The sequence below is a fragment of the Streptomyces sp. NPDC039465 genome (assembly GCF_055639315.1).
In genome coordinates this window covers 1-115343 of sequence record NZ_JBVKAP010000003.1, presented here as the reverse complement: position 1 = coordinate 115343, position 115343 = coordinate 1, and the positions used below count along the sequence as shown (strand labels likewise).

91 protein-coding genes, 1 tRNA gene, 1 rRNA gene and 1 riboswitch (1 of these 94 running past the window's edge) are annotated in these 115343 nt (G+C 71.5%); of the genes, 29 read left to right on the top strand and 64 right to left on the bottom strand.

Annotation, left to right across the window (positions count from 1 at the left end; genetic code table 11):
• On the bottom strand, positions 1–265 hold the 5' portion of the coding sequence (locus ACZ7LT_RS11020) for a DUF5998 family protein (RefSeq protein WP_471235714.1). Its footprint begins 329 nt before the window's first position; the window shows 265 of its 594 coding nt (coding positions 1–265); the start codon lies at positions 263–265; its stop codon lies beyond the left edge, outside the window.
• Positions 266–312: 47 nt separating this feature from the next.
• Positions 313–3237, bottom strand: a complete 2925-nt coding sequence (locus ACZ7LT_RS11015; protein WP_471235713.1) for a bifunctional acetate--CoA ligase family protein/GNAT family N-acetyltransferase — start codon at positions 3235–3237, stop codon at positions 313–315.
• A gap of 175 nt (positions 3238–3412) precedes the next feature.
• Here ACZ7LT_RS11015 and ACZ7LT_RS11010 point away from each other — a divergent pair, with 175 nt between their 5' ends.
• Positions 3413–3694 carry an HPr family phosphocarrier protein gene (locus tag ACZ7LT_RS11010; RefSeq protein ID WP_471235712.1) on the top strand — a complete coding sequence of 94 codons (282 nt, stop codon included), beginning with the start codon at positions 3413–3415 and terminating at the stop codon, positions 3692–3694.
• Between the two features lie 247 nt (positions 3695–3941).
• Here ACZ7LT_RS11010 and ACZ7LT_RS11005 read toward each other — a convergent pair whose 3' ends face one another.
• The 4 genes from ACZ7LT_RS11005 to ACZ7LT_RS10990 all read right to left on the bottom strand — a co-directional run bounded on the left by ACZ7LT_RS11005 (position 3942) and on the right by ACZ7LT_RS10990 (position 8767).
• A complete protein-coding gene (locus ACZ7LT_RS11005) occupies positions 3942–4616 on the bottom strand; it encodes a GntR family transcriptional regulator (RefSeq protein ID WP_471235711.1) in 675 nt (224 codons plus the stop codon).
• 266 nt (positions 4617–4882) lie between these two features.
• Entirely contained in the window at positions 4883–5650 is a 768-nt protein-coding gene (locus ACZ7LT_RS11000) for a M23 family metallopeptidase (protein WP_471235710.1), read from the bottom strand.
• 13 nt (positions 5651–5663) lie between these two features.
• Positions 5664–5821, bottom strand: a riboswitch (cyclic di-AMP (ydaO/yuaA leader).
• A 196-nt stretch (positions 5822–6017) separates the two neighbouring features.
• Positions 6018–7400, bottom strand: a complete 1383-nt coding sequence (locus ACZ7LT_RS10995) for a M16 family metallopeptidase (protein ID WP_471236325.1) — start codon at positions 7398–7400, stop codon at positions 6018–6020.
• 26 nt (positions 7401–7426) lie between these two features.
• Positions 7427–8767 carry a M16 family metallopeptidase gene (locus ACZ7LT_RS10990; protein WP_471236324.1) on the bottom strand — a complete coding sequence of 447 codons (1341 nt, stop codon included), beginning with the start codon at positions 8765–8767 and terminating at the stop codon, positions 7427–7429.
• A 187-nt stretch (positions 8768–8954) separates the two neighbouring features.
• Between ACZ7LT_RS10990 and ACZ7LT_RS10985 the strand changes: the two genes are divergently transcribed.
• Positions 8955–11408 carry a DNA gyrase/topoisomerase IV subunit A gene (locus ACZ7LT_RS10985; protein ID WP_471235709.1) on the top strand — a complete coding sequence of 818 codons (2454 nt, stop codon included), beginning with the start codon at positions 8955–8957 and terminating at the stop codon, positions 11406–11408.
• Positions 11409–11417: 9 nt separating this feature from the next.
• On the opposite strand, the gene ACZ7LT_RS10980 is transcribed toward ACZ7LT_RS10985, so the two are convergent.
• Positions 11418–12464, bottom strand: a complete 1047-nt coding sequence (locus ACZ7LT_RS10980; protein ID WP_471235708.1) for a CobW family GTP-binding protein — start codon at positions 12462–12464, stop codon at positions 11418–11420.
• 158 nt (positions 12465–12622) lie between these two features.
• On the opposite strand from ACZ7LT_RS10980, the gene ACZ7LT_RS10975 reads away from it, so the two are divergent.
• On the top strand, positions 12623–14383 hold the full coding sequence (locus tag ACZ7LT_RS10975; RefSeq protein WP_471235707.1) for a sensor histidine kinase: 1761 nt from the start codon (positions 12623–12625) through the stop codon (positions 14381–14383).
• Positions 14380–15084, top strand: a complete 705-nt coding sequence (locus ACZ7LT_RS10970; RefSeq protein WP_471235706.1) for a DUF7342 family protein — start codon at positions 14380–14382, stop codon at positions 15082–15084. Before ACZ7LT_RS10975 ends, ACZ7LT_RS10970 begins: the two co-directional genes overlap by 4 nt.
• A gap of 17 nt (positions 15085–15101) precedes the next feature.
• Here ACZ7LT_RS10970 and ACZ7LT_RS10965 read toward each other — a convergent pair whose 3' ends face one another.
• The 5 genes from ACZ7LT_RS10965 to ACZ7LT_RS10945 form a co-directional block, all read right to left on the bottom strand.
• Positions 15102–16766 (bottom strand): solute symporter family protein, encoded by a 1665-nt coding sequence (locus ACZ7LT_RS10965; RefSeq protein WP_471235705.1) that lies wholly within the window; start codon positions 16764–16766, stop codon positions 15102–15104.
• Positions 16763–17293 (bottom strand): DUF485 domain-containing protein, encoded by a 531-nt coding sequence (locus ACZ7LT_RS10960; protein WP_471235704.1) that lies wholly within the window; start codon positions 17291–17293, stop codon positions 16763–16765. Before ACZ7LT_RS10960 ends, ACZ7LT_RS10965 begins: the two co-directional genes overlap by 4 nt.
• Before the next feature lie 98 nt (positions 17294–17391).
• Positions 17392–18111, bottom strand: coding sequence for a response regulator (locus tag ACZ7LT_RS10955; RefSeq protein ID WP_471235703.1), 720 nt, complete (start codon positions 18109–18111; stop codon positions 17392–17394).
• Entirely contained in the window at positions 18108–19262 is a 1155-nt protein-coding gene (locus ACZ7LT_RS10950; protein ID WP_471235702.1) for a sensor histidine kinase, read from the bottom strand. The genes ACZ7LT_RS10955 and ACZ7LT_RS10950 overlap by 4 nt, the downstream gene beginning before the upstream one ends.
• Positions 19263–19386: 124 nt before the next feature.
• Positions 19387–21504 carry a DNA gyrase/topoisomerase IV subunit B gene (locus ACZ7LT_RS10945; protein ID WP_471235701.1) on the bottom strand — a complete coding sequence of 706 codons (2118 nt, stop codon included), beginning with the start codon at positions 21502–21504 and terminating at the stop codon, positions 19387–19389.
• 432 nt (positions 21505–21936) lie between these two features.
• On the opposite strand from ACZ7LT_RS10945, the gene ACZ7LT_RS10940 reads away from it, so the two are divergent.
• Positions 21937–22164, top strand: coding sequence for a DUF7455 domain-containing protein (locus ACZ7LT_RS10940; protein ID WP_471235700.1), 228 nt, complete (start codon positions 21937–21939; stop codon positions 22162–22164).
• A 116-nt stretch (positions 22165–22280) separates the two neighbouring features.
• On the opposite strand, the gene ACZ7LT_RS10935 is transcribed toward ACZ7LT_RS10940, so the two are convergent.
• From ACZ7LT_RS10935 to ACZ7LT_RS10905, 7 genes are all read right to left on the bottom strand, one after another.
• Positions 22281–23102, bottom strand: coding sequence for a S1 family serine peptidase (locus ACZ7LT_RS10935; RefSeq protein ID WP_471235699.1), 822 nt, complete (start codon positions 23100–23102; stop codon positions 22281–22283).
• Between the two features lie 151 nt (positions 23103–23253).
• Complete coding sequence (locus tag ACZ7LT_RS10930; RefSeq protein WP_471235698.1) at positions 23254–24801, bottom strand: RNA polymerase sigma factor; 1548 nt, start codon at positions 24799–24801, stop codon at positions 23254–23256.
• A 373-nt stretch (positions 24802–25174) separates the two neighbouring features.
• Positions 25175–26113: a FadR/GntR family transcriptional regulator gene (locus ACZ7LT_RS10925; RefSeq protein ID WP_471235697.1), complete on the bottom strand. Its 939-nt coding sequence runs from the start codon at positions 26111–26113 to the stop codon at positions 25175–25177.
• A gap of 117 nt (positions 26114–26230) precedes the next feature.
• Positions 26231–27979 (bottom strand): ATP-binding cassette domain-containing protein, encoded by a 1749-nt coding sequence (locus ACZ7LT_RS10920; RefSeq protein ID WP_471235696.1) that lies wholly within the window; start codon positions 27977–27979, stop codon positions 26231–26233.
• A 119-nt stretch (positions 27980–28098) separates the two neighbouring features.
• Positions 28099–28869, bottom strand: coding sequence for an NUDIX hydrolase (locus tag ACZ7LT_RS10915; protein WP_471235695.1), 771 nt, complete (start codon positions 28867–28869; stop codon positions 28099–28101).
• Between the two features lie 95 nt (positions 28870–28964).
• Positions 28965–31064: an amylo-alpha-1,6-glucosidase gene (locus ACZ7LT_RS10910; protein WP_471235694.1), complete on the bottom strand. Its 2100-nt coding sequence runs from the start codon at positions 31062–31064 to the stop codon at positions 28965–28967.
• A 115-nt stretch (positions 31065–31179) separates the two neighbouring features.
• Entirely contained in the window at positions 31180–32484 is a 1305-nt protein-coding gene (locus tag ACZ7LT_RS10905) for a DUF4192 domain-containing protein (protein WP_471235693.1), read from the bottom strand.
• A 112-nt stretch (positions 32485–32596) separates the two neighbouring features.
• On the opposite strand from ACZ7LT_RS10905, the gene ACZ7LT_RS10900 reads away from it, so the two are divergent.
• Both ACZ7LT_RS10900 and ACZ7LT_RS10895 read left to right on the top strand, forming a co-directional pair.
• A complete protein-coding gene (locus ACZ7LT_RS10900; RefSeq protein WP_471235692.1) occupies positions 32597–34789 on the top strand; it encodes a RecQ family ATP-dependent DNA helicase in 2193 nt (730 codons plus the stop codon).
• 217 nt (positions 34790–35006) lie between these two features.
• The gene (locus ACZ7LT_RS10895) at positions 35007–35636 is read left to right on the top strand and encodes a hypothetical protein (protein ID WP_019889972.1); all 630 of its coding nucleotides are present in this window, start codon (positions 35007–35009) and stop codon (positions 35634–35636) included.
• 122 nt (positions 35637–35758) lie between these two features.
• Here ACZ7LT_RS10895 and ACZ7LT_RS10890 read toward each other — a convergent pair whose 3' ends face one another.
• The 5 genes from ACZ7LT_RS10890 to abc-f all read right to left on the bottom strand — a co-directional run bounded on the left by ACZ7LT_RS10890 (position 35759) and on the right by abc-f (position 40921).
• Positions 35759–36370 carry a hypothetical protein gene (locus ACZ7LT_RS10890; RefSeq protein ID WP_471235691.1) on the bottom strand — a complete coding sequence of 204 codons (612 nt, stop codon included), beginning with the start codon at positions 36368–36370 and terminating at the stop codon, positions 35759–35761.
• 106 nt (positions 36371–36476) lie between these two features.
• Positions 36477–37187, bottom strand: a complete 711-nt coding sequence (locus tag ACZ7LT_RS10885; protein WP_471235690.1) for a ribonuclease HII — start codon at positions 37185–37187, stop codon at positions 36477–36479.
• Between the two features lie 506 nt (positions 37188–37693).
• Positions 37694–38605 carry an ADP-ribosylglycohydrolase family protein gene (locus ACZ7LT_RS10880; protein ID WP_471235689.1) on the bottom strand — a complete coding sequence of 304 codons (912 nt, stop codon included), beginning with the start codon at positions 38603–38605 and terminating at the stop codon, positions 37694–37696.
• Positions 38606–38617: 12 nt separating this feature from the next.
• Positions 38618–39277, bottom strand: coding sequence for a histidine phosphatase family protein (locus ACZ7LT_RS10875; protein ID WP_471235688.1), 660 nt, complete (start codon positions 39275–39277; stop codon positions 38618–38620).
• A 33-nt stretch (positions 39278–39310) separates the two neighbouring features.
• Positions 39311–40921, bottom strand: a complete 1611-nt coding sequence (abc-f, locus tag ACZ7LT_RS10870) for a ribosomal protection-like ABC-F family protein (RefSeq protein WP_471235687.1) — start codon at positions 40919–40921, stop codon at positions 39311–39313.
• Positions 40922–41024: 103 nt separating this feature from the next.
• Between abc-f and ACZ7LT_RS10865 the strand changes: the two genes are divergently transcribed.
• Positions 41025–41660, top strand: coding sequence for a TetR/AcrR family transcriptional regulator (locus tag ACZ7LT_RS10865; RefSeq protein ID WP_471235686.1), 636 nt, complete (start codon positions 41025–41027; stop codon positions 41658–41660).
• Here the strand turns inward: ACZ7LT_RS10865 and ACZ7LT_RS10860 are convergent, their stop codons facing one another.
• On the bottom strand, positions 41661–42266 hold the full coding sequence (locus ACZ7LT_RS10860; RefSeq protein ID WP_471235685.1) for a YdbC family protein: 606 nt from the start codon (positions 42264–42266) through the stop codon (positions 41661–41663). It lies immediately after the preceding gene.
• 121 nt (positions 42267–42387) lie between these two features.
• Between ACZ7LT_RS10860 and ACZ7LT_RS10855 the strand changes: the two genes are divergently transcribed.
• Complete coding sequence (locus tag ACZ7LT_RS10855; RefSeq protein ID WP_471235684.1) at positions 42388–42948, top strand: TerD family protein; 561 nt, start codon at positions 42388–42390, stop codon at positions 42946–42948.
• A gap of 78 nt (positions 42949–43026) precedes the next feature.
• On the opposite strand, the gene ACZ7LT_RS10850 is transcribed toward ACZ7LT_RS10855, so the two are convergent.
• Complete coding sequence (locus ACZ7LT_RS10850) at positions 43027–45912, bottom strand: vitamin B12-dependent ribonucleotide reductase (RefSeq protein ID WP_471235683.1); 2886 nt, start codon at positions 45910–45912, stop codon at positions 43027–43029.
• 151 nt (positions 45913–46063) lie between these two features.
• Positions 46064–46573, bottom strand: coding sequence for a transcriptional regulator NrdR (gene nrdR / locus ACZ7LT_RS10845; protein WP_019889961.1), 510 nt, complete (start codon positions 46571–46573; stop codon positions 46064–46066).
• A 477-nt stretch (positions 46574–47050) separates the two neighbouring features.
• Here nrdR and lexA point away from each other — a divergent pair, with 477 nt between their 5' ends.
• Positions 47051–47836 (top strand): transcriptional repressor LexA, encoded by a 786-nt coding sequence (lexA, locus tag ACZ7LT_RS10840; RefSeq protein ID WP_019889960.1) that lies wholly within the window; start codon positions 47051–47053, stop codon positions 47834–47836.
• A 98-nt stretch (positions 47837–47934) separates the two neighbouring features.
• Here the strand turns inward: lexA and ACZ7LT_RS10835 are convergent, their stop codons facing one another.
• From ACZ7LT_RS10835 to ACZ7LT_RS10815, 5 genes are all read right to left on the bottom strand, one after another.
• On the bottom strand, positions 47935–49905 hold the full coding sequence (locus ACZ7LT_RS10835) for an ATP-dependent DNA helicase (RefSeq protein WP_471235682.1): 1971 nt from the start codon (positions 49903–49905) through the stop codon (positions 47935–47937).
• A 55-nt stretch (positions 49906–49960) separates the two neighbouring features.
• Complete coding sequence (locus tag ACZ7LT_RS10830; RefSeq protein WP_471235681.1) at positions 49961–51772, bottom strand: IucA/IucC family protein; 1812 nt, start codon at positions 51770–51772, stop codon at positions 49961–49963.
• A gap of 64 nt (positions 51773–51836) precedes the next feature.
• Positions 51837–52589 (bottom strand): GNAT family N-acetyltransferase, encoded by a 753-nt coding sequence (locus ACZ7LT_RS10825; RefSeq protein ID WP_471235680.1) that lies wholly within the window; start codon positions 52587–52589, stop codon positions 51837–51839.
• A 49-nt stretch (positions 52590–52638) separates the two neighbouring features.
• Positions 52639–54594, bottom strand: coding sequence for an IucA/IucC family protein (locus ACZ7LT_RS10820; protein WP_471235679.1), 1956 nt, complete (start codon positions 54592–54594; stop codon positions 52639–52641).
• Between the two features lie 39 nt (positions 54595–54633).
• Positions 54634–56055 (bottom strand): diaminobutyrate--2-oxoglutarate transaminase family protein, encoded by a 1422-nt coding sequence (locus tag ACZ7LT_RS10815; RefSeq protein ID WP_471235678.1) that lies wholly within the window; start codon positions 56053–56055, stop codon positions 54634–54636.
• A gap of 372 nt (positions 56056–56427) precedes the next feature.
• Between ACZ7LT_RS10815 and ACZ7LT_RS10810 the strand changes: the two genes are divergently transcribed.
• Both ACZ7LT_RS10810 and ACZ7LT_RS10805 read left to right on the top strand, forming a co-directional pair.
• Positions 56428–57603 carry a trypsin-like serine peptidase gene (locus tag ACZ7LT_RS10810; protein WP_471235677.1) on the top strand — a complete coding sequence of 392 codons (1176 nt, stop codon included), beginning with the start codon at positions 56428–56430 and terminating at the stop codon, positions 57601–57603.
• A 240-nt stretch (positions 57604–57843) separates the two neighbouring features.
• Positions 57844–59010 (top strand): trypsin-like serine peptidase, encoded by a 1167-nt coding sequence (locus ACZ7LT_RS10805; protein ID WP_471235676.1) that lies wholly within the window; start codon positions 57844–57846, stop codon positions 59008–59010.
• A gap of 109 nt (positions 59011–59119) precedes the next feature.
• Here ACZ7LT_RS10805 and hflX read toward each other — a convergent pair whose 3' ends face one another.
• The 6 genes from hflX to miaA form a co-directional block, all read right to left on the bottom strand.
• Positions 59120–60613 (bottom strand): GTPase HflX, encoded by a 1494-nt coding sequence (hflX, locus tag ACZ7LT_RS10800; protein ID WP_471235675.1) that lies wholly within the window; start codon positions 60611–60613, stop codon positions 59120–59122.
• Positions 60614–60735: 122 nt separating this feature from the next.
• Complete coding sequence (locus ACZ7LT_RS10795) at positions 60736–62244, bottom strand: M1 family metallopeptidase (RefSeq protein ID WP_471235674.1); 1509 nt, start codon at positions 62242–62244, stop codon at positions 60736–60738.
• A 108-nt stretch (positions 62245–62352) separates the two neighbouring features.
• Complete coding sequence (locus tag ACZ7LT_RS10790) at positions 62353–64491, bottom strand: RelA/SpoT family protein (RefSeq protein ID WP_471235673.1); 2139 nt, start codon at positions 64489–64491, stop codon at positions 62353–62355.
• Positions 64492–64631: 140 nt separating this feature from the next.
• A complete protein-coding gene (dapF, locus tag ACZ7LT_RS10785) occupies positions 64632–65543 on the bottom strand; it encodes a diaminopimelate epimerase (RefSeq protein WP_471235672.1) in 912 nt (303 codons plus the stop codon).
• A 155-nt stretch (positions 65544–65698) separates the two neighbouring features.
• Complete coding sequence (locus ACZ7LT_RS10780) at positions 65699–66151, bottom strand: hypothetical protein (protein WP_471236323.1); 453 nt, start codon at positions 66149–66151, stop codon at positions 65699–65701.
• A 105-nt stretch (positions 66152–66256) separates the two neighbouring features.
• A complete protein-coding gene (gene miaA, locus ACZ7LT_RS10775; protein WP_471235671.1) occupies positions 66257–67195 on the bottom strand; it encodes a tRNA (adenosine(37)-N6)-dimethylallyltransferase MiaA in 939 nt (312 codons plus the stop codon).
• A gap of 182 nt (positions 67196–67377) precedes the next feature.
• Here miaA and ACZ7LT_RS10770 point away from each other — a divergent pair, with 182 nt between their 5' ends.
• Positions 67378–67644, top strand: a complete 267-nt coding sequence (locus ACZ7LT_RS10770) for a hypothetical protein (protein WP_471235670.1) — start codon at positions 67378–67380, stop codon at positions 67642–67644.
• A gap of 47 nt (positions 67645–67691) precedes the next feature.
• Complete coding sequence (locus ACZ7LT_RS10765; RefSeq protein ID WP_471235669.1) at positions 67692–67949, top strand: antitoxin; 258 nt, start codon at positions 67692–67694, stop codon at positions 67947–67949.
• 110 nt (positions 67950–68059) lie between these two features.
• On the opposite strand, the gene ACZ7LT_RS10760 is transcribed toward ACZ7LT_RS10765, so the two are convergent.
• The 3 genes from ACZ7LT_RS10760 to ACZ7LT_RS10750 form a co-directional block, all read right to left on the bottom strand.
• Complete coding sequence (locus ACZ7LT_RS10760) at positions 68060–68794, bottom strand: class III extradiol dioxygenase subunit B-like domain-containing protein (RefSeq protein ID WP_471235668.1); 735 nt, start codon at positions 68792–68794, stop codon at positions 68060–68062.
• A gap of 243 nt (positions 68795–69037) precedes the next feature.
• On the bottom strand, positions 69038–70552 hold the full coding sequence (gene miaB / locus ACZ7LT_RS10755; RefSeq protein WP_471235667.1) for a tRNA (N6-isopentenyl adenosine(37)-C2)-methylthiotransferase MiaB: 1515 nt from the start codon (positions 70550–70552) through the stop codon (positions 69038–69040).
• A 102-nt stretch (positions 70553–70654) separates the two neighbouring features.
• Positions 70655–71296 carry a maleylpyruvate isomerase family mycothiol-dependent enzyme gene (locus ACZ7LT_RS10750; protein ID WP_471235666.1) on the bottom strand — a complete coding sequence of 214 codons (642 nt, stop codon included), beginning with the start codon at positions 71294–71296 and terminating at the stop codon, positions 70655–70657.
• 71 nt (positions 71297–71367) lie between these two features.
• On the opposite strand from ACZ7LT_RS10750, the gene ACZ7LT_RS10745 reads away from it, so the two are divergent.
• Positions 71368–72282 (top strand): LysR family transcriptional regulator, encoded by a 915-nt coding sequence (locus ACZ7LT_RS10745; RefSeq protein ID WP_471235665.1) that lies wholly within the window; start codon positions 71368–71370, stop codon positions 72280–72282.
• Positions 72283–72454: 172 nt separating this feature from the next.
• The gene (locus tag ACZ7LT_RS10740; RefSeq protein WP_471235664.1) at positions 72455–73450 is read left to right on the top strand and encodes a TAXI family TRAP transporter solute-binding subunit; all 996 of its coding nucleotides are present in this window, start codon (positions 72455–72457) and stop codon (positions 73448–73450) included.
• Between the two features lie 50 nt (positions 73451–73500).
• Here the strand turns inward: ACZ7LT_RS10740 and ACZ7LT_RS10735 are convergent, their stop codons facing one another.
• On the bottom strand, positions 73501–74898 hold the full coding sequence (locus tag ACZ7LT_RS10735) for a sensor histidine kinase (protein ID WP_471235663.1): 1398 nt from the start codon (positions 74896–74898) through the stop codon (positions 73501–73503).
• A 17-nt stretch (positions 74899–74915) separates the two neighbouring features.
• A complete protein-coding gene (locus ACZ7LT_RS10730; RefSeq protein ID WP_471235661.1) occupies positions 74916–75617 on the bottom strand; it encodes a response regulator transcription factor in 702 nt (233 codons plus the stop codon).
• 284 nt (positions 75618–75901) lie between these two features.
• Here ACZ7LT_RS10730 and ACZ7LT_RS10725 point away from each other — a divergent pair, with 284 nt between their 5' ends.
• The 8 genes from ACZ7LT_RS10725 to ACZ7LT_RS10690 all read left to right on the top strand — a co-directional run bounded on the left by ACZ7LT_RS10725 (position 75902) and on the right by ACZ7LT_RS10690 (position 82313).
• Positions 75902–76684, top strand: coding sequence for an amino acid ABC transporter ATP-binding protein (locus ACZ7LT_RS10725; protein WP_471235660.1), 783 nt, complete (start codon positions 75902–75904; stop codon positions 76682–76684).
• Between the two features lie 70 nt (positions 76685–76754).
• The gene (locus tag ACZ7LT_RS10720) at positions 76755–77678 is read left to right on the top strand and encodes a glutamate ABC transporter substrate-binding protein (RefSeq protein ID WP_471235659.1); all 924 of its coding nucleotides are present in this window, start codon (positions 76755–76757) and stop codon (positions 77676–77678) included.
• Between the two features lie 133 nt (positions 77679–77811).
• Positions 77812–78459 carry an amino acid ABC transporter permease gene (locus tag ACZ7LT_RS10715; RefSeq protein WP_471235658.1) on the top strand — a complete coding sequence of 216 codons (648 nt, stop codon included), beginning with the start codon at positions 77812–77814 and terminating at the stop codon, positions 78457–78459.
• Positions 78456–79376 carry an amino acid ABC transporter permease gene (locus ACZ7LT_RS10710; RefSeq protein ID WP_471235657.1) on the top strand — a complete coding sequence of 307 codons (921 nt, stop codon included), beginning with the start codon at positions 78456–78458 and terminating at the stop codon, positions 79374–79376. The genes ACZ7LT_RS10715 and ACZ7LT_RS10710 overlap by 4 nt, the downstream gene beginning before the upstream one ends.
• A 169-nt stretch (positions 79377–79545) precedes the next feature.
• Positions 79546–81162 carry an FAD-dependent monooxygenase gene (locus ACZ7LT_RS10705; RefSeq protein WP_471235655.1) on the top strand — a complete coding sequence of 539 codons (1617 nt, stop codon included), beginning with the start codon at positions 79546–79548 and terminating at the stop codon, positions 81160–81162.
• A 32-nt stretch (positions 81163–81194) separates the two neighbouring features.
• Positions 81195–81281 (top strand): putative leader peptide, encoded by an 87-nt coding sequence (locus ACZ7LT_RS10700; protein ID WP_311605579.1) that lies wholly within the window; start codon positions 81195–81197, stop codon positions 81279–81281.
• A gap of 85 nt (positions 81282–81366) precedes the next feature.
• Entirely contained in the window at positions 81367–81897 is a 531-nt protein-coding gene (locus ACZ7LT_RS10695) for a cupin domain-containing protein (protein ID WP_471235654.1), read from the top strand.
• On the top strand, positions 81894–82313 hold the full coding sequence (locus ACZ7LT_RS10690; RefSeq protein ID WP_471235653.1) for a rhodanese-like domain-containing protein: 420 nt from the start codon (positions 81894–81896) through the stop codon (positions 82311–82313). The genes ACZ7LT_RS10695 and ACZ7LT_RS10690 overlap by 4 nt, the downstream gene beginning before the upstream one ends.
• Positions 82314–82596: 283 nt before the next feature.
• Here the strand turns inward: ACZ7LT_RS10690 and recX are convergent, their stop codons facing one another.
• From recX to ACZ7LT_RS10660, 6 genes are all read right to left on the bottom strand, one after another.
• Positions 82597–83163, bottom strand: a complete 567-nt coding sequence (gene recX, locus ACZ7LT_RS10685) for a recombination regulator RecX (RefSeq protein WP_471235652.1) — start codon at positions 83161–83163, stop codon at positions 82597–82599.
• Positions 83164–83166: 3 nt separating this feature from the next.
• Complete coding sequence (recA, locus tag ACZ7LT_RS10680; RefSeq protein WP_471235651.1) at positions 83167–84297, bottom strand: recombinase RecA; 1131 nt, start codon at positions 84295–84297, stop codon at positions 83167–83169.
• Positions 84298–84578: 281 nt separating this feature from the next.
• Positions 84579–85139, bottom strand: a complete 561-nt coding sequence (locus ACZ7LT_RS10675) for an RICIN domain-containing protein (protein ID WP_471235650.1) — start codon at positions 85137–85139, stop codon at positions 84579–84581.
• 109 nt (positions 85140–85248) lie between these two features.
• Positions 85249–86286, bottom strand: coding sequence for a helix-turn-helix domain-containing protein (locus ACZ7LT_RS10670; protein ID WP_471235649.1), 1038 nt, complete (start codon positions 86284–86286; stop codon positions 85249–85251).
• 92 nt (positions 86287–86378) lie between these two features.
• Positions 86379–87515, bottom strand: coding sequence for an AI-2E family transporter (locus ACZ7LT_RS10665; RefSeq protein WP_471236322.1), 1137 nt, complete (start codon positions 87513–87515; stop codon positions 86379–86381).
• A 301-nt stretch (positions 87516–87816) separates the two neighbouring features.
• Complete coding sequence (locus tag ACZ7LT_RS10660; RefSeq protein WP_471235648.1) at positions 87817–88011, bottom strand: DUF3046 domain-containing protein; 195 nt, start codon at positions 88009–88011, stop codon at positions 87817–87819.
• A 79-nt stretch (positions 88012–88090) separates the two neighbouring features.
• Here ACZ7LT_RS10660 and ACZ7LT_RS10655 point away from each other — a divergent pair, with 79 nt between their 5' ends.
• On the top strand, positions 88091–88996 hold the full coding sequence (locus ACZ7LT_RS10655; RefSeq protein ID WP_471235647.1) for a hypothetical protein: 906 nt from the start codon (positions 88091–88093) through the stop codon (positions 88994–88996).
• A gap of 95 nt (positions 88997–89091) precedes the next feature.
• Here the strand turns inward: ACZ7LT_RS10655 and ACZ7LT_RS10650 are convergent, their stop codons facing one another.
• The 3 genes from ACZ7LT_RS10650 to ACZ7LT_RS10640 all read right to left on the bottom strand — a co-directional run bounded on the left by ACZ7LT_RS10650 (position 89092) and on the right by ACZ7LT_RS10640 (position 91055).
• Positions 89092–89400 carry an AzlD domain-containing protein gene (locus ACZ7LT_RS10650; RefSeq protein WP_471235646.1) on the bottom strand — a complete coding sequence of 103 codons (309 nt, stop codon included), beginning with the start codon at positions 89398–89400 and terminating at the stop codon, positions 89092–89094.
• Positions 89397–90137: an AzlC family ABC transporter permease gene (locus ACZ7LT_RS10645; RefSeq protein ID WP_471235645.1), complete on the bottom strand. Its 741-nt coding sequence runs from the start codon at positions 90135–90137 to the stop codon at positions 89397–89399. The genes ACZ7LT_RS10650 and ACZ7LT_RS10645 overlap by 4 nt, the downstream gene beginning before the upstream one ends.
• A gap of 96 nt (positions 90138–90233) precedes the next feature.
• Positions 90234–91055, bottom strand: coding sequence for an AraC family transcriptional regulator (locus ACZ7LT_RS10640; RefSeq protein ID WP_471235644.1), 822 nt, complete (start codon positions 91053–91055; stop codon positions 90234–90236).
• Between the two features lie 90 nt (positions 91056–91145).
• On the opposite strand from ACZ7LT_RS10640, the gene ACZ7LT_RS10635 reads away from it, so the two are divergent.
• The 3 genes from ACZ7LT_RS10635 to ACZ7LT_RS10625 all read left to right on the top strand — a co-directional run bounded on the left by ACZ7LT_RS10635 (position 91146) and on the right by ACZ7LT_RS10625 (position 97440).
• The gene (locus ACZ7LT_RS10635; RefSeq protein WP_471235643.1) at positions 91146–95765 is read left to right on the top strand and encodes an ATP-dependent helicase; all 4620 of its coding nucleotides are present in this window, start codon (positions 91146–91148) and stop codon (positions 95763–95765) included.
• Between the two features lie 47 nt (positions 95766–95812).
• Entirely contained in the window at positions 95813–96610 is a 798-nt protein-coding gene (locus ACZ7LT_RS10630; protein ID WP_471235642.1) for an Fpg/Nei family DNA glycosylase, read from the top strand.
• Positions 96611–96675: 65 nt separating this feature from the next.
• Entirely contained in the window at positions 96676–97440 is a 765-nt protein-coding gene (locus ACZ7LT_RS10625; protein WP_471235641.1) for an SDR family NAD(P)-dependent oxidoreductase, read from the top strand.
• Here the strand turns inward: ACZ7LT_RS10625 and ACZ7LT_RS10620 are convergent.
• The 10 genes from ACZ7LT_RS10620 to ACZ7LT_RS10575 all read right to left on the bottom strand — a co-directional run bounded on the left by ACZ7LT_RS10620 (position 97388) and on the right by ACZ7LT_RS10575 (position 112135).
• A complete protein-coding gene (locus ACZ7LT_RS10620) occupies positions 97388–97660 on the bottom strand; it encodes a hypothetical protein (RefSeq protein ID WP_471235640.1) in 273 nt (90 codons plus the stop codon). The genes ACZ7LT_RS10625 and ACZ7LT_RS10620 overlap by 53 nt on opposite strands.
• Before the next feature lie 102 nt (positions 97661–97762).
• A complete protein-coding gene (locus tag ACZ7LT_RS10615; RefSeq protein WP_471235639.1) occupies positions 97763–98233 on the bottom strand; it encodes a Dps family protein in 471 nt (156 codons plus the stop codon).
• 176 nt (positions 98234–98409) lie between these two features.
• Complete coding sequence (locus ACZ7LT_RS10610; RefSeq protein WP_019889909.1) at positions 98410–98793, bottom strand: helix-turn-helix domain-containing protein; 384 nt, start codon at positions 98791–98793, stop codon at positions 98410–98412.
• A gap of 109 nt (positions 98794–98902) precedes the next feature.
• Positions 98903–99412 carry a CinA family protein gene (locus ACZ7LT_RS10605; protein WP_471235638.1) on the bottom strand — a complete coding sequence of 170 codons (510 nt, stop codon included), beginning with the start codon at positions 99410–99412 and terminating at the stop codon, positions 98903–98905.
• The gene (gene pgsA, locus ACZ7LT_RS10600) at positions 99409–100092 is read right to left on the bottom strand and encodes a CDP-diacylglycerol--glycerol-3-phosphate 3-phosphatidyltransferase (RefSeq protein ID WP_471235637.1); all 684 of its coding nucleotides are present in this window, start codon (positions 100090–100092) and stop codon (positions 99409–99411) included. Before pgsA ends, ACZ7LT_RS10605 begins: the two co-directional genes overlap by 4 nt.
• On the bottom strand, positions 100089–101579 hold the full coding sequence (rimO, locus tag ACZ7LT_RS10595) for a 30S ribosomal protein S12 methylthiotransferase RimO (RefSeq protein WP_471235636.1): 1491 nt from the start codon (positions 101577–101579) through the stop codon (positions 100089–100091). Before rimO ends, pgsA begins: the two co-directional genes overlap by 4 nt.
• Positions 101580–101641: 62 nt before the next feature.
• Entirely contained in the window at positions 101642–102484 is an 843-nt protein-coding gene (locus ACZ7LT_RS10590) for a helix-turn-helix domain-containing protein (RefSeq protein ID WP_471235635.1), read from the bottom strand.
• 247 nt (positions 102485–102731) lie between these two features.
• Positions 102732–105497, bottom strand: a complete 2766-nt coding sequence (locus ACZ7LT_RS10585) for a DNA translocase FtsK (RefSeq protein WP_471235634.1) — start codon at positions 105495–105497, stop codon at positions 102732–102734.
• Positions 105498–105714: 217 nt separating this feature from the next.
• Positions 105715–106395, bottom strand: a complete 681-nt coding sequence (locus tag ACZ7LT_RS10580; RefSeq protein ID WP_471235633.1) for a response regulator — start codon at positions 106393–106395, stop codon at positions 105715–105717.
• Positions 106396–106669: 274 nt separating this feature from the next.
• On the bottom strand, positions 106670–112135 hold the full coding sequence (locus ACZ7LT_RS10575) for a HAMP domain-containing protein (RefSeq protein ID WP_471235632.1): 5466 nt from the start codon (positions 112133–112135) through the stop codon (positions 106670–106672).
• 269 nt (positions 112136–112404) lie between these two features.
• Between ACZ7LT_RS10575 and ACZ7LT_RS10570 the strand changes: the two genes are divergently transcribed.
• Positions 112405–115059: a SpoIIE family protein phosphatase gene (locus ACZ7LT_RS10570; protein ID WP_471235631.1), complete on the top strand. Its 2655-nt coding sequence runs from the start codon at positions 112405–112407 to the stop codon at positions 115057–115059.
• 110 nt (positions 115060–115169) lie between these two features.
• Here ACZ7LT_RS10570 and ACZ7LT_RS10565 read toward each other — a convergent pair.
• Positions 115170–115245: transfer RNA gene (locus ACZ7LT_RS10565), tRNA-Thr, on the bottom strand.
• A gap of 5 nt (positions 115246–115250) precedes the next feature.
• Positions 115251–115343 (bottom strand): 5S ribosomal RNA (rrf, locus tag ACZ7LT_RS10560); the annotation flags it as partial.

The following is a 115343-nucleotide window of genomic DNA, read 5'->3' as shown; positions in this document are numbered from 1 at the left end:
TCGTGGCGTACGGCGTCGGGGAGGAGGTGTCCGCGTTCTGCTCGTCGGTGTGGCTGACGATGAAGCGGTTGGCCGTCAGGACGAGGACCGTGACATGGCGGCGGACCTCGTTGGCGTCGAAGGTGGTCTCCTGGTGCACCAGGTACGAGGCGATCGGCTCGCCGCCGACGGCGGCCTCCACCGCCTCGGCCACGAGGGCCGGGTAATAGCCGCTGCGCTCGATCGCCGCGCGCAGCCCCTGGGTCGTCGTACCGGTCTTCGCCATGGACTCCATCCTACGGGGCTGCGGGGCCTCGGCTGCCCTCGCTGCCGTCAGTAGCTGGGCAGCGTCCTCGGTCCGAGGTCGGTACGGGCGGGGGGCGGGGCGAGCCGTACGGTCGCGCCGAGCACGGACAGCCCCTGGGGCGCGACGACCACCGGTTCGAGGCCGATCGCGACGATCTCCGGGTGGTCGTCGACCAGCCGGGAGACGCGCAGCAGCAGCTCTTCGAGGGCGGCGGTGTCCACGGGTGCGGAGCCGCGCCAGCCGAAGAGGAGCGGGGCGGTCCGCAGGGACCGGATCTGTTCGGCGACGTCCCGGTCGGTGGCCGGGACGAGCCGGTGGGCGGTGTCCCCGAGCAGCTCGGAGGGGGCTCCGGCGAGCCCGAAGGAGAGCACGGAGCCGACGGCCGGGTCGATGGCGGCGCGTACGACGGTGTCGACGCCGCGCGGGACCATGGCCTGGACGACGGGCTGGAGCTCCTCGGCCTTGCCGAGGGTGTCGGTCAGCTCGGCGTACGCGGTGCGCAGTTGCTCCTCCGTGGCGAGGTCGAGCCGTACGCCGCCGAGGTCGGGCCGGTGCCGCAGGTGCGGCGCGGTCGTCTTGAGCGCGACGGGGAAGCCGAGCCGGGCCGCGGCGGTGACGGCGGTGTCGGGGGTGGGCGCGGGCAGGGTGGGCAGCACGTGGATGCCGTACCTCCGCAGCAGCTCGTGGGCGGCCTCGGCGGTGAGCGTGACGCCCCGCTCGTCCGGCGCGCTGCCGAGCGCCCGCTGGATCTGGGCGGCGGCCCCGGCCTCGTCGATCCCCTCGTACTCCGGCACCCGCCCGGGCTCGGCGACCTGCCGCCGCCACTGCCCGTACCGCACGGCCTCGGCGAGCGCCCGCACGGCCCGCTCGGCGGCGGGGTAGGCGGGGATGCGGGCGTCCCGGGGCGGGGCGGGGGGTTCGGCGGACGGGCCGGGGGGCGGGGAGGCCGGGGCGGGCGGTGCCTCTGTGACCCGGGGGACCTGGTCCTCGGGGGCCGGAGCGGTGGCGGGTGGTGCGGGGGTGGCCGGGCCCTCGGCCGTAGCGGCGGGCGCCGGGGTTCCCGCACCGGGCGCCCCCGGGGCCGTGCTCGTCGCCGCCGCCAGGGCCTCCGCCAGCTCGCCCATCTCCACGTGGACCACCAGCACCGGCTTGGCCGGGGACGTCGCGGCGGCGGCGCGCAGCGCCGTGGCGAGGACCTCGCCGTCGCCGGACTCGGTGACGCCGTTGTCGCCGACCCAGGGGATCGCCGTGACGACCACCGCGTCGCAGGCCTCGTCCGCCAGCGCCTGCGCGAGCGCCGCGCGGAAGTCGTCGGGGGTCGCCGCGGTCGTGAGGTCGCGGGGGCGCAGCGGGCGCAGACCCTCGGTGAGGCAGGCGTCGTACGTCAGCAGGCCGAGGGACTCGGAGTTGCCGAGGATGGCGACGCGCGGGCCGGCCGGCAGGGGCTGGCCGGCGAGGAGGAGGCCCGCGTCGACGAGTTCGGTGACGGTGTCGACGCGGATGACGCCCGCCTGCCGCAGCAGCGCCGCGACGGTGGTGTGCGGGATACGGGTGGTCGGGACGGCGTGCCCCGGCGGTTCGCTGCCGCTGTGCCGGGCGCCCTTGACGACGACGACCGGCTTCGCCGCGGCCGTTCGCCGCGCAAGGCGGGTGAACTTCCGCGGGTTGCCGATCGATTCGAGGTAGAGCAGGACGACGTCCGTGTCCGGGTCGTCGTACCAGTGCTGGAGCAGATCGTTGCCCGAGACGTCGGCGCGGTTGCCGGAGGAGATGAACGTCGACAGCCCCGCGCCGCGCCGGTGGAGCCCGGCCAGCAGGGCGATGCCGATCGCGCCCGACTGGGTGAAGAGGCCGATCCTGCCCGGGGCCGGACTCTCGGGCGCGAGCGACGCGTTGAGGCGGACGCCGGGCGCGGTGTTGATGATCCCGAAGGCGTTGGGGCCGATGATCCGCATGCCGTACGAGCGGGCTTGGCGGACGAGTTCGCGCTGCCGTTCGCGGCCTTCGGCGCCGCTCTCGGCGTAGCCGGCGGACAGGACGACCAGGCCCCGCACGCCGTGTTCCCCACAGTCGGCGACGGCCTGTGGTACCCGTTCGGCGGGGACGGCGACGACGGCCAGGTCGACCGGGTCGCCGATGTCGGCGACCGAGCGGGAGGCGGGGACGCCGTCGAGTTCGGTGACGTCGGCGGGCAGCGCCGCGTTCACGGCGTACGTGCGGCCCGTGTATCCGGCGGCGAGGAGGTTGCGCAGGACCGTGCGGCCGACCCCGCCGGGCGCGCGGCCGGCGCCGATGACGGCGACGGCGCCGGGGTTGAGGAGCCGCTGGACGGAGCGGGCCTCGGCGCGCTGTTCCCGGGCGCGCTGCACGGCGAGCGAGCGGTCGGTGGGCTCCAGGTCGAGGTGGAGGCGTACGGCGCCGTCCTCGAAGCTGCGCTTCTGGGTGTACCCGGCGTCCGTGAACACCTTGATCATCTTCTGGTTGGCGGGCAGCACCTCGGCCGCGAACCGCCGGATGTCCCGCTCGCGTGCCACCGCCGCGATGTGTTCGAGGAGGGCCGAGGCCACTCCCCTGCCCTGGTGCGCGTCCTGGACGAGGAAGGCGACCTCGGCTTCGTCGGCGGGGGCGCTGGCGGGCATGCCGCGCTCGTCGATCCGGTCGTAGCGGACGGTCGCGATGAACTCGCCGCCCACCGTGGCGGCGAGGCCGACCCGGTCCACGAAGTCATGGTGGGTGAAGCGGTGCACGTCCTTGGCGGAGAGCCGGGGGTAGGGCGCGAAGAAGCGGTAGTACTTCGACTCGTCGGAGACCTGCTCGTAGAAGCTGACCAGCCGCTCCGCGTCGTCGGCGGTGATCGGCCGGATCCGCGCGGTGCCGCCGTCGCGCAGCACCACATCGGCTTCCCAGTGGTCGGGATAGGCGTGCTCCGGCTGGTCCGACGGGGTCTGCATGGGCCCAGCGTACGGTGGAGGAACCGGTCGGGACACCGGTCGCGGAGCCTTCCTGGGCCGTGCAGGGTAGGGACCATCGCGCCGTGGTCCGGTCCGTTCCGACGGTCGGCAGGAGCACCCCGCAGCACATGAGAGACTGGTCTAGACAACCCGCTGAGACTCGAAGGGCAACACCATGGCTGAGCGCCGCGTCAACGTCGGTTGGGCCGAGGGCCTGCACGCCCGCCCCGCCTCCATCTTCGTCCGTGCCGCCACGGCCTCCGGCGTCCCCGTGACGATCGCCAAGGCCGACGGCAACCCGGTCAACGCCGCGTCGATGCTCGCGGTGCTGGGCCTGGGCGCACAGGGCGGCGAGGAGATCCTGCTCGCGTCGGACGCCGAGGGTGCGGAGATCGCGCTGGACCGTCTGGCGAAGCTGGTCGCCGAGGGCCTGGACGAGCTCCCCGAGACCGTCTGACCCCTTCGAGTCGTACGGACGCCGGTACGGGCGCCGCATGTGGGGCCCACACGGACGCCGTACGGACGTCATATGGATGGTCCGCTCCCGGCATGACCGTCTCGTAGGAATTCAGGTCGAGCCGCACCGCCGATTCAATTCGGCAGTGCGGCTCGATCGCTTTTTCCGGACACCTTTCACACCCGAGCCCGGGGCGCCGGAAATCAGCTCCCCCCGCCTTTGCATTTCTTTGTATACGGCCCCGCCGTTAACCCCGGGCGCTCGCGGTGTTTACAGCATGTTGCGAAGTCCTCACACGGGCCGCCCGCGGGCGGTGCAGCGGCAGCGACCGCTCGGCGTGCGCCGCAGTGAGCGCCCGGGCCCGCTCCGCGTCGCCGCGGGCCACCGCGTCCACGATCGCCCCGTGCTCCGCCCATGCCTCGACCGGCTCGGCCGGGGTCTCGACCGCGTACATCCAGGCGATCTTGTGCCGCAGCTGGGTGAGCAGCGCGGTCAGCCCGGGGCTGCCGGATGCCTGCGCGAGCGTCTCGTGGAACCAGCTGCCCAGCGAGCGCAGATCCTCGCCCTGGCCGCGCCTGGCCCGCTCCTGGCCGAGCCTGACCAGGCCCCGCAACACCTTGAGATGGGCCTCCGTGCGGCGCTGGGCTGCGCGGGCGGCGCCCATGGGCTCCAGCAGCAGACGCATCTCCAGCAGGTCGGCGGCCTCCTGTTCGGTGGGCTCGGCGACACAGGCACCGGCGTGCCGGCGGGTGACGACGAACCCCTCGGACTCCAGGGTGCGCAGCGCCTCGCGGACCGGGACGCGGGAGACTCCGTAGCGGCGCGCGAGCTGCTCCTCGGTCAGCCGGCTGCCGCGCTCGTGTACACCGGAGACGATGTCGTCACGGATCGCCGTGCATACCGAATGCGCGGGAATGCGCATGTTCAACCTCCGCTTTGATCCGCGCGAAACCCATCTATTGACGTCTGTCCGGTGACTCTATTGCAGCGGGCCGGAATTTCCGATGCCCGGCCGGAATTCATGGATATCTTTTGGCCGGAACGCGCCGGAACGCGCCGGAACGCGCCGGGAGCAGACGGCACGGACGGCGACACGGACGACAGCGACACCGACGACGGCGGTACGGACGACCGAAGGCCCCGGCTCGATGATGACGAGCCGGGGCCTTCGGACGCGGGGCGGGCGCGTCAGACGTTGACGCCCTTGGAGCGCAGGTACGCCACGGGGTCGATGTCGGAGCCGTACTCCGCGCTGGTGCGGGCCTCGAAGTGGAGGTGGGGGCCGGTGGAGTTGCCGGTGGAGCCGGACAGGCCGAGCTGCTCGCCGGGCATCACGGACTGGCCGACCGAGACGCTGACCGAGGAGAGGTGGCCGTACTGGGTGTACGTGCCGTCGTTCATCTTGAGCACGACGTTGTTGCCGTACGCGCCGCCCCAGCCGGCCTCCACGACGGTGCCGGCGCCGACGGCGACGACGGTGGAGCCGGAGGCGGCGCGGAAGTCGACGCCGGAGTGGCTGCCGGAGGACCAGAGGGAGCCGCCGGTCTTGTAGCCGGTGGTGACGAAGGAACCGGCGATGGGGAGGCGGTAGGCGTTCAGGCGCTTGCGCTCGGCCTCGCGGGCGGCCCGCTCCTTGGCCTCGCGGATCTCCTTGGCGCGGGCCTCGGCCTTGCGCTTCGCCTCGGCCTCGGCCTTCGCCTTGGCGGCGGCCTCGAAGGCCTCCTTCTCCTGGGCGGCGGCCTGGGCGTCGATGCGGTCGGCCAGCGAGTCGGCGGCGACGGCCTGGGTGAGGCCGGTGTCCCCGATGGGACGGTCCGTGTCGGCGGCGAGCGCCGGGGAAGCGAGGGAACCGATGACGCCGGTGGTGGCGAGCGCCGCGACGGAGGCGGCCTGCGCGCTCTTACGGCTCAGACGGCTCGGGGCACGGTGCTTCCCGGTGGCACGGGTGAACGCCATGAAGTGGCTGGTCCTTTCCTTCCTTCTCGCCTACCGGGTTAGCTGACGGGTTCGGAGCAGGAAGGTCTCCTACGGTCCCCCTCTGGCGAGGCGGTCCGATTCACCCCAGGGACTGACTGGGTCCCCGGCTCCCCAGGCTCGCGCCTGACGGGGACTCGGCGATGGCTGTCCGATGCCGCGGGTGCGGCACGTGCAACTGGCGGACAGCGCCCACGACGCTAAGCGGACCGTCTTTCAATCACCAAACAGACACGCTCTTTTGTAGTGCACGCCACAGGGCAGACAGGCAGCGTCACCAACAAAGCGGACAAAGAGGAGGACCCCGACGTAACGTGACGTCGGGGTCCGCCTCGAAGGACAAACCCAATCAGCCTGTGACCACGGTCACTTCGCCGATGCCGAGCGCCCGCACCGGCTCGGCGATCTGCGACGCGTCACCGACGAGGACCGTCACCAGACGGTCCACCGGGAAGGCGTTGACGACGGCCGCCGTCGCCTCCACCGTCCCGGTCTCCGCCAGCCGCGCGTACAACTGCGCCTGGTAGTCGTCCGGCAGGTGCTGCTCGACCTGGTCGGCCAGGGTGGCCGCGACCGAGGCCGCCGTCTCGTACTTGAGCGGGGCCACACCCACGAGGTTCTGCACGGCCACGTCACGCTCGGCGTCGGTGAGCCCGCCGGCCGCCAGGGTCCGCAGCACCTTCCACAGATCCTCCAGCGCGGGGCCGGTGTTGGGGGTGTCGACGGAGCCGCTGATGGCGAGCATCGCCGCGCCCGTCACCCCGCCCGCGGTGGCCGGGTCCGCCGAGCGGAGCACCTGGCCGAAGGCCCGTACACCGTAGGTGTACCCCTTCTCCTCGCGCAGGACCCGGTCCAGACGGGACGTCAGCGTCCCGCCGAGGCAGTACGTGCCGAGGACCTGGGCCGCCCAGACGCGGTCGTGCCGGTCGGCGCCGATGCGGCCGATCAGCAGCTGGGTCTGGACCGCTCCGGGACGGTCGACGACGATCACGCGGCCGGTGTCGTCCGCGGTGATCGGCGGCATGGGGCGCGGCTCGGCGGTGTTGCCGGTCCAGGCGCCGAGCGTGTCGGCGAGGACCGCGTCCACGTCGGTGTCCGAGAGGTCGCCGACGACGACCACGGTCGCCGTGGCGGGGCGGACATGGGCCTCGTAGAAGGCCCGTACGGCCGCCGCGTCGATGGCGGCGACGGTCTCCTCGGTGCCCTGGCGCGGCCGGGACATGCGCGAGGCGGCCGGGAAGAGCTCCTTGGAGAGCTCCTTGGCCGCCCGGCGGGCCGGGTTGGCCGTCTCGTGCGGGATCTCGTCCAGGCGGTTGCGGACCAGCCGCTCGACCTCGGTGTCGAGGAAGGCGGGCGCGCGCAGCGCATCGGCGAGCAGGGCGAGCGCCTTCGGCAGCCGGGAGACCGGGACTTCGAGGGAGACGCGGACGCCGGGGTGGTCGGCGTGCGCGTCGAGCGTCGCGCCGCAGCGCTCCAGCTCGGCGGCGAACTCCTCGGCGGTGTGCTTGTCGGTGCCCTCGGACAGCGCGCGCGCCATGATCGTGGCGACGCCGTCCAGGCCCTTGGGCTCGGCGTCCAGGGGGGCGTCGAGCACGATCTCGACGGCCACCACCTGCTGGCCGGGGCGGTGGCAGCGGAGCACGGTCAGGCCGTTGTCGAGGCGGCCGCGCTCGGGGGCCGGGAAGGCCCAAGGCGTGGCCGTGCCCGGCCGGGGCTGCGGGTGGAGCGTCATGTTGGTCAACGACGCGGCAGTCTCGCTCACTGGTCCGCCCCCTCTTCCTGGTCGTTCTCGTGCTGCTCGGCGGTGACGGGTTCGTAGACCAGCACAGCCCTGTTGTCGGGGCGCAGCCGGGCCTTGGCGACCGCCTGTACCTCCTCCGCGGTGACCTCCAGGACCCGCTGGACGGCGGTCAGGGCCAGCTGCGGGTCGCCGAACAGCACCGCGAACCGGCACAGTTCGTCGGCGCGGCCCGCGACCGTTCCGAGCCGGTCCAGCCACTCGCGCTCCAGCTGGGCCTGGGCCCGCTCCATCTCCTCGGCGGTGGGACCCTCGGCGGCGAACCGGGCGAGCTCCTCGTCGACCGCGGCCTCGATCTCGGGGACCTCGACACCGCCGGACGTCTTGACGTCCAGCCAGCCCAGCGAGGGCGCCCCGGCCAGCCGCAGCAGCCCGAAGCCGGCCGCGACGGCCGTGCGGTCGCGGCGTACGAGACGGTTGTGCAGCCGGGAGGACTCGCCGCCGCCGAGGACGGTGAGCGCCAGGTCGGCGGCGTCGCACTCGCGCGTGCCGTCGTGCGGCAGGCGGTAGGCGGCCATCAGCGCGCGGGCCGGGACCTCCTCCTCGACGACCTCGCGCAGCTGCTCGCCGATGATCTCGGGCAGGGAGCCCTCGCGCGGCGGCTGCTTGCCGTCGTGCGCCGGGATCGAGCCGAAGTACTTCTCGATCCAGGCGAGGGTCTGCTGCGGGTCGATGTCACCGACGACGGAGAGGACCGCGTTGTTCGGCGCGTAGTACGTACGGAAGAAGTTCCGGGCGTCCTCGAGCGTGGCCGCGTCCAGGTCGGCCATGGAGCCGATGGGGGTGTGGTGGTACGGGTGGCCCTCGGGGTAGGCCAGCGCGGTCAGCTTCTCGAAGGCGGTGCCGTAGGGCACGTTGTCGTAACGCTGGCGGCGCTCGTTCTTGACCACGTCGCGCTGGTTCTCCATGGACTCGTCGTCCAGGGCGGCCAGCAGCGACCCCATGCGGTCGGCCTCCAGCCAGAGCGCCAGCTCCAGCTGGTGGGCGGGCATCGTCTCGAAGTAGTTGGTGCGCTCGAAGCTCGTCGTGCCGTTGAGCGAGCCGCCCGCGCCCTGCACCAGCTCGAAGTGGCCGTTGCCCTTCACCTGCGCGGAGCCCTGGAACATCAGGTGCTCGAAGAGGTGGGCGAGGCCCGTGCGGCCCTCGACCTCGTGGCGGGAGCCGACGTCGTACCAGAGGCAGACCGCGGCGACCGGGGTCAGGTGGTCCTCGGAGAGCACCACGCGCAGGCCGTTGGCCAGCCGGTGCTCGGTTGCTGTCAGGCCGCCGGAGCCGGCCTGGGCTGTGGCCGTGTGACCCATGGGCATGTACGTCCCTTCGATCGCGATCTGGAAAAGTGCTGCCACTGTATGCAAGCGCACCGACACCTGGCGAAGTTCCCAGGGCTTCCCGCGGTCCCTCGTCCGGGTCGCGGTCGGCGATGTCAGTGCGACGGTCCACAATGGTCCGCGTCAGATCAACCTTGTTGGTGAAGGAGCCGCAGCCGCGATGGCCCGCCGCAGCACGAAGACCGCGCCGCCCGACGACTTCGAGGAGAGGATCCTCGACATCGACGTCGTCGACGAAATGCAGGGCTCCTTCCTCGAGTACGCGTACTCGGTGATCTACTCCCGGGCCCTCCCGGACGCGCGCGACGGCATGAAGCCGGTGCACCGGCGGATCGTCTACCAGATGAACGAGATGGGGCTGCGCCCGGAGCGCGGCTTCGTGAAGTGTGCCCGTGTCGTCGGCGAGGTCATGGGCAAGCTGCACCCCCATGGCGACGCGTCCATCTACGACGCGCTGGTCCGCATGGCCCAGCCGTTCTCCATGCGGCTGCCGCTCGTCGACGGCCACGGCAACTTCGGCTCGCTCGGCAACGACGACCCGCCGGCCGCCATGCGGTACACCGAGTGCCGGATGGCCGACGCGACGTCCCTGATGACCGAGTCGATCGACGAGGACACGGTCGACTTCGCGCCGAACTACGACGGCCAGGAGCAGGAGCCGGCCGTCCTGCCCGCCGCGTATCCGAATCTGCTGGTCAACGGCGCGTCCGGAATCGCGGTCGGCATGGCGACGAACATGCCGCCGCACAATCTCGGCGAGGTGATCGCGGCCGCCCGGCACCTGATCCGGCACCCGGGCGCCGACCTCGAGACGCTGATGCGGTACGTCCCCGGCCCCGACCTGCCCACCGGCGGCCGGATCGTCGGACTCTCCGGGATCAAGGACGCGTACGAGAACGGCCGCGGCACGTTCAAGATCCGCGCTACCGCCACCGTGGAGACGGTCACGGCGCGCCGCAAGGGCATCGTCGTCACCGAACTGCCCTTCACCGTCGGCCCCGAGAAGGTCATCGCCAAGATCAAGGACCTGGTCTCGGCGAAGAAGCTCCAGGGCATCGCCGACGTGAAGGACCTCACGGACCGTGCGCACGGCCTGCGCCTGGTCATCGAGATCAAGAACGGCTTCGTGCCGGAGGCCGTCCTTGAGCAGCTCTACAAGCTGACGCCGATGGAGGAGTCCTTCGGCATCAACAACGTGGCGCTGGTGGACGGGCAGCCCCTGACGCTGGGCCTCAAGGAGCTCCTTGAGGTCTATCTCGACCACCGCTTCGAGGTGGTCCGGCGGCGCAGCGAGTTCCGCCGCAGCAAGAAGCGCGACCGGCTGCACCTGGTCGACGGCCTGCTCATCGCCCTGCTCGACATCGACGAGGTCATCCGGCTGATCCGGTCCAGCGACAATTCGGCGCAGGCCCGCGAGCGGCTGATGGGACGCTTCTCGCTGAGCGAGACGCAGACGGTGTACATCCTGGACACCCCGCTGCGCCGGCTCACCAAGTTCGACCGGATCGAGCTGGAGAGCGAGCGCGACCGGCTCAACGGCGAGATCGACGAGCTGACCGGGATCCTGGAGTCCGACGCCGAGCTGCGCAAGCTGGTCTCGGGCGAACTGGCCGCGGTGGCGAAGAAGTTCGGCACCGACCGGCGTACGGTCCTGCTGGAGTCGGCGGGCGCGCCGGTCGCGGCGGCCTCCCTGGAGGTCGCGGACGACCCGTGCCGCGTGCTGCTCTCCTCGACCGGTCTGCTGGCCCGTACGGCGACGGCGGAGCTGCCGGCCGCCGACGACGGCAAGCGCGCCAAGCACGACGTGATCGTCTCGGCGGTGCCGGCGACCCAGCGCGGTGACGTGGGCGCGGTGACCTCCACCGGGCGGCTGCTGCGGCTGGCGGTGATCGATCTGCCGCAGCTCCCGGACACCCACGCGGCGCCGAACCTCTCGGGCGGGGCGCCGCTCGCTGAGTTCCTGACGCTGGAGAAGGACGAGACGGTCGTCTGCCTCACGACGCTGGACGAGTCGTCGCCGGGTCTGGCGATCGGCACGCTGCAGGGCGTGGTCAAGCGTGTGGTGCCGGACTATCCGCCGAACAAGGACGAGCTGGAGGTCATCGCCCTCAAGGAGGGCGACCGGATCGTCGGCGCGACCGAGCTGCGGACGGGCGAGGAGGACCTCGTCTTCATCACCTCCGACGCCCAACTGCTGCGCTTCCAGGCCTCGCAGGTGCGTCCGCAGGGACGCCCGGCGGGCGGTATGGCGGGCATCAAGCTGACGGCGGGCGCCGAGGTGATCTCGTTCACGGCCGTGGACCCGGCGGCGGACGCGGTGGTGTTCACGGTCGCCGGGGCCACCGGGACGCTGGACGCCTCGGCGGGTACGTCGGCGAAGCTGACCCCGTTCGACCAGTACCCCCGCAAGGGGCGGGCCACCGGCGGCGTGCGCTGCCAGAGGTTCCTCAAGGGCGAGGACGTCCTCGTCCTGGCCTGGGCGGGGGCCGCGCCGGCCCGCGCCGCGCAGCGCGGCGGCGCCCCGGCGCAGCTGCCGGAGATCGACCCCCGCAGGGACGGCTCGGGCACGCCGCTGCCGGGCCCGGTCTCGGTCCTGGCGGGCCCGGCCTCGTAGGACCCGCCGCTACTGCGGCTCCTGCTCCGTCTGCGGTACGTACCGCAGGACGCCCCACATGCTGTGCTCGTCGGGGGCGTCCTGCGGGCCGCCGACGCGGCAGGCGGCGAGCTGCTCCCGCAGGGCTCCGCCGTCGACGGCGGAGCCGATGAGGACGAGCTGGGTGCGGCGCTCCTCGCCGGCCGGCCAGGGGGCGGGGTAGAAGCGCAGGAAGCGGCCGACGGCGTGGACCGTGTAGCGGTTGTCCGGGTCGGCCGCGCCGAAGTCGACGAAGCCCTTGATGCGGTAGAGCCCCTCGGGACGGGCGTCGAGGAAGTCCATGAGGCGCCGCGGGTGCAGCGGCACGTCGGCGTCGAGGGAGACGGTCTCGTAGGCCGCGTGCGGGTGGACGTGGTGCTCGTCCTCCTCCTCGGCGCGCAGATCGTCGAAGGAGAGCTGCCCCTCGATCTCTCCGTCGGGCACCACCCGGTCGAAGAGGACGTCGGGGTCGACCCGACCGTAGGCGGCCCGGAGCACCACGGCGCGGTCGGTCAGCCCGGCGACGATGTCGTGGACGGCGGTGAGCTCCTCGGCCGCGACGCGGTCGGACTTGTTGAGGACGACCAGGTCGGCGATCTTCAGATGCCGGTCGGTCTCGGGGTGCCGCTCGCGGGTGGCGTGGAACTCGGCGGCGTCGACGACCTGCACCAGCCCGCCGTACACGATCCGCTCGTTCTCGCTGGCCAGGACCATACGGACGAGTTCCTGAGGCTCGGCGAGGCCGCTCGCCTCGATCACGATGACATCGAGGTTGGCGGCGGGGCGGGTGAGCTTCTCCAAGTACTCGTCGAGTTCGCTCGCGTCGACCGCGCAGCACAGACAGCCGTTGCCGAGCGAGACGGTCGAGCCGACCTGGCCGGCCACGGACATGGCGTCGATGCCGATCGAACCGAAGTCGTTGACCATGACACCGATACGGGTGCCGCGGGCGCTGCGCAGCAGATGGTTGAGCAGCGTGGTCTTGCCTGACCCCAGAAATCCCGCGAGGACGACGACGGGAATCTGCTGCGTGCTCAAAGCGGGGGCCTCTCTCGGTCCGTGGTGGTGCCTGCGGCGTCCGTGGTGGCTGGCATCCGTGGTGTCTGCGGCTTGTCGGCGTCCCAGGATAGGGGCGGCGGGGGCGGCCGCCGGGCGGTGATTTCGAACCGGGGGCGGCTCCACGTACCGTCGTACGCATGCGTTCCGCACCGCCGTCCACCGCGCGCGTGCCCGGGCGGCGCCGACGGTTCGGCTGGCCGCAGCGGGTCTTCTCGCAGGTCCTGCTGATGCAGCTGGTCATCGCCACCGGCGTCACCGTGCTGGCCACGGGCCTGTTCCTGGCGCCGCTCAGCGCCCAGCTCGACGATCAGGCGATGCGCCGGGCGCTCGCCATCGCGGAGACGACCGCGTCCCCCGAGGTCGCCGCCGAGCTCAAGGGCTCGCCGCCGTCCGCGGACGGGCCGGTGCAGGCCGAGGCGGAGCGGATCCGCACGGCGACCGGCGCCGAATATGTGGTGATCATGGACCGGTACGGTGTGCGCTGGTCGCACACGGACGCCGCGCAGATCGGCCGGGTCGTGTCGACCGATCCGAGCGAGGCGCTCGCGGGCCGGGACGTCATGGAGATCGACAGCGGCACGCTGGGGCGTTCGGCCCGCGGCAAGGTGCCCTTGCGGGACGACGACGGACAGATCGTCGGGGCGGTGTCGGTCGGTATCGAGTACGACAGCGTGCGCGACCGGCTCCTGGGCGCGATCCCAGGGCTGCTCGCGTACGCCGGCGGCGCCCTGGCGGTCGGCGCGCTCGCCGCCTATCTGATCTCCCGCCGTCTCCAGCGGCAGACCCATGACCTGGCCTTCTCCGACATCTCGGCGCTGCTCGCGGAGCGTGAGGCGATGCTGCACGGCATCCGCGAGGGCGTGGTCGCGCTCGACGGCGCGGGGCGGATCCGGCTGATGAACGACGAGGCGCAGCGGCTGCTCGGGCTCGGCCCCGAGGCGAACGGCCGCCCGCTGGAGGAAGCCCTCGGTCCGGGCCGGACCACCGAGGTGCTGGCCGGCCGGGTGACCGGTGAGGATCTGGTGGCCGTACGCGGCCAGCGGGTGCTGATCGCCAACCGGATGCCCACGGACGACGGCGGCGCGGTGGCGACCCTGCGCGACCGGACCGAGCTGGAGCAGCTCGGCCGCGAGCTGGACTCCACCCGGGGCCTGATCGACGCCCTCCGTGCCCAGGACCATGAGCACGCCAACCGCATGCATACGCTGCTCGGTCTGCTGGAGCTCGAGATGCACCAGGAGGCCGCGGAATTCGTGACCGAGGTGGTCGGCGTGCACCGTGCGACGGCCGAGCAGGTCACCGAGAAGGTGCACGACCCGCTACTGGCCGCGCTGCTGGTGGGCAAGGCGACGGTGGCGGCGGAGCGGGGCGTCTCGCTGCGGATCGCCCCGGGCAGTCTGCTGCCCGACCGGCTGGTCGACCCGCGTGAGCTGGTGACCGTGGTCGGCAATCTCGTGGACAACGCGGTCGACGCGGCGGCAGGGTCGCCGGACGCGCGCGTCGAGGTGGGGCTGCGGGCCGAGGGGCGTACGGCGCTGCTGCGGGTGGCGGACAGCGGGCCGGGGGTGCCGCCCGGCGACCGTGAGGCGATCTTCACCGAGGGCTGGTCGACGAAGGAGGTGCCCGCGCACGGCAAGCGCGGCCTGGGGCTGGCGCTGGTGCGGCGGCTGGCCGAGCGCCAGGGCGGGAGCGTACGGGTCGACGAGGCGGCGGACGGCGGGGCGGAGTTCACGGTCGTCCTGCCGGAGGCACTGACCGGGATCGACGAGCAGGTGGCGCCGGACGCGCTCGACGAGCCCGAGCCCGAGCCTGGCGGCGCGGTGGCGCCGGCGGGCGAGCGGGCGGCCGGGGAGCCCGTGGGTGAGTGGCGGACGGCCGACGGGCGGGTGGTCTCATGAGCGACCGGCCGATCGACGTCCTGGTGGTCGACGACGACGTACGGGTCGCGGAGATCAACGCGGCCTACGTCGCCAAGGTGCCCGGCTTCCGGGTCGCCGCCCAGGCCCACTCGGCCGCCGAGGCGCTCGCCCGGATCGAGGAGCTCCCCGTCGACCTGGTCCTCCTGGACCACTATCTGCCCGACGAGAACGGCCTGGCGGTCGTGCGTGAGCTGCGCCGCCTCGGCCACCAGACCGATGTGATCATGGTGACGGCGGCGCGTGACGTGGCCACCGTCCAGGCGGCGATGCGCCATGGGGCGCTGCAGTACCTGGTGAAACCCTTCTCCTTCGCCGGTCTGCGCACCAAGCTGGAGGCGTACGCGCTGCTGCGCCGCACCCTGGAGGGCGGCGGCGAGGCGGAACAGGCCCAGGTGGACCGGATCTTCGGCGCCCTGTCGGCGAGCTCCTCCCAACCTGACCTGCCCAAGGGGCACTCCCCCACGACCGCGGAGCTCGTACGGCAGGTGCTGCTCGCCGCGGACGGGCCGCTGTCCGCCCAGGAGATCGCCGAGCGGGCGGGGGTGAGCCGGCAGACCGCCCAGCGCTATCTGAAGCTCCTGGAGCGGGCGGGACGGGTGCGTCTGTCGCTGAAGTACGGCGAGACGGGCCGCCCTGAGCACCGGTACGCCTGGGCCACGAGCGGCGAGCCCTCTCGCTAAGCCGTCCCCGTCACCCTTCAGACCGCTCCCGCGCCGGTCAGCGCCCGGACCTCCGTCTCGGCGTGCCGCGCCTCGTCCGGCGCCTCCGGTGAGATGACCGTGCCGAGCCAGCCGGCCAGGAAGCCCAGCGGGATGGAGACGACGCCCGGGTTCTGGAGCGGGAAGAGCTGGAAGTCCACCCCGGGGAACAGCGCCTCCGGGCTGCCCGAGACGACCGGCGAGAGCACCACCAGCACCATCGCCGGGACCAACCCTCCGTACACCGACCACACCGCTCCGCGGGTGGTGAAGTTCCGCCAGAACAGCGAGTAGAGCAGCACCGGCAGATTCGCGGAGGCGGCGACCGCGAAGGCCAGGCCGACGAGGAAGGCCACGTTGAGATCGCGGGCGAGCAGTCCGAGCCCGATCGCGGCCGCGCCGATGCCGACCGCGGCGACCCTGGCCACCGCGACCTCGCTGTACGGCTTCGGCTCCGCCTTCCGGCGCCATCCGCGGCGCCGTGTACCCGCGGACCCCTCCGCCCGCACGCTCCCCCGGCGCCCGCTGCGCCCGCTGAAGGAGGCGTACAGATCGTGGGCCACGGAGGCCGACGAGGCCAGTGTGATCCCCGCGACGACGGCCAGGATCGTCGCGAAGGCGATCGCCGCGACGACCGCGAAGAGCACCGCGCCGCCGGTCGAGCCCGCGCCGCCGCCGAGGTCCAGCGCGAGCAGCGGTACGGCCGTGTTGCCGGCCGCGTTGGAGGCGCGCACGGCGGCGGTGCCGACCACCGCGGCCGCGCCGAAGCCGAGCACGATCGTCATCAGGTAGAAGCCGCCGATGAGACCGATGGCCCAGACGACCGAGCGGCGGGCGGCCCGCGCGGTCGGCACGGTGTAGAAGCGCGACAGGATGTGCGGCAGCCCGGCCGTACCGAGGACGAGGGCGATACCGAGGCTGATGAAGTCGAGACGCGCGGTCCAGTCGCCGCCGTAGCGCAGGCCGGGGCCGAGGAAGTCCCGGCCGTGGCCGCTGCGTTCGGCCGCGGTGGTGAGCAGCTGGTTGATGTCGCCGTGGAAGCGCAGCAGGACGAGGACGGTGAGCGCGACGGTGCCCGCCATGAGCAGCACGGCCTTGACGATCTGGATCCAGGTGGTGGCTCGCATCCCTCCCAACGACACATAGACGACCATCAGCGCGCCGACGCCGATGACGGTCCACGAGCGCGCGGCCTCGCTCGTACCGCCGAGCAGCAGCGCGACCAGGCTGCCGGCTCCCACCATCTGCGCCACCAGATAGAGAACGGAGACGGTGACCGAGGAAGTTCCCGCCGCGATCCGCACGGGCCGCTCGGCCATGCGGGCGGCGACGACGTCGGCGAGGGTGAACCGGCCGCAGTTGCGGACGAGTTCGGCCACGAGGAAGAGGACGACCAGCCAGGCGACCAGGAAGCCGACCGAGTAGAGCAGTCCGTCGTAACCGAAGAGGGCGATGAGCCCGGAGATGCCGAGGAAGGACGCGGCGGACATGTAGTCGCCGGCGATCGCGAAACCGTTCTCCATGGGTGAGAAGAGGCGCCCGCCGGCGTAGAACTCCTCGGCGGAGCCCTGGCGTCTGCGGCTGACCCATGTGGTGATGGCGAGGGTGACCGCGACGAACGCGCTGAACAGCAGGAGTGCCAGGGTCTGGTGGTCGCCCGTCAACGCCCGCTCCCCCGCGTCGCTTCCCTGCCGCCTTCCTGGCCGCGTTCCCAGCTGCGTTGCCGGATGTGTTCCTGGTCGAACACGCTCCAGCGCAGCTCGAGCGCGGCCCGGTCCCTGCGGAGCCGGGCGTGGCGCGCGTAGGCCCAGGTCAGCAGGAAGGTGGTGAGGAACTGCCCGAGCCCGGCCAGCATCGCCACATTGACCGCCCCGGCGACGGGGCGGGCCATCAGCCCCGGCGCGAGCGTGGCCGCGACGACATAGACCAGGTACCAGAGGAGGAAGACGAGGGTGGCCGGGACGACGAACATCCGGTAGCGGGCGCGGACCTCCTGGAAGGCGGCGCTGCGGTGCACCTCCAGATAGATGTCCAGGGCGCCGCGTCCGTCCGGTGAGGGCTCCGGCGGTGGTACGGGGGCGTACGCGGAGGCGCCCGTACCGTCCAGCTCTCCCCACCCGGAGGCCAGCGCGTCGTACCACGGGTCCTCGATCCGGAGCCCCGCCGCGTCGCGTCCTTCCTGCTTCTCCACCGGTCAACTCCCCTTGCTCGGCGAACCGTTTCAGCCGCGTGCCAAGCATGGACAGAGCGGGAAGATCCAGGACTCTTCTCTCCCCCCTCTTCACCCCATCAGGTGATGGAGTCTCCGGGTGGCGCGACGAGCCCGTGCTGATAGGCATACCGGACGGCCTGGGCGCGGTCACGGACGCCGGTCTTCGCGAAGAGATGGTTGATGTGGGTCTTGACCGTGGCGGTGGAGATGCGCAGGGCGTCGGCGATCTCCGGGTTGGACAGTCCGTCGGCGATCAGGGCCAGCACCTCCGCCTCACGTGCTGTGAGCCCGGCCGGCAGCTCGCGTGCGGCCGGTCGCTGAGCGGTCTGCGGCTCGGCGGTCGGCCCCTCGGGTGGGCCGTCGACCGCCATCACCTGGTCCAGCAGGCGCCGTTGGACGGCGGGCGAGAGCCCGGCGCGGCCGCCGAGGACGTCCTGGATGGCCCGTACGATCTCCTCACCGCCCGCGTCCTTGGTGAGATAGCCGCGCGCGCCCGCCCGCAGCGCGGGGAAGAGCGAGTCGTCGTCGGCGTAGGTGGTGAGGACGACGACTTCGGTGCGCGGATGCGCGGTGCGGATCAGGCGGGTCGCCTCCACCCCGTCGCAGCGCGGCATCCGCAGATCCATCAGCACCACATCGGGGGCCAGTTCGGCGGTGAGGGCGACGGCCTCCTGCCCGTCCTTCGCCGATCCCACCACCTCGACGCCCGGCAGCAGCCCCAGGAGCATCACGATCCCCTCGCGCACGATCGCCTGATCGTCGGCGACGACGACCCGCGCCACGCCTCCGCGGCTCATGCGGGCACTCGCAGCCGCACCACGAACCCCTCGCCCTCCGGGCCCGCGTCCAGGGTGCCGCCGAGCAGTTCGGCCCGCTCCCGCATGCCCAGCAGCCCGTATCCGGAGCCGGACGAGGCGAGCTCGCCGTCCGCGCCGGGCGCCCTCGAGTTCCGTATCTCCAGCGCCACTTCGCTCCGCTCGTAGGCGAGCAGCACGCGCGCGTCGGCGCCCGGGGCGTGCTTGCGTACGTTGGTCAGGGCCTCCTGCGCGACGCGTCGTACGGTCTGGGACGCCTCGGCGCGCAGGGGGCGCCGCTCGCCGGTCACCTGCACGACGGCGCCGTCGGCCTGGGACAACTCCCGCAGGTACTCCTCGACCGGGAGGACCTCGCCACGCAGCGCGGAGAGTGCCTGCCGGGTCTCGGCGAGGCCCTCCCGCGCCATGCCCCGGGCGGCGACCACGCGCGCCAGGATGTCGGCGCGGTCGGCCCCGGCCTCGATCTGCAGCCGGGCCGCCTCCAGGTGCACCATCTGGGCGGAGAGGCTGTGGGCGAGCACGTCGTGGATCTCGCGGGCGATCCTGGCCCGTTCGGTGAGAGCGGCGGAGGCCGCCTCGGCCTCGCGGGCGGCCCGTTCCTGGGCGAGCAGCAGGAAACCCGCGCTGCGGGCCTGCGCGTCCAGCCGGAGCGAGTAGCCCGTGAGGAGCACGGCGCCGGTGGTCACCGAGGCTCCGGCGAGTCCGGTGTCGTCGACGCCGAGGAAGCCCACGGACAAGGCGGCCACCACGGCCAGTCCGGCGGCGAGCGGCAGCCGCTCCATGGCCATGACCGCGCACACGATCCACAGCAGTGTCGCGGGGACCGGGGCCCCGGCCAGCTCGGCCCCGAGTCCGACGGCCGCGATCACGGCGAGCAGTCCGACCGACGGGAAGAACCGGTGGGCGAGGGTGGTCTGGTGGTAGCGCACGGCCGCCGCGACGCAGACGGCCACCGCGAGCGGGGGCACGACCCCTTGGGCACCGGGGAAGGCTCCGGAGAGGTGGGCGCTGATGAGCACCCAGCCGGCGAGACCGGTGAGGACCACCCGGTCCAGGACGATTCGGCCCCGCGGCAGGCCGACCAGCGTCAGCGCCTCCCGCGCCGGCCACGCGGTCCATCGGTTGCTCAGCACGTCCGCCCCCCTCCGTCGGTCCGATGCTACGGAGCCCGGCCGGTCCCGTGATCGCCGCAGGGGTGGAGCTTTCGGCTCCACCCCTGGGTGGACGGGCGGCACTGCCGGCGGCGCGGCGCAGCGCTCAGGCGTCGATGCGCGAGCGGTCCAGGGTCGCGGCCGAGCTGGTGATGAACTCCTTGCGCGGCGCCACGTCGTTGCCCATCAGCAGATCGAAGATCTGCTCGGCTGACTCCAGGTCTCCGATGTTGATCCGCCGCAGCGTGCGGTGGCGCGGGTCCATGGTCGTCTCCGCGAGCTGGTCGGCGTCCATCTCTCCGAGGCCCTTGTAGCGCTGGATGGAGTCCTTGTAGCGGATCCCCTTGCGCTGGTACTCCAGGAGCGTCTGGCGCAGTTCGTTGTCGGAGTACGTGTACACGTACTTGTCCTGGCCCTTCTTGGGCTGGATCAGCTCGATGCGGTGCAGCGGCGGCACGGCGGCGAAGACCCGGCCCGCCTCCACCATCGGCCGCATGTAGCGCTGGAAGAGCGTGAGCAGCAGACAGCGGATGTGCGCGCCGTCGACATCGGCGTCGACGAGGAGGACGATCTTGCCGTACCGGGCCGCATCGAGGTCGAACGTGCGGCCCGAGCCGGCTCCTATGACCTGGATGATCGCGCCGCACTCGGCGTTCTTGAGCATGTCCGAGACGGACGACTTCTGAACGTTGAGGATCTTGCCGCGGATCGGGAGCAGCGCCTGGAACTCGCTGTTTCGGGCGAGCTTGGCGGTGCCGAGCGCGGAGTCACCCTCGACGATGAAGAGCTCACTGCGCTCCACGTCGTCGCTGCGGCAGTCGGCGAGCTTGGCCGGCAGCGAGGACGACTCCAGCGCGGTCTTCCGGCGCTGGGCCTCCTTGTGCTGGCGGGCGGCGATACGGGTCCGGGCCGCGGCGACGGCCTTCTCCAGCACGGCGCGGGCCTGCGCCTTGGCATCCCGCTTGGTGGAGGTGAGGAACGCCTTGAGCTCCTGGGCGACCACGTTGGCCACAATGCGGTTGGCCGCGGAGGTGCCGAGGACCTCCTTTGTCTGGCCTTCGAACTGCGGCTCGGCGAGCCGTACGGTCACGACGGCGGTGAGGCCCTCCAGGGCGTCGTCCTTGACGATGTCGTCCTCGGCGACGCGCAGCAGCTTGGCCGAGCGCAAAACCTCGTTCATCGCCTTGGTGACGGAGCGCTCGAAGCCGGTCACATGCGTGCCGCCCTTGGGGGTGGCGATGATGTTCACGAAGGACTTGACCGAGGTGTCGTATCCCGTGCCCCAGCGCAGGGCGATGTCGACGCCGAGCTCGCGGGTGACCTCGGTGGGCGTCATGTGGCCGCGCTCGTCGAGGACCGGGACGGTCTCCTTGAACGTGCCCTGACCGGTCAGCCGCAGGACGTCACAGACGGCCTTGTCCTGGGCGAGGTACTCGCAGAACTCGCTGATGCCGCCGTCGAAGCGGAAGGTCTCCTCGGTCACCCCCTCGCTCTCCACGCCACGCTCGTCGCGGACGACGATGGTCAGGCCGGGCACGAGGAAGGCGGTCTGGCGGGCGCGCTGGTAGAGCGTCTCCAGGGAGAGCTTGGCGTCCTTGAGGAAGATCTGCCGGTCGGCCCAGTACCGCACGCGGGTGCCCGTGCGGGTCTTGGGCACGCGCTTGCCCTTGAGCAGGCCGTTCGCCGGGTCGAAGGGGCTGTCGGGGCCCTGCTCGGTGAAGATGCCGGGGACACCGCGGCGGAAGCTGATCGAGTGGGTGGCGCTGTTGCGGTCGACCTCCACGTCGAGCCGCGCGGACAGCGCGTTCACCACGGAGGCGCCGACACCGTGCAGACCGCCGGAGGCGGCGTAGGAGCCACCGCCGAACTTTCCGCCCGCGTGCAGCTTGGTCATGACGACCTCGATGCCCGACAGGCCGGTCTTGGGCTCGACGTCGACGGGGATGCCGCGGCCGTTGTCGCGGACCTCCACCGAGCCGTCGTCGTGGAGGATCACCTCAATGTGGTCGCAGTAGCCACCGAGCGCCTCGTCGACGGAGTTGTCGATGATCTCCCAGAGGCAGTGCATGAGACCACGGCTGTCGGTGGACCCGATGTACATTCCGGGACGCTTGCGAACCGCCTCGAGCCCCTCGAGGACGAGCAGGTGCCGCGCGGTGTAGTTGGAACCGTCACGGTCTGCGGTCAGCAGCGCACTGGACGGCACGGACGTTTCGGCGGTCACGCGGTTCGCTCCTCGCTGAATTTGAAATCTGGCCCGATGGGTAAAGGCCCGGCGTCGGTCGCCGGTCAGAGGGTACCGAGGCCTGGTAGAGCGGTTGTCACGCCACCCTCGTGATTTCTCATGCTAGACCAGCGTCGCATGGGTGTTCGATCCCTCGATGGGGTGACGTGAACATCACGTTCCCTTCCACGCATGAACCATTTAGGCTCCGGGCACGTCCTCATGAACAACCGGCAACCCGCCGGGGAGGGCGCAACCGAGACAAGCAACGCGAAACCGTAAAGCGAAGCAATACGGCTCATTCGCCGCCAACCGGCAGCAGACAGCCACCTCGGGAAGAAGTTTCGAGGAAAAGCCACGAGCGGGAACGTTTTCGGCCTGGTTGGATGTTGACCCTGGTACGACAGCTCGTCGAGCTAGAGAAGAGGCGACGTGACTACTGTTCTGACCCCCGCGAGCCCGCTGACGGCCGCTGACCGCTGCGACCGCTGCGGCGCCCAGGCATATCTGCGCGTCGTCCTGACAAGCGGCGGTGAACTGCTCTTCTGCGCCCACCACGGACGCAAGTTCGAGCCGGAACTCAAGAAGATCGCCGCGGAAATACAGGATGAGACGGACCGGCTCACCGTGCCGGCCACCACAGTCGAAGAGGAACGCTGACACCTCGCATCCACGACGAGCCATGGGCTGGTCCAGGACCGGCCGACGGGCGGCCGCCTCTGCCGATCAGAGGCGGCCGCCCGTTCTCGTAGCTCCGCATCCGTCCGCACCGCCCGTCACAGGGCGTCGGCGGGGAGCACCCCGGAGATCCTGGTGTACACACCCGGGCTCTCCGCCTGCCCGCAGCCACTGCCCCAGGACACCAGTCCGATGAGCTTGCCGCGGGCCACCAGTGGCCCCCCGCTGTCTCCCTGGCAGGCATCCCTGCCGCCCCTCGGGTCCCCCGCACACAGCATCGTGGCCTCCTGGTACGTGCCGTCCGAGCCGCCCGGATAGGCCCGCTCGCACACCGCGTCCGCGAGCACACCGACCGTGGCCGCCCGCAGTGACGTCGCGTAGGTGCCGATGCCCGTGGTGTCACCCCAGCCGTAGACGGACGCGCTCGTGCCGGCCGCGTAGGCCGGATCGCCCTTCGGGGCGACCTTGATCGCGTATTCGGCGGGCAGCGGCGTCCCCAGCGTGAGGACGGCCAGGTCGCCCGCGTTGGTCGCGGGGTCGTACGAGGGGTTGGTCCAGGCGGACGTCACCCGGATCTCCCGCCCGCCCGTACCCACCAGCGCCGAGCGTCCGGCGATGACCCTGAGGTCGCCGAGCTCGCCCGCGGGGGTACCGAGCACGTCTCGGCCCAGGCAGTGCGCGGCGGTGAGCACCTTGTCCGGCGCGACGAGCACTCCGCCGCAGAACTGGCCCGCCCGCGTACCCCCGAACCGGTCACGGCTGGAGAGGGCCACCACCCACGGCGATTCGTCGATCAGAACCGGCTGCCCACCTATGATCACGCTGTCGGTGGACGCCCGCGCTCCTGAGGCCAGGGGCCAGGCCGCCACCGAGAGCAGGCCCAGGAGCCCGGCCACGATTCCGGCGATGGGACGACGCATGGAGCCTCCTGACTCTCCGATGACCTCGGTTCACCCAGGGTCGACCAGATGGCGGCATCCCGCACCCCCACACGCTCGTCCACGCACCGGAGCCCGGCTCCCCACCTGGGGGAACCGGGCTCCGGTGTCGATACGGCGATCGGGTCTCGGATCAGTCGAGGTAGTCGCGCAGCACCTGCGAACGCGAGGGGTGACGCAGCTTCGACATCGTCTTCGACTCGATCTGGCGGATCCGCTCACGCGTGACGCCGTAGACCTTGCCGATCTCGTCCAGGGTCTTCGGCTGGCCGTCGGTGAGACCGAAGCGCATGGAGACGACACCGGCCTCACGCTCGGAGAGCGTGTCGAGCACGGAGTGCAGCTGCTCCTGGAGGAGCGTGAAGCTCACCGCGTCGGCCGGGACGACCGCCTCGGAGTCCTCGATCAGGTCACCGAACTCGCTGTCGCCGTCCTCGCCCAGCGGGGTGTGCAGCGAGATGGGCTCACGGCCGTACTTCTGGACCTCGATGACCTTCTCGGGGGTCATGTCGAGCTCCTTGGCCAGCTCCTCCGGGGTGGGCTCGCGGCCCAGGTCCTGGAGCATCTGGCGCTGGACGCGCGCGAGCTTGTTGATGACCTCGACCATGTGCACCGGGATACGGATGGTGCGGGCCTGGTCGGCCATGGCGCGGGTGATCGCCTGACGGATCCACCAGGTGGCGTACGTGGAGAACTTGTAGCCCTTGGTGTAGTCGAACTTCTCGACCGCGCGGATCAGACCGAGGTTGCCCTCCTGGATCAGGTCCAGGAAGAGCATGCCGCGGCCGGTGTAGCGCTTGGCCAGCGAGACCACGAGGCGGAGGTTGGCCTCCAGCAGGTGGTTCTTGGCCCGGCGGCCGTCCTCGGCGATGATCTCGAGTTCGCGCTTGAGCTTCGGCGCCAGCTTGTCGGAGTTCGCCAGCTTGTCCTCGGCGAACAGACCGGCCTCGATGCGCTTGGCGAGCTCGACCTCCTGCTCGGCGTTGAGCAGGGGGACCTTGCCGATCTGCTTCAGGTAGTCCTTGACCGGGTCGGCCGTGGCGCCGGCGACGGCGACCTGCTGCGCCGGCGCGTCGTCCTCGTCCTCGTCGGAAAGGACGAAGCCCTTGTTCTCGCCCTCGGCCTCTTCGTCGTCCTTGCCGGGCTGGACGTCGTCGAGCAGCTCCTCGCCCTCGAGAACCTCGTCGGTGTCCTTCTTGGCGGCGGTCTTCTTGGCCGTCGTCTTCTTCGCGGCGGCCTTCTTGGCCGTCGTCTTCTTGGCCGCGACCTTCTTGGCGGCCGCCTTGGGGGCAGTGGCTCCGGTCTCGTCGACCGGGATGTCCGCGCTCTCAGCCGCCGGAGCCGCCGTCGAGGCCGCGACGGACTTCGTCACGGTCGTCTTGGCGGTGACGGTCTTGGTGGCGGTGCGCTTGGCCGGGCTCTTCGCAGCGACGCTCTTGCGGGCGCGCTTCGGCGACTCCGCTGCACTGACCATCAGCGTCACACCCTCTTCCTCGAGGATCTGGTTGAGGCTGCGCAGAACATTCTTCCACTGGGTTGGCGGAATCTGGTCAGCCTCGAAGGCCCGACGCACGTCATCGCCGGCGATCTGCCCATCAGCCTTTCCCCGCTCGATGAGCGCCATCACAGACTCGGACTCGGCGATCTCCGGCGGGAGCGTACGGGATGTGCTGGCCGACACGAACAACCTCTCGGAACGATGGAAAACGGCTTCCGGCCCCGCCCATGATCGGGCCGGAGCCGACGACCGCCGGCTGGGAATGTGCCGACGGCGCGGGCTGAACCTCAGAGCTGCACAGCGCCTCCTACGGCAGCTGTATTCCCTCCTCGGCTGTCACCTCTTAAGTCATCGCACTGTTCCGAGGAGTGTTACGCCCAATCCGCGTGGCCCGAGTCACACCCCATATGCGACGAACCGGCCAGAACGGGATCAAATGGAGCGATCGGTGCCGCCGGACCTCTGGGGCGCCCGTCCCGGCACCTCCTCGGGCGCCTTCCGGGTCCGGCGGCACGCGACGTGCTCGACTCCGTACACCTGGTCGCGGCCCGGAGTGTCAGTTGCCGCGCGGGGCGGGCACGACCCGCTCCACCTCGGGGTGGACGGTCAGCAGCTGGCGCATGGCCGTCTCGGCGGCGTGGGCGTCCCCCGCGGCGATGGCGTCGACGATGCGGGCGTGCTGGACGAGGCACGCCTCTCCGGGTCGGTCACAGCTGGTCGTGGGGGCTCCGGAGACCTGGAGCGCGGCGGCGACGATGCCCGAGAGGTGCTCCAGCATGCGGTTGCCGGCGAGCTGGATGAGGAGGGAGTGGAACTCGGTGTCGGCCCGGGAGAAGGTGATGCCGTCCCCCTGGGAGAGGGCGTGGCCCATGATCTCGACCATGTCGCCGAGGCGCTGCTGGACGTCCTCGCGGCCGTGACCGACGGCGAGCCGGGCGGCCAGCGGCTCGATCATCCAGCGGAGCTCGTTCAGCTCGCGGCGCTGGTCGTCGCGCTGCGGCCCGAAGGCGCGCCATTCGATGATGTCGGGGTCGAGCAGGTTCCAGTCGCTGACGGGGCGGACCCGCGTGCCGACGTTGGGGCGCGCGCTGACCAGACCCTTGGCCTCCAGGACGCGCAGGGACTCACGGACCACGGTGCGGGAGACCTCGAAGCGCTGGCCGATCTCCTCGGGGACGAGCGGCCGGTCGGCGCCGAGATCGCCGGAGACGATCATCTGACCCAGCTGCTGGACGAGTTGGCCGTGCAGCCCTCGGCCGCGACTGCCCGCCGCCCTGCGGCCGACCCGGCCCAACTCCGTTTCGGTCGGCTCCCAGGACGGCGGGCCGACGCGGTCGGCGCCGGGGGCCTCCCCGTAGGAGTAGCGGTCGAGGTCGCCCGCGCCGGCGAGGCCGGACTCGGAGGGGCGAGCGGTCATCATGGAATGCGCAAGGGTACTCACGCATCCTTTGTCGGCGCGCCTCTCGTGCCCCTTGAGGTCTTTGGTGAAAAGCACACGAAAGGGTGATCGGCGCCCCCTACACAATTGACGCTTTATCGGAAGGAACCGGGCATTCTTCGGGGAGTTGTGAACGAGACCCGTCCGATACCGGGCTTCCCACCCCCGATCGGCTCACCAACGGGCCCTGCGGCGCAGGCCGGTGAGCACATAGGCGCCGAGCAGGGCGGCCAGTGAGAGCGCCAGCGCCGCCCCGACCGGCTGGGCGATCACCCGCAGCCCGCCCATCAGCCAGCGGTCGACCGCCTGGGGCCAGTCGAGCCAGACGAGTTCGCGCAGTCGGCCGGGGAGCCCCGCGACGGAGCGCAGGGACGTTCCTTCGAGCGCCTTGCGCAGCAGCGGTACGACGAGCACCGGCACAGCGAGGACGGCGGCCACGCCCGCGGCGGCCACCCGGAAGACCCCCGCGGCCAGCAGCCCCGCCCAGGCGCAGCCGACGGCGAGCCCGAGCCAACTGGCGGAGAGTGTGGGCCAGTTCCGTGGTACGGGGATCAGGTCACCGCCGTACACCACGCGCAGGGCCTCCAGGTCGACGACCACCACGGCCACCGCGATGAGCAGGGCGCAGGCGCCCGTCACCGCGAGCTTGGCGAGGAGGAGCCCCAGGCGGCGCGGGACGGCGCCGCGGCCCGAGAAGAGGGTCGGGTAGCGGTACTCGTCCCCGAACGAGAAGGCGCCGAGCAGGCCCGCGCCGAGGGCGGCGGGTGGCAGCGGCGAGAATCCGGGCCAGCCGGCGAGGGCCGCGGGCATCGGCGTACGGCCGTCGCGCGCGAGGAGCAGGGCGAGCAGGGCGGAGCAGACCAGGACGGCCGCGACGACCAGCGGGGTCGCGGGGACGCTCGCGAGACGGCGGATTTCGTACCGCAGGGGCTGCAGAGGGGTGCGCGGGGGGCGTGGTGCGGGCGGGGGGTCCTCCTCGGCGGGGCGGGAGGCTCTGGGGGTCGGCAGTACCCCTGTGCCTTGAGTGTCGCTTGGGGGCTCTGGGGCCTGTGTTGCGTCGCTGGTCTCGTCGGCGAGTTGGTGGAGGAGGACCCCGTGCCGGAAGGCCGCCTCACCGATCTCGGCGCGGTCGCCGCCGTAGACCGAGAGCCGGTTGCCGCCCTCCTCGACGACCTCGACGGAGCGGCGTGCGGCGCGGGCCTCGCGGGTGAGGACGGCGGCGAGCCGGGCCGCGTGCGGGGTACGGACGGCGACGCGGGGCCGCAGCCGGGTGCGGGCGAACTCGGTCGCGTCCTGGTCGGCGACGAGACGGCCGGCGTCCAGCACGACGACGCGATCGGCGGTGCGGGCGGCCTCCTTGGGGTCGGTGGTGGTGTAGAGGACGGTGCCGCCGCGTTCGGCGTGGGTGAGGAGGAGTTCACGCACCAGGGCGGCGTCCGGTGCCGCCAGGCCGGCGGTGGGCTCGTCGAGCAGGAGGGTGTGGGGGTCGGCCAACAGGGCGGCGGCGAGGCCCAGTCGGCGCTCCATGCCACGCGAGAGGGTGCCGAGCCGCTGACCTTCGAGGCCCGCGAGTTCCACGGCCCTGAGCATGTCGTCGGCCCGTGTGGCGGGCACTCCGGTCGCGGCACAGAGCAGCCGCAACTGGCCGCGCAGCGTGCGCGAGGGGTGGCCCGGCACGTCTCCGAGCAGCACGCCGACCTCGCGGGCGGGGTGGGCGATCCGGTGGAGGGGACGGCCGCGGAAGTACGTGATGCCGCGGCCGGGCTCCAGCTGGAGCATCAGCCGCAGGGCGGTGGTCTTGCCGGCGCCGGGGGCACCGAGCAGTGCGGTGACGCGGCCGGGCCGGGCCTCGAAGGTGAGGTCGTCCACCGCGGGCGGACGGTCTCGACGGGGGGCGCTGGTGAGTCCGACGACCTGGAGCATCGCTTCTCCCGCGGTGGTTGAGACCGCTCTGCGGCGGGGCGCGTACCGCAGCAAGATAACGCGACATTTCAGACTTTTGACGCAAGGTTGGCTTCAGCCGGGCCGTCGCGGGAGGCCGGTCAGACTTCCGGACGCAGCATCGGGGGGTTCAGGAGCGTCGCCGTTCCGGCGCGGAAGAGCTGCGCCGGACGGCCTCCCTGACGGGTGGTCGTGCCTCCGGCCGGCACGAGGAAGCCCGGCGTACCGGTCACCTTGCGGTGGAAGTTACGCGGATCGAGGGCGACGCCCCAGACGGCTTCGTACACCCGCCGCAGCTCGCCGACGGTGAACTCGGGCGGGCAGAAAGCGGTGGCGAGGGAGGAGTACTCGATCTTCGAGCGGGCCCGCTCCACACCGTCGGCGAGGATCTGCGCGTGATCGAAGGCGAGCGGCGCGGGCTGTTCGTCGTCGCGGTCGAAGCCGCCCTCCTGGTCGAGCAGGGCCTCGACCGGGGCCCACCGGGCGCCCTTCGCGTCACCGCCCGCGCGGGGTGCGGGAAGGTCGGGGGCGAGGACGAGGTGGGCGACGCTGACCACCCGCATGCGGGGGTCGCGCTTGGGGTCGCCGTAGGTCGCCAGCTGTTCCAGGTGCGCGCCGTTGCCCGGCAGTGGAACACCCGCGACCGGGTCGTGCGCGGACAGGCCGGTCTCCTCGGCCAGCTCCCGGGCGGCGGCCGCGCTCAGGTCCTCGTCGGCGCGGACGAAGCCCCCAGGCAGCGCCCACCGGCCCTGGAACGGCGGCTCTCCCCGGCGTACGACCAATGCGCACAGCGCATGGCGACGCACGGTGAGCACGACCAGATCGACGGTGACGGCGAAAGGCGGGAAGGCCGACGGGTCGTAGGGAGACATGCCCGTGATCATAGTCGTCTCCCTGACGATAAACACGTCTCTCGCCGCCACCGGCCGCTACTTCTTCCAGCAGGCCGCCGCCGGGCCGTACCCCCTCACACCCCAAGCTGGAGGCCGTCGGCGGCCTCCTCGACCATGCCGAGCCCCAGCCGGCTGACCCGGACCGCGAAGGGCTCCCCCGCGACGCGCAGCCCTGACAGCTGTACGGCGCCGAGCGGGGCGCTGCTGAACGGGTGCAGGGCGACCGTGCGGCCGGGCGCGTCGGGCCGCACTCCGGCGACGGCGACGAGGAGCTGGACCCCGGAGGCGGCACCGACCGCCGCCGGACGGCAGGCCGCCGGATGCGGCACGGGCGCGCTGCCGGCGGTGCGCTGCTCCCCGGCGTACATCTCGGGCAGCCGGTGCCCGAACGACTCGGCGGCGTCGAGCACGCCTCGCAGCAGGGAGACCGCCTCCTTCTCGAATCCGGCGGCCGCCAGGCCGGTGACGGCGACCGCGCTCTCGTGGACGCGGACCGCGCCCGCGCGGTGGCCGAAGGGGTTGTGACCGGGTTCCTTGGCGCCCAGGCTGCGCAGGCCCCAGCCGGAGTCCAGCGGTGGGGTGCCGAGCAGCCTGGCCAGCTGCTCGGTCTGCGACTTGTCGAGGAGCCCGGGTGCCGTCCGTCCGCCGCCGAGGAGTCCGGTGTCGAGGAGGTGAGCGGCGCCGCCGCCCAGCTGAGGCACCGGTCGGCCGTCGGGTGTGCAGGCGGCGGCGGGGCGCCCGCCGGAGCGGTCGTCGAGCCAGAACGCCTCACGGAAGCGGTGGCGCAGAGCCGCCGCCCACTCCCGCCAGCCGTCGGCTCCGGGGCGTCCGCAGGCGTCCAGCAGGTCGGCGCCGAGGACGGCGGCGCGGTGGGCGTGCGCCTGGGTCTCGGCCCGCGCCGGGCCGGCGGGGGCCGGGTCGGGCAGCAGCCCGTCGTCTCCGACCGCGGTCCGCAGCCACTGGAGGCAGCGTTCGGCCGCCGGGAGGAGCTCGGCCACGTCCTGCTCGGGCAGCCCCCAGCGCCGTGCCTCGGCCAGGACCACGGGGAAGGCGAGGGTGGCTTCGATGCCTGTGCAGCGGGGCGGCAGATGGGGCCCGGCGTCCCGCAGGGGACCGGGGATCCGTCCCGAGTCGGGCCCGGCACCGGTGAGTTGGGTGCGGGCGAGGGTCCGTAGCGTCGACGCCGCGAGCCGGGTGCCGAGCGGCAGGGCCATCCGCGCGGCCCACAGGGATTCGGCGGTGGCGGGTCCGCAGCGCCAGGGGACCCCGGCAGCCGGGTAGAGGTCGGCCGGGTGGGCGGGGTCGCGGAGCAGCAGGGCGCGCAGATCGTCGACGGAAGCGCGCAGGAGGGGACCGATCCGCGGGTCGTCCCCTTCGGCGCGGGCCTCCGCGAGGGGGTGGGCGCCCGCCTGTCCGGCCGGACGGACGGAGCGGTCCGTACGGACCCGCAGCTCGATGGTCCGGCTCCCTCCGGGAGCGAGGTCGATCTCCCAGCGCAACAGTCCGGCAGCCGCGAGGGCGTCGGTGGGCGGCGGGTCGGCGGCGACGATCGCGTACCGCCCGCCCGGCGCGGACCAGCGCATCCCGGCGTCGTGGACGCTGGCGGGCAGTTCGGGGCCGGGGCGGCCGGAGGCCACTGCGGCGAGATCGGCCAGATCGGTACCGAGCGAGAGCTCCACCGGAAGCCGCAGCGGCCGCCCCGCCGAACTGCGCAGGGTGATCCGCTCGGTGCCTTCGGCGTCCCGCGTGCGCTCGACGGCGACGGCCGGGTCGGGGCCGGTGTCGCCGGGGATGCGCGCCACCGCCACGAACCGTGCGCGGTCGGCTCCGTCCATCCGCCCTTGCAGAGCGACGGGTTCGCGTCCGGCGATGCGCAACTGGCAGCGGGCGAGCAGTCGGCGCCCTGACCGGTACACGCCGTGCAGGCCCTGGCCGGTGAGCTGGCCGTCGCGGGCGCAGACGGCGAGGCCGGGCAGTGCGACACAGACGAGGGTGTCGTGCACGGAGGGCAGCTCACCCGGTCTGGGGGCACCGGGCGGGGGCGCGAGCCCGGCGGCGGACGTCGCCACATGAGCGCCGCCCGGTGTGGCCGGGGAGACCGTGGAGGAGGCTGCGCCAGGGACGCCGAGGGGCGTGAGGCTGCCGGTACCGGGCGGGGGAACGGTGGGGGCCATGGGTCGTGTGCTGTGCCTTCTGTGCGCTCCGGACAGCCGCTGAAGGTACGGCGGCACGGGTCGTACGACTCCGCCACCCAGCTGAACGCCGACACGCGTGACCGGGTCACGGCCGTCATCGGCCACTCCTGGATCCGCGCTGCCCGCTGCGCCGGGGCCCGCCGCCACGGCACTGAGGCCGGGACGTGCCGGGCCGGGTGGTACCGCGCGTGTGCGGCTTCCTCGTGGCCGGTGGGCGCACGGCGCGGGGCCGGGTCGGCCGGGCGGTGCTCCGCCGGCTCTTGGCGGCGGTGCGTGCCCGGCGCTCGCCGCGCAGGCAGCTGCGCAGCGCCTCGGGGTCCAGCCCTTCGTTGCACGCCTGGTGCAGCAGCCTGGCGAAGAGGTAGTCCGGGTCGGCCTCCAGCGCCATGGAGAGGGCGACGCGGGCGCTGGGCTCGTCACCGGTCGACCAGGCCACCCAGCCCGCGAGCGTGAGCGGCGCGGCGGCGTGCTCGGCGTAGGGACCGACACAGCGGCGGGAGAGCGCACGCCACAGCCGCAGCGCCCGCTCCGCTTCGGGCCCCTCCATCCACTCGGCGGCCTGGTCGCGGGTGTCCCGGTCCTGGAGGCCGAGGACGACCGTCGCGGCCTCGTCGTTGCCGATCAGTCCGTCGTCGGTGGCGTCCGATTCACTCCTGCTTGCGCCGGGCGCCACCGCGGCCAGCCGCTTCATCAGCCGTCGCGCCGTCCTCAGCGTCTGGGCGCGAACCTCCTCGCGTGCGTTGCCCGCCAGGATCTTGGGGACGACGACGGCGGCCGTCCGGTCCAGCGCCTGTCGCTGCTCCTCGGCCCTGGGCCCCGTCCAGGGCCTCAGCCGCGCCTCCATGTCGCGCAGCGAGCCGCGCACCTGAATGCCCGCGTACGCGGCCGCGGCCGCCATCACCGAGGTGCCCTGGAGAGCGAGCGGGGAGCCGTCGGGCGGGCAGCAGCGCACATCGGGGCAGCAGTAGGACCAGAAGCGCCCGTCAGAGATACAGAGGGCTTCGTACACGGGCACGTCGAGGGCTCCGCAGGCGGTGCGCAGGCGTTGGGCGAGGGGGCGCAGCCGTTCCATCACCTGGCGTCCCGTCTCGCCCTCGGCGGGGTCCTGGCAGAGGAAGGCGACGATGCCGTCGGGCCGGGCGCCGCGCTTCTCGCTGCCTTCGATCAGACACTCCGCGACCTGCTGCGCGACGGGTGACCATTCCCGCGGCGAGCGGGGAATTCCGAGCCTGAGCCGACCGCCGAAGCGGCCGCGGTCGCCGTGGAGCGCGACGAGGACGATCGAGTCGGTCGGCTGGAAGCCGAGGACGTAGGGGAGCGCGTCGGCCAGCTCGGCGGGGCCGCGCAGGGTGATCTGCTGCTCGTCGGACGGTCCGGTGGATGCGTGGTGCTTGTTCATGGTCGAGACGGTCCCGCAGCAACCGCCAACTCCGCGACCCCTGTGGATAACGTTGTCCACAGGCTCGGCGGCTCGTTCGCGCAATGTCCGACCCATCGGGTTGCATGGAGGCATGACCCACGCTCCGCACGGAAACACCGTCGAAGACCGCGCCGCCCTCCGCGCCGCCGCCGATGCCGTACTCACCCGCCTCGTCTCGGACGCCGGCGGGACGGCGCGGCTGCGCGAGGACCAGTGGCGGGCGATCGAGGCGCTCGTCGCCGACAAGCGAAGAGCGCTGGTCGTGCAGCGGACCGGCTGGGGCAAGTCCGCCGTGTACTTCGTGGCGACCTCGCTGCTGCGTGAGCGCGGCAGCGGTCCGACCGTGATCGTGTCGCCGCTGCTGGCGCTGATGCGCAACCAGGTCGAGGCCGCGGCACGGGCCGGTATCCGGGCGCGCACGATCAATTCGTCCAACACAGAGGAATGGGAGAGCGTGCAGGCCGAGGTGGCGGCCGGTGAGGTGGATGTGTTGTTGGTGAGTCCCGAGCGGCTCAACAACCCGGACTTCCGCGATCAGGTGCTGCCCCAGCTGGCCGCGGCGACGGGCCTGCTGGTGGTGGACGAGGCGCACTGCATCTCGGACTGGGGCCATGACTTCCGCCCCGACTATCGTCGGCTGCGGACCATGCTCGCCGACCTGCCGGCCGGTGTCCCGGTCCTCGCCACCACCGCGACGGCCAACGCCCGGGTGACGGCGGACGTGGCCGAGCAGCTGGGGACGGGCGCGGGCACGGACGCCCTCGTCCTGCGCGGCCCGCTGGACCGGGAGAGCCTCAGCCTCGCGGTCCTGCGGCTGCCCGACGCCGCGCATCGGCTGGCCTGGCTGGCCGACCATCTCGACGAGCTGCCGGGCTCGGGCATCATCTACACGCTCACCGTCGCGGCGGCCGAGGAGGTCACGGCGTATCTGCGTCACTGCGGGCACACCGTCGCCTCGTACACGGGCAGGACGGAGAACGCCGACCGGCAGCAGGCGGAGGAGGATCTGCTGGCCAACCGCGTCAAGGCGCTGGTCGCGACCTCGGCCCTGGGTATGGGGTTCGACAAGCCGGACCTCGGGTTCGTCGTCCACCTGGGCTCGCCGTCCTCCCCCATCGCCTACTACCAGCAGGTGGGCCGCGCGGGTCGTGGCGTGGAACATGCCGAGGTGCTGCTGCTGCCGGGCAAGGAGGACGAGGCGATCTGGCAGTACTTCGCGTCGGTGGCCTTCCCACCCGAGGAGCAGGTGCGCCGGACGCTGGACGTGCTGGCGCAGGCGGAGCGGCCGCTGTCGCTGCCCGCGCTGGAGCCCCTTGTCGAGCTGCGGCGCACGCGGCTGGAGACGATGCTCAAGGTCCTCGACGTGGACGGCGCGGTGCACCGGGTCAAGGGCGGCTGGACGAGCACGGGGCGGCCGTGGGTGTACGACACGGAGCGGTACGCCTGGGTGGCCCGGCAGCGCGCGGCCGAGCAGCAGGCGATGCGGGAGTACGCGTCGGCGACGGGCTGTCGGATGGAGTTCCTGCGCCGGCAGTTGGACGACGAGGAGGCCGCGCCGTGCGGCCGCTGCGACAACTGCTCGGGGCCGAGGTTCGACGCCAAGGTGTCCGACGCAGCGCTGGACGCCGCCAAGGGCGAGCTGGGGCGGCCCGGTGTGGAGGTGGAGCCGCGCAAGATGTGGCCGACCGGGCTGACCGCCGTCGGCGTGGACCTCAAGGGCCGGATCCCCGCCGGGGAGCAGTCGTTCACCGGCCGCGCGCTGGGGCGGCTGTCCGACATCGGCTGGGGCAACCGACTCCGTCCCATGCTCGCGCCTCAGGCCACCGACGGTCCGGTTCCGGACGACGTGGTGCAGGCCGTGGTGAGCGTCCTCGCCGACTGGGCGAAGGGGCCTGGGGGTTGGGCGTCGGGGGCGGCCGATGCTCCAGGGCGGCCGGTGGGCGTGGTCACGGTCGCCTCGCACAGCAGGCCGCGGCTGGTGGACTCGCTCGGCCGAAGGATCGCCGAGATCGGCCGGATGCCCCTGCTGGGTGCCGTCGAGTACACCCCAGAGGCCGCTGACCTGCGGATCTCGCGCACCAACAGCGCGCAAAGGGTGCTGGGGCTGCACCGCGCGCTGACCGTTCCGCCGTCGCTGGCCGAGCAGTTGACGGCGGCGGGCGGTCCTGTGCTGCTGGTCGACGATCTTTCGGACAGCGGCTGGACGCTCGCCGTGGCGTCCCGGCTGCTGCGCCGGGCCGGAGCAGAGGGGGTATTTCCGCTGGTGCTCGCAGTCCAGGGATGACGTGAGGCTTGGTCAGGTGACCTGGTGGGCAGGGATATGAGTGTCATTCCGGCCCAATCCAGTCAGCGTCCGCAATTGCTCGTTGCCGCCCGCGCACGCGACCGCAAGAATTGGATGCGCCCCCCGCACGGCCCGTTCGCGGTCCGGAAGGGCTGTGCCGGTGCGCGCCCTCACTCGACCCTGCCCGCACTGTGGGCGCGTATGCGAAGGGAGGACCGTGACCTTCGGATTCGCTCCGTCCGCAGCCACCTCGATCGCCGCCTCGGCAGGCTCCGCCAGCCGCCTCGCCAGGATGCTCGAACCCGCCGAGTGGACGGCGGCCGGGATTCCGCTGCTGCGTAATCCCCGGGAGGTCGTCGCGGGCCTGCACTCCCGTCACCGGCCGTCGCCCGCCACCGCTGTCGTGGCGGTCCTCGACCATGAGGAACGGCTGGCAGCCAGTGCCTCGTTCACCCGCCGTTCCACCCCGGCGGACGGCTGGGAGTTCCGCAACGCGTTGCTGGCCCAGCTGCGCCGGGTCATTCCGCATGATCTGCGCCGCCGCACTCCCGTGCGTACGGCCGTCCTGCTCTACTGCCGTGAGGGCGACGAGCGTTGGACGGAGGAGGACGGGGCGTGGATGTGGGGCCTGCGGGACGCCTGCACGCTCCATGGGCTGCGCTGCGGCGCCTACATCACGCTGACGCGGGGCGGCTGGCAGGTCCTCGGCGAGGGCCGGGGCGGGCGGCGGCCCAGCTCGACCTCGCGCCCGACGGCCCTGGGGGATGTCCCGGTCGATCCGGAGTCGCTCGCGCCGCGCACGGCGAGCGGGGCGGCGGAGCCGCTGCGCCGCACCGCGGCCCGCTGAGCGGACGCCGTCCGGCTTCGCCGGCGCGCAGGCGTGTCACGGCCCGGCCGCCCAGGTGCGGGCAGCCGGGTCACGACCATGTGCCGTGTTCCGTGCCGGGCGGGGCCTAGGAGCCGTACAGCTCAGACACCCGCACCGAGCGCGGCGTTGATGCGCTGCGGGTCGCCGCAGACGATCAGGAGCGCGGTGGCACGCTCCCTGGCGAGGGGCAGCGCCTGGGCGGCGGCACCCTCGTCGTCTCCATTGACGGCGACCACGACCACGGGCCGGGCCGATGCCCGGCCGACGGCGGTGGCGTCGGCGAAGAAGACGTCGTCACGGGCGTCGTGTTGGGCCCAGTAGGCGGCGTCCCCGAAGGACAGCTCGTGCGCCGCCCAGGGGTGCTGCTCACCGGTGGTGAGGACGAGGATGTCGCCCGGCGCGTGGCCCGTTTCGAGCAGCAGGTCCACCGCTTCCTCGGCGGCGTCGAGCGCGCCGTCCGCCGGGGCGGGGATCAGCTGGATCTGCGGCGCGGAACGATTCTCCGACCGGGAGGGCGTGGTTTGCGCGGCACCGGGCTGCGGGCGCGGCACCGGCGGCGTGGGCCTGGGCGGACCGGGGTGTCCCGGCCGCGGGGAGGCCGCGGAACGCGGACCGGGTACGGGACGGGGGATCGGCGCGGGGCCGGCGGCCGGAGTGGCGCGGGGACCCTGGGCACTCTCGTGAATCTGAGGCTCCTCGGGGATGAGAGGCATAAATGGATGTCTATCAAACGCCGAGGCAAGAAGCATCGGCGGGTGGGCACAAAAGTGCGATCCAGGCAGATGTGAGCCCGGCAGTGCCCTGTGGTTCACCGGCAGTTCAGAAATCGAAGCCGAGCTGGCCCCCGCTTTCCAGTGCGGCCGCCTCGGCGGAGACGCGGACCTTCTTGAGGTGCCGCCACTGGGGCAGCGCGTCGAGGTACGCCCAGGAGAGCCGGTGGTACGGGGTGGGGCCCCGCTCTTCCAGAGCCGCCTTGTGCACTGGCGAGGGATAGCCCGCGTTGGCGTCGAAGCCGAAGGCGGAACACCCCTCCGAGGTGATGCCCAGTTCGGCCATCATCATGTCGCGGTGCACCTTGGCGATGACCGAGGCGGCCGCGACGGCGATGCAGGACTGGTCGCCCTTGATGACCGTACGCACCTGCCAGGGACTGCCCAAGTAGTCGTGCTTACCGTCCAGGATCACCGCGTCGGGCCGCACGGGCAGCCCGTCGAGCGCACGGACGGCGGCCAGTCGCAGCGCAGCGGTCATGCCGAGCTCGTCGATCTCCTCCGGGGACGCGTGCCCGAGGGCGAACGCGGTGACCCACTTCTCCAGCTCCCCGCAGAGCGCGAGACGGCGCTTGGGGGTGATCAGCTTGGAGTCGGTGAGCCCGGCGGGCGGTCGGCGCAGTCCGGTGACCGCGGCGCACACCGTGACCGGCCCGGCCCACGCCCCTCGTCCTACTTCGTCGACCCCGGCAATGATCTTGGCGCCGGTGGTGGCTCGGAGCGAACGCTCGACGGTGTGGGTGGGTGGTTCATACGGCATGGCGCCTGACAGGTTACGCCGATGGGTGCCGCCCGCGATAGCCGGATTCCCCTTACACGGCGGAGGTCGCCGTCGGGCAGCGCCGCGGGCCGACCGGCGGGCCATACCCCTGGTCCGCCGGCCCCTCGATGCCGACCTCCCGCCCTTCACTCACGCACACCACACAGGAGTACGTCACCTTGGCCGAAACCCGTCGAAGACCAGGTCATCGAGGGCATACGGCCGGGGCGTCGCCGCACCTGGAGAGGGCGGATGGCTCCGCCGCATGCGAAACGATCAGGCCATGGTGGCGCTGGACGCCCTTGCTGTCGCATTCGCGAAGCACGGCTCAGCGCGCATCCGGAGGCGCTTCTCTGGTGCGCGCCTGCGCCCCACGGCCGAGCGAAGTCGACAGATCGACATCCCGGCACGCCGCGCACGCCGACCGCGCCGCTGGGCTGCCGCGCTCGTCAAGGGCAATCAGGAGGCCCGGTCGTCAACGAATGCGGCCACCCCGACGGAAGCGCTCAGTGGGCCGCCGTGGCCGGGAGCCAGCCGGGCAGCTCCTCGGTCGTGGCCAGCCAGTCGGCGGGCGGCGCCCCGCCCTCGCCGGCGGCCACCACGCCTCCCGCGATCGCACAGGTCGTGTCGACATCGCCGCCGACCTGCGCGGTGGTCCAGAAGGCCCGCTCGTAGTCGCCCAGGGCGCGGGCCGCCGACCAGAGGGCGAACGGCACCGTGTCGTGGGCGCTGGTGCGCCGCCCGCAGCCGAGCACGGCGGCGACCGTGACCGCGTCGTCGTAGTCGAGCATGTCCCGCGCCCGCCGCAGCCCTGCCCCGACCGCGCTGCGCGGCACCAGAGCGACGACGCCGTCGAGAAGGGCGGTGGGGGTGGGCGGCCCAGCAGGGTTGGCGGCGAGCGCGGCGGCCGCCGCCACCGCCATGGAACCCACGACCGCCTCGCGGTGCTGGTGTGTGGTGTAGGCGGAGATCTCGGCCTGGTGAGTGGCCTGTTCCGGGTCGTCGGCGTACCAGGCCCCGAGCGGCGCGATCCGCATCGCGGCGCCGTTGCCCCAAGATCCCTGCCCGTTGAAGAGGTCGGCCGCCAGCTCGCGCCAGTCACCGCCCTCCCGGATCAGCCGGAGCATCCGGTTGACGGCCGGGCCGTAGCCGCGGTCGAAGTCATGGTGCTCGGCGAAGGAGCGCGCGAGCGCGTCCTGGTCGATCCGGCCGTGCTGCCCGAGCACGGCGAGCACGGAGCACGCCATCTCGGTGTCGTCGGTCCACTGCCAAGGGCCGGGCGGCAGCTCGCGCCGCTTGAGCAGGGGATAGTTCGAAGGTACGAAGAACTGGGAGCCCAGGGCGTCTCCCACGGCCAGTCCACGCAGGCTGGCCAGAGCGCGTTCGAAGCGCCGGTCGAGAGAGGAGTCAGCGGTCATCGCCCTGCCACTCTATCCGGTGACGCCGTACGGCTCGGGGGTTCGCCAGCGTTCGAAGGGCCGGTCCAGCGCGTACCTCCCGTCCTCCCCCAGCCGAAGTGTCCTGGTCTCGGCGTTGCCCGGGTTGGACAGCGACTCGAAGTCGGCCACCGTCCAGTGGAACCAGCGCATGCAGAACAGCCGCATGGTGAGTCCGTGGGTGACCAGGAGGACGTTCGGCGGGTGGTCGGGCGCCTCGAAGCTGCGGTACAGGCTCTCCAGGAACGCGCCGACCCGGTCGTAGACATCCGCGCCGGACTCTCCCTGGGCGAAGCGGTAGAAGAAGTGCCCGTAGGCGTCCCGGTAGACCTTCTGCAGCCGCACGTCGTCCCTGTCCTGCCAGTTTCCCCAGTCCTGCTCCCTCAGTCGCGGCTCCTCTCTCACCCGCACCAGATCCGGATCGAGCCGGAAGGCGCGGAAGGTTTCATGGGTGCGGCGGTACGGCGAGACATAGACGCTGACGCGTTCGTTGCCGAACAGTTCCCGCAGCCGCTCCCCCGTCTCCTCCGCCTGCCGCCAGCCGGTCTCGGTGAGCCGCAAGGCGTGGTCGGGCTCCCGTTCGTACACCGTGTCATCGGCATTGCCCTCGGACTCTCCGTGCCGGACGAGGACGATGCGCCGCGGTCGTGCCATATGAAAACCCTAGAGGGGGCTCCGTACGCCGACTCAGTCGAGGAGGCGCCCGGAGTCCATCCGGCGTATGCGGCCGGTGAACCGACGGCGCAGCTGCCGGTCGTGGGAGACGACGACCAGCGCGCCGGTCCACTGCTCCAGGGCCTCTTCCAGCTCCTCGACCAGCCCGAGTGCGAGGTGGTTGGCGGGCTCGTCGAGCAGGAGCAGGTCGGCGGGGCGGGCGAGGAGGCGCGCGAGTGCCAGGCGCCGGCATTGTCCGGCGGAGAGCGATCCGACCGGCACTCGGAGGTCGGCCGGCCGGAACAGTCCGTACGACAGCAGCAGGGCGGCCTGCTCGTCCTCGGTCAGCGCGAGCCCCTTGCCGAAGACGGCGAGGACCCGCTGCTCGGGTCGGTGCACCGGTATCTCCTGGGCGAGGAAGCCGATCCGCCCTCTGCGGACGACCTGTCCGGCGTCCGGCTCGAGCAACCCCGCGACGGCCCTGAGGAGCGTGGACTTGCCGGCGCCGTTTCCTCCGTGGATCAGGAGCCTCTGCCCGGCATCGACGGTGAACTCGTCGACGGCCAGCCGGTCGCCCACCCGGACGTCCGTCAGGGTCGCCAGGGGCCCCTGGGCCGATCCGGAGACGGGCCGGGCGGCGAAGGCCAGAGGCTGCGGCGGCTGATGGACGGGCTCCGCATGGAGTCTGCGCAGCCGCTCCTGGGCGTTGCGGACCCGGCCGGAGACGGATGCCTGGACGCGGCCCCCCGCCCGGTCGTAGGCCATTTTGTTGTTGTCCTTGATCGCCCGGCCGGCGGCGACGCCATGGGCGGCGCCCCGTGCGTACTCCTCCAGCCTGGCGGTCTCCTTGCACCACTCCTCGTAGGCCTGCTCCCAGCGGCGCCGGGCCGCTGAACGCGCCTCCACATATCCGGCGTAGCCGCCGCCGTACCTGACGACCGTGCGGCGGTCCGCGTCGACCTCGAGCACGGTGGTGGCGACTCGCTCCAGGAAGACCCGGTCGTGAGAGACGGCGACGACCGTGCCGGAGTGGGAGAGCAGGGCGTCCTCCAGCCAGTCGAGCGCCCGCTCGTCCAGGTGGTTGGTCGGCTCGTCGAGGAGCAATACCTCCGGCGCGGCGGCTATCAGACAGGCGATGCCGAGCCGGGCCTGCTCGCCGCCCGACAGACTGCCGAGCGTGCGCCGGCGGTCGATGTGTGCGAGTCCAAGGGCGTGTGTCGCCTTGTCGATGCGCGCGTCGGCCTCGTACCCGCCGCGCAGCTCGAATGCGGTGAGGAGGTCCCCGTAGGCGGCGAGCGTGGGTTCGTCCGCCTCACCCAGGGCGGCCTCCCACTCCCGCAAGCGCGCCTCCATGGACCGCAGTTCGGCGAGCGCGGCGTCGATCGCGTCAGCGACGGTGTGATGCGGAGGCAGATCCGGCGTCTGCGTGAGAAGTCCTGCTCCACGCTCGGCGACCGTGATCACCTCGCCTTCGTCGGGCCGTTCACGGCCGGCGAGCAGATGAAGGAGCGTGGACTTCCCCGCGCCGTTCTCGCCCACGACGCCGATTCGCTCTCCGGGGCGCACGGTGAGCGAGACGTCGTCGAGAAGCAGGCGGTCGCCGCGGGAGACGGTGACGGAGTGCAGGGAGATCTGGGTGGGCAAGGGGCGCCTCCATAGGTCGATCAACAGGGAAAGTAAATGCAACCCGAGTCGCATTACGAAGAGTGTGGCACACTCGGACCCACTAACGCAACGGGAGTAGCAATTGAGCGAGTCGACCGACCAGAAGCCCGACGCGGCGCCCGGCACACGTCGCCCCGGCGGCCGCACCGCGCGCACCCGGGCAGCCGTCCGCGACGCGGTCCTGACCGGCCTGGCCGCCCACGGCTACCCGGGCCTGACCGTCGAATACGTGGCCGAGCACTCGGGCGTGCACAAGACCACGCTCTACCGCCGGTGGGGCGGGCTCGAAGGGCTGGTCGCCGACGCCCTCGCCCTGGCCGGCGAGGACAGCTGGACCCCTCCGGACACCGGCGGCCTCGAAGGAGACCTGCGCGCGCTGGCCCATGAGGTGAGCGACGCGTTCGCCGACCCGAGCGCCGCGGCCGCGCCGACCGCCTTCGTCGGCGCCGCATTCCAGTCGCCGCGCGCGGCCGAAGCCCTGCACGACTTCTACGTCGAACGGTTCTCGCGCTGCGAGGTCGTGGTGACGCGGGCGGTCGAGCGCGGCGAAGCGCCGGACGGCACCGACGCCGCCGCGGTGGTACGAGCGGTCTCCGCTCCCCTGTTCCTGCGGCTCTTCATCACGCGCGAGCCGGTGGACGAAGCCCTCGCCGATCAGGCGGCCCTCGCCGCTCTCGCGGCGGTACGCGCCGGCGCGTTCACCACGCCGGCGGGGTGATCACACGATCCAGGACGGCTCGAGCTCCACGACGTCACCGGTCAGTGCCGCCACATCGGCCTCGGTCTGCGCCCGCAGCGCGAGCCGTTCCACCCGCTCGGTGCGGTACTTGCCGTGCTCGGCGGCCGATCGCCACATCGACAGCACCAGGAACTCGTGCCCCGGCGCCTCCCCGAAGACACCACGCAGCATCCCGGGCGATCCGGCCATCGCCGGGTTCCACACCTTCTCCTGCATCAGGGCGAAATGCTCGACCCGGTCCTCGTGGATCCGGCAGTGCGCGACCCGCACCACATCCGCGTCGGTGAACCGGGGCTCGAAGCCGGTCTTCACATCGAAGCGGTGGTCGAAGAGCTTGACCTCGATGTCCTTGTACGTGCCCGTCTGCGCGGCGGCCAGCCGGTCGTGCGAGCGCGCCATGAACGAGTCGTAGAACGCCCGGCTCTCCCAGAAGGCGAAGACATGGGCGACATCGGGGCGGCTCCTGCTCCACCCGCCACCCTGTCCCCGGAATCCCGGCTCACCCAGCAGCCCCGCCCACTTCCGCTGCCCCCGCTCGAACCCCCGACGGTCCGTCACATGGCAGCGAATCCACTTGACCAGCACCGCGCCATCGTACGGCCCCGGAGCGACGCCGGTCACACCACGGATCAGGACCACCCCTGTCAGGGCCACCCCTGTCAGGGCCACGTGACACGATGAGCAACACACCCGGAGTCACGGGCAGTTGCCAGGACGGCACGGAGAGGGGATTGCGGTGAACGGTCTCAACAAGGGGGTCGGCAAGGTCGAGGTGACGCTCAAATGGGACCCGAGCCCCCTCGGCGCTCCGGCCCACGACCTCGACATCATCGCGGGTGTCTACACGGCGGACGATCCGTACGGCCGGGCGGCCTATCTGGTCCACTTCGACAGCCGCTCACCGGACGGCACCATCACACTCAACCGGGACAGCCGTACGGGCCAGGGCTTCGGTTACGACGAGGCGATGACCCTGGAACTGGAACGCCTCGCACCCACGTACGCGCGCGTGGTGGTGGGCGTCGCCATACAGCAGGGCGGCGGGCGACGGACGTTCGGCGACATCGCCAACGCCGGATTCCGTATCCGCGAGGGACACGTGGACCTCGCAGAGGACGACTTCACCGCGTACCCCGACGCCACCGCGGTGACGGTGGTGGAGTTCTCCCGGAACGGCACCGGAGGCTGGGAGTACCGCCTGGTCGGCCGGGGCTTCGACACCGATCCCCAGTCCTTCACGACCCTGATGGGCGCGAAGCACGCCTGAGCGGCGCCGCCACGCGCGCGTGAAGCGGGGCGGCGGGCGACCTCCGCCCACCGCCCCGCTTCAGGACCGTCTACATGCTCAGCTGCAACCGCTGGTCGAGCCGCAGCCCTCACAGATGTAGCAGGAGCCGGCCCGCTGCATCTTCGTACCGCAGGAGAAGCACAGCGGCGCGTCCGCGCTGATGCCGAGCTGCATCTCCACGAGCTCCGCCGAGGTGTGCGCCTGCTTTGGGGCCGGGATCTCCGCCTTCGGCGGGGCGACCACCTTCAGGGTCTCCTGCTCACGAGGGGCGGACTGGGCCAGGCCCTCGACGTCCATGTCCTCGTCGGCCGGCTCGTAGGAACCGGTCTCCAGGTGCCGCTGACGCTCCTCGGCCGAGTGGATGCCGAGCGCCGAGCGGGTCTCGAAGGGCAGGAAGTCCAGCGCCAGGCGGCGGAAGATGTAGTCGACGATCGACTGGGCCATCCGCACGTCCGGGTCGTCCGTCATACCGGCCGGCTCGAACCGCATGTTGGTGAACTTGGAGACGTACGTCTCCAGGGGCACGCCGTACTGCAGACCGACGGAGACGGCGATGGAGAAGGCGTCCATCATGCCGGCGAGGGTCGAACCCTGCTTGGACATCTTCAGGAAGACCTCACCGAGACCGTCGTCCGGGTAGGAGTTGGCGGTCATGTAGCCCTCGGCGCCACCGACCGTGAAGGAGGTGGTGATCCCCGGGCGGCCCTTCGGTAGACGCTTGCGGACCGGGCGGTACTCGACGACCTTCTCGACCGCCGCGCGGATGGTCTCCTCGGCCTTCGTGGTGACCTCGGCCTTCTCCGCCTCCTTCTTCTTGGCGGAGAGCGGCTGGCCGACCTTGCAGTTGTCGCGGTAGATCGCGAGCGCCTTGACGCCCATCTTCCACGCCTCGAAGTAGATCTCCTCGACCTCCTCGACGGTCGCCGACTCCGGCATGTTGACCGTCTTGGAGAGCGCGCCGGAGATCCAGGGCTGGATCGCGGCCATCATGCGGACGTGGCCCATCGCGGAGATGGAGCGCTCGCCCATGGCGCAGTCGAAGACCTCGTAGTGCTCGGTCTTCAGGCCGGGGGCGTCGATGACATTGCCGTGGTCGGCGATGTGGGCGACGATCGCCTCGATCTGCTCCTCCTGGTAACCCAGGCGGCGCAGGGCCTGCGGGACGGTGCCGTTGACGATCTGCATCGAGCCGCCGCCGACCAGCTTCTTGAACTTGACCAGGGCGAGGTCGGGCTCGAGGCCGGTGGTGTCGCAGGACATCGCCAGACCGATGGTGCCGGTCGGGGCGATGACGGACGCCTGGGAGTTGCGGAAGCCGTTCTTGGCACCGAGGCGGATCACGTCCTGCCAGGCCTCCGTGGCGGCGGCCCAGATCGGCGTGTCGAGGTCGTCCATGCGGACGGCCGCGGTGTTGGCGTCGGCGTGCTGCTTCATGACCCGCTGGTGCGGCTCGGCGTTGCGGGCGTAGCCGTCGTACGGGCCGACGACCGCCGCGAGCTCGGCGGAGCGCTTGTACGACGTACCGGTCATCAGGGAGGTGATGGCGCCGGCGAGCGCACGGCCGCCGTCGGAGTCGTAGGCGTGGCCGGTCGCCATCAGCAGGGCGCCCAGGTTGGCGTAGCCGATGCCGAGCTGGCGGAAGGCGCGGGTGTTCTCACCGATCTTCTGGGTCGGGAAGTCGGCGAAGGAGATGGAGATGTCCATCGCGGTGATGACGAGCTCGACGACCTTGGCGAAGCGCTCGACGTCGAAGGACTGGTTGCCCTTGCCGTCGTCCTTGAGGAACTTCATCAGGTTCAGCGAGGCGAGGTTGCAGGACGTGTTGTCCAGGTGCATGTACTCGCTGCACGGGTTCGAGCCGTTGATCCGGCCGGACTCGGGGCAGGTGTGCCAGTGGTTGATCGTGTCGTCGTACTGAATGCCCGGGTCAGCGCAGGCCCAGGCGGCCTCGGCCATCTTGCGGAAGAGGGACTTGGCGTCGACCTCCTCGATGACCTCGCCGGTCATGCGGGCACGCAGGCCGAACTTGCCGCCCGTCTCCACGGCCTTCATGAACTCGTCGTTCACGCGGACCGAGTTGTTGGCGTTCTGGTACTGGACGGACGTGATGTCGTCGCCGCCCAGGTCCATGTCGAAGCCCGCGTCACGCAGGGCGCGGATCTTCTCCTCCTCCTTGACCTTGGTCTCGATGAAGTCCTCGATGTCGGGGTGGTCGACGTCGAGGATGACCATCTTGGCCGCGCGGCGGGTGGCGCCGCCCGACTTGATCGTTCCTGCGGACGCGTCCGCGCCCCGCATGAAGGAGACCGGGCCGGAGGCGTTGCCGCCGGAGGAGAGCAGCTCCTTGGAGGAGCGGATACGGGAGAGGTTCAGGCCGGCGCCGGAGCCGCCCTTGAAGATCATGCCCTCTTCCTTGTACCAGTCGAGGATCGACTCCATGGAGTCGTCGACGGCCAGGATGAAGCAGGCCGAGACCTGCTGCGGCTGGGGCGTGCCGACGTTGAACCAGACCGGCGAGTTGAAGCTGAAGATCTGGTGCAGGAGGGCGTAGGCCAGCTCGTGCTCGAAGATCTCCGCGTCGGCGGGCGAGGCGAAGTAGCCGTACTCCTCGCCGGCCTTCGTGTAGGTCTTCACGATCCGGTCGATGAGCTGCTTGAGACCGGTCTCGCGCTGCGGGGTGCCCACAGCGCCGCGGAAGTACTTGCTGGTGACGATGTTGACCGCGTTCACCGACCAAAAGTCGGGGAACTCGACGCCACGCTGCTCGAAGTTGATCGAGCCGTCGCGCCAGTTGGTCATGACGACGTCACGAAGCGCCCATTCCACCTCGTCGTACGGGTGCACGCCGGGGGTGGTGTGGATGCGCTCGATGCGCAGACCCTTGCTCGCCTTGGTTCCCTTGGCGCGGGAACCACGTGCCGGGCCGCTCGCCGTCTCTGTCATGCCGCCTCCCATATACGGGCAAAAACGCCCTGAAGTGCCCAGATCTTCCCGGGGCACAGTCTCTGTCTGTTGCCGTGAACACCGCGCTCAGCGCTCACGACAGGTCTTGTGCCGCCCGCGACCGACGCCGGGCTCTCGCCCGGCGGGTCGGTCAGTCGGCGGCAGTGGCGGGCACGGGGACCTCTGGGGTCGCGCCGCGCCCGCATTCCTCAGCGGGAGGCCGCTCGCGGAGCTCCGCGATGGCGGCCTCGAAGTCTTCGAGTGTGTCGAACGCCCGGTACACGGACGCGAAACGCAGGTACGCGACGAGGTCGAGTTCCTGCAGGGGGCCGAGTATGGCCAGCCCGACGTCATGGGTGGTCAGTTCGGCGCTGCCGGTGGCACGCACCGCCTCCTCGACCCGCTGGCCGAGCTTGGCGAGGGCGTCCTCGGTGACCGGCCGCCCCTGACACGCCTTGCGCACGCCGGAGATGACCTTGGTGCGACTGAAGGGTTCGGTCACGCCGCTGCGCTTGATGACCATCAGCGAGGCGGTCTCCACCGTGGTGAATCGGCGGGAGCAGTCGGGGCACTGGCGGCGGCGGCGGATCGACGTTCCGTCGTCGGTGGTGCGACTGTCGACGACACGGCTGTCGGGGTGCCTGCAGAAGGGGCAGTGCATGGCTTCCGACCCTCCTTCACAGCACGACTGAATAGCCTCGACAGCCCCGTGAAGGGCCCCTCGAAGCAGCCACAAGCATAGGCGATGACCTAGGTCCCGGCAGACCAGGGACCACAACTTCTGGGCGGTCGGATCAATCCAACCACTAGATCTGGGGTTGGGTCGCTGTTTCGGCACCTCGCGCGTGTCGCGCGCCCGGTTCACGGACGACCGGCCACGAGGGTACGGGACGTGCGTGCCGCGACGGATTCCGGGGCCTCGGATGCCACACTGGAGGGGCACCCTCCACATGTCGTGTCGGCGGTGAAGGGTACCGTAATGGACCGAATTGCCACTGGACGCCTGGCCTGCGTATACACCCAGCCGAACAGACGCGTAAGACAATCTGCGATTTTTCACTCGAACGTGTGTTTGGCGCAACCTTTCGAAAGCCACTACCGTTGTCCAGCTAGGGAGAACATCTCGAGAGGGGCCGACGTGACCACCACCGCAGACAGTGCCATCATCACTGCCCAGGACCGCTCCCAGAGCCGACTCGAGCCGGTGCATGCCATGAATGACGCAGCCACGAACCCGGAGGGCCCCAAGCCCACGCGCGCGCTGCCCGGCCGACCTCCAGGCATCCGCGCCGACAGCTCGGGCCTCACGGACCGGCAACGGAGGGTGATCGAAGTCATCCGCGACTCCGTGCAGCGGCGCGGATACCCGCCGTCGATGCGGGAAATCGGCCAGGCGGTGGGGCTCTCGAGCACGTCGTCGGTCGCACACCAGCTGATGGCGCTGGAGCGGAAGGGTTTCCTCCGTCGCGACCCGCACCGCCCGCGGGCCTACGAAGTACGCGGCTCGGACCAGCCAAGCACCCAGCCCACGGACACGACCGGCAAGCCCGCGGCCTCGTACGTACCGCTCGTCGGCCGGATCGCGGCCGGTGGCCCGATCCTCGCCGAGGAGTCGGTCGAGGACGTCTTCCCGCTCCCCCGGCAGCTGGTCGGTGACGGAGAGCTGTTCGTCCTGAAGGTCGTCGGAGACTCGATGATCGAGGCCGCGATCTGCGACGGCGACTGGGTGACCGTCCGCCGCCAGCCCGTCGCCGAGAACGGTGACATCGTGGCCGCCATGCTCGACGGAGAGGCCACGGTCAAGCGCTTCAAGCGCGAGGACGGCCACGTCTGGCTGCTGCCGCACAACGCGGCGTACCAGCCGATCCCTGGCGACGAAGCGACCATCCTGGGCAAGGTCGTGGCGGTGCTGCGGCGGGTGTGACCTCCCCGCCGGCTCTGACCGGGCCCCGGGACCCACTGCGCCGGTCCCGGGGCCCTGCTGTATCCCTACGTCGCCGTATGCGCCGTATCCCTCGTGCCCTACTTCCCGTCCGCCTTCGCCGCGGCGTCGATCGCGGACAGCGAGCGCCGGACCTGATTACGGTCCGTGGTGTACCAGAAGTCGGGCAGTGAAGCCTTGAGATAGCTGCCGTAGCGCGCCGTGGCGAGCCGCGGATCCAGTACGGCGACGACGCCCCGGTCGCCGGTGGCACGCACCAGACGGCCGGCGCCCTGCGCCATCAGCAGGGCCGCGTGGGTCGCGGCGACCGCCATGAAGCCATTGCCGCCGCCTTCCTCCACCGCCTTCTGGCGGGCGCTCATCAGCGGGTCGTCGGGGCGGGGGAACGGAATCCGGTCCATGACGACGAGCTGGCAGTTCGGGCCGGGCACGTCCACGCCCTGCCAAAGCGAGAGCGTGCCGAACAGGCAGGTCTGTGGGTCCCCGGAGAACTTCTTGATCAGCTCGCCCAGGGTGTCTTCGCCCTGGAGCAGGATCGGCAGATCCAGTCGGCCGCGGAGCTCCTCGGCAGCGGCCTGGGCCGCGCGCATGGACGAGAACAGGCCGAGCGTACGACCGCCGGCCGCCTCCATCAGTTCGGCCAGCTCGTCCATCATGTCGCCGCGGCTGCCTTCGCGGCCGGGCGTCGCCAGATGGCGGGCGACGTACAGGATCCCCTGCTTCGGGTAGTCGAACGGGGAGCCGACGTCGATCCCCTTCCACACCGGCAGGTCGTCACCCTCGGTGCCCTCCGGGGCGAGCCCCAGGGAGGCGCCCACTCCGTTGAAATCACCACCGAGCTTGAGGGTCGCCGATGTGAGAACCACGGAGCGTTCGGCGAAGAGCTTCTCGCGCAGCAGTCCGGACACCGAGAGCGGGGCGACGCGCAGCGAGGCACCGAAGCGGTCGTGGCGCTCGTACCAGACGACGTCGTACTCGGAGCCGTTGACGATGCGCTCCGCCACGCCGTGGATGGTCTCGACGGAAGCGAGGGCCTGCTTGCGGACGGCGTCCTCGTCCTGGACGGACTTGTCACGCGTCGAGCCGAGGGCGGAGATGACGTTGCGGGCCGCGTCGCGCAGGGCCGCCAGGGCGTATCCGAGATCCTCGGGGATCTCTTCGAGCCGTCCGGGGAGCGCCAGCTCCATCAGCCGTTCGAAGCCTTCGGCAGCGGTCTGCAGCTCGTCGGCGGTCTTCTCGTTGACGAGCTTGGCAGCGCGGCGGACTGCACGGTTGACCTGGCCGGGGGTGAGCTCACCGGTGGCCACGCCGGTGACCCGGGAGACCAGCTCATGGGCCTCGTCGACGATCAGGACCTCGTGCTGCGGCAACACAGGGGCCCCCTCGATGGCGTCGATGGCGAGCAGGGCGTGGTTGGTGACGACCACGTCGGCCAGCTTGGCGCGCTCGCGGGCCGCCTCGGCGAAGCACTCGGGGCCGTAGGCGCACTTGCTCGCCCCGAGGCACTCGCGGGACGAGACGGAGACCTGTGCCCAGGCGCGGTCGGAGACGCCGGGGGTGAGATCGTCCCGGTCCCCCGTCTCGGTCTCGTCGGCCCAGTCCCGCATGCGCAGCAGATCCTGGCCGAGCTTGCTGGTGGGAGCGGCCGCCTCGAACGGGTCGAAGAGACCGTCCTCCTCGTCCTGGGGCACACCCTCGTGGAGACGGTGCAGACAGAGGTAGTTCGAGCGGCCCTTGAGCATCGCGAACTGCGGGCGGCGGCGCAGCTGCGGATGGAGCGCGTCGACCGTGCGGGGCAGGTCGCGCTCGACCAGCTGGCGCTGAAGGGCCAGGGTCGCCGTGGCGACCACCACCCGCTCCCCGTGGGCCAGTGCGGGCACCAGATAGCCGAGGGACTTTCCGGTGCCGGTGCCGGCCTGGACGAGGAGGTGGGAGCCGTCGTCGATGGCGTCGGCGACGGCGGTGGCCATGGTGACCTGGCCAGGCCGTTCCACACCGCCGACGGCGTCGACGGCGGCGTGGAGGAGCTCGGGGAGGGATGGCTTCGTCATAGCCCGTCCAGCCTACGGGGCACCACTGACAGTGCGATCACGGTCGGCGCAGCGATCACGCCAACGGGTTGGGGATGGTGCCGTGCCTGGCCGCGTGGGGCCGGTCGGGCCGGTCTCGGTAGCCGTCCAGGTGCAGACGGTTGCGGTTGAGACAGAGGCGTTCAATGCGGGGTGTGAGCAGGTCAAAGAGTTCGAAGCGTTCCTTGAGCTCGGGGAATCTGGCGTGGTGGCGCAGGATCTCGGCGCGCGCGAGTGACCAGAATTCGTCCTCTCGAACACCGAGCTGCTCCTCGCACAGGGGTGCCAGGTAGCGGAAGACACCGACGAAGAGTCCGGAGTGGATGAACTGGGTGAGGAAGCCGGGCTCCTCGGTGAGCAGGACCGCCCGGACGTCGGCGGGCATCGTGGCGTGTTCGGGCAGCGAGTGCGCGCTCACGTTGACGTCGTCGACGAAGTCCTTGATCGCCATGCGTACGGGCACGTCGTGCTCGTCGAAGACAACGACGGCGTTCTCGCCGTGTGGGGAGAAGACGGTGCCGTAGCGGTAGAGGAAGTGGAGCAGCGGGGGCAGGAGAGCGGCGAAGAGGCGCTGGAGCCAGGCGGTGGGGGTGAGCCCCGAGCGTTCGACGAGCTCGGCGGTGAAGGAGCGGCCGTGCGGATCGACGTGGAGGAGGGCTGCGAGGGTGCGGGCGCGCTCGCCCGGAGGGAGCCGGAGGGGTTCGCGCCAGATGGCACCGAGCAGTTCCTTGTACTGGTACGGGACTTCGGGGAGTCGGTCGTAGAGCGGGTGCTCGACGGTGACGGAGGCTACCTCGCCGAGGAGGATCACCCCGCACTCGTCACGGAGGAAGGGATCCGCGTCGCGCAGGCCGTGGACCCAGGAGGTGACGGCGGGGGCGGCGAGGGTGCGTTCCGTCGGAAGTCCGCGCCAGACGAGGGTGTTGAGGATCGACAGGGGCAGCTTGACCGTGTGCCGGTCGGGTCTGGTGGTGTTGAGGAAGGTGCGGATGGACTGCTGCGGTAGCCGGAGGTCGGCGTCGGCGGAGAGCGGGACGATCTCGCCCTGGGCGATCGCGGGGGCGTAGAGAGGGAGCAGGACCTCGTCCCACTGCCACGGGTGGACGGGCAGGAGGAGATAGGTGTCGGGGTCGAGTCCCCGGACGCGCAGCTGGGCACGGAAGGCCTCGTGTACGTCGGGGTCGAGTTCCCCCGCGTAGAGGTCGTCGGGGGTGTCGAGTCCGGTGACGCCGCGGTACCGCGCGAGTGTGGTGCTGACGGCGATCCACGGGAGACGGGTGGGGTGGCGGGCTTCGGGTGCCCAGTGGGCGGTGTCCGTGGTGGAGAAGCCGATACGGCCTTTGTTGAGGACGATCCAGGGGTGTCCGGTCTGGTGGCCTTCGAGCTCCGCGTAGCCGAGGTCCGCGAGCTGGGCCGCGGTGAGCGCGGTGCGGTCGAGCCGGGCGTCGGCGGCCAGCGTGGTGGTGAGTTCTCGGAGCAGATGGCCGAGGGTGGCGCCGTCGAGTGCGAGCTGGTGCCGGGCGCGGACGAGGAACCCGAGGGGGTCGGCGTAGGGCCGTCCCTCGCAGGCGATCGAAGGGGCGTCGACGCGCCAGCTGCCGTACGCGCCGCGACGGGCGGTGAAGGTGAGGGGGGAGCTGTCGTCGAGTGCGAGCGTGTAGTGGCCGGCAGGTGCGCCGGGCTGCGGGAGAGGCTCGACGATCTCCTCGTAGGCGAACTCCCCGATCATCTTCGCGAGCAGGCGGCCGGCCGCTCGGGTCCAGTCCGCCGGGTTCAGCTCGGGCGGGGCGAACAGCGCCGGTGAGGCGTGCTGATCGGCGGAGTCATGAAGGGCAGGGGGCTTCGGCACAGGGACTGACTCCTCGGGGTGGAACCGATTCGGGTCGAGCGGTGTATCTAAAGCAGCAGGTCGTTCACAGGACATGGCGCAGGGTGCGATCGCGGACCATCAGGGCGGCTCGTTTGTCGGGGAGGTCGACCTCCGCGGAGAAGCGGAAGCCGGCCCGGAGGAAGGCGGAGACGGAGGGGGTGTTGCGTACGTCCGGTTCGGCGATGACTCGCGTGCAGCGCGGGCGGTGGTCGAGGACGAGATCGGCGACGGCTCTGAGGAGGGTGGTGCCGATACCCCGGCCGCGGTCGGCGACGCCTCCGACGAGGAGGTGGATCCCCGTGTCGTGCGGCCGAGCGGGGTAGTGCCGGGCGAGCAGGTCGAGGTCGGCGCGGTAGATCTCGAAGTAGCTCATGGGGGTGCCGTCGAGGACGCCGAGGCAGGGGACGCTGCGTCCGTCGCCGTCGAGTTGGGTGCGCAGGTGGTCGGCGGTGACGCTGTCGGGGCCTTCCAGTTCCCAGAAGGCGGCGACGGCCGGGTCGTTCATCCAGCGGGCGACAAGCGGGAGATCGCGCTCGATGCGTACGGGTACGAGCTGGAAGTCGCCGACGGGGGTGGTGGCGGGACCCCAGGCGGCGACGGTGTCGAGGAGATCGAGCTCCGTTGCGCCAGTGTGGGGGCGGGCGTCACCGGGTGCTGCGGGGGCGATGGCTCCGCCCGCCGTGAACTGTGCGATGAGGTCGTCGGGCAGCCTCAGGTCCAGGGTGTCCTCCGCTTCCCCGTCGGGGCGGGGATGGGGGCCTGTGCCGGTGTCGGTGCTCGCGTCGGTGGGAGGCACGGGGGCGCTCTCCTCTCAGCGGTTCGGGCGGGCGGGCTCTGTCAGATGGTCATGGGTGGAGAGGGTTGGCGATGGTGACGTAGACGGACTGGGTGTCGACGGGGCCGACGAGTTCGTCGAGGCCGTGCAGTCGGGTGAGGAGGTTGGCCTTGCAGCGCAAGGTCGCGGAGTCCAGCAGGTGACCGGGGAGGGGGGAGCCGAGTGATGCGGCCGAGGTGAGGAACTGCCGCAGGGCGGCCAGCAGGACGCGTTCGTCGGCGAGGCGTTGGGCTCCGAAGGCGCCGATCAGGCCGAGGACGTTGTTGATGCCGACGTAGTAGGCGAAGCGTTCGTCGGTGACGTCGTCGGCGACGAAGGTGTCGCTGGTGGTGCTGATGCCGGGGAGCCGCTTCTCCAGGGCGGTGCGGTGGGACTCGCGGAAGTAGTAGCCCTGGTTGTCGCGGTAGCGGCCGCCGATGGGCCAGCCGTCGGCGTCGAGGAGCACCAGGGTGTTCTGCTGGTGGGCTTCGAGGGCGATGCCGGCCGTGCCATCGAGCCAGAGGATCGGACGGACGACCTGGTCGAGGTAGCGCAGGAACCACTCGGCGGCGACGGCTCCGACGGGGCGTCCCGTGCGGCCGGCGAGGTTCACCACCGTGTCGGCGAGACGGGAGCGCATGGTGGGGTTTCCGGGCCAGGGGCGCGGGGCGGTGAGTCCGGCGATGCAGACGGCGTCGTCGGTGGGCCCGAAGGGGTTGTGGCGGAGCATGACGTCGAGGCCGGGGACGGGTTCGCCGTCAGGGGCGTCGACGGCGAGCCAGGCGGGGTCGCGGACGATGTCGAAGCCTGGGTGGGCGGCCTGCCACTGTTCGGACAGGCCGGTACGGAGCAGCCGGTGGACCTCGACGCCGCGGTGGAGTTCCTTGCGGAGGTTCTCCCGCCGGGAGTTGGTGATGCGGACGCCGAGCGAGAGCTTCAGCATCGCGGGGGCTCCGGGGCGGTGCACGGTGCGGACGGAGGAGGTGGGGTGCCAGGGGTCGCCGTACGGGCCGAGGTCGTGGAGGAGGCCGGCGTCGAGGAGGGAGGTGACGGCCGGGCGGTGCCGCAGTTCGCGGGCCTGCCAGGGGTGGAGGGGCAGGGGCACGGTGTGGTCGGGCAGGCGGAGGCCCTGGGCGAGTCGGGTGGTAAGCCGGCCGGCGGGGAGGGGGCGGCCCTGTTCCGTCCAGGCGGAGTCGGTGGCGAGGACGCTGCGGTCGACGGCGATCCAGTGCAGGGGGAAGGAGCCGTACAACTCGGGTGAGTAGATGCGCGCTTCGGCGTCGGAGAGGCCCTCGCGGCTCTTGGGGGTCGGGTGGAGCGGGTGGCCGAGGAGCAGGGACTGCTCGGCGGTGAGGAAGAGGTCCGCGTCGGGGGCCGGGGCGGGGTCGCGGCGGCGCTCGGTGATGAAGTCGGCGGTGCGGCGGGCGGAGTCGGCGACGCGGCCGACGAGTTCGGTGCCTTCAGGGCGGCCGGATTCGCGGCCGATGAGGGCGGCGACCGTGACGGCGTCGGCGGGCGGGGCTCCGTGGGGGCTGCCTTCGAGGACAGGCGGACCGAAGCGGTGGTGGCCGGTGGGTGACCAGTAGCGGACGGGGACGAGGAGGGCGGTGCCGCTGGCGTCGAGCGGGATGCGGAGGGTGGTGCCTGAGGGAGCGGAGAGGTCGTTCTCCCTGACCCAGCAACGCAGCAGGCTCTCGGTGGTGGCGCCGTCGGCGGCCCGGTGTGCGTCCGGGTGGTCGAGCGGGTCGGCGCTCGGCTCGGCGGTGTCGGCCCGTGAAGGCTGCTCGGCGGGAGGGACGGGCCCGGCGGCGGGCGCGGTGGGCCGTGTCCGGGGGCCGGAGGGGTCGGGTGTGGGGAGAGGCAGGGTGTCGTACGGGCCCGTCAGCTGGCGGGGGACGGTCACCGCTTCGACGGTGGCGGCCGGGACCCGGGGGGCGGCGGGTGCGGGGTGGTCGTCGGTGTGGGGGGTTTCGGAGGTGGCGTTCACGGGGGGACTTCCTTGTGATGGGGTCCGGTCGGTCCGGGGTCAGTGGGACGGTCCGGTGCCGTACCGGTGGTGGTGCGCGGTGCGCTCGGCGGCGGCCAGGGCGTCGGCGAAGCGGTCGAGGACGGCCGTGACCTGTTCGTCGGTGACGGTGAGCGGCGGCAGGAGGCGCACGACGGCGTTGTGGCGGCCACCGAGTTCGACGATCAGGCCGCGGTCGAGGCAGGCCCGTTGTACGGCGGCGGCGAGGGCCGGGGCGGGCGGCGGGATGACGGCGTCGGGGGCGGTGGAGTCGGGGTCGACGAGTTCGACGCCGATCATCAGGCCGCGGCCTCGTACGTCCCCGATACAGGGGTGGGCGGCGGCGAGTCCCTGGAGTCGGCCCATGATCCGGGCGCCGAGGGTGGCGGCGCGTTCGGCGAGCCGGTTCTCGCGGACGTGGGCGAGGGTGGCGGCGCCGGCCGCCATGGCGAGCTGGTTGCCGCGGAAGGTGCCGGCGTGGGCGCCGGGCTGCCAGGCGTCCAGTGCGGAGCGGTAGACGATCACGGCGAGAGGGAGGGAACCGCCGATGGCTTTGGACAGGACCATCACATCGGGGACGACCCCGCTGTGCTCGACGGCCCAGAAGGCGCCGGTGCGGCCGACGCCGGTCTGCACCTCGTCGGCGATGAGGGGGATGGAGCGGGCTTCGGTGATCTCCCGCATCCTGCGCATCCAGGTGTCCGGGGCGGGGATCACGCCGCCTTCGCCCTGGACGGGTTCGACGATCATCCCGGCAGGGGTGGCGACTCCGCCCTTGGGGTCGTCGAGGAGGTTCTCGGTCCATCGGGCGGCGAGCTCGACGCCTCGTTCCCCGCCGACGCCGAACGGGCAGCGGTAGCCGTGTGGGTAGGGCAGCCGGGTGACGCGTACGTCCGGGGCGCCGCCGGAGGCGTCCAGGGCTCCGGAGGTCATGCCGTGGTAGGCGCCGGTGAAGGCGAGGAGCCCGCTGCGGCCGGTGGCCGTACGGACCAGTTTGAGGGCCGCCTCGACGGCGTCGGTGCCCGCCGGGCCACAGAACTGGATGCGTGCGTCGTCGGCGAGTTGCCGGGGCAAAGTGTGAAACAGCTCTGTGGTGAAGGCGTCCTTGACGGGCGTGGCAAGGTCGAGGACATGGAGGGGGGCGCCGGAGTCGAGGACCTTCTTGATGGCTTCGAGGACCACGGGATGGTTGTGTCCGAGGGCCAGCGTGCCCGCTCCGGAGAGGCAGTCCAGATAGCGGCGGCCGTCGGCTCCCTCGATCGTCAGGCCCCGTGCCCGTACCGGAACGATCGGCAGTGAGCGCGCATAGGTGCGGGCGGCCGACTCGCGCAGCGACTGGCGGCGCAGGATGCCCTCATGGGCGGTCCGGTCCTGTGCGGTCCCCTCGCGCAGGGGCGTCGTCGTGGGGGGAAGTGCCGCTGGAGCTGGTTCGGTCACGGCCACGGCGTGGTGTCCTCCCGCTGTGAGACTGCGAGGGCAAAGGGTGCCAAAGGGCGCCCTCGCGATAACAGTTGTGTTGCACATCGGTGCGTTGCCCGTCCCCCGCACGGCGGGGCAGCAGGCTGCCCGTGTGTCCCCCGTCCGTACCAACGACGGTCGAAGCCCGGGATCACGGGCTGTCGGAAGATCGTTGAGTGGTACCCGTCACGGGCTGATCACGGTCGGAACCGCGGACCTGCCGCGTGCCGTCCCCATGGGCACCGGCATAGTGGGGGCCGCACTCCGGTGCCGAGTTGAGAAGTGCTGAGCGGTTCCGCTGCTCACCACCGCGTTTCACAAGTGCATTTGCAGACGTACTCCCAGGGGGATCACCACATGCGACCCATTCGCCCACTGCTGGCCGCGGCTTCCGTCGCCGCCGCGCTGGCGCTGACGGCTACGGGCTGCGGTCCGACCGAGGACATAGCGGGAGACAAGCCCAGCGCCACCGCGAGCCAGCCGTCCGACGGAAAGATCACGATCCCGGACGATCTGAAGGAGCGGCTCAAGGAGCACGGGATCGATCCGGACAAGTGGAGAAACGGCGAGTGGAAGAACTGGGACAAGGACAAATGGCTGCGTGAGGCCAAGGACTTCGTCAACCCGATCATCGAGGACCTCTGGGACCCGGACCGGATGCGGGATGCCCAGCAGCCCGAGCGGCCGGTCGAGGAGGAGGACATCTCCGGTGACAAGGGGGTGACCGACCCCACGCCCCGCCCGGTGAAGGCGAAGAGCGTCAAGACGCAGTACCACGCGAGCGCGCCCGAGGCCGGGAAGGTCTTCTTCGACGGTCCGCAGGGCTCGATGGTCTGCTCGGCGACCGTGGTGAAGGACCCGGCGAACCCGGGCAAGTCCAACATGGTCTGGACGGCCGGTCACTGCGTGCACGCCGGCAAGAGCGGCGGCTGGTACCGCAACATCGCGTTCGTGCCCTCGTACAACAACAGCGGCAAGCCGACCTCCGAGTTGGAGAAGGCCGGCCGTGAGGAGATCGCTCCGTACGGTGTGTGGTGGGGCGACTGGGCGCAGACGTCCGAGCAGTGGATCTCGCAGGGCGCCGCGACCGGCGGCCAGGGCGCTCCGTACGACTTCGCGGTGATCCATGTGACGCCGGAGAAGGGCGGCAAGGGCAAGTCCCTCGAGGAGACGGTCGGTTCGGCGCTTCCGGTCGACTTCAACGCCCCGGCCGCGCCCAAGCTCTCGAAGATCACGGCCACCGGCTACCCGGCGGCGCCGCCGTTCGACGGCCAGAAGATGTTCCAGTGCGCGGACAAGGCGGGTCGCCTGTCGCTGAAGGCCGACCAGCCGACGATGTACCGCATCGGCTGCACCATGACCGGTGGTTCCTCCGGTGGTGGCTGGGTCGCGCAGGGCAAGGACGGCAAGCCCGCGCTGGTCTCCAACACCTCCATCGGCCCGGTGACGTCCGGCTGGCTGGCTGGTCCGCGGCTGGGTACGGAAGCCAAGGGGATCTTCAACGAGGTCAGCAAGAAGTTCGCGGGTCGCTGACCCCGACGCACCTGCCCCTCGACGCGCCTGACCTTAGGCGTGCCAACACGCTCGACACACCATCGCGCTCGACACACCATGAGGCTCGGTGTGCGGGGCGGGCGGCGACTCGCCGCCCGCCCCGTGCGGCCTGGCCGGTTTCATTCGGCATACTGTGCCCGCTCATATGACGTGCCCACGGCAAGCCCTGCCGGGGTGGTGCGTCATGCAATCGCACGTACATCAGGGGGAATCGTTTTCATGCGTTCCATACGTCCGATACCGGCTCTCGCCGGCCTGGCCGCGGCGCTCGCGCTGACGGCCACCGCCTGCGGTCCGACCGAGGACACGGCGGCGTCCAAGCCGGCCGCGTCCAGCCCCGCCGCCGCCGACGGCGGCCAGGGCGGCGACAAGCTTCCCGGTGAGCTCGCGGACAAGCTCAAGCAGCACGGCGTCGACCCGGAGAAGTGGAAGAACGGCGAGTGGAAGAACTGGGACAAGGAGACCTGGCTCCGTGAGGCCCAGGACTTCGTCAACCCGGTGATCGAGGGCCTGTGGGACACCGAGCGGATGCAGTCGGCGAAGAGCCCCGATCCGACGATCGCCGCGACGGCCGGCACCGCCGGGGCCACCGACCCCACGCCGCGCCCGGTGCGGGCCCTGCGGGAGAAGACCCCCTACACCCGTAACGCCGCCCCCGTGGGCAAGATCTTCTTCGACTCGCCGCAGGGCTCGATGGTCTGCTCCGGCACGGTCGTGAAGGACCCGCGCCGACCGGGCAAGTCCAACCTCGTCTGGACCGCGGGCCACTGCGTGCACGCCGGGCAGCGCGGCGGATGGTTCCGCAACATCGTCTTCGTCCCCGCGTACAACAACCTGGGCAAGTCGGCGGCGGCGCTGCGCAACGCCAAGCAGCACGAGATCGCGCCGTACGGCACGTACTGGGCCGACTGGTCGGTGACGTCGGGCGAGTGGATCAACCGCGGTGGCTCCAACGCCGCCTGGCCGTACGACTACGCCGTCCTGCATGTGAAGCCCGAGCGGGGCTCGAAGTCCCTGGAGGAGACCGTCGGGGTCGCGCTGCCGATCGACTTCTCCGCGCCGACGGTCCAGCAGGCGGGCACCATGGGCGCCTGGGGTTACCCGGCGGCCCCGCCGTACAACGGTCTGATCATGCACAAGTGCATCGACCGGCCCGGCCGGCTGTCCCTGGCGCCGGGCACGCCCACGATGTACCGCATCGGCTGCACCATGACCGGTGGCTCCTCCGGCGGCGGCTGGATCCGCACGATGTCCAACGGCAAGCCCGCTCTGGTGTCCAACACCTCGATCGGCCCGGCCGGCAGCAACGGCTGGCTGGCCGGTCCTCAGCTGGGACGCGGCGCCAAGGCCGCCCACGAGATGGTGAGCAAGAAGTTCGCCCGATAGCACGCCGGTAGCCGCTCGCCCCTGGCGAGGAGGTCCCGCGGACGGACCGAAGGCCCGCCCCTTCGTCAGGAGGGGGCGGGCCTTCGGCCGTTGTCCGTCGCGTACGACGTCAGTGCGCGGCGGGTACGTACGGTGCCAGGAACGCGGACAGTTCCTCGTGCACCCGCGCCTTGAGCAGCGTGCCCTCGGGGGTGTGCTCCTCGGCGAGCACCTCACCCTCGGCGTGCACCCGGGAGACCAGGCCGCCGTGGGTGTACGGCACCAGCGCCTCGATCTCGACCTGCGGCCGCGGCAGCTCGTCGTCGATCAGGGCGAGCAGCTCTTCCATGCCCGCGCCCGTGCGCGCCGAGACCGCGATGGCGTGCCGCTCGATGCGCAGCAGGCGCTGCAGTACGAGCGGGTCAGCCGCGTCGGCCTTGTTGATGACCACGATCTCCGGCACGTCCGTCGCGCCGACGTCCCGGATCACCTCGCGCACGGCGGCCAGCTGCTCCTCCGGCGCCGGGTGCGAACCGTCCACGACGTGCAGGATGAGATCGGACTCGCCGACCTCCTCCATCGTGGAGCGGAACGCCTCGACGAGGTGGTGCGGCAGGTGCCGTACGAACCCGACGGTGTCGGCCAGGGTGTAGAGCCGGCCGCTGGGCGTCTCGGCTCGGCGCACGGTCGGGTCGAGGGTGGCGAACAGTGCGTTCTCCACCAGCACACCCGCGCCGGTCAGGCGGTTCAGCAGGGACGACTTGCCGGCGTTGGTGTAGCCGGCGATCGCGACCGACGGCACCTTGTTGCGCCGGCGCTCCTGCCGCTTGATGTCACGGCCGGTCTTCATCTCCGCGATCTCACGGCGCATCTTCGCCATCTTCTCGCGGATCCGTCGCCGGTCCGTCTCGATCTTGGTCTCACCGGGACCACGCGTGGCCATACCGCCACCGCCGCCGCCACCCATCTGGCGGGAGAGCGACTGACCCCAGCCTCGCAGCCGCGGCAGCATGTACTGCATCTGCGCGAGCGCGACCTGCGCCTTGCCCTCTCGGGACTTGGCGTGCTGGGCGAAGATGTCGAGGATGAGGGCGGTCCGGTCGACCACCTTCACCTTGACGACGTCTTCGAGGGCGATGAGCTGGCCGGGGCTGAGCTCACCGTCGCAGACGACGGTGTCGGCGCCGGTCTCCACGACGATGTCGCGGAGCTCCCGGGCCTTGCCCGAGCCGATGAACGTGGCCGGGTCCGGCTTGTCGCGGCGCTGGATCACGCCGTCGAGTACCAGCGCACCCGCCGTCTCGGCGAGTGCGGCGAGCTCCGCGAGGGAATTCTCCGCGTCCTGAACCGTCCCCGAGGTCCAGACGCCCACCAGCACGACGCGCTCCAGGCGCAGCTGCCGGTACTCGACCTCTGTGACGTCTTCGAGCTCAGTGGAGAGGCCCGCCACGCGCCGTAGCGCCGCGCGCTCGGAGCGGTCGAACTGGTCGCCGTCCCGCTCTCCGTCGATCTCGTAGCTCCAGGCGACGTCCTCTTCCATCAGGGCATCGGCCCGAAGGCTCTCGGTGCGGCTCGTCTCCGCGAAGCTCTGCTCGTCCTGGGAAGGGGATGAAGAGGAGGTCATTGGATCCTTACGTCGATACGTCGATGTCGTTACGCCGGTCACAACGCGTGGTGGCCCGCAAAGATTCCCGGGCCCGGCCGCGCCGCCGACCTGATGATGGTGACACGGTCGGGCAAGGCCCGTCATCCGGGTTTCGGGGCGTTCACGGCGCGGCTGCGCCAGTCCGGATGCCCCGGCATCGGCGGGGTCTTCTTCGCGTACAGCCAGCCGGCGAAGAACGACGTGAGGTCCTTGCCGGAGATCTCCTCGGCGAGGCCGGTGAAGTCGGCGGTGGTCGCCGTGGAGTCCCGGTGGTCGCTGACCCAGCGGCGCTCCAGCTCCTCGAAGGCGGCCTTGCCGATCTCCTGGCGCAGGGCGTAGAGGATGAGGGCGCTCCCGTCGTAGACGACGGGACGGAAGAGGCTGATCTTGTCTCCCGGCGCGGGCGGGGTGGGCGCGGCGGGGGGGCCTCCGGCGGCGCGCCAGCTGTCCGACATCGTGTACGCGGCGTGCATCCGGGTCTCCAGCGACTTCTTCGCCTTCTCCTCCGCGTAGAGCGCCTCGTACCAGGTGGCGTGTCCTTCGTTCAGCCACAGGTCGGACCAGGTGCGGGGCGAGACGCTGTTGCCGAACCACTGGTGGGCCAGCTCGTGCACCATGACCGAGTCGACGTACCACTCGGGGTAGGAGGCGCGGACGAACAGGGACCGCTCGAAGAGCGAGAGGGTCTGCGTCTCGAGCTCGAAGCCGGTCTCCGCATCGGCGACGAGGACGCCGTAGGTCTCGAAGGGGTACGGGCCGACCTTGGCCTCCATCCACTCCAGCTGACCGGGGGTCTTCTTCAGCCAGGGCTCCATGAGCGTCCGGTCGGCGGTGCGTACGACGTCTCGTACGGGCAGCCCGTGCGGGCCGGTGCGGTGGACGACGGTGGAGCGGCCGATGGAGACCTGGGCGAGCTCGGTGGCCATCGGGTGGAGGGTGCGGTACTCCCAGGTGGTGACCGCCGCCTGGCCCCCCGCGCGGGGCAGCGGCAGGGGGCGGGTGCGCGCGACCGGAAGCCCGTTGGCGACGACGGTCAGGTCGCTGGGGGCGGTGACCCGGAAAGTGAAGTGGGCCTTGTCGGCGGGGTGGTCGTTGCCGGGGAAGACGCGGTGGGCGGCGTCGGCCTGGTTGGCCATGACAAGCCCGTCGCCGGTCCGTACCCAGCCGCCGGTGTCCTGGGCGCCGGAGGGGTCGCTGGTGTGCTCGACGGCGATGTGCAGGGGTGCGCCCGCCTCGGCCGCGGTGGCGGGGGTGACGACGAGGTCCTCGCCCTTGGTCACGAACTCGGCCGCGCGGCCGTTGACCCGGACGGCGCGGACCGTGCCGTGGGTGAAGTCGAGGTTGACGCGGTCGAGCCGGTCGGTGGCCCGCGCCTCGATCTTCGTGAGCGCGTCGAGCGGCTTGGTGTTGTCACCTCCGTAACGGAGGGTGATGTCGTACGTGAGGACGTCGTATCCAGGGTTGCCCAGGTGGGGGAAGAGCGGGTCGCCGATGCCGAGGGGGGTGGGGGCGGGCAGGGTCGCGGCGACGAGGCCCGCGGAGGCGGCGACCAGGACGGCGGCGCGCAGGCGCCTGGCGGCACGGGAGCCGGGTCGTGGGGAGAGCAGCATGAGCAACCGCTACCAGGGGACTCCGCCCGCGCACCGCAGACGCGCTCCGTTCCCACTCGAAGGGGTCATGTGCCACCCGAGCGGGTCGCGGCCGCCTGCCACGGGTGCTCAGCCGGTCGCCGCGGGGTGCTGGGCGCGGCTGACGTCGTAGACGCCCGGCACCTCTCGCATGGCCCGCATGAGGGCGGGCAGCTCGGCCGCGTCGGGGAGGTGCAGCGTGTACGTGTGGCGTACGCGCTGCTCCAGGGGCGGTTCGACGGTGGCCGAGACGACCGCCGCGCCGGCGGTGGCGATGGCTTCGGTGAGGTCGGCGAGGAGCCGGGGCCGGCCGAAGGACTCGGCGACGAGGGTGACGCGGCAGTCGGGGGCATCGCCCCAGCGCACGGCGACGGGTGAGCGGCCCAGCGCGGTCATGCGGGTGACGCCGGGACACTCCTCGCGGTGGACCGTGACCATGCCGCCGCGGACGGCGAAGCCGGTGATCGGGTCGGGGGGTACGGGGGTGCAGCAGCCGGCGAGCCGTACGGTTGCGCCCGGCAGGTCGGCGACCGCGACCGCGCCCGCGGTGGAGCGGCGGGCGGCGACGACGGCGGCGAAGGGGCGGGGGGCGGCGTCGGGGGTCCCGGGGCCTTCCGGGTGGGCGTCCAGCCAGCCCCGGATGGCGATGCGCGCGGCTGGCGTACGGGCGTGCTTGAGCCACTCGGGGGAGGGTCCGGAGGCGGTGTCCCCGGCGAGCAGCAGCTGGACGGTGTCGCCGTCGCCGAGGACCGTGCTCAGGGTCGCCAGGCGGCCGTTGACGCGGGCGCCGACGCAGGCGTGGGCGGCCGCGCCGTGCTGGGCGTAGGCGGCGTCCACGCAGGTCGCCCAGGCGGGCAGGCCGAGGGTGCCGCCGTCGGCGAGGAAGACGGTGATCTCCCGGTCCTGGGCCAGGTCGGCGCGGAGGGAGGTCCAGAAGGTGTCCGGGTCGGGGGCGTTCTGCTGCCAGTCGAGGAGGCGGGAGAGCCAGCCGGGGCGGGTGGGGTCGGCGCGTTCACCGTCGTCGTCCGGTTCGGCGGCGCCGGGCGGGGTGGCCTCGGCCGAGGCGGGGTCCGCGGGGGTGGCCTCGGCCGGGGTGTGGGCGTACGGGTTGCCGAGGGCGATGACGCCCGCTTCGGCGACCTTGTGCATCTGGTGCGTACGGATGAGGACTTCGGCGACCGAGCCGTCGGGCGCGGCGACGGCGGTGTGCAGCGACTGGTAGAGGTTGAACTTGGGAGCCGCGATGAAGTCCTTGAACTCCGAGATCAGCGGGGTGAAGCAGGTGTGCAGCTCGCCGAGGACCGCGTAGCAGTCGGCGTCCTCGGCGACCAGCACGAGGAGGCGTCCGAAGTCGGTGCCGCGGAGCTCGCCGCGTTTGAGCAGACTACGGTGGACGGAGACGAAGTGGCGGGGGCGGACGAGAACTTCGGCGCTGATGCCGGCCTCGCGCAGCACGGTGGAGACCTGCTCGGCGACGGCAGCCAGGGCCTCTCCGGCGGTGGGGTTCCCGGCGATGAGGGCGCGGGTGTTCTCGTACTCCTCGGGGTGGAGGATGGCGAAGACCAGGTCCTCCAGCTCGGTCTTGAGGGCCTGCACGCCGAGCCGTTCGGCGAGGGGGATGAGGACGTCGCGGGTGACCTTGGCGATACGGGCCTGCTTCTCGGGGCGCATCACGCCGAGGGTGCGCATGTTGTGCAGGCGGTCGGCGAGTTTGATCGACATGACGCGGACGTCGTTGCCGGTGGCGACGAGCATCTTGCGGAAGGTCTCGGGCTCGGCGGCGGCGCCGTAGTCGACCTTCTCCAGTTTGGTGACGCCGTCGACGAGATAGCAGACCTCGTCGCCGAACTGGTCCCGCACCTGATCGAGCGTCACCTCCGTGTCCTCCACGGTGTCGTGGAGCAGGGAGGCGGTCAAGGTCGTGGTCTCCGCGCCGAGTTCGGCGAGGATCAGGGTCACGGCGAGCGGATGGGTGATGTACGGCTCGCCGCTCTTGCGGAACTGGCCGCGGTGCGAGGTCTCCGCGAGGACGTACGCGCGGTGCAGCACGGCCAGATCGGCGTCGGGGTGGTGGGCGCGGTGGGCGTCGGCGACATGGCCGATGGCGTCGGGCAGCCGGTCCCTGGTCGTGGGGCCGAGCAGGGCGGCACGGCCCAGTCTGCGAAGGTCGATCCTGGGGCGGCCGCGCCTGCGGCTGGGGGCATCGGGGTTGGTGGCCTCTGCGCTCATGGGGCACCTCCGGCGGCGTCGACCGGCGGTGGGCGGGCAAGGCGTGTCCGCCGGGCCGGTGCTTGATGCTACCGACCCCACCACGTGGCGCAGTCCCGCTCTCGCCCAGCGTGAAACGGATCACCCATTCGAGGGAAGCGTCAGGCCGAGGCCGTTACGTTTCCGGCGGCGCCTCCCGCCAGCCAGTCCGGGTCGACCGTACCCTCCGCGACGATCACGGCCGGGCCGGTCATCTCGACCGCGCCGTCCGGGTGCTCGGTGATCAGCAGCGTGCCGCCGAGGACGTCGACGGTGTACGTGACGGGGGCCCCGGTCTCGGCGGGGTCGGCACCGTCCCGGCGGGCGGTGGCGACGGCGACCGCGCACGCGCCCGTGCCGCAGGAGCGGGTCTCGGCGGCGCCGCGCTCGTGCACGCGCATGGCGACGTGGCGGGGGCCACGGTCCACGACGAACTCGATGTTCACCCCGTCCGGGTAGACCTCGGCGGGGCTGTACGGCGGCTCGGCGTACAGGTCGCCCGCGTGGTCGAGGCTGTCGACGAACGCGACGGCGTGGGGGTTGCCCATGTTGACGTTGCGGGCGGGCCAGCTGCGCTCGCCGACAGTGACGGTGACGCCGTCCTCGGGGAGCGTGGCGCGGCCCATGGAGACGGTGACGGAGCCGTCCTTGTCGAGGTGGACGCGCTTGACGCCGCTGCGGGTGGCGACGGCCACCTCGCCCGCGGTGACGTGTCCGGCGTGCTCGAGATAGCGGGCGAAGACCCGGACGCCGTTGCCGCACATCTCGGCGACGGAGCCGTCGGCGTTGCGGTAGTCCATGAACCACTCGGCCTCGTCGGCCATGGCGCGCGCCTCGGGGTGCGCGGCGGAGCGCACGACGTGCAGCACTCCGTCGCCGCCGATCCCGGCGCGGCGGTCGCAGAGCCAGGCGACGACGGCGGCGGGCAGATCGATGCCGTTGTCCGGGTCGGGGACGATCACGAAGTCGTTCTCGGTGCCGTGGCCCTTGAGGAAGGCGATCGGCGAAGTCTGCGTGCTGGTCACGAATGCCATCGTACGGGGCAGGTACGACAGCGCACCGTACGGAGGCCGCTCGGCGGGATGCGGACCGGGCGCGAGCGGCCGGGCGACGCGGGACCGGAGCTGCCGGCCGCACGGCTGGGGGCGGTCAGTGGAGTCGGAGCCGCCGGCCGCACAGCTGGGGGCGGTCAGCGGAGGCGGGCCACGCGCCAGATCGCGAGGGCTACGAGGCCGCAGCTCACCGCGGCGTACAGCGCGAGCACCCGCCAGTTCGGGCGCTCGCCGGAGCCGCGGGCGGGCATTCCCGGCCAGGTGTGGCCGACGCGGCGGGCGGCCATCATGCCCCAGCCGGCGGCGCAGCCGCTGATCAGCAGGCCGAGCATGGCGACGACGGCTCCGCCGTCACCGGAGCCGAAGGCCAGGGGGAAGGCGAACATCAGCGAGCCGAGCGCGGCGAGGCCGACGATCGGGGCGAGCTGCCAGATCCGCAGGCGGCGCTGCGGGCGCAGCTCGACCTCCACCTCGTCCGGAGTCATCTCCGGGGGCCCGTCCTGGTCCTCGTCGGGACCGTCGGGGCTCAAGCGCGGTACGTCGTCCTGCGCTTGCCGTTGCTGTTCTCTGTCGCGAGGGCCGGCCTCCATCGCCACGCGCCCTCCCAACTCGGACTCCACGGTGATCGATGCTCGATGATGGCACGCCGCCGGGCGCCTCGATGACGGGCAGTGCGTCCCGATGCCATCACGTGATCAGGCTGTAACCGCTCGTTCGACCAACGCCAGGGCCCGACCGGGGAGTTCCGCCCGGTCCTGGAGGGCTCCACTGAGCCAGTGCACGCGCGTGTCGCGGCGGAACCACGAGTCCTGGCGGCGGGCGAACCGCTTGGTCGCGCGGACGGTCTCGGCGCGCGCCTCGTCCTCGGTGCACTCCCCCGCGAGCGCCGCGAGCACCTGCTGGTAGCCGAGCGCGCGGGCGGCGGTACGGCCCTCGCGCAGCCCGCGGGCCTCGAGGGCGCGGACCTCGTCGACCAGGCCGGCCTCCCACATCCGGTCCACGCGCGCGGTGATCCGTTCGTCGAGTTCGGGGCGGGCGACGTCGACGCCGATCTGCACGGTGTCGTAGACGGAGTCGGGGCCGGGGAGGTTGGCGGTGAACGGTTTGCCGGTGAGCTCGATCACTTCGAGTGCGCGGACGATGCGCCGGCCGTTGCTGGGCAGGATCGCCCGGGCGGCTTCGGGGTCGGCGGCGGCGAGCCGGGCATGCAGGAAGCCGGAGCCGCGCTCGTCGAGCTCGGTCTCCAGGCGGGCGCGGACGGCGGGGTCGGTGCCGGGGAATTCGAGGGCGTCGACGGCGCCGCGCACGTAGAGGCCGGAGCCGCCGACGAGGACGGGGGTGCGGCCGGCGGCGAGCAGCCGGTCGATCTCGGCGCGGGCGAGGCGCTGGTACTCGGCGACGCTGGCGGCCTCGGTGACGTCCCAGATGTCGAGGAGGTGGTGCGGGATGCCGCCGCGCTCCTCGAGCGTCAGCTTGGCGGTGCCGATGTCCATCCCCCGGTAGAGCTGCATCGAGTCGGCGTTGACGACTTCGCCGCCGAGTTGCTGGGCGAGGAAGACACCCAGATCGGACTTTCCGGCCGCTGTGGGACCGACGACGGCGATGACCCGCGGGGCGGGAGCTGCAGTTCTCACCGCACCAGTCTCGCAAACCTCAGCGGACCTCCCCGAACGAGCGACGTGACGGGCCGGATCCGAGGTCGTTGCCAGTTGGAGGTTCCGACCGCCGGTTTTCTGGACCGGCCTCACCGGGCGACGTAATGGAGCGCCCTGGACGACGCGGAATTTCGCCCACACGAGTAACCTATGGAGTAGATATGGGCGTTTTTGCAAGGTTTCTTCGGAAGGGGAAGGACACTTCCGAGGTTTCCGAGGCGTCAACGGAGGCGGCGCAGGACGTCACTCCGGCGGACGAGCCGGAGGCGGAGGAGTCCGGTTCCGCCGCGCCCGAGGCAGCCGAGGCCGAGCCCGCCGGCGATGGCGAGTCCGAGGCCGTGGAGGTCGTCGAGGCCGTGGAGATTCCGAAGCAGCAGTCGGCGGAGGAAGCGGCGGACAACGAAGCCGGCGAAGGCGCCCGTAAGTAGTCACGTCGCAGGCGTTCCGTACGGACACATCCGAGGGAAGGTGACCCATGGGCCTCCTGGATTCTTTCAAGGCCAAACTCGCCCCGGCCAAGGACAAGGTCTCCGACCTCGCGCAGCAGCACGCGCCCAAGATCGACCACGGGCTGGAGAAGGCCGCGAAGCTGGTCGACGAGAAGACCAAGGGCAAGTACAGCGACAAGATCCACTCGGGTACCGGCAAGGCCAAGGAGGCCCTTGACCGGATCGCCCACAAGGACAGCGGCGCCCATAAGGACGACGGCACCACTCCGCCGCCGGCCGCCTGACGCCTCGGTCGTCACCTGAAGGTCCCTCCGCACGGCGGACGGCCGCGAAGCATGACGCTCCGCGGCCGTCCGCCGTTTCGGGTCATGCGCCCGTGAATCGCCGGGGTGGCCTAGAACCAGGACGCCACGAAGTAGCCCACGCCGTACGGCGCGTCCTCGTACAGCAGCCGGCCGTCGAGGTCCCGGCCCTCCGCCGCGCCCGCCAGGACCTGCCAGGGGGCCCGGCCGGCCGCCTTCAGCTCGTGCGCGAGCTGTTCGTCCAGCGTCAGCAGCGCCGTGGGGTCCGCCGTGCCGAGGGCGCGGGCCACGCCCTCGTCGAACCCGGCGGCGCGCTCGTCGAGGTATCCGGGCGCCTTGAGCGTGCGGCAGGCGCTTCCGTCGCCCATGACGAGCAGCGCGACCCGCCCGGCGGCCGCGGCCAGTTCCCGGCCGGTGGCGGCGCAGGCGGCGGCGTCGAGGCGCTCGTCGACGGCGAGCCCCTCGACGGGGGCGTCGGCCCAGTCCGCGCGCGCCAGGAGCCAGGCGGCGACGGCGAGGGGGGTGGGCAGGGGGCCGCGGGCGGCCTCCTGCGGCTCCTCGGAGGAGCCGCTGCCGAGCCGTACGGGAAGATCCACGCCGAAGCCGTGGAAGGAGCCCTCGGCGCCTTCCAGGTACCGCCCCTGGGCCGTGTCGTCGCCCGCCGCGACCGGGGCGACCACGACCAGCCGGTCGGGCCGGGAGGCGGCGAGCACACCGAGGGCGTCGAGACAGGCGGTCCTCGCCTCGTCGAGCTCGGCGGCCGCGCCCGCGGCGACCTCGGGAACCAGCAGCGGCGGACAGGGGCAGACGGCGGCGGCGACAAGCATGATCCGGAGCCTACTCGGCACCGGCGCCGGTCACGCGTCGTACGGGCACCGCGCGCGGCGCCGCCGTGACCGTGCGCCCGGACTCACGTACGGGCACCGATGACGCCGACACCGTAGGGGCACGTGCTCCCGTCCAGCCAGCGGGGTGGGCCGGCACCGTACCGGCGCGTGCCCCCGTCCAGCCAGCCGGGTGGCGGCGCCGTACCGCCCGTGCTCCCGTCCACCCCGCCGGGTGGCGGCGGCTCAGTCGACGGCGCAGCCGTTCGTGACCGCGGGCAGCGGCGCGGGTACGCCGATCTTGGGCAGGCCGAGCATGACGCCCGGGCCCTGCTGCGGGGCGGCGTTGCGCTTCTCCCAGGCGTCGCCGGCGCGGGTGCGGCGCACGGACGTGGTGGGGCCCTCGGCGAGCAGGTGGTGCGGGGCGGCGTAGGTGATCTCGACGGTCACCACGTCACCGGGGCGGACCTCCGCGTCCGGCTTGGTGAAGTGGACGAGGCGGTTGTCGGGGGCGCGCCCGGAGAGGCGGTGCGTGGCGCCGTCCTTGCGGCCCTCGCCCTCGGCGACCATGACCTCCAGGGTGCGGCCGACCTGCTTCTTGTTCTCCTCCCAGGAGATCTCCTCCTGGAGGGCGACGAGGCGCTCGTAGCGCGCCTGCACGACCTCCTTGGGGATCTGGCCGTCCATCTCGGCCGCGGGGGTGCCGGGCCGCTTGGAGTACTGGAAGGTGAAGGCGTTGGCGAAGCGGGCCTCGCGGACCGTGTGCATGGTCTGCTCGAAGTCCTCCTCGGTCTCGCCGGGGAAGCCCACGATGATGTCGGTGGAGATGGCCGCGTGCGGGATGGCGGCGCGGACCTTCTCGATGATGCCGAGGAAGCGCTCCTGGCGGTAGGAACGGCGCATGGCCCTGAGCACCGTGTCCGAGCCGGACTGGAGCGGCATGTGCAGCTGCGGCATCACGTTCGGGGTCTCGGCCATCGCGGCGATCACGTCGTCGGTGAAGTCGCGCGGGTGCGGGGAGGTGAAGCGGACCCGCTCCAGGCCCTCGATCTGGCCGCAGGTACGCAGCAGCTTGCTGAACGCCTCGCGGTCGCCCAGGTCGGAGCCGTAGGCGTTGACGTTCTGACCGAGGAGGGTGATCTCCGAGACTCCCTCGGCGACCAGGGCCTCGATCTCGGCGAGGATGTCGCCGGGGCGGCGGTCCTCCTCCTTGCCGCGCAGCGCCGGGACGATACAGAAGGTGCAGGTGTTGTTGCAGCCGACGGAGATCGAGACCCAGGCCGCGTACGCCGACTCACGGCGGGTCGGCAGCGTGGAGGGGAACGCCTCCAGGGACTCGGCGATCTCGACCTGCGCCTCCTCCTGGATGCGGGCGCGCTCCAAGAGCACCGGCAGCTTGCCGATGTTGTGCGTGCCGAAGACCACGTCGACCCAGGGGGCCTTCTTGACGATGGTTTCGCGGTCCTTCTGGGCGAGGCAGCCGCCGACGGCGATCTGCATGCCGGGGCGGCGGGTCTTCATCGGGGCGAGCCGGCCGAGGTTGCCGTACAGCTTGTTGTCGGCGTTCTCGCGGACCGCGCAGGTGTTGAAGACGACGACGTCGGCGTCGCCGTCGGAGCCCTGGGGGGCGCGGACGTATCCCGCCTCCTCCAGCAGACCGGAGAGCCGCTCGGAATCGTGGACGTTCATCTGGCACCCGTAGGTGCGTACCTCGTACGTTCGCTGGACGTCCACTGCCTTGCTCCGGTCGCTGATGGTCATGGGAACAAGGGTAGGCGGTGTCCGGAGTACGTCCGGCCGTGCCTGACCGCCCGCCCCTCGCCGCCCGCGCCGGGGGGCGAGGGTCTGCCCGGGCGGCGGGGCTCAGGCCGGTGCCGGGGCGCTGACGAATCGCTCCTTCGCCATGCCGTGGAGGCGGCCGGGGGGCAGTTTGCGGCCGAAGGCGACCAGCAGGAGGTCCTGGGCCGCGCCGGTCAGGGGCGTACCGGTCCCGAAGGACCAGTCGAGATCGTCGGCGCGCAGGGCGACGCCGCTCAGGTCGGCGCCGAAGAAGCGGAGGCTGCGGGCGGTGATCGACTCCAGGACGGGACGCAGGCGTTCCTCCGGGATCCGTCGGTCGAGGCCGAGCGGGACGGTGATGTCCAGGCCGTGTACGACGTCGTGGCCGAGCGCTGCCGGGAGGCCGCCCGGGGGCGTCCAGGGGTGGTGGGCGTTGTCCCGGAGCGCCGCGGCGAGTTCGGCGGGAGCGAGGACGGCGGCGTCCCGGCGGGCGAGACGGTCGGTCGTCCGGTGCAGGCTGCCCCGGGCCTTCACGAGCTCGGCGACGATCTTCGGCAGGGAGTGGCGAAAGCCCATGGACATATGGGCGGCGACCTCCCGCACGCGCCACCCCGCGCAGAGGGTCGGGGCATCCCAACGGTCGGCGGGAAGGGAGTCGAACAGGTCCGCCAGTTCCCGGCGTTCGGCGGCGATGAGTGTGCTGATCGGAGTCCTGGTGTCGGCCATGGCTTCAGGGTGGGCGGGCCAAGCACCATAAGTCCAAGAGATGGATCTTCTCGCTCCTAGACTCGGTGCTTATGGAACTGCGTCAGCTGCGGTACTTCGTCGCGGTGGTGGAGGAGGCCAACTTCACTCGGGCCGCCGCCCGTCTGCATGTGGCCCAGCCGGGGGTGAGCGCGCAGATCCGGCAGCTGGAGCGGGAGTTGGGGCAGGCGCTGCTGGACCGCTCCGGCGGTTCGGTGACCCCCACGGAGGTGGGCGAGGCGGTGCTGCCGTACGCGCGGGCCGCGCTCGCCGCCGTAGAGGATGTCCGGGGGACGGTGGCCGAGTTCACCGGGCTTCTGCGGGGCCAGGTGACCATCGGGATGATCTCGGGGGCGGCGTCCGACGAGTTCGACGTGGCGGCGCTGCTGGCCGACTTCCACGATGCGCATCCGCGGGTGGAAATCTCGCTCACCGAGGACACCTCGGAGCGCATGCTCGCCGCGGTCCGCCGGGGCGAGCTCGACCTCGCCTTGCTGGGCCTGGCGGGCGGGACTCCGCCACCGGACCTCTGCCTGCAGGTGGTGATCGACGAGCCGCTGGTCGCCGCGGTGGCGCCAGGAGACCCACTCCTCGCGCGCGTGGCGGGTACGAGCCTGCCGCTGGCGGCCCTCCACGACCGCCCGCTGATCAGCCTGCCCCGGGGTACGGGCGTACGCGGCGTGCTGGACCGGGCCTTCGCCGGGCACGGCATACGGCCGCGGATCGCCTTCGAGGCGGCCACGCCCATGGTGCTGGCACGGCTCGCGGCGCGGGGCCTGGGGGTGGCGGTCGTGCCGGACCTGCCGACCGGGGCCGCCGACGCGCTCGGGCTGCGGATCCTGAGGCTGACCGACCCCGAGCCGAGGGGGCGGGTCGCCCTGGCCTGGCGGCGCACCGGCCCGCTCTCCCCGGCGGCCCGTGCGCTCCTGGCCCATCTGCGGGCGGCGCTCCCGGAGCCGGCAGGGTAGGCGGCGGCCCGGCGCTGCTGGAGGTGCACGAGCCGAGTCGCCCAGGGCCCACGCGCGCGTGGAGGCCCATCCCCGTCGCCCCCGCCCCCCGCGCGCGTGCCGCACGTGACGTACCTCCCGCCCGCCCCTCAGGCCTGGTCTTCACCGGGAGTGAGCTGGCAGGATCGCGGCCATGCGCCCCGCCCTGCCCCGAGTCAGCCGCCGCCGCGCCCTGCAGGGCTCCGCGGCCGTGCTGGTGGTGCTCGGGCTGCTGGCGTGGTGGATGTGGCCGGGGCGGCCGGTGCCGAGCGGGCAGGTCACCTTCAGTACGGGCGTACCGACCGGGGTATACCAGCGGTACGGCGCGCTGCTGCAGCAGGCGCTCGCCCGTGATCTGCCGAAGGTCTCCGTCCGGCTGACCGACAGCGAGGGCTCCCAGCAGAACCTCGCCCGGCTGGCCTCCGGCGAGGCCGACTTCACCGTGGCGACCGCGGACGCCGTCGCCACGTACCAGCGCAACCTCAAGCCCGGCGCGGACCGCCTGCGCGGCTGCGCCCGCCTTTACGACGACTACGTACACCTGGTCGTGCGCAAGTCTTCGAAGGTGGAGAGGCCCAGCGATCTGCGCGGGCTGCGGGTGGGCGTCGGCCAGGAGGGCTCGGGTGTCCGGTTGATAGCGGACCGGCTGCTGACCGCCGCCGGTCTCGACCCGGCGAAGGACATCGTGCCGGTGTCGGCGGGCATCGACACGATGCCCGGGATGCTGGAGCGCGGCGAGCTCGAAGCGTTCTTCTGGTCCGGCGGCCTGCCCACCGCCGCCGTGCAGGACCTCTCCGAGCGGCTGCCGATCCGTCTCGTCGAGCTGGACGAGGCACTGGTGGACACGTTGCACTCAGCCGGCGAGAGCACCCGCCACTACCGCTCCGCCGTGGTACCCGCGGACGCCTACACGCGCGCCCAGGACGGTAAGCGAGTGGAGACGGTGGCCGTAGCGAACCTGCTGGTCACCACCGACCGCACCGACCCGGCGCTGGTGGAGGGCTTCACCCGTACGGTGATCCGGAGCCGCGACCTCATCGGCAGCAAGGTGCACCCGGCCCAGCTGGTGGACCTGCGCACCGCGATCTTCACCGAGCCGCTGACCCTCCACGAAGGGGCCAAGCGCTACTACCGCTCGGTCAAGCCCTGAAGCCCTGAAGGCCCGAAGGACCTGGTCGCCTGAGGGCGGCCCGTTCGGGCTCAGGTGCCGTGCGGGGCCGTACGGGGCAGGGTCACCGTCACCCGCAGTCCGTGCGGCTCGTGCGGCGCGTAGGCGATGGAGGCGCCCCCGGCGGCGAGCAGGGCGCGTGAGATGGACAGGCCCAGGCCCGAGCCCTTGACGTTCTGGTGGCGGTTGCTGCGCCAGAAGCGGTCGCCGATCCGGGTCAGCTCCTCCTCCGTCAGCCCGGGGCCGCGGTCGCACACCACGACGGTGCAGGTGTCGCCGGTGGAGGCGGCCGTGACGGTGACCTCCTCCCCTTCCGGCGTGAACTTCAGGGCGTTGTCGATCACCGCGTCGAGGGCGCTGGAGAGCGCCACCGGGTCGGCCCAGGCTGTCACAGCGGCCAGTTCGCCGGTCAGCCGTACGCCCTTCTCCTCGGCCAGCGGGCGCCAGGCCGCGACACGTTCGCAGGCCAGCGCGCCGATGTCGGTGAGCTGGAGGTCGGCGGCGGCGTGTTCGGCGAGGGCGAGGCCGAGGAGGTCGTCGAGGACCTGTGCGAGCCGTTTGCCCTCGGTGCGGACGGAGGCGATCTCCTCGTTGCCCTCAGGGAGTTCGAGGGCGAGGAGCTCGATCCGAAGCAGCAGCGCGGCGAGCGGGTTGCGCAGCTGGTGGGAGGCGTCGGCGACGAAGGCGCGCTGCTGTTCCAGGACCTCTTCGACGTTGTCGGCCATCTCGTTGAACGAGCGGGCGAGCCGGCGCAGCTCGGGCGGCCCGCCGGTGGCGGCGACCCTGGAGTTCATCCGGCCGGTGGCGATGTCGTGGGTGACCGCGTCCAGGACGCGTACGGGCCGTAGCACCCAGCCGGTGAGCCGGAAGGCGGCGCCGACGGCGAGCAGCATCGCCGCGGACTCGCCCGCCACGATCAGGAGCCAGCCGTGCAGGATCCGCGAACGCAGCTGTCCGGTGGGCGAGTCGGTGACCACGACGGCGACGACGTCGCCGTCCCGTACGACGGGGGAGGCGACGGCGAGCCGGGCGTGCGGCTGCCAGGGCCAGACCTGGGGCGGGTCATGGCTGCGCCGGCCGGCCAGGGCCTCCCGGAACGCGCGGTACTCCTCCCCCGTCCGCGGTATGGCCCAGCCCGCCGGGCTGGTGGCCATGGCACGGTGATCGCGGTAGAAGACACCGGCGCGTATGTCGTAGACCTCGTGGTAGCTGGCGAGTTCGCCCACGAGGGTGGAGCGGCGTTCGTCGATGCCGGGTTCGTTCTCGGTGACGAACTGGGCGAGCGCCGCGAAGCGGGCGGCGTCGTCGATCCGGTCGACGACGACCCGCTGCTGTTCGGCCGCGGCCAGGCTGACGGCGAGCGGGAAGCCGAGCGCGAGCAGCACACCGGCCATCAGCACGATGAGGAGCGGAAGCAGACGGGTGCGCACGCGGTGGGCTCGTGGGGTTAGGCGGCCGGGGCGACCAGGCGGTAGCCGACGCCCCGCACGGTCTCGATGAGGGCGGGCATCCGCAGCTTGGAGCGGAGCGAGGCGACGTGCACCTCAAGGGTGCGGCCGGTCCCCTCCCAGCTGGTGCGCCAGACCTCACTGATGATCTGCTCGCGCCGGAAGACGACGCCGGGCCGCTGCGCGAGCAGCGCCAGCAGGTCGAACTCCTTGCGGGTGAGCTGGACGGTGGCGCCCTCGACGCTGACCCGGCGGGTGGGCAGCTCGATGACGACGGAGCCGAGGGTCAGGGCGCTGTCGGCGCCCGTGCCGGACTCCTCACCGCCGGCGGTACGCCGGCTGACGGCGTGGATCCGGGCAAGGAGTTCGCCCGTGTCGTACGGCTTGACGACGTAGTCGTCGGCGCCGAGGTTGAGGCCGTGAATGCGGGAGCGTACGTCCGCCCGCGCGGTCACCATGATCACCGGCGTGGTGGTGAGCTTCCGGATCCGGCCGCAGACCTGGTAGCCGTCCTGGTCGGGCAGGCCCAGGTCGAGCAGGACCACACCGAAGGGCGGCTTGTCGCCGTGTGCGGCCGGCAGGATCGCCTGGAGGGCCTCCTCGCCACTGCGGGCGTGGGTCACGGTGAAGCCGTGCTTGGCGAGCACCGCCGACAGGGCGGCGGCCACATGGTCGTCGTCCTCGACGAGCAGCAGTCTCATGGCCCCCCTCCGGTCCCTCGCGTCGGCGTGTGCACCACCGCGTGATCATCTCGTGTCTCTTTACGTACCAGGGCATGAACGCCGATGGTCGAGGGGCCAGTCAAGAGCCTGCCCCCCGGAGCGCGGTTCTGTTATGCACCCGGTACTCCGGCCCGCGCCCCGTTCACGCGGAGTGTCCGGTTGCAGCCGGATCGTTATGCTCAAGTTCCGCTCAGATGTAATGACGATGGTCGCGCGCCGTGCTTAGTGTCCTCTCCAACCGAGGAGGACGGAGCAAGAAGCCGATGAGCGGAGTGTCAGTGACCAAGGGCGAGAACGCCGGGGCGGCGTCGGGCGACCTGGTCGTACTGAGCAACGTCAACAAGCACTTCGGCGCGCTGCATGTGCTCCAGGACATCGACCTGACGATCGCCCGTGGCGAGGTCGTGGTCGTCATCGGGCCCTCCGGGTCCGGCAAGTCCACGCTGTGCCGCACGATCAACCGACTGGAGACGGTCGATTCCGGAGCGATCACGATCGACGGGAAGCCGCTGCCCCAGGAGGGCAAGGAGCTCGCCCGGCTCCGTGCCGACGTGGGCATGGTCTTCCAGTCGTTCAACCTCTTCGCGCACAAGACCGTGCTCGAGAACGTCATGCTGGGCCAGGTCAAGGTCCGCAAGACGGACAAGAAGGTCGCGGAGGAGAAGGCCCGCACCCTGCTCGACCGCGTGGGCGTCGGCTCGCAGGCCGACAAGTACCCGGCGCAGCTCTCCGGCGGTCAGCAGCAGCGCGTCGCCATCGCACGGGCGCTGGCGATGGACCCGAAGGTCATGCTCTTCGACGAGCCCACGTCGGCGCTCGACCCGGAGATGATCAACGAGGTTCTGGAAGTCATGCAGCAGCTGGCGCGCGACGGCATGACGATGGTCGTCGTCACGCACGAGATGGGCTTTGCCCGCTCCGCCGCCAATCGCGTGGTGTTCATGGCCGACGGAAAGATCGTCGAAGAGGCCACGCCCGACCAGTTCTTCAGCAGTCCTCGCAGCGACCGGGCCAAGGACTTCCTGTCGAAGATCCTGCACCACTGATCCCTGCGTCCGGCGGCTGACGACCGACGATCTACGCGACCATCGACCCACGAGTAAAGGGATGTTCACCATGAAGCTCCGCAAGACGGCCGCTGTGGCCATTGCCGTGCTCGCGCTGACCGCGACCGCCTGTGGTGGCAAGGAGGGCTCCGCCGGCGACAAGCCGACCGGCATCAAGCCGGGCTCCTCCAACGCGCCGCAGCTCCCGAAGTACGTCGTCGCCACGGACGTGAAGCTGGACGCCTCGGCCACCTTCAAGAAGGCCAAGGAGCGCGGCAAGCTGATCGTCGGCTCCAAGGCCGACCAGCCCTACCTCGGCTTCGAGGACCAGGCGACGAAGAAGCGCTCCGGCTTCGACATCGAGATCGCCAAGATGATCGCCGCCGACCTGGGCTTCACCGAGGACCAGATCGAGTGGAAGACGGTCGACTCCAAGCTCCGTGAGACCGCGATCTCCACGGGCCAGGTCGACTACTACGTCGGTACGTACACGATCAACGACAAGCGCAAGGCGCAGGTCGGCTTCGCGGGTCCGTACTACAAGGCCGGCGCCGACCTCCTGGTCCGCAAGGACGACGACTCGATCAAGGGCCCGAAGTCCGTCAAGGGCAAGAAGGTCTGCTCGATCACCGGCTCCACCCCGCTCCAGGAGATCAAGAAGCCGGAGTACGGCGCGCAGACCACCGAGCTCGCGAAGTACTCGGACTGCGTCCAGCAGCTGCTGACCAAGCAGGTCGACGCCGTCACCACCGACGACTCGATCCTCAAGGGCTACGCCGCCGCCAACTCCGGCAAGCTCAAGGTCGTCGGCGAGCCGTTCACCGAGGAGCCCTACGGCGTCGGCATGAACAAGGACGACAAGGCGCTGCGCGAGGCGATCAACAAGTCGCTGGAGACGCACATCAAGGACGGCACGTACAAGAAGATCTACGAGGCGACCCTGGGCCTGTCCGGCTCCGCCTTCGTCGAGCCGCCGGCGATCGTCCGCTACTGATCAACCCTGATCATCACCTGATCGCCGCCTGATCACCGGCGTGGAGTCGGCGCCCCGTACCGCGTACGGGGCGCCGCTCCCCCTGCCCCGATCCCACTGTCCGTAAGCCGCTGACCGCCGACGCGGAGACCTCATGAACGTACTGCTCGACCATTTCCCGGAGTTCCGCGACGGCTTCATAGGAACCGTGTCGATCACCGCCGTCAGCTCGGTCATCGCGCTGGTCCTCGGCGTCGCCGTCGCCGGCTGCCGGGTCTCCCCCGTGCCGCCGCTGCGCTTCTTCGGCACCGCCTGGGTCACCCTGCTGCGCAACACCCCGCTGACGCTGCTGTTCCTGGTGTCGTTCTTCGTGGTCCCTGAGATCCTCTTCCCGGGGATGAGCCCGTTCGTGCTCGGCTCCCTGGCGCTCGGTTTCTACACCTCGGCGTTCGTCTGCGAGGCGGTCCGTTCCGGCATCAGCACGGTGCCGCTCGGCCAGGCCGAGGCCGCCCGCTCCCTCGGTATGACCTTCTCGCAGACCCTGCGCATGATCGTCCTGCCGCAGGCCACCCGGACCGTGCTGCCGCCGCTGAGCTCGATCTTCATCGCCCTGACCAAGAACTCGGCCATCGCCGGCGCCTTCAGCGTCACCGAGCTCTTCGGCTGGCAGACGCTGATGAGCGAGCAGGGCTACGCCATCGGCCCCATCTTCGTCTGGGTGGCGATCGCCTACCTCGTCGTCACCTTCACCATCAGCGGGATCTTCCGTGTCCTTGAGCGCCGCATGGAGGTCGCCCGATGAGTGCCAGTGTTCTCTTCGACACCCCGGGCCCCAAGGCCGTCGTCCGCAACCGGATCTACGCCGTCCTCGGCACGCTCGCCATCGTCGCGCTGATCGCCGTCAGCGTCGTACGGCTCAGCGAGAAGGGGCACCTCGCCCCCGAGATGTGGGACATCTTCAACTACGCGGGCATCCGGCAGAACATCGCCGACGCCGTGCTCGCGACCCTGAAGGCGTTCGGCATCGCCGCCGTCGGCTCGCTCGTCCTTGGTGTGCTGCTCGCCGTCGCCCGGCTCTCCGACCACAAGCCGGTGCGCTGGCTGGCCACCGGCTTCATCGAGCTGTTCCGCTCGATCCCGCTGCTCATCACGATCTACGCGGTGTGGGTCGGCTTCCTCACCGAGTACTCGATGTGGGCGCTGGCGCTCGGCCTGTCGATCTACAACGGCTGTGTGCAGGCCGAGGTGCTGCGCGCCGGCGTGAATGCGGTGCCCAAGGGGCAGCGTGAGGCCGCCTACGCGCTCGGCATGACCAAGACTCAGGTCATGACCACCGTCCTGATGCCGCAGGCCATCCGCGCGATGCTGCCGACGATCATCAGCCAGCTGGTGGTCACGCTGAAGGACACCTCGCTCGGCTTCGTGATCCTCTACCCGGAGCTGCTCCAGACGGCCCGTCTGATCGCCTCCAACACGCAGGTCAACGGCCAGTACCCGTACGTCTCGACGATCGTGGTCATCGGCACGATCTACATCGCGATGTGCCTGGTGCTCTCGGCTCTGGCCACCTGGATCGAGAAGCGCGGCCGCCGCGCCAAGACCGGGATCAAGGTCGCCACGGCCGACGCGCCCGCGGCGGACGCGGTCGGCAACGCGGCCGCGACCACGACGCTGATGAGCGGGGGCGGCGACGGGTCCGGCGGAGCTGGTACCTCGTAGAACTGACGGCATGTGACATCATCCGGGGGCAGTGGCAGTCGCGCCGCTGCCCCCGTCGCTTGACGCACGCACCCGCAGTGGGTTGCATACGTTCTGTGACCACGCACCGGGCTCCCGCCACACTGTTCCGTGCATCCCGCATGACCCAATGTGCTTCAGGAGCCACTCCGTGGACCCGGTGATCGTCGTCGGCGCGGGGCCCGTCGGCCTCGCGCTCTCCCTCGCTCTGGCTGCCCAGAACGTTCCCTCCGTCGTACTGGACGAGGGTGCGGGCAAGGAGGACACCCGCCCCGCCCGTACGGTCGTCCTGCGCGCCGACATGGCGGCCCTGGTGGAGCGGCTGGGCTGTGCCACCCTGCGTGACGAGGGACTCCGGTGGGTCGGCTGGCGATCGGTGCGCCGCAAGCAGCTGATGCGCCACATCGAGCTCCGTGTGACGGATGGGGACGACGGCACCCTCGCCCCCACGGCGCCGCTGCACATTCCGCAGCACGCGCTCTCCCGCGGCCTGCGGGACACGATCGCCACCGAGGACCTGATCCAGCTCGTGCCGGACAGCCGCCTCGACTCGATCGAGCAGGACGACCGGGGCGTCACCGCCCACACCCGCGGCCCGGGCGCGAACTGGTGGCGCGGCAGCCATCTGGTCGGCTGCGACGGCGCCCGCTCCACCGTCCGCAAGCTGCTCGGCATCCGCTTCCCCGGCCGAACGGCCGTGGAACGCCACGCGGTCGCAGCGCTGCGCACCGAACTCCCCTGGCCCGACGAGGCCGTGCTGCACCGCCAGCCGCCGTGGCGTGGCGCGGGCGAGGAGATCATCGCCCGCCCGCTGCCCGACGGCGCCTGGCGGATCGACTGGCTGCTGCCGGCGCGCGGCGAACTGGTCACTCCCGACGCACTGGTCGCCCGGATCCGCGACACCCTGGCCGGCTGGTGCGGTGAGACACCGCCGTACGAGCTGATCGACACCGGGGTCCACACGCTGCACCACCGGCTCGCCCGGCGCTGGCGCGACGGGCGGGTCCTCCTCGCCGGCGACGCGGCCCATCTGCTCGGCGCGGTCGGCACCCAGGGCCTGGACGAAGGGCTGCGGGACGTCGACAACCTGGCCTGGAAACTGGCCCACGTCTGGCACCACGGCCCCTCGGACACCCTCCTGGACAGCTACCAGACCGAGCGGCGCACCGCCGTCGCCTCCCGGCTGCGCGCCGCCGACCAGTCACTGCCGGTGCTGCGCGGCGGGGGGGGCTTGCGGACCTATCTGCCGGGCAGCGCCCGGGGCCATGACGCCCTGCTGACCGACGGCCATCTGGGGCGCGGCCCGCTGGGGGCGCCCCCCGCGTACCCGCACTCCCCCCTGGCGCCTCCGTACGCCGACGGGCAGACCGCGGTGGGTACGCCGATGGGCGCCCCGGTGGACGACGTGCTGGTCACGGCGCCGGACGGCACGACCGTACGGCTCCGGGACCGGCTGGGGCGGGGGCGGCTGCTGGTCGTCCTGGTCGCGCCGGGGACCGGGGTGTGGGAGCGGCGGCACTGGATGAGCGCCGGGCTGATGCCGCGGCTGGCCTCGGCGGTCTCCGCGCTGCCGGCCAAGGCGGAGCTGCTGGTGACCGAGGCGTATCCGGGCGCGCCCGCGCACACGGTCCTGCTGGTCCGGCCGGACGGCCATCTGGCCGCGGCGTTCGAGGGTGTGCGCCCCGCCGAACTGCACGAAGCAGCCGACGCGGTGCGCGGGGGTGTGCAGGTGTCCACCGACAGCGACCGTACGGCGGACATCAATTGACCGTCGTTGACGGTCATGGTCTACTCGCGACCATGACCGACACCGATGTGCGCCTGTGGCGGAGGGTCCATATGGACCTGGTCCGCTATGCGGGCTGCGTGTGTCGACCGTCCTGCTGAATTCGCCTCCCTTTTCTTTCTTCGTACGCGCTGCCGCGCCTTGGTGCGCCCGCGCGCGTCTGAGCGAACTCCAGGACGGTTTCCCATGTCCCCCTCCCTTTCCCGGTCTGTCGTACGGCCGTTGGCGCCGACCGCCGCGGAACTCCTCGACTTCGTCCGCCGCACCGCCGCCGACAGCACGCTGATCGCCTCGCTCCCCCTCGATCCCGAGGGCCGTACGTGGGTACGGCTCGACGGCCCCGGCGGCAGCGAGGCCTGGCTCATCGGCTGGCCGCCCGGCACCGGCACCGGTTGGCACGACCATGCCGAGTCACTCGGCGCCTTCGCCACCGCCCGTGGCACGCTGAAGGAGAACTCCCTGTCCGTGCGGCTGCCCGCCGACGGCTGGAAGGCTCTGGAACTCCATGAAGGCGTCGACCGTGAACGGACGTTGACGGTCGGCAAGGGCCGCGCCTTCGGGCAGCACCATGTGCACGAGGTGCTCAACGAGTCGACCGACGAGCACGCCGTGTCGGTGCACGCGTACTACCCCCCGCTGCCCTTGATCCGGCGCTACAGCCGGTCGGGCGCGGTGCTCCGGCTTGAGCAGGTCGAGGGTCCGGAGGACTGGAGTTGAGTTCCTTTCACGCGACCCCGGCGCCGCGCACATCGGTCGACGAACTCCTTGAGGCCACGCGCCGCGGTCTCGACCGGATCTCGCCGCGGGACGCCTTCACGGCCTTCGAGGCCGGGGACGCCCTGCTCGTGGACACCCGCTACCAGGCGCAGCGGGAACGAGACGGGGTGATCCCGGGCGCGGTCCTCGTCGAGCGCAACGAGCTGGAGTGGCGCCTCGACCCGCAGGGCAGCCACCGGCTGCCGCAGGCGACGAGCCACGATCTGCGGGTGGTGGTGCTGTGCAACGAGGGTTACGCGTCCTCGTTCGCGGCGGCCTCCCTGCGGCAGCTGGGGCTGCGCCGGGCGACCGATCTGATCGGCGGCTTCCAGGCCTGGAAGGCGGCGGGGCTGCCGGTGCGGGAACCGGGGGCCTGAGGCCTGGGCCTCGGCCGCCCGGACGCCGGGGCGGGAGAGGCTTGCCCAGCCCTGCCACGGCGCTAGAAGCTCGTCCAGACTCCCCCCGGGGCTGGAAGGGCTTGCCCAAACCCTCCGGCGACGGTGGAAGGGCTTGCCCAAACCCTCCGGCGACGGTGGAAGGGCTTGCGCAGGCCCTCCCCTCTGGCTGGAAGAGCTTGTCCAGGCCCTCCCCGGGACTGGAAGAGCTTGTCCAGGCCGGCCGCCGAGGACGCGGCATCGGGTCGGCCCCCTCCCCCGAGGGCTAGAAGGGCTCGTCCAGGCCCTCGGTGTCCTCGCCCTCTTCCTCCAGTGCATGGCGGACCACCCGCAGGGCCATGCCCTCCGGGTATCCCTTGCGGGCGAGCATGCCGGCGAGTCTGCGCAGTCTGCGGTCCCGGTCGAGCCCGCGGGTCGCCCGGAGCTTCCGGGCGACCAGGTCGCGGGCCCGCTCCTCCTCCTGTTCGGAGTCGAGCCGGTCCACGGCCTCCTGGATGAGCGCGGGGTCCACGCCCTTGGTGCGCAGTTCCCGCGCGAGCGCGCGCCGGGCGAGGCCCCGGCCGTGGTGGCGGGACTCCACCCAGGCCCCCGCGAAGGCGGCGTCGTCGATCAGACCGACGTCCTCGAAGCGGGAGAGGATCTCCTCGGCGACCTCGTCCGGGATCTCCCGCTTGCGCAGCGCGTCCGCGAGCTGCTTGCGGGTCCTCGGGGTCCCGGTGAGCAGGCGCAGGCAGATGGCCCGCGCCCGCTCAGCGGGATCCTGGGACGACAGCTCCTTCTCGGCCCTCGACGAGTCGGCGCTGTCGCCCGGCCATTCGGTGCGGCCGGTCACGGGCTAGCCCTTGGCCGTGGTGGCCTTGGTCGCCTTGGTGGCCTTGCTCGCCGGGGCCGGGACGGACTTCCCCGCCTCGTCGGTGGCGCCGGCTTCCGTCGCCGCGTCCGCGCCCGGCTCGGCCGCGGGGGCCTCCGGCCGGACACCGACGCCCAGCTTCTCCTTGATCTTCTTCTCGATCTCGTTGGCGAGGTCGGGGTTGTCCTTCAGGAAGTTGCGGGCGTTCTCCTTGCCCTGGCCCAGCTGGTCGCCCTCGTACGTGTACCAGGCGCCGGCCTTGCGGACGAAGCCGTGCTCGACGCCCATGTCGATCAGGCCGCCCTCGCGGCTGATGCCCTGGCCGTAGAGGATGTCGAACTCGGCCTGCTTGAAGGGCGGCGCGACCTTGTTCTTGACGACCTTGACGCGGGTGCGGTTGCCGACCGCCTCGGTGCCGTCCTTGAGCGTCTCGATCCGGCGGATGTCGAGGCGCACGGAGGCGTAGAACTTCAGCGCGCGGCCACCGGTCGTGGTCTCCGGCGAGCCGAACATCACACCGATCTTCTCGCGCAGCTGGTTGATGAAGATCGCCGTGGTCTTCGACTGGTTCAGCGCGCTGGTGATCTTCCGAAGGGCCTGGCTCATCAGGCGGGCCTGGAGACCCACGTGCGAGTCACCCATCTCGCCCTCGATCTCGGCGCGCGGGACGAGCGCGGCGACGGAGTCGATGACGATGAGGTCGAGCGCGCCGGAGCGGACCAGCATGTCGACGATCTCCAGCGCCTGCTCGCCGTTGTCCGGCTGGGACAGGATGAGATTGTCGATGTCCACGCCGAGCTTCTTGGCGTACTCGGGGTCGAGGGCGTGCTCGGCGTCCACGAACGCGACCTGGCCACCGGCCTTCTGCGCGTTGGCGACGGCGTGCAGGGTCAGGGTCGTCTTACCGGAGGACTCCGGGCCGTAGATCTCCACCACACGACCGCGCGGCAGGCCACCGACGCCGAGCGCGACGTCGAGCGCGGTCGAGCCGGTCGAGATGACCTCGATGGGTTCCTTGGACCGGTCGCCCATGCGCATGACTGCGCCCTTGCCGAATTGCCGTTCAATCTGTGCGAGCGCGGCGTCCAGCGCCTTCTCGCGGTCGGTTCCTGCCATGGGTTCCACCCGATTTGCTTGAGTCGATCGCTTCACGTGAAAGACGCTAACCCCTGCCACTGACAATGGGCCCCGGCGTCCCTCCAGCCTGTGGACAACTCCGTCGACAACTCTCTACCGACAGCTTGCCCCACACCAGGCCACCCCCGGGAGAACACCGGGCCTGGACCCCATAAGAATGGATGTTCGATTTTGGTGTCAAGCGCGCCACCGCACGCCTGACACCGACCTGTGACTGAGCGTTCTAGTTGGCCACGGAGCGTTGTAGCCCGATCCGCCGACTACGCCACGGATTCGAGGTACCAGCGCTGGTTGGTCTGGGCGGTGCCGAGGCAGGTCCACTGGAAGACGTCGGCGCCGTCGCGCGTGGAGGATGTGCCGCCGGCGACGTCCAGGCACTTCCCGCTGTGGCGAGCTTGGATGTAGAACGTGCCGTTCCCGGCGTCGGTCAGGTACCACTGCTGGTTGGTCTGGGTGGCGCCGAGGCAGGTCCACTGGAAGACGTCGGCGCCGTCGCGCGTGGAGGATGTGCCGCCGGCGACGTCCAGGCACTTCCCGCTGTGGACCGCGCGGATCCGGAAGGGTCCGGAGGTGGACTGGGCTGAAAGCGCCTGCGGGGCACCGGAGACCGTTCGAGGCCCAGCGGGGTCCTGTTGCGGGGCGGCGTCAGCTGTGGGCGCGAGCAGCAAGCCGCTGAAGAGCAGGGCCGCGGCGACGGTTGCCGCCCTGCGGATCGTGGTGGCCATGTTCGTGTTCCTCTCGTAGATGGTGAACGAACGGGTCACCCCGGTGGCTTGGGGTGCGAGGTCGGAACCGAAGTCGTGCTGCCTCCGCTTGGTCACGACTCGAACGCTCGCCTGGTGATGGTCGAGTACAGAGACTCGGAGGGCGGTCGGCCGGGGGCTGACCGTGGCAGCAGTTCCACTGTGAGGCCGACGGCCCGTGAGGTCCTCAGCGTGGAGCGCGGGTTTTCTTGGCACCCAGCGCATGCGTGCGCACCTCGCTCGGAGGGACTCCATAGGCGGTGCGGAAAGCACGACTGAAGTCGGCAAGGTTGCGGAAACCCCATCGCAGCGCGATCTGGGAGATGTTGAAGTGTCGCAGCCGCAGGTCGGAGAGGTCCGCGTGACACCGCATCAGGCGAAGCCGCCGGATGGTGGCACCGACCGTCTCCGGCTCGGTCCGGAACAGCTGATGGAGGGTGCGTAAGGAGATGTGATGGTGGGCGGCGATGGCCGCCGGACGCAACTCTGGGTCGGCCAGGTTGCTGTCGATGAATGCCTTGACCCGGGCCAGCAACACCGCTCTTCGTGTGTCAGCGGGCACTGCGTCCGTCGAGCCGAGCTGCCGTGCCAGTACCGTCACGGCCAGGTTCACTCCGATCTCGCCCAGCGAGGCCAGCTCCGTCCGTTCACTGTGCCGGGCGGCCTCCGGCAGCCCGGCCAGGTACGAGCCGAGCAGGGCTGCCGGACCCGCTCGCTCCCTCAGCGGCTCCGCCAGCAACCGGTCTGCTCGGCCGCCTGCCAGCGGCAACATGGTGCGCGGCAGACGGAGCAGCGTCAGACGCGTCTGGCGGCCGTGGTCGAGGAAGTCGCAGAACAGCGGGTGTGATGTGGAGAACAGGGCCATCTCGCCGCTGCCCAGGCACGCCACGTGCCGGGACTGCTCCAGCCTGATCGGGCTGCCGCGGACCAGGACCACGTAGTACTCCTCCGGGTCGTGGCAGCGGATGTCGGAGGCGGACCGGCGGGCGGTCATCGGGGAGAAACTGAACGCCGCCACCTGACTGTTCGGCAGCTCCACACTGTCCACGGTGCCCCGGAAGGTAGCCGCTCGGGGGCTGCGGACGATCACGGGCATGACCTCCTGGGCGACCATCTCAACCCACCAGTCGAACCGCTCCGAAGCCAGAAGGGCATCCGTGCTGGCCGACACTACCGGCCCTGTGGCCGCGCCGGCCTGCCGTGCCGGATCATCGATGTTCGGCATCCCACAATGTTCCCTGCCGACCAAGGGCACGAACAGATGTCCACCGGTCACTGGCGCTCTCCTCCTGTGACGGAGCGGCGGTACGGGGACGGTCAGGCGTCGTCCGTGGGCGGCGCCTGGTCCTTCTTGGCGTTCAGCGCCCGCTGCACGCGCGCGAGGACCATCTCGCCGTACCTCCGGTGGCCGTGCACGCGTGGATCGTCCGTCACCGCGTACCGCTTCACATAGGCGCCCAGGAAGGCCTGGAGCGTGGCGACGGCGGGGATCGCGATCAGTGCGCCGACCGCACCGAGCAGGGCGGTTCCGGCGATGACCGAGCCGAATGCCACTGCGGGGTGGATGTCGACGGTCTTCGAGGTCAGCTTGGGCTGGAGGACGTAGTTCTCGAACTGCTGGTAGATCACGACGAAGGCGAGCACGTACAGCGCATACCAGGGGTCCTCGGTGAAGGCGATCAGCATGGGCAGGGCGCCCGCCAGATACGTGCCGATCGTGGGCAGGAACTGGGAGACGAGTCCGACCCAGACGGCGAGGGCGGGGGCGTACGGCACGTCGAGGATCTGCAGGAGGATGTAGTGCGCCACCCCGGAGATCAGCGCCATCAGCCCGCGTGAGTAGAGGTAGCCGCCCGTCTTGTCGACGGCGATCTCCCACGCCCGCAGCACCTCGGCCTGGCGGGCGGGTGGTAGTACGGAGCACAGGGCCCGGCGCAGCCGGGGCCCGTCGGCGGCGAAGTAGAACGAGAACAGGAAGATCGTCAGCAGCTTGAACAGCCCGCCGAGCACGGTGGCGGACACATCGAGGACACCGGTGGCGCTGTTCTGGACGTATTTACGCAGCCAGTCCGAGCGCAGCAGGCTGTCCTGGACCTCGACCCGGGACAACTCGGTGTTGAAGGTGTGGTTGCTCCAGCTGATCAGCGAGTCGAGGTACTTGGGGAACTCCTCGACCATCCCCACGATCTGTCCGGCCAGCATCGAGCCGAGCAGGACGACGAAGCCGACCGCGACCACCATGATCGTGAAGAAGACCAGGAACGTGGCCAGGCCCCGGCGCATCCCACGGGCCGCCATGCGGCCCACCGCCGGCTCTATCGCGAGCGCCAGGAAGAAGGCGATCAGGATGTTGATCAGCAGGCCGATGAGCTGGTGGAAGGCCCAGCTGCCGAGCTGGAAGCAGGCGTAGAGGGCGAGGGCGAGGATCAGCGCGCGGGGCAGCCATCTGGGCATCCGCGCGGACGGGGCGGCGGGGGCCGCGGAGCCGCCGGCGGGGGCCGGCTCGGCGCCTTCGGGGCGGCGAGGACCGCCGTCCGGGCGGCCGGTGACGGCGGGGCCGTCCGCCGGGGGCGCCGCCATCACGGCAGGGTCGGTCGAGGTCGTCTGGGTGCGCTTCTCGGTCTCGTCAGTCGGGGCCACCCGGCCAGTCTCGCGCACGGCACCGACAACCGGCCGAGACCCCCGCAGGTCACGGCCCGTGGTCAGCCGCGCCCGCCTGGCCACAGGTCGGCGCCTGCCTGCGGGGCGACGCAGGTCAGCGTTTGTCGGCGGGGATGTCCACTGCCGCGCAGACCGCCCGCCACACGTCCTTGGTCTCCCAGCCGGACTCCAGCGCTTCACGTACCGTCCGGCCGCCGAGCTCGGACATGACGTGGTCCCGCGCGAAGGACTCGGCGTACGACTCACCGAAGTGGTCCGCCATCCGTTCCCAGAAAATCGTCAACCGCATGACTTCAGTATCCCGCCCCTGAGAGTGCAGCCCGGCCCGTAGGGCTTGTCCGGCGGCCGACGCCCCCTACGGTCGATACATGGCTGGAACTCCCCTCGCACGAGCCGAACACTTCATCTGGCTGACGGCCCGCGTGCTCGAACAGCGGCGGTTCGCGTACCACTTCCTGCGCGGCGGCGCCGACCCGGTCGAGGCCGCGCTCTCCGCCTACCTCAACGAGGACGGCGGCTACGGCCACGCCCTCGAACCCGATCTGCGCGGCCCGGTCAGCCAGCCCCTGCACACCGCTCACGCCCTGCGCGTGCTGGACTCCATCGGCCGGTGCGGCGGGCTGCGGGTGGAGCGGATCTGCCGCTACCTCACGGACGTGTCCACGCACGAGGGGGCGCTGCCTGTGCTCCACCCGTCGCTGCGCGGCTATCCGTACGCGCCGTTCCTCACCATCACGGATCACCCGAAGGGTGATCTCCTGGCGACCGGCCCGGTGGTCGGGCTCCTGCACCGCAACCAGGTGTGGCACGCCTGGCTCTTTCGGGCCACGGACTTCTGCTGGGCCGCCATCGACGCGATCGACAAGTCCCATCCGTACGAGATCCAGGCCGCCGTCGCCTTCCTGGACGGCGTCCCGGACCGGGCCCGGGCCGAGGCGGCCGCGGACCGGCTCGGCCGGCTGGTGCGCGAGCAGCGGCTGGCGGTCCTCGCCCCGGAGCGGCCCGGTGACTACCCGGTGGCGCCCGGCTACGCCCCGGGCGAGCGGCACTACCCGCACGACTACGCGCGCGTGCCGGACTCCCTGGCCCGCCGCTGGTTCACGGACGAGGAGCTGACCCGCTCGCTCGACCATCTCGCGGCCGAGCAGCGCGAGGACGGCGGCTGGCCCGTCAACTGGCGGGAGTGGGCGCCGGGGACCGCCCTGGAGTCGCGCCCGATCGTGACCATCGAGGCGCTGCGGACGCTCAGGGCGCACGGCCGCACGATCAGCTGACGCGGGCCGCGCGGGCGCGTACCGGGTGCCGCGGCCCCCTCACCACGGGACGCACGGTTACGCCGGGCGCCCGGCCCCGCCGCCCCGGGACCGCGTCACCCCCCGATGGCCCGCACCCCCGCGGTGACGACCACGGCCGCGCCGACGACGACCAGGAACGGCGCCCTCGCCACGAGCGCGAGGGCCGCGGCGCCGAGCCCGGCGGCGCGGGCGTCCAGGACCAGGGCGCCGTCCAGGCTGAAGGTCTGCTGGGCGGTGAGCGCGGCCAGCAGGGCGACCGGCAGCAGCGCGGCCAGCCGCTGGACGAGGGGACGCTCCAGCGCCCCGTCCGGTACGAGCAGCCCGACGAGCTTGACGAGGTAGCAAGCGGCGGCGGTCAGGGCGATAGCGATCCAGATGTTCACCGGCCGGCCCTCTCTTCCTCGGTGGTGGCGGTCCGGCGGCCCTGGAGCCAGAGCACGGCCGGCGCGGCGAGCGCCGCCACCAGCACCGGCACCCCGGCGGGCAGCACGGGCAGGAATCCGAGTCCCAGGGCGACGGCGAGCGCCGCGACGATCCGCTCCGTGGTCGTGCGCAGCATCGGCGCGAGCAGGGCCAGGAAGACGGCGGGGCCCGCCGCGTCCAGCCCCCAGGCTGCGGTGTCGCCGATCGCCTCGGCGCCCAGCGCGCCGAGCAGGGTGGTCAGGTTCCACAGGGCGTAGAGCGTGAGGCCGGTGACGGTGAACCCGAGCCGGGCGGCCCGCCGCGACGGCTGGGCCAGCGCGACGGCCGTGGTCTCGTCGATGACGAAGTGCGCGGCGAGCGGCCGCACCGCGCGCGGTACGGCGAGGAGCTGGGAGAGCCGCAGCCCGTAGAAGGCGTTGCGGGTGCCGAGGAAGAAGGCCCCGGCGGCGGCCGTAAAGGGGTTTCCGCCCGCCGCCAGCGCGCCGACGAGCGCGAACTGCGAGGCGCCGGTGAAGACGAGCAGGCTGAGCGCGCAGGTCTGGAGCACGCTGAGCCCGGCCCCCGCCGAGGTGACGCCGAAGGCGAAGCCGGAGAGCCCGACGGCGATGCCGACGCCGAGCGCGTCACGCACGACGGCGCGGTCGGGTTTGGCCGCGGGTTCGGTTCGTATCTCTGCTGTTGCTGTCTGTTCTGCCACGTCAGGGACGCTACGGCGGGCCGCCGCACCCGGTCTTGTACGTTCTTGCGCCCGGCCCGGAAGCCGGCCGGGCCGGGGGGCACGACGGCCCTACTCCTACCTGGCCCGTTCCCGCTGGTAGGCGCCGGGCGGGACGCCGACGATGCGGGTGAAGTGCCGGTTCAGATGTGGCTGGTCGGTGAAGCCGACCCCGACGGCGACGTCCGCCGGCGCCGTCCCCGAGTCCAGCAGATGGCGGGCCCGGCGCACGCGCGCGTCGGTCAGCCAGGTGTGCGGAGGCATGCCGTACAGGTCACGGAAGGCCCGCAGCAGTGCGAAGGGGCTGGTGCCGAGCTCGGCGGCGAGGCGTTCCAGGGTCGGCGGGTCGGCCATCCGCTCCTCCAGCAGGGCACGCGCGCGAAGCGCGTTGCGGGCCCCGGCCGAGCGGGGCATGAGCGGCTGGAGCCGACCGCCGTGGCTGCGCAGCATCCGCGCCGTGACCAGGCGCAGCAGACTGTCCGCGGCGAGCGCGTTGCCCTCCTCGGCGGCCCGGTGCACGCCGATGACCAGCTGCGCGGCCCGCGGGTCGTCCACGACCGGATCGGTGAAGCCGACCGCGCCGCGTACGGCGATGGCGTCGGCGGCGATCGACTGGATCAGGTCGACCGCCGGGTAGATCGTGCGGTAGGTCCAGCCCTCGGGGACCCCCGCGTGGCCGGTGTGCGGGGTGTCGGGATTGACCAGGGCGATCTGCCCGGGGCCCGCGTGCACGAGGGCGTCGCGGTAGTGGAAGGCCTCGACGCCCTCGGTGATCGCGGCGAAGACGAAGGTCTCGTGGGTGTGGCGGGCGAAGGCCTTGCGGACGTAGTGGGCGTGCAGCAGGTCGACGCCGGGCAGCTCGGCGTACTGCCAGTACCGTGCCCTCTCCGCGGTCGCCATGGCTCCATTCTGCGCCCGCCACCGCGGCCCTCACCTGGGCGTCCACGTGCCGGACACGCGTTGTCAGTGGTCGGGTGCACGATGGGTGGCATGGCCGGAACCGCACTCGACTCGTTCTCCCCCGCGACCCGTGGCTGGTTCACGGGCGCCTTCAGCGCGCCGACCGCCGCTCAGGAAGGCGCCTGGCGGGCGATCGGGGAGGGCTCGGACGTCCTGGTCGTCGCCCCGACCGGCTCCGGCAAGACGCTGGCCGCGTTCCTCGCCGCCCTGGACCGGCTCGCGTCCGTTTCGCCGCCCGCGGAGGCGAGGAAGCGCTGCCGGGTGCTGTACGTGTCGCCGCTGAAGGCCCTCGCGGTCGACGTCGAGCGCAATCTCCGCAGCCCTCTCACGGGCATCCGTCAGGAGGCGATGCGGCTCGGGCTGCCCGAGCCCGAGGTGCGGGTGGGGATCCGGTCCGGCGACACCCCGGCGGCCGAGCGCCGCGCGCTGGCCACCAGGCCGCCGGACATCCTGATCACCACCCCCGAGTCACTGTTCCTGATGCTCACCTCCGCGACCCGGGACGCGCTGTCGGGGATCGAGACGGTGATCCTGGACGAGGTGCACGCCGTGGCGGGGACGAAGCGGGGCGCGCATCTGGCCGTGTCCCTGGAGCGTCTCGACGAGCTGCTGCCGCGCCCGGCGCGCCGGATCGGCCTGTCGGCGACCGTACGGCCGGTGGACGAGGTGGCCCGCTATCTCTCCCCCCAGCGGAAGGTGGAGATCGTCCAGCCCGCCTCCGGCAAGGAGTTCGACCTGTCGGTGGTGGTTCCGGTGGAGGACCTGGGCGAGCTGGGCGGCTCACCCGCCACCGACGCCGATCCCGGGGAGAAGCCGTCGATCTGGCCCCATGTCGAGGAGCGGATCGCCGATCTCGTCCAGGCGCACCGCTCGACGATCGTGTTCGCCAACTCCCGTCGTCTGGCGGAGCGGCTGTGCAACAGGCTCAACGAGATCGCCTACGAACGGGTCGTGGGAGAGGCCATGCCGGAGGGCGCTCCGCCGGCCGAGATCATGGCCCAGTCGGGTGCGGGGAAGGGCGCCCCGCCGCTGCTGGCCAGGGCACACCACGGCTCGGTCTCCAAGGAGCAGCGGGCGCTGGTCGAGGAGGACTTGAAGGCGGGTCGGCTGCCGGCCGTCGTCGCCACCTCCAGCCTGGAGCTGGGCATCGACATGGGTGCGGTGGATCTGGTGGTCCAGGTCGAGTCGCCGCCGTCGGTCGCCTCCGGGCTCCAGCGGGTGGGGCGTGCGGGCCATCAGGTGGGCGCCGTGTCCACCGGTGTCGTCTTTCCCAAGTACCGCGGCGATCTGGTGCAGGCGGCCGTGGTCACCGAGCGGATGCGCAGCGGCTCCATCGAGTCCCTGCGGGTCCCCGCCAACCCGCTGGACGTGCTGGCCCAGCAGCTGGTGGCGATGGTGGCGCTGGACACCTGGCAGGTCGACGACCTGCTGGCCGTGGTGCGCCGGGCGGCGCCGTTCGCCTCGCTGCCCGAGTCGGCGTTCACGGCCGTCCTGGACATGCTGGCGGGGCGGTATCCGTCGGACGCCTTCGCCGAGCTGCGGCCCCGCGTGGTGTGGGACCGGGTCGCCGGGACGGTCACCGGCCGCCCGGGCGCGCAGCGCCTCGCCGTCACCTCCGGCGGGACCATCCCCGACCGGGGGCTCTTCGGGGTGTTCCTGGCCGGCGCCGATCCGAAGAAGGGCGGCGGCCGGGTCGGTGAGCTCGACGAGGAGATGGTGTACGAGTCCCGGGTCGGGGACGTCTTCACGCTCGGGACGACCTCCTGGCGGATCGAGGACATCACCCGCGACCGGGTTCTCGTCTCCCCCGCCCCCGGGGTGCCCGGCCGGCTCCCGTTCTGGAAGGGCGACCAGCTGGGCCGGCCGCTCGAACTGGGGCGCGCGGTGGGCGCGTTCCTGCGGGAGGTCGGCTCGATGGCCCCGGAGGAGGCCCGGCCCCGGCTCCTCGCGGCCGGCCTCGACGACTGGGCGGCGGGGAACGTCCTGGCCTATCTGGACGAGCAGCGCCGCGCCTGCGGCCACATCCCCGACGACCGCACGATCCTCGTGGAGCGCTTCCGCGACGAGCTGGGCGACTGGCGGGTCGTGGTCCACTCCCCCTTCGGCGCGCAGGTGCACGCCCCGTGGGCGCTGGCGCTCGGTGCCCGGCTCGCCGAGCGGTACGGCATGGACGCCCAGGTGATGCACGCCGACGACGGCATCGTGCTGCGGCTGCCCGACGCGGACCTGATGGGCCTGGACCTGCTCGACCAGGACCCGGCCGCGCCCGGCCTGGAGTACGACAGCGAGCAGGCCCCCATCGGGGCGGCGGACGTCGCCTTCGACAAGGGCGACGTGAGCCAGATCGTCACCGACCAGGTGGGCGGCTCGGCGCTGTTCGCGGCCCGGTTCCGCGAATGCGCGGCCCGCGCCCTGCTGCTGCCGCGCCGTAACCCCGGCAAGCGGACGCCGCTGTGGCAGCAGCGCCAGCGCGCGGCCCAGCTGCTCCAGGTGGCCAGCGAGTTCGGTTCCTTCCCGATCGTCCTCGAAGCGGTCCGCGAGTGTCTCCAGGACGTCTTCGACGTCCCGGGGCTGACCGAGCTGATGGGCGACATCGAGTCCCGTCGGGTCCGTCTGGTGGAGGTGACCACCCCGGAGCCGTCGCCGTTCGCCCGCTCGCTGCTCTTCGGTTACGTCGCCCAGTTCCTGTACGAGGGTGACTCACCGCTCGCCGAGCGGCGTGCCGCCGCCCTCTCTCTGGACTCCCGGCTCCTGGCCGAGCTGCTGGGCCAGGCGGAGCTGCGTGAGCTGCTCGACGCCGACGTCCTGGCCGAGCTGGAGAGCGAGCTCCAGTGGCTCGCGGAGGACCGCCGGGCCAAGGACACCGAAGGTGTCGCCGATCTCCTGCGCGTTCTCGGTCCGCTCACCGACGCCGAACTGGCCGAGCGGGGCGCGGAGCCCGGCTGGGCCGAGGCCCTGGGCGCGGCCCGGCGCGCCATCCGGGTCCGTATCGCCGGGGCCCACCACTGGGCCGCCGTCGAGGACGCCGGACGGCTGCGGGACGCCCTGGGCACGGCCCTCCCGGTCGGGGTCCCGGAGGCGTTCACGGAGCCGGTGAAGGACCCGCTCGGCGACCTCCTCGCCCGGTACGCCCGTACGCACGGCCCGTTCACCTCCCCGCAGGCGGCCGCCCGCTTCGGCCTCGGCACCGCCGTCACCGACGGCGCGCTCCAGCGCCTGGCCGCCGCCGGCCGGGTCGTCCAGGGCGAGTTCCATCCCTCAGGGATCGGCCAGGAGTGGTGCGACGCGGCGGTCCTGCGGCGGCTGCGCCGCCGTTCGCTCGCGGCGCTGCGCCATGAGCTCGAACCGGTCGCGCCGGCCGCGCTCGCCTCGTTCCTGCCCCAGTGGCAGCACCTCGGCGGCAGCAGCCTGCGCGGCATCGACGGCCTCGCCCGGGCCGTCGAGCAGCTTCAGGGCGCGCCGGTGCCCGCCTCCGCGCTGGAGAAGCTGATCCTCCCGTCCCGGGTGAGGGACTACTCCCCCGCGCTGCTCGACGAGCTGACCACCACCGGCGAAGTGCTGTGGGCGGGCGCCGGCGCCCTGCCGGGCAAGGACGGCTGGGTGTCGCTGTATCTGGCCGACGCCGCGCCGCTGCTGCTGCCGCAGCCCCATCCCCTGGAGCTCACCGCGGTGCACGAATCGGTCCTGACCGCCCTGTCCGGCGGCTACGGGCTGTTCTTCCGCCAGATCGCCGACCAGGTCCGCGCCACCACCCACCCCGACGCCACGGACCCCCAGCTCGCCGACGCCCTGTGGGACCTGGCCTGGTCCGGGCGGCTCACCAACGACACCCTGGCCCCGCTGCGCTCCCTCCTCGGCTCGGGGCGTACGGCGGGCTCGACCGCTCACCGCGCGCGCCGTACGGTCCCGCGCGGCCGGTACGGCACGCTGACGGCGGCCGCCCGCCCGGCCTCTCGCAGCGGCCCGCCGACCGTGAGCGGCCGCTGGTCGCTGCTGCCCGCCGCCGAGCCGGACCCCACCCACCGCGCCCACGCGCTGGCCCGCACGCTGCTCGACCGGCACGGTGTGGTGACCCGGGGCGCGGTCGCCGCGGAAGGCGTCGAGGGCGGGTTCTCGGCGACGTACCGCATCCTGTCCGCCTTCGAGGACAGCGGCCAGGCCCGCCGCGGCTATGTCGTGGAAGGGCTGGGAGCCGCCCAGTTCGCGATGGACGGCGCGGTCGACCGGTTGCGGGCCGCGGCCACGGCCCGCGACCGCGAAGAGCGGACGACGGCCCCGCGCGCGGTGGTCCTGGCCGCCGCGGACCCGGCCAACGCCTACGGCGCGGCGCTGCCCTGGCCCGAGTCCCCGACGACGGCAGGGCACAAGCCGGGCCGGAAGGCGGGAGCCCTGGTCGTCCTCGTCGACGGCGAGCTGACCCTCTACATGGAGCGCGGCGGCAAGACCCTGCTCTCCTGGCCGCTCGACCCGGACGCCCCGTCCCTCCACGCGGCCGCCGAAGCCCTGGCCGCGGCCGCCCTGGCGGGCTCGCTCGGCACGGTCACGGTGGAGCGGATCAACGGCGAGACCGCCTTGACCTCCCCGCTCGCCCGCGCCCTGGAGACCGCCGGGTTCCACGCCACCCCCAGGGGACTGCGGCTGCGCGCCTGACGCGCCGCCGAAGGGGGCACCGGAGGCGGCGCGGGCATGATGGAGGCATGCCCGAGGGAGACACCGTCTGGAGGACCGCCCGCCGTCTGCACGCCGCTCTCGCCGGGGAGGTCCTCACCCGCTCCGACCTGCGCGTGCCGCGGTTCGCCACCGCCGACCTCACCGGCCGGGCGGTCCTCGACGTGACACCGCGCGGCAAGCATCTCCTCACCCGTATCGAGGGCGGTCTGACCCTCCACTCCCATCTGCGGATGGACGGCGCCTGGCACGTCTACGCCCCGGACGAGCGCTGGCGCGGCGGCCCCGCCCACCAGATCCGGGCCATCCTCGCCAACGCCGCCCACACCGCCGTCGGCTACCGCCTCCCGGTCCTCGAACTCCTGCGCACCGCCGACGAGTCCACGGCCGTGGGCCACCTCGGCCCCGATCTGCTCGGCCCCGACTGGGACCCGCGGGAAGCCGTCCGCAGGCTCACCGCCGATCCCTCCCGCCCGCTCGGCGAGGCTCTCCTCGACCAGCGCAATCTGGCGGGGATCGGCAACGTCTACAAGTCGGAGCTGGCGTTCCTGGCCGGGGTCACGCCCTGGCTCCCGTTCGGCGAACTCGCCGCGGGCGTGCCCGAGCGCCTTGTCGCGACCGCACACCGCCTGCTGGAGGCCAACAAGGAGGGCTCGGAGCGCCGTACGACGACGACCCGGCACCCCGCCCACCGCCTCCATGTCTACGGCCGTGAAGGCCGCCCATGTCTGCGCTGCGGCACCGCGGTCCGTAAGGCGGACCAGAGCGACGACCGGGTGTCCTACTGGTGCCCCGGCTGCCAGTTCGGCCCCTCGCCCGCCCCGTAAGACCGCACGACCCGGCACCGCTCCAGCAATTGACGTACCATCAGATCTGGTCGTACGGTCCCGCCATGCCCCTGTCGGCGTACGACCTCACCGGCCGCACCGCGTTCGTCACCGGCGCAGCGAGCGGCATCGGCCGCGCCTCGGCCGTCCTGCTCGCCCGCGCGGGCGCATACGTCCACTGCGCCGACCGCGACGAGGAAGGTCTGGCCGGCACCAGGGAGCTGGTCGCCGGGCAGGGCGGCACGGCCCGCGTCCATCTCCTCGACGTCACCGACCGCGCCGCTCTCACCTCGGCCGTGGCCGGCGCGGGCCCGCTCCACATCATGGCCGCGGTCGCCGGTGTGATGCACAGCAGTACGGTCCTGGAGACCCGGGACGAGGATCTCGACCGCGTCTTCGCCGTCAACTTCAAGGGCGTGCTCCACGCCTGTCAGGCCGCCGCACGCTCCATGATCGACGCTCAGATCCGCGGCTCCCTCGTCACCATGGCCTCGGGCGCGGTGGACGCGGCCAACGCCGGCCTGCTCTGCTACAGCGCGGCGAAGGCCGCCGTCGTCCAGCTCACCAAGACCCTCGCCACCGAACTCGGCCCGTACGGCATCCGCGTCAACGCGGTCGCCCCCGGCTGGATCCGCACACCGATGACGGACGGTCACAGTGCTGAGCTCCAGCAGCGGATCGAGGAGACGATGGTCCGCGTCTCACCCCTGGGCCGGGTCGGCGAGCCCGAGGACATCGCACACGCGGTGCTTCATCTGGCGTCCGACGCCTCGTCGTTCACGACGGGTCAGATCCTGCGCCCGAACGGCGGCGTGACCATGCCCTGGTAGCCCGGCGCATGGACCGGCGCCGGGCCCAGGCGGACCGGCGACGTCCGGGCGCGGCGGCCACATGGACCGGGAGCAGACTCAGCCCCCAGCCACTCGCCGCCATGGCTCCTTCGACGAGCCCCGAGCGCTCCGGTACGAAGGCGAGCCGCAGCACCGCCCACCACCACAGCCCTCCGACCACCAGCGCGAGCGCCAGCAGCGGGACCCGTCGCCGTACCATCGCCGCCTCCTCCGGTCGACGCTAGTGCGGCGCGTTCAGCAGGCGGCAGGGCGCACCGGAGGCGCCCCGGGCGCACAAGGACGCAACGCGAGGCACGGGTTCCTACGCGCTCTCCGCCTGGAACATCCAATGGTGCTTCTCGAGGTCGGCGGTCAGCCCGATCAGGATGTCCTGGGTCACCGGGTCCGGCTTCTCGGTGACGTCGATACGCTCCCGCATCTTGCGGATCACCGCGCCGAGCGCCTCCACCAGGATCCGTACGGCGTCGACGTCCTTGATCCAGCCGTCCGGCACGGTCCCGATCGCGCTGCTGGCGGCCACCGTCGCGGCGCGCCCGTCAGGGTTGACGCCGATGGCGGAGGCCCGTTCGGCGACGACGTCGGAGTGCTGGCGCGCGGTGACGACGACGTCGTCGAGTTGCAGATGGACGGAGCGGAACCGCGGCCCGACCACGTTCCAGTGGACCTGCTTGGCGACCAGGGACAGATTGACGAGATCGACCAGGGCGCCCTGCAGGGCTTCACCCACGGTCTTCAGGTTGTCGTCGGACAGCGAACTCTTCACGACAGACATGCACATTCTCCCAGCAGTCGTACGTTTCCCCCACCATGCACGACTGACCGCGTGCGGGCATCTCAAACGCCTTGCCACGTCACCCGGCTGAAAGCGGCCGCACGACCGGACCCGGAAAAGACGAAAGCCCCGGTCGGCCTGTCAGGCACCGACCAGGGCTCCGCCCACATCACGGTTCAGGCGGCGACCACGTCGACCGCCTCCGCGGGCGCCTTGATGGTCACCCGCTCCGTCGGCACACCTGCCACCGACGTCACCGAAACCGAATTGAGCATCGGCCGTACCGGTGCGGGCACCGGCTCGCTCGCCGCTGCCGACTCGGCCAGTTCGGCCAGCGACAGCTCGTCGCTCACTTCCCGCATGAGCTCGGACATCCGTACGTCAAGCGCGTCGCAGATCGCGGAGAGCAGCTCGGAGGAAGCCTCCTTCTGCCCCCGCTCCACCTCGGAGAGATAGCCGAGCGAAACTCGGGCGGACGAGGAGACTTCGCGCAGAGTACGGCCCTGGCGCTGGCGCTGCCGACGCAGCACGTCACCCAGCAGGCGACGGAGCAGAATCATCGGTGGCTCCCTCCTCGGACCGCGTAGCCGCATCCTTCACGCCCCACCGTACCGCCTCGCGCTGCGGCCGTGCGGGGAGCGATGTCGTGTTCACTCAGGGCTGCAAACATCAATTCCCCCCGTTCTGTTCCGTATCCTGTGCCCGCGCATTCCCGGAGAGTTCGTCTGCGAGCAGTTCCAGCACGCTCCGTACACTCTCTCTACGGATTTCCGCGCGGTTGCCGTTCAACCGCAATGCGGCCACTTTCCCCGCCCCGACCGGTCCCGCCACGGCGACGTACACCGTGCCGACAGGTTGACCGTCCTGGGGTTCCGGGCCGGCCACGCCGGTGGTGGAGATGCCCCAGTCGGCCCCCAGCCGGTCCCGCACACCGGCCGCCATCTGCAGCGCGACCTCCGGATCCACCGCCCCGCGCTCCGCCAGAAGGGTCCGGTCCACGCCCAGGACGTCCTCCTTGAGGGCCGTGGCGTACGCCGTGACGGACCCGCGGAAAGTGTCCGAGGCACCAGGGACGGCAGTGAGCTCCGCGGCCACCAGACCGCCCGTGAGGGACTCCGCGACCGCCAGCGTACGACCACGCTCCGCGAGCAGACGCAGCACACGGGCGGCGGTGTTCATCGCGCGGACCCGGCCGAGGGTTCCGCCTGGGCGGCGGCCCGCTCGGCCGCGAGACCCTTGCGCCGTAGCACGACGGCCTGGCGGATGTAGTCGAGACCGGTGACGACCGTCAGCACGACGGCCACCGCCATCACCCAGAAGCGGAGGGTGGCGAGCGGTCCGGTGAGGGCCAGGACGTACATACCGACCGCGGTCCCCTGCGCCAGGGTCTTCATCTTGCCACCGCGATTGGCCGGAATGACTCCATGCCGGATCACCCAGAACCGCATGAGCGTGATGCCGAGCTCACGGAAGAGGATCACCCCGGTCACCCACCAGGGCAGGTCACCGAGCCAGGACAGACAGATGAGTCCGGCGGCCATGATCGCCTTGTCGGCGATCGGGTCGGCGATCTTCCCGAAATCCGTGACCAGGTTGTACGCCCGGGCCAGATGTCCGTCGAAGACGTCCGTGATCATGGCGACTGCGAAGGCCGCCCAGGCCCAGGCGCGCCAGACGGGGTCGTACCCGCCGTCCTGGAGGAGCAGGACCACGAAGGCGGGGATCAGGACCAGCCGGATCATGGTGAGGATGTTGGCGATGTTCCACAGGCTCGCCTGGTTGACCGCCGCGGCACCCAGCTTGCCGCCGGGCGCCGGCCGGCCCGTCCCGCCCGCGGCGGACGCCGGCACTCCGGTCATCTGCCCGCCTCCTCGAAAGCCTCCGGAAGGTACTCCGCCACCAGGTCGACGCCTTCCGTTCCCACGACCTTGGCCCTGACCACACGGCCGACGGCGAGTCCCTCGCCGCTGGTGAAGACGACCTGACCGTCGGTCTCGGGGGCCTGGTGGGCGGCGCGGCCCACCGCGGCCTCGTCGCCGTCCTCGTCGTCGACCGACTCGACCAGTACCTCCAGGGTCTCTCCAAGGCGCTCCTCCGCGCGCTGCGCGGTGAGCTCCTCCGCGAGCCGGGACAGATGCGCGAGGCGCTCGTCGACGGTCTCCTGGTCGAGCTTGTTGTCGTACGTGGCCGCTTCGGTGCCGTCCTCGTCGGAGTAGCCGAAGACGCCGATGGCGTCGAGACGGGCGTGCGTGATGAAGCGTTCCAGCTCCGCGAAGTCCTCCTCGGTCTCGCCGGGGAAGCCGACGATGAAGTTGGACCGGGCACCGGCCTGCGGCGCCTTGCCGCGGATGGTGTCGAGGAGCTCCAGGAAGCGGTCGGTGTCGCCGAAGCGCCGCATCGAGCGCAGCACGGCCGGCGCGCTGTGCTGGAAGGACAGGTCGAAGTACGGGGCGACCTTCTCGGTCGAGGTGAGGACGTCGATCAGGCCCGGGCGCATCTCGGCGGGCTGGAGGTAGCTGACCCGGACCCGCTCGATGCCGTCGACGGCGGCGAGCTCGGGCAGCAGGGTCTCCAGGAGCCGGATGTCTCCGAGGTCCTTGCCGTAGGAGGTGTTGTTCTCGGAGACCAGCATGATCTCCTTCACGCCCTGCTCGGCGAGCCAGCGCGTCTCGCCGAGGACGTCCGAGGGCCGCCGCGAGACGAAGGAGCCGCGGAAGGACGGGATGGCGCAGAAGGAGCAGCGGCGGTCGCAGCCGGAGGCGAGCTTCACCGACGCGACGGGGCTGGTGTCCAGGCGGCGGCGGAGCGGGGCGCGCGGTCCGGAGACCGGGGCGATGCCCTCGGGAAGGTCCTCGGGGGCCTCGGTGAGGCCGGCGCCGTGTCCCGGCAGGGCGACCTCGGCCGCGGCGCTCTGCCGCTCGACGGGGCTGAGCGGGAGCAGCTTGCGCCGGTCGCGCGGCGTGTGGGCCTCCACGCTGCCGCCGCTCAGGATGGTCTGGAGGCGGTTGGAGATGTCGGCGTAGTCGTCGAAGCCGAGCACGCCGTCGGCCTCGGGGAGCGCGTCGGCGAGCTCCTTGCCGTACCGCTCGGCCATGCAGCCGACGGCGACCACAGCCTGGGTGCGGCCGTGGTCCTTGAGGTCATTGGCTTCGAGGAGTGCGTCGACGGAGTCCTTCTTGGCGGCTTCGACGAACCCACAGGTGTTGACGACGGCGACGTCTGCGTCGGAGGCGTCCTCGACGAGCTCCCAGCCGTCCGCTGCCAAGCGGCCTGCGAGCTCCTCCGAGTCCACCTCGTTACGGGCGCAGCCAAGAGTGACAAGGGCGACGGTACGGCGTTCGGGCATGGACTCAAGACTACTTCGTCCCGACCGTGCCCCCGCCGCTCAGGGGTTTGCTCAGGCCCCGCTCACCCCTCCTCGGGGTCTCCCTTGGCGTACGAGAGACGCTCGACCTGCCCCGCTTCGAATTTCTCCTCGACCTTCTTGCCGTTGACGTAGAGCTCGATGGGGCCGGCGTTGCCGAGGATGAGGTCGATGCGCTCGTCGTCCTGGAAGGTCTTGGACTCGCCCTTGAGCAGCAGCCCGTCGAAGAGGAGCTTGCCGTCGTGCGCCTTGGCCGAGATCCAGCTCTTGTCGTCGGTGGCGGTCATGGTGACGGTGACCTTGTCCGCTGGGACGGCGGCGATGGCGCTCTCGGAGGGCGCGGGCGGCTTGGGGGCGGGCGGCTTGGGCTTCGGTGTGGGGCTGGCCTTCTTCTGCGGCGCTGGGCCCTCGGCCACCTGACGCGCCCGGTCGCTGCCGTCGCCGTCGCTGAACATCGTGAAGCCGACGAAGCCGATCACGGCCACGATCGCCGCGACCATGGCGGCGGTCCAGTTCGGGCGGCGGCGCTCGGGGCGGATACGTTCCGCCTCGAAGAGGGGCGCGGCCGGCGTGGGCTCGGGCCGGCCGCCGTGCTCGGCGTCGTACTGGTCGACCAGCGGCGCCGGGTCGAGGCCGACGGCGCGAGCGAGCGTACGGATGTGACCGCGGGCGTAGACGTCGCCGCCGCAGCGCGAGAAGTCGTCCTCCTCGATCGCGTGCACGATCGGGATGCGCACCCGGGTGGACGTGCTGACCTCGTCCACGGTCAGCCCGGCGTCGATACGGGCCTGCTGCAGCGTGCGACCGATCGGCGGCCGGGCGTCGGCCGAAGGCCGTTCGTCGGCCGGGGAGTTCCGGTCGTCTTCGGGGAAGTTGCCGATGGACACGAGGGCGCCTTTCGAGCGTGTAACCACCTGCTGGACGTTCAGTCTATGGGTGGTACGAAAGGGTGGGGCAACCGGGCGGATGCAGTTTGTACGCCATCGGAATGGCCGTACGCCGGCACCCCGACACAGTGATGATGGGACACGGTGTTGTCCCACTGTCCAACTTGACGTACGGCCAAGGGAAACGGTTGCCCGCTGTTCCCTTACGAGTGAGCCTCGATGCGCCCAGAAGGCCCCTTCCGACCCGCTACGCCTCGGCTTCCCCACGGATCACGGCGAGCACTCCATCCAGTTCGTCCGGTTTCACCAGAACGTCCCGGGCCTTGGATCCCTCGCTGGGGCCGACGATGTTGCGCGACTCCATGAGGTCCATCAGCCGGCCGGCCTTGGCGAAGCCGACCCGCAGCTTGCGCTGGAGCATCGACGTCGAGCCGAACTGCGTCGAGACCACCAGCTCGGCCGCCTGGCAGAGCAGGTCGAGGTCGTCGCCGATGTCCTCGTCGATCTCCTTCTTCTGCTTGGAGCCGACCGTGACGTCGTCCCGGAAGACCGGGGACATCTGGTCCTTGCAGTGCTGGACGACCGCCGCGACCTCGCTCTCGGTGACGAAGGCGCCCTGCATACGGATCGGCTTGTTCGCGCCCATCGGCAGGAAGAGCCCGTCGCCCTTGCCGATGAGCTTCTCGGCGCCGGGCTGGTCGAGGATGACCCGGCTGTCGGCGAGCGAGGAGGTTGCGAAGGCGAGCCGGGACGGCACGTTCGCCTTGATCAGACCGGTGACGACATCGACCGAGGGCCGCTGGGTGGCCAGCACCAGATGGATGCCGGCCGCGCGGGCCAGCTGGGTGATCCGGACGATGGCGTCCTCGACGTCCCGCGGCGCGACCATCATCAGGTCGGCCAGCTCGTCCACGATGACCAGCAGGTACGGATAGGGCTGGAGCTCGCGCTCGCTGCCCTCGGGCAGCTTGACCTTGCCGTTGCGGATGGCCTCGTTGAAGTCGTCGATGTGCCGGAAGCCGAAGGCGGCCAGGTCGTCGTAGCGCAGGTCCATCTCCCGCACGACCCACTGGAGCGCCTCCGCGGCCCGCTTGGGGTTGGTGATGATCGGGGTGATCAGGTGCGGAATGCCCTCGTACGCGGTCAGTTCGACCCGCTTGGGGTCGACCAGGACCATCCGGACGTCCTCCGGGGTCGCTCTTATCATGATCGACGTGATCAGGCAGTTGATGCACGAGGACTTTCCGGAGCCCGTGGCGCCTGCGACCAGGACGTGCGGCATCTTCGCCAGGTTGGCCATCTCGTAGCCGCCCTCGACGTTCTTGCCGAGCGCCACCAGCATCGGATGGTCGTCCTCGGCAGCTGCGGCGAGCCGCAGCACGTCCCCGAGGTTGACCATCTCGCGGTCGCTGTTGGGGATCTCGATGCCGACCGCGGACTTGCCAGGGATCGGCGAGATGATCCGCACGTCCGGGCTGGCCACGGCGTACGCGATGTTCTTGGTCAGCGCGGTGATCCGCTCGACCTTCACGGCCGGGCCGAGCTCGACCTCGTACCGCGTGACCGTCGGGCCGCGGGTGAAGCCGGTGACGGCCGCGTCGACCTTGAACTCCATGAAGACGTTGGTCAGCGAGTCCACGATCGCGTCGTTGGCCGCGCTGCGGGTCTTCCCGGGGCCGCCGCGCTCCAGCAGGTCGAGCGAGGGCAGGGAGTAGGTGATGTCCCCGGCGAGCTTGAGCTGCTCCGCGCGCGGCGGCAGCCCCTCGGAGGCCTCCGGCGCGGGCTTGGTCAGATCGGGCACGACCCCCTTGCCGTCCGGCCGCTTCGCGTCCTGCCCGGATTCGCGCGCGGTCGGTACGGATCCGGCCGCGGCGGCCGCGATCTCGGCTGCGCGCCGCCGGTCGGCGGTCAGGTCCCGGGTGAGGTCCGCGACGACCGGGGAGGGCGGCATGCCGTTCAGTACGGCCCCGTCCAGCGCCGCGGCGGCCGCGGCGGCGACGTCCACGGCGTCCATGGGCCGGTCGAAGTCGGGCTGCGCGGTCTTGCGCGGGCGCTTGCGCCGGGTGAGCGCCTCCTCCTCGGCGCTCTCGGCGTCGTACGCCTCCGGGGGCGTGGCCCGGCGCCGGGCGCGGGCGGGGCGGGCCTCACGCCACTCGTCGTCGTACGCCTCGGCCTCACCCTGATCGGGCTCGTACGCCGGTTCGACGATGCCGAGCTTGGCACCGAGGGCTCGCAGCCGCTGCGGGATGGCGTTGACGGGGGTCGCGGTGACCACGAGCAGCCCGAAGACGGTCAGGAGCACCAGCAGGGGGACGGCGAGGACCTCGCCCATCGTGAAGACCAGCGGCTTGGAGGCGGCCCAGCCGATGAGCCCGCCGGCGTCCCGCATCGCCTCGGTGCCGGAGTCGCGCCCCGGTGAGCCGCACGCGATGTGGACCTGGCCGAGGATGCCGAGGACCAGCGCGGACAGGCCGATCACGATCCGACCGTTGGCCTCGGGCTTCTCGGGGTAGAGGATCAGCCGTACGGCGACGGCGCCGAGGAGCAGGGGGACGAGCAGGTCGAGCCGGCCGAAGGAGCCGGTGACGAGCATCTTGACCAGATCGCCGACCGGGCCGCGCAGATTGGACCAGGTGCCGGCCGCGACGATCAGGGCGAGGCCCAGCAGGAGCAGCGCCATGCCGTCCTTGCGGTGCGCGGGGTCGAGACCCTTCGCGCCGCGCCCTATGCCACGGAACATCGCCCCGACGGCGTGTGCGAGGCCGAGCCAGAGCCCGCGCGCGAGCCGGAACACGCCCCCGGTCGGGGACGGGGCCGGCTTGGGAGCCGCCTTCTTGGCGGGCTTGCGGGCCGGTGCCTTCTTCGCGGGCGCGCTCTTCCTGGCGGCCGCGGTCTTCTTCGCGGGTGCTTTGCCGGGCGCCGCCTTCTTCGCAGCGCCAGTCGTACGGCCGGCGCGCGGCTTCGCGGTGCCCGCCGTGCCCTGGGAACCCTTGCCGGACGTACGTGAGGCCATGGTGGTGAGGTTACCGGTGTGGCGCGCGGCGGACACGCGTGCGTACCGCTTCACCCGTTCGTGTCGCCCCGGGGGCAGACGGAAACTGACGGCACGGCAAACGTGGGGCACGCTACGGCATGAGCGGGCTGACGGGCACTCACGGACACTCAGCCGACCGGACCAGCGCCGGTCGGCCCATCAAGGCCGCCGGCCTTCCGGGACCGGGCCTGCGGGGTCAGCTCTGGGAGGGCAGCACGGGTGTGCTGCTGCCCGTGCCGGGCTCCAGCGCGTCCAGCGCCCGCCGCAGCCCGGTGAGCTTGCGCTCCAGATGCGCGGCGGTGGCAACGGCCGCAGCGTCCGCGGAGTCGTCGTCGAGCTGTTTGGAGAGCGCCTCGGCCTGCTCCTCGACCGCCGCGAGCCGGGCGGAGAGTTCGGCGAGCAGCCCGGCGGACTCCTTGGCCACGCCGCCCGCTCCGCCGTTGCCCTCCAGCTGGAGGCGGAGCAGCGCGGCCTGCTCCCGCAGCTGGCAGTTCTTCATGTACAGCTCGACGAAGACCGAGACCTTGGCACGCAGCACCCAGGGGTCGAACGGCTTGGAGATGTAGTCCACCGCGCCCGCGGCGTAGCCCCGGAAGGTGTGGTGCGGGCCGTGGTTGATCGCGGTGAGGAAGATGATCGGGATGTCCCGGGTCCGCTCCCGTCGCTTGATGTGCGCGGCGGTTTCGAAACCGTCCATTCCCGGCATCTGGACGTCCAGCAGGATGACCGCGAAGTCGTCCGTCAGCAGCGCCTTGAGCGCTTCCTCCCCTGACGATGCCCGCACCAGTGTCTGATCGAGCGCAGAGAGGATGGCCTCCAGCGCCAGCAGATTCTCCGGCCGGTCATCGACCAGGAGGATCTTGGCCTTCTGCACCATGCCCCGTCCTCCTCGCCCCGGCACGGACTCTCCCCGGCTCGTCGAGCCGGAGGTAGCACCGGGCGCCGCCCCAGGGGACGACTCCCTTGCGCCGTCCGTCCTTGTGCCGGTCATGGTAGCCGCACCCCGCCTGTCGCCACACCCTGTCACCGCGATGTCACTGTGCACGTAGCAGAAACGCGGCGAGAGACCAGAAGGTTCCCCGAATACCGTCGTCCCACACCCCTTCGAGCACACTCAGTCAACAACTCGCCGCCGGGTGAGCGCCCGTCGATCACTCCCCGCGCATCCATTGCTCCATCACCGACAGCAGATGGTCGGGGTCGACCGGCTTGGTGACGTAGTCGGAAGCGCCGGACTCGATCGCCTTCTCCCGGTCGCCCTTCATCGCCTTCGCGGTCAACGCGATGATGGGCAGCCCGGAGAACTGCGGCATCCGGCGGATCGCCGTAGTCGTCGCGTATCCGTCCATCTCCGGCATCATGATGTCCATCAGGACGACCGTCACATCGTCGTGCTGCTCCAGCACCTCGATGCCCTCCCGGCCGTTCTCCGCGTACAGCACCGCAAGGCCATGCTGTTCGAGGACGCTGGTCAGGGCGAAGACGTTACGGATGTCGTCGTCGACGATCAGCACCTTCTCGCCGTGGAACTCGAAGGTCCGCCGCGGCTCCGGCTCCTCCTGTCCCACGGCCGCCGCCCACGCCTCCTGTGTCCCCTGCGCGCCCGGCTGGCCGGGCAGCGAGGGCCGCTGCTCGGTGCGGCCCAGCGCCTTGCGGCGGTGTCGGAACAGCGCGCCGCTGCCCGCCCTGGAGTCCGCCGAGAGGGGCGCGGGGGCGTACGAAGGCATCTGGAGGACCGCCTCCGCCGCGTCGTCCGCCTCGCTCTGCTGCCGGTCGGCGGAGCCGGGCGCCAACTGCCCGTACCCGTGCGGCGGAAGCTCGCTCGGGTGCAGCGGCATGAAGAGCGTGAAGGTCGAGCCGCGGCCGGGTTCGCTGGCCGCGTAGATCTCACCGCCGAGCAGCCGCGCGATCTCTCGGCTGATCGAGAGCCCCAGGCCCGTTCCGCCGTACTTCCGGCTGGTCGTGCCATCCGCCTGCTTGAACGCCTCGAAGATCACCCGCATCTTGCTGGCCGCGATGCCGATCCCGGTGTCGGTCACCGAGAAGGCGATCAGCTCCGCGTCCGGATCCCGCAGCGAACCCGCCTCGAGGAGCTGCTCCCGGATCGACTGCGGCACATCCGTCCCGGCCGGCCGGATCACCAGCTCGACCGCCCCGGTGTCGGTGAACTTCACCGCGTTGGACAGCAGGTTGCGCAGCACCTGAAGGAGCCGCTGCTCGTCCGTGTGCAGCGTGGCGGGCAGCTCCGGCGACACCCGTACGGAGAAGTCCAGGCCCTTCTCCGCGGTCAGCGGGCGGAAGGTGGCCTCCACGTAGTCCACGAGCTGGACCAGGGCGATCCGGGTCGGACTGACGTCCATCTTGCCCGCCTCGACCTTCGACAGGTCAAGGATGTCGTTGATCAGCTGGAGCAGGTCCGAGCCCGCCCCATGGATGGTCTCGGCGAACTCCACCTGCTTCGGCGACAGGTTGGCGTCGGCGTTGTCGGCGAGCAGCTTCGCCAGGATCAGCAGCGAGTTGAGCGGGGTGCGCAGCTCGTGCGACATGTTCGCCAGGAACTCGGACTTGTAGCGCATGGAGACGGCGAGCTGCTCGGCCCGCTCCTCCAGCACCTGCCGGGCCTCCTCGATCTCGGTGTTCTTCACCTCGATGTCGCGGTTCTGCCGGGCCAGCAGCTCGGCCTTCTCCTCCAGCTCGGCGTTGGAGTCCTGCAGCGCCTTCTGCCGGCTCTCCAGCTCCGCCGACCGTTCCCGCAGCTGCTCGGTGAGCTCCTGCGACTGCTGCAGCAGCACCTCGGTCTTCGTGTTGACGCTGATGGTGTTGACGCTGGTCGCGATCATCTCGGCGATCTGGTTGAGGAAGTCGCGCTGGATCTGGGTGAACGGCTGGAAGGACGCCAGCTCGATCACGCCCAGGACCTTGCCCTCGAACAGCACCGGCAGCACGATCACATGCGCCGGGGACGCCTCGCCGAGCCCCGAGGAGATCTTCAGATACCCTGGCGGCACATTGACCTGGATCGTCCGCTTCTCCTCGGCCGCCGTCCCGATCAGGGTCTCTCCGGGCCGGAAGGACGTCGGCATCGACCCGGCCGAGTAGCCGTAACTGCCGCGCATCCGCAGCTCGTACGGGCCGTCCCCGTCCGCGAGCTCCGCCCCGCCGGTGGGCATCGCCACGAAGAACGCCCCGTGCTGCGCCGAGACCACCGGCGTCAGCTCGCTCATGATCAGCGACGCCACGTCGTCCAGATCGCGGCGGCCCTGCATCAGACCGGAGATCCGGGCCAGGTTGCCCTTCAGCCAGTCCTGCTCCTCGTTGGCGAGGGTCGTGTCCCGCAAGTTGACGATCATGGTGTTGATGTTGTCCTGCAGGGCCTGGATCTCGCCCGCCGCGTCCACCCCGTCGATCTTGAGGTTGAGGTCGCCGCGGGTCACCGCCGTCGCGACGGCCGCGATGGCGCGCACCTGCCGGGTAAGGTTCCCGGCCATCTCGTTCACCGACTCGGTCAGGTCACGCCAGGTGCCGTCCACGTCACGCACGCGTGCCTGCCCGCCGAGCTGGCCGTCGGTGCCCACCTCGCGGGCGACCCGGGTGACCTCCTCGGCGAAGTTGGACAGCTGGTCGACCATCGTGTTGATGGTGTTCTTCAGCTCCTGGATCTCGCCCCGGGCGTCGATGTCGATCTTCTTGGTGAGATCGCCCTTGGCGATGGCGGTGGTGACGGCGGCGATCTGGCGCACCTGACCGGTGAGGTTGTCGGCCATGCCGTTCACCGAGTCGGTCAGGTCCTTCCACGTCCCGGACACCCCAGGCACGCGCGCCTGGCCGCCCAGGATGCCGTCCGTGCCCACCTCGCGGGCGACCCTGGTCACCTGCTCCGCGAACGACGACAGCGTCGTCACCATCGTGTTGACGGTGTCGGCGAGCTCGGCGACCTCGCCGCGCGCCTCCACGGTCACCTTCTTCGTCAGATCGCCGTTGGCGACCGCCGCGGAGACCCGGGAGATGTTCCGCACCTGACTCGTCAGGTTGTTGGCCATCAGATTGACGTTGTCGGAGAGGTCCTTCCACGTACCGGTCACGCCACGCACGCGTGCCTGGCCGCCGAGGATGCCTTCCGTGCCCACCTCGCGGGCGACCCTGGTCACCTCGTCGGCGAAGTTCGACAGCTGGTCGACCATCGTGTTGACGGTCGTCACCAGCTCCAGGATCTCCCCCTTGGCGTCGACGGTGATCTTCTTGGACAGGTCGCCCCGGGCGACCGCCGTGGTGACCTCGGCGATGTTGCGGACCTGAGAGGTCAGGTTGTTCGCCATGAAGTTCACCGACTGGGTGAGGTCCTTCCAGGTGCCGGAGACACCCTGCACCTCCGCCTGGCCGCCCAGGATGCCCTCGGTGCCCACCTCACGGGCCACCCTGGTCACCTGGTCGGCGAAGCTGGAGAGCTGGTCGACCATCGTGTTGAGGGTGTTCTTCAACTCCAGGATCTCGCCGCGCGCGTCCACGTCGATCTTCTGCGACAGGTCACCGCGCGCGACCGCCGTGGCGACCTGCGCGATGTTACGGACCTGGGCGGTGAGGTTCCCGGCCATGCCGTTCACCGAGTCGGTCAGGTCGCGCCAGACACCGGCCACGCCCGGCACCTGCGCCTGACCGCCGAGCCGGCCGTCCGTACCCACCTCACGGGCCACCCGCGTCACCTGCTCGGCGAACGCGCTCAGCTGGTCGACCATCGTATTGATGGTGTTCTTCAGCTCCAGGATCTCGCCGCGCGCGTCCACGTCGATCTTCTGCGACAGGTCACCGCGCGCGACCGCCGTCGTCACCTGCGCAATCTGCCGCACCTGGGACGTCAGATTGCCGGCCATGAAGTTGACGGAGTCGGTGAGCTCCTTCCACGTACCGGAGACACCGTCGACCCGCGCCTGACCGCCGAGGCGGCCCTCCGTGCCCACGTCCCGCGCCATGCGCGTCACCTGGTCGGCGAAGGACGACAGCTGCGACACCATCGTGTTGACGGTGTTCTTCAGCTCCAGCATCTCCCCGGCCACGTCGACCGTGACCTTCTGCGACAGATCGCCGTTGGCCACCGCGGTCGTCACCTGCGCGATGTCCCGCACCTGTCCGGTGAGGTTACGGAACGCGGTGTTCACCGAGTCCGTGAGGTCCTTCCAGGTCCCCGCGGCGCCCGGCACCTCCGCCTGCCCGCCCAGGCGCCCCTCGACACCAACCTCGCGCGCGACCCTCGTCACCTCGGAGCCGAAGGCGGAGAGCTGGTCCACCATCGTGTTGACGGTGTTCTTCAGCTCCAGCATCTCCCCGGCCACGTCGACCGTGACCTTCTGCGACAGGTCGCCGTTCGCGACCGCCGTGGTCACCTGAGCGATGTCCCGCACCTGGGTCGTGATGTTCCTGAAGACCGTGTTGACCGAATCGGTCAGGTCCTTCCACGTACCCGCGGCGCCCGGCACCTGCGCCTGCCCGCCGAGCAGACCCTCGGCGCCGACCTCGCTCGCCACCCGCGTCACCTCGTCGGCGAACGTCCGCAGCGTCTCGGTCATCTGGTTGATCGTGTCGGCGAGTTGAGCCACCTCACCGCGGGCGCTGACGGTGACCTTCTGGGACAGGTCGCCGTTCGCCACCGCCGTGGTGACCTCGGCGATGCCCCGCACCTGCGAGGTCAGATTTCCCGCCATCGTGTTGACGGAGTCCGTGAGGTCCTTCCACACACCCGCGACGCCCGGCACTTCGGCCTGGCCGCCGAGCTCGCCCTCCGTGCCCACCTCGCGCGCGACACGGGTCACCTCGGAGGAGAACGACGACAGCTGGTCCACCATCGTGTTGACGGTGTTCTTCAGCTCCAGCATCTCGCCGGCCACATGCACGGTGACCTTGCGGGACAGATTGCCCTTGGCGACCGCCGTGGTGACGAGAGCGATGTCACGTACCTGCGCCGTCAGCCGGTACGCCATGGTGTTCACGGAATCCGTGAGATCTCGCCACGAACCAGACATACCGCGCACTTGTGCCTGGCCACCGAGCTTGCCTTCGGTACCGACCTCCAGTGCGACCCGCGTCACTTCGTCCGTGAACGCGGACAGCTGGTCGACCAGGTTGTTGACCGTACGCGCGACCTTCAGGAACTCACCCCGCAGCGGCCGCCCCTCCGGCCCCTCCGAGCGCAGCTCCATCCGCTGCTCCAGGTCGCCCTCCGCCACCGCGGACAGCACCCGTCCCACCTCGGAGACCGGCCGGGTCATGTCGTCCACCAGCGCGTTCGCGGCCTCGATCGCCGCCGCCCACGCTCCCTCGCTGGCGGCGGCCTCAAGCCGCTCCGACAGCTTGCCCTCACGGCCGACCATCCGTCGGACCCGCGACAGCTCGCCGGTCAGATGCAGCTGCCGGTCGGCGACCTCGTTGAAGACGGCCGCGATCTCCGCCATCACGCCGTCGCCGGACACCGTCAACCGCCGACGGAAATTCCCGTCCCGCATCGTGACGAGCGCCGACAGCAGCCGTTCCAGCGCCGCCGCGTCGACTTCGACCGTCCCACTGCTCCGGGACCGTCCGCTTTTCGTACGCGTGCTACTGCCCCGCGCCGTCACGCCAGACTCCACCGTGTCCCTCCCGCAGGGGTTGACCGTAGTGCTCGGGTTGTCTCTGGAAGCTTTCCCAGTGTTTCACCGCAGCCGAACCAGGCCATAACACTTCGGCAGCTTGGCATAACGTCCCCGCCCTCGGGGGACGGAAACAGCGGTGACCGGCATCCGCTCGGACAGTGAAGGTAAGTAACCTGGCATCCGGCTGTCCAACCGCCCCGTCCGCCCGGCGGGGGCGGCCTGGGCGCGAGACGGACGACCGGGCACCGGGAGGGGCAGGGCCAACCATGGCACAGCCGGGCGTCGAGACGCGTACGAGGAGTTCTGTGATCACCGCGCGGGCGGCCGCCACCTTCGACCCTGTCGGGAGGTCCGTCGCGACCGCCCGGGCCTTCGTCCGGGACACCCTGCACGGCTGGGGGTACGCCGATGTGGTCGACGACGCGGTCGTCCTCACGAGCGAACTCGTCACCAACGCGGTGATCCACGCCGGCACCGCCGCCGACGTCCTGTGCCTGCGCACGGACGACGGCGTACGCGTCGAGGTCGCCGACCGCTACCCCGAGCGCGAGATCCCGATCCAGAGCACCGGCCCGCGCCTCGCCGACCACGACAGCGAGAACGGCCGGGGCCTCCTCCTGTGCGCCGCGCTCGCCACCCGCTGGGGCGTCGAGTACTCCCCCACCCGCAAGCAGGTCTGGTTCCAACTCGACCTCCCCCAACGCCCGGTGGGCACCCGCTCCGCCGGCCCGGTACTCCCCGTCGACCTGCTCCCGATCGCCGACGAACGGGTCCGCGTCGCCGTCGTCCAGATCGACCGCGGCGCCTCCATCACCTCTTGGAACGAGGACGCCGAGCAGCTCTTCGGCTACGGTGCCGAGCAGGTCGTCGGCAAACCCCTCGGCGACCTCGCCGCCTGGCCCCACACCCCCGGCATCGGCACCGGCATCGCCGAGGCCCTGCAGCTCTCCCGCTGGGAGGGCAGCTACGGCATCCGCGACGCCCTCGGCCGCGTCGTCCCCGTCTACGCCTCCCACCTGCGCGTCCGAGACACCCACGGCGAACCGTCCACGGTCTGCCTGCTCGTACGGGACCACGAACGTGCCGTCCTGCAGACCCCGCAGCGCACCCCCGTCTCCGACGGGGGCGGGGAGAGCCGCAGCACGGACCCCTTCGAGGTCTTCATCGGCTCCCCGGCCCCCGACGACCTCGACGGCCTCCTCCAGCGCACGGTCGAACGCGCCCGCGACATGCTCGACGGCGACTCCGCCTTCCTGCTCCTGGCCACCGACGACGAGACCGAGCTGGAGGTACGGGCGACCACCGGCCTCCCCTCGGCCCGCCAGCGCTTCGCCCGCGTCCCCGTCGAGGCCGGCACCGGACGGTACGGCTCGGCCCGGATGCCCGCCGTCCACGACGATCTGGCCGCCGTCCCCGGAGCCGTACCGCTCCTCAACGGCACCGGCATGCGCTCGGTCGTCACCGTGCCCCTGAAGGTCGAGGGCCGCCTCACCGGCTCCCTGGGCGTCGCGGCCGAGGCCCCGGGCCGCTACTCCAACGAGGAGGCCCTGCGCCTCCAGTTCGCCGCCGACCGCATCGCCCTCGCCGTCGAATCGGCCCGCCTTGGCGAGCTGGAGCGGCTGCGCCGCGGCTCCCTGAGCTTCCTCGTCGAAGCCTCCGACCTGCTCGCCGGCACCCTCGACCGCGACCAAACGCTCGCGCTGATGGCCCAGATGACCGTCCCGACGCTCGCTACCTGGTGCGCCGTCTACACGATCGCGGACCAGTCCTCCGAGCCGTACCTCTCGTACGTCCTGCACGAGGACGAGGACCGGATCGACGGCCTCAAGGCCCTGCTCTCCCGGATCGACCCCCCGGACCCGGTCCCCACCCCCGGCGCCCGCGTCTGGACGGCCCCCGCCGACGCCGCCCACCAGGCGGCGCTGCGGGTCTCCCGGCGCGAACTGGGCCTGACCAGCACCCCGCTGTCCTCCGGCATCGGCTCCACCCTCGCCACGGCCTCAGCGGTCGGCGGCGAGACGGTGGTCCTGCCACTGGTGGCCCGTAACCGCGTCATCGGCATGCTGACCCTCGGCAAGCCCTCCGACGACCATTTCCGCCAGGAGATCCTGGAACTCGCCGAGGACCTCTCCCGCCGCGCGGCCCTGGCCCTGGACAACGCCCGCCTGTACTCGGAGCGCATGGCCATCAGCCAGTCCCTCCAGCGCAGCCTGCTGCCCCCGGGCCTCCCCCAAATCCCCGGCGTCGAGGTCGAGGTCATCTACCGCGCGGCCGGCGAGGGCAACGAGGTCGGCGGCGACTTCTACGACCTGTTCCCGATCCGCGACGGCGCCTACGGCTTCGCCATCGGCGACGTCTGCGGTACGGGCCCGGAGGCCGCGGCCGTCACCGGCCTCGCCCGCCATGCCCTGCGCCTGTTGGCCCGCGAGGGCTTCGGCGGCCCGGCGGTCCTGGAGCGCCTGAACGCGGCCATCCTCGACGAGGGCGCCCGCAGCCGCTTCCTGACCCTGCTGTACGGGGAGATGTGGCCGCAGGAGGACGGCTCGGCCGTCCTCAAGGTCGTCTGCGCGGGCCATCCTCTGCCCCTGCGCCTGCGCCAGGACGGCACGGTCTCCCCGGCGGCCGAGCCCCAGCCCCTGCTCGGTGTGATGGACGACCTGGAGCTCTACGAGCAGACGATCACCCTCGACCCGGGCGACGTGCTCCTCTGCGTCACCGACGGCGTCACCGAGCGCCGCGAGGGCACCCGCATGCTCGGCGACGACGGCCTGATCGACGTCCTGACCACGTGCACGGGCCTCACGGCCGGCGCGGTGGCAGCCCGCGTCCTGCGGGCCGTCGAGCGCTTCGCGGCCGAGCCGGCCTCGGACGACATGGCCATCCTGGCGATGCGCCTCCAGGAGCCGCTGAACGGCGCCTGAGCACGGCGCCCGAGGGCCGGGCGGGTCCCCGGCCCTCGGGCAGCCGGACGTCTTTTGCCATGTCGAGGAAAACAAAAAAGGCCCCCGCCATTGGCGGGGGCCTTCTTCGATGGAGCCCTTTAACGGAATCGAACCGTTGACCTTCTCCTTACCATGGAGACGCTCTACCGACTGAGCTAAAAGGGCGGGTTGTTCGGCGGCGTCCTACTCTCCCACAGGGTCCCCCCTGCAGTACCATCGGCGCTGAAAGGCTTAGCTTCCGGGTTCGGAATGTAACCGGGCGT

Coding starts and splice junctions, on each gene's coding strand:
- ACZ7LT_RS11015 (WP_471235713.1), bottom strand. CDS start 3,237: ATGCAGACCCCGTCGGACCAGCCGGAGCACGCCTATCCCGACCACTGG.
- ACZ7LT_RS11010 (WP_471235712.1), top strand. CDS start 3,413: ATGGCTGAGCGCCGCGTCAACGTCGGTTGGGCCGAGGGCCTGCACGCC.
- ACZ7LT_RS11005 (WP_471235711.1), bottom strand. CDS start 4,616: ATGCGCATTCCCGCGCATTCGGTATGCACGGCGATCCGTGACGACATC.
- ACZ7LT_RS11000 (WP_471235710.1), bottom strand. CDS start 5,650: ATGGCGTTCACCCGTGCCACCGGGAAGCACCGTGCCCCGAGCCGTCTG.
- ACZ7LT_RS10995 (WP_471236325.1), bottom strand. CDS start 7,400: ATGACGCTCCACCCGCAGCCCCGGCCGGGCACGGCCACGCCTTGGGCC.
- ACZ7LT_RS10990 (WP_471236324.1), bottom strand. CDS start 8,767: ATGGGTCACACGGCCACAGCCCAGGCCGGCTCCGGCGGCCTGACAGCA.
- ACZ7LT_RS10985 (WP_471235709.1), top strand. CDS start 8,955: ATGGCCCGCCGCAGCACGAAGACCGCGCCGCCCGACGACTTCGAGGAG.
- ACZ7LT_RS10975 (WP_471235707.1), top strand. CDS start 12,623: ATGCGTTCCGCACCGCCGTCCACCGCGCGCGTGCCCGGGCGGCGCCGA.
- ACZ7LT_RS10970 (WP_471235706.1), top strand. CDS start 14,380: ATGAGCGACCGGCCGATCGACGTCCTGGTGGTCGACGACGACGTACGG.
- ACZ7LT_RS10955 (WP_471235703.1), bottom strand. CDS start 18,111: ATGAGCCGCGGAGGCGTGGCGCGGGTCGTCGTCGCCGACGATCAGGCG.
- ACZ7LT_RS10935 (WP_471235699.1), bottom strand. CDS start 23,102: ATGCGTCGTCCCATCGCCGGAATCGTGGCCGGGCTCCTGGGCCTGCTC.
- ACZ7LT_RS10920 (WP_471235696.1), bottom strand. CDS start 27,979: ATGCTCCAGGTCGTCGGACTCACCAGCGCCCCCCGTCGAGACCGTCCG.
- ACZ7LT_RS10915 (WP_471235695.1), bottom strand. CDS start 28,869: ATGTCTCCCTACGACCCGTCGGCCTTCCCGCCTTTCGCCGTCACCGTC.
- ACZ7LT_RS10910 (WP_471235694.1), bottom strand. CDS start 31,064: ATGGCCCCCACCGTTCCCCCGCCCGGTACCGGCAGCCTCACGCCCCTC.
- ACZ7LT_RS10905 (WP_471235693.1), bottom strand. CDS start 32,484: ATGAACAAGCACCACGCATCCACCGGACCGTCCGACGAGCAGCAGATC.
- ACZ7LT_RS10900 (WP_471235692.1), top strand. CDS start 32,597: ATGACCCACGCTCCGCACGGAAACACCGTCGAAGACCGCGCCGCCCTC.
- ACZ7LT_RS10890 (WP_471235691.1), bottom strand. CDS start 36,370: ATGCCTCTCATCCCCGAGGAGCCTCAGATTCACGAGAGTGCCCAGGGT.
- ACZ7LT_RS10885 (WP_471235690.1), bottom strand. CDS start 37,187: ATGCCGTATGAACCACCCACCCACACCGTCGAGCGTTCGCTCCGAGCC.
- ACZ7LT_RS10880 (WP_471235689.1), bottom strand. CDS start 38,605: ATGACCGCTGACTCCTCTCTCGACCGGCGCTTCGAACGCGCTCTGGCC.
- ACZ7LT_RS10875 (WP_471235688.1), bottom strand. CDS start 39,277: ATGGCACGACCGCGGCGCATCGTCCTCGTCCGGCACGGAGAGTCCGAG.
- ACZ7LT_RS10850 (WP_471235683.1), bottom strand. CDS start 45,912: ATGACAGAGACGGCGAGCGGCCCGGCACGTGGTTCCCGCGCCAAGGGA.
- nrdR (WP_019889961.1), bottom strand. CDS start 46,573: ATGCACTGCCCCTTCTGCAGGCACCCCGACAGCCGTGTCGTCGACAGT.
- ACZ7LT_RS10835 (WP_471235682.1), bottom strand. CDS start 49,905: ATGACGAAGCCATCCCTCCCCGAGCTCCTCCACGCCGCCGTCGACGCC.
- ACZ7LT_RS10810 (WP_471235677.1), top strand. CDS start 56,428: ATGCGACCCATTCGCCCACTGCTGGCCGCGGCTTCCGTCGCCGCCGCG.
- ACZ7LT_RS10805 (WP_471235676.1), top strand. CDS start 57,844: ATGCGTTCCATACGTCCGATACCGGCTCTCGCCGGCCTGGCCGCGGCG.
- hflX (WP_471235675.1), bottom strand. CDS start 60,613: ATGACCTCCTCTTCATCCCCTTCCCAGGACGAGCAGAGCTTCGCGGAG.
- ACZ7LT_RS10795 (WP_471235674.1), bottom strand. CDS start 62,244: ATGCTGCTCTCCCCACGACCCGGCTCCCGTGCCGCCAGGCGCCTGCGC.
- ACZ7LT_RS10790 (WP_471235673.1), bottom strand. CDS start 64,491: ATGAGCGCAGAGGCCACCAACCCCGATGCCCCCAGCCGCAGGCGCGGC.
- dapF (WP_471235672.1), bottom strand. CDS start 65,543: ATGGCATTCGTGACCAGCACGCAGACTTCGCCGATCGCCTTCCTCAAG.
- ACZ7LT_RS10780 (WP_471236323.1), bottom strand. CDS start 66,151: ATGGAGGCCGGCCCTCGCGACAGAGAACAGCAACGGCAAGCGCAGGAC.
- ACZ7LT_RS10770 (WP_471235670.1), top strand. CDS start 67,378: ATGGGCGTTTTTGCAAGGTTTCTTCGGAAGGGGAAGGACACTTCCGAG.
- ACZ7LT_RS10765 (WP_471235669.1), top strand. CDS start 67,692: ATGGGCCTCCTGGATTCTTTCAAGGCCAAACTCGCCCCGGCCAAGGAC.
- ACZ7LT_RS10760 (WP_471235668.1), bottom strand. CDS start 68,794: ATGCTTGTCGCCGCCGCCGTCTGCCCCTGTCCGCCGCTGCTGGTTCCC.
- miaB (WP_471235667.1), bottom strand. CDS start 70,552: ATGACCATCAGCGACCGGAGCAAGGCAGTGGACGTCCAGCGAACGTAC.
- ACZ7LT_RS10750 (WP_471235666.1), bottom strand. CDS start 71,296: ATGGCCGACACCAGGACTCCGATCAGCACACTCATCGCCGCCGAACGC.
- ACZ7LT_RS10745 (WP_471235665.1), top strand. CDS start 71,368: ATGGAACTGCGTCAGCTGCGGTACTTCGTCGCGGTGGTGGAGGAGGCC.
- ACZ7LT_RS10740 (WP_471235664.1), top strand. CDS start 72,455: ATGCGCCCCGCCCTGCCCCGAGTCAGCCGCCGCCGCGCCCTGCAGGGC.
- ACZ7LT_RS10730 (WP_471235661.1), bottom strand. CDS start 75,617: ATGAGACTGCTGCTCGTCGAGGACGACGACCATGTGGCCGCCGCCCTG.
- ACZ7LT_RS10725 (WP_471235660.1), top strand. CDS start 75,902: ATGAGCGGAGTGTCAGTGACCAAGGGCGAGAACGCCGGGGCGGCGTCG.
- ACZ7LT_RS10720 (WP_471235659.1), top strand. CDS start 76,755: ATGAAGCTCCGCAAGACGGCCGCTGTGGCCATTGCCGTGCTCGCGCTG.
- ACZ7LT_RS10715 (WP_471235658.1), top strand. CDS start 77,812: ATGAACGTACTGCTCGACCATTTCCCGGAGTTCCGCGACGGCTTCATA.
- ACZ7LT_RS10710 (WP_471235657.1), top strand. CDS start 78,456: ATGAGTGCCAGTGTTCTCTTCGACACCCCGGGCCCCAAGGCCGTCGTC.
- ACZ7LT_RS10700 (WP_311605579.1), top strand. CDS start 81,195: ATGACCGACACCGATGTGCGCCTGTGGCGGAGGGTCCATATGGACCTG.
- ACZ7LT_RS10695 (WP_471235654.1), top strand. CDS start 81,367: ATGTCCCCCTCCCTTTCCCGGTCTGTCGTACGGCCGTTGGCGCCGACC.
- recA (WP_471235651.1), bottom strand. CDS start 84,297: ATGGCAGGAACCGACCGCGAGAAGGCGCTGGACGCCGCGCTCGCACAG.
- ACZ7LT_RS10670 (WP_471235649.1), bottom strand. CDS start 86,286: ATGCCGAACATCGATGATCCGGCACGGCAGGCCGGCGCGGCCACAGGG.
- ACZ7LT_RS10665 (WP_471236322.1), bottom strand. CDS start 87,515: ATGCCCAGATGGCTGCCCCGCGCGCTGATCCTCGCCCTCGCCCTCTAC.
- ACZ7LT_RS10660 (WP_471235648.1), bottom strand. CDS start 88,011: ATGCGGTTGACGATTTTCTGGGAACGGATGGCGGACCACTTCGGTGAG.
- ACZ7LT_RS10655 (WP_471235647.1), top strand. CDS start 88,091: ATGGCTGGAACTCCCCTCGCACGAGCCGAACACTTCATCTGGCTGACG.
- ACZ7LT_RS10640 (WP_471235644.1), bottom strand. CDS start 91,055: ATGGCGACCGCGGAGAGGGCACGGTACTGGCAGTACGCCGAGCTGCCC.
- ACZ7LT_RS10635 (WP_471235643.1), top strand. CDS start 91,146: ATGGCCGGAACCGCACTCGACTCGTTCTCCCCCGCGACCCGTGGCTGG.
- ACZ7LT_RS10630 (WP_471235642.1), top strand. CDS start 95,813: ATGCCCGAGGGAGACACCGTCTGGAGGACCGCCCGCCGTCTGCACGCC.
- ACZ7LT_RS10625 (WP_471235641.1), top strand. CDS start 96,676: ATGCCCCTGTCGGCGTACGACCTCACCGGCCGCACCGCGTTCGTCACC.
- ACZ7LT_RS10620 (WP_471235640.1), bottom strand. CDS start 97,660: ATGGTACGGCGACGGGTCCCGCTGCTGGCGCTCGCGCTGGTGGTCGGA.
- ACZ7LT_RS10615 (WP_471235639.1), bottom strand. CDS start 98,233: ATGTCTGTCGTGAAGAGTTCGCTGTCCGACGACAACCTGAAGACCGTG.
- ACZ7LT_RS10610 (WP_019889909.1), bottom strand. CDS start 98,793: ATGATTCTGCTCCGTCGCCTGCTGGGTGACGTGCTGCGTCGGCAGCGC.
- ACZ7LT_RS10605 (WP_471235638.1), bottom strand. CDS start 99,412: ATGAACACCGCCGCCCGTGTGCTGCGTCTGCTCGCGGAGCGTGGTCGT.
- pgsA (WP_471235637.1), bottom strand. CDS start 100,092: ATGACCGGAGTGCCGGCGTCCGCCGCGGGCGGGACGGGCCGGCCGGCG.
- rimO (WP_471235636.1), bottom strand. CDS start 101,579: ATGCCCGAACGCCGTACCGTCGCCCTTGTCACTCTTGGCTGCGCCCGT.
- ACZ7LT_RS10585 (WP_471235634.1), bottom strand. CDS start 105,497: ATGGCCTCACGTACGTCCGGCAAGGGTTCCCAGGGCACGGCGGGCACC.
- ACZ7LT_RS10580 (WP_471235633.1), bottom strand. CDS start 106,395: ATGGTGCAGAAGGCCAAGATCCTCCTGGTCGATGACCGGCCGGAGAAT.
- ACZ7LT_RS10570 (WP_471235631.1), top strand. CDS start 112,405: ATGGCACAGCCGGGCGTCGAGACGCGTACGAGGAGTTCTGTGATCACC.